Source organism: Henriciella litoralis (genome assembly GCF_002088935.1).
Taxonomy (GTDB): domain Bacteria; phylum Pseudomonadota; class Alphaproteobacteria; order Caulobacterales; family Hyphomonadaceae; genus Henriciella; species Henriciella litoralis.
The window spans coordinates 2,628,564-2,742,596 of sequence record NZ_NCSS01000006.1; the positions used below are offsets into that span (position 1 = coordinate 2,628,564).

Sequence of the window (114,033 nt, forward strand, 5' to 3'; positions counted from 1 at the left end):
ATGGTCAGCATGACCACGGCCATCAGGGCATAGGCGAAATGCCAGCTGGTCGAGCCGGCAATGACCATGCCGAAGCCGGAAAACATGATCGCGAAGCGGTAACCGAGATTATAGACGGCGGCCATGTTGGCCTGCTCGTCATTCGGGGCCGACTCAATCCGCCAGGCATCGACGGCAATGTCCAGCGTTGCGCCGGAAAAGGCGAGAACCAGGGCGCCGATGACCGTCGGCATGATGGCGACGGCCGGGTCAGATGAAGAAATCAGGAAGAGGCCGATCGATGTGCCCGCTATGGCGAGGATCATCCAGCTGCGCCGCTGGCCGAGAAGCTTGCCGAGCACCGGAATGCCGATCCGGTCAACGGCAGGCGCCCAGAGGAATTTCAGCGAATAGGCAAAAGAGACGGCATAGAGGCCGCCAATCGAGGCGCGGTCGATGCCGGATTCCCGCAGCCAGAAAGACAGCTTCGAGAACACCATCATCAAGGGGAGGCCAGAGGCAAAGCCCAGAAACAGCATGAAGACCATGGTTGGCTTCATGTATTTGCGGAACGCTGTGGCGAGCGTTTCTTTTCTGTCTTTACCGTCGGCGGCTGCGCTCATGCAGCGCCCTGCTCGCGTCCTGTCCAGTTGGTCGCCAGGCGGCGGAGGGCTTCGGCGTCCAGTGGTTTGGCGGCGACGCCATTGGCCCCGGCCGCGCGGGCGCGGCGCTCGATTTCAGGATTGATCTCAGCAGAGATGGCGATGATGGGCATGGTCTTTCCGGCCTTCCGAAGCGCTTTCATAGCGTCATAACCATCCATGATTGGCATTCGCAAGTCCATCAAAATCAGGACCGGGTCAATGCTGTTTGCAACGTCTATGGCCTCGCGGCCCGTTGATGTCACAGTGACCGAGAAGCCAGCCGATTCCAAGGCGCGGCGTGCAATCAATGTGTTCACCGGATTATCATCGGCGATGAGAACGCGCCCGCCTGCCGGTTCGCGATCCGCTTCCTCGCTGGCCTTGTCGCCCTTGATGGCAAGAGAGGCACGCTCAACAAGCGACGTGTCCCGCAACGGCCGGGTGAGCCAGCCGGACGCGCCCATATCGTGGAAGCGGTTCATCAGGCCGCGGTCTTCGGGCCGCATGACGACAAGCACAGGCGCAATTTTGGTCATCGCGCGCAAGGAGCGTTCTGGCATTTCGGCGGCGACGAGGATCACATTTGGATGATCCTCACGGGCCGACTGGGCGGTATCGACCAGCATGACTTCAGCGCCTTCGGCGGCAAGTGAGCCCCAGGCAGAGAGCGCGGTGGACGGCGGTAGACCGGCCAGGGCAACGCGTTTGCCATGCAGGCTGCCCTCTGACGGCGTCATGGCCGGTTGCGGGCAATCGACCGGCACAGACACCGCAAAGCAGGCGCCGAGGCCAGGGTCGCTGCAAAGCGAAGCAAACCCGCCCATAGCTTCAGACAGGCGTTTGACGATGGCGAGGCCGAGGCCGACGCCGCCATCTTTCAGCGCGTCGCCTGCAGAGGTCTGACGGAAGGCTTCAAAGAGGCGTTCCTGATCACCGGGCGCGATGCCGGGGCCAGTGTCGCGGACCTTGAAGACAAGATTGCCGCTGGCATAGGAAATATCGACGAGAACGCCGCCCGTTTCAGTGAATTTGAGGGCATTGCCGACGAGATTGAACAGGATCTGGCGCAGCTTGCCGGCGTCAGCCGTGATGCGCGGGGGCATGCCGGGACGGGTGAGGACGGCGAGGTCCAGTCCGTTGCTATGCGCCCGCGGCGAGAGCAACTCTGTCACTTCGCGGGCGAGGTCTGCGACGCGGAAGGTCTCCAGCTCGATCTCGCTCGTGCCGCTGTCGAGGCGGGCATAGTCGAGAATATTGTTCAGAAGATCGAGCAGGCGCGAGCCGGAGGAACGGATCGCTTCGGCATATTCTTTCTGCGACGGGTCCAGCGGCGTTTCCAGCAAAAGGGACACTGTGCCGAGGATGCCGTTAAGCGGTGTGCGGATTTCATGGCTGGTCGTGGCCAGGAAAGCCTGTTCGGGCGAGAGATTTCCGGTCGTATCGTTCATGGCCTAAGGCATAGGCGAAAAACTTGGAGATCGATTTAACCATACCGCCCCCAAGTCGCGGCTTTGCCTTAACTAATGAGCAAGATTTTGGCGCGCGCTTTGACCGACCGGCTGGTCATCCGGGGCGCGGCGGCGATAGCTCAACGCTTCGGCCACATGAACACGGCGGACACTGTCGACCCCATCAAGGTCTGCGATGGTGCGGGCGACTTTCAGCACGCGGTGATAGGCGCGCGCCGAGAGGGCGAGCTTCGCCGCTGCATCCGCCAGGAGCGCCGACGCCTTGTCATCGGGCGCGGCAATCTCGGCAATGTCGCGGGCGGGCGCATCAGCATTGATGCGGCGCCGGCCATTGAGCGCAGCTTCATCATAGCGCGCTGCCTGCATGGCGCGGGCCGCACTGACGCGTTCGGCTGCTTCAGCGGTGCCCTCGGCGGGGGCGGGCAGGGACAGATCCATGGCGGTGACGGGCGGGGTGTCGAAGAAGAGGTCAATCCGGTCAAAGAACGGGCCTGAGATGCGGGCCTGATAGGTTCGGGCGCAGTTTGGCCCACGCCGGCATGCGCTGTCGCCCGGACCGCCGCCGCAGCGACACGGGTTCATCGCAGCGACGAGCTGAAACCGCGCCGGATAGCGCACATGCCGATTGGCGCGGGAGATGACGACGGCGCCGTCTTCGAGCGGTTGGCGTAGGCTATCGAGCACCTGCGCCGGGAATTCGGGCAACTCATCCAAAAAAAGCACGCCGTGATGGGCGAGCGAGACTTCGCCCGGCCGGGCCTTGATGCCGCCGCCAACGAGCGCGGCCATGGAGGCGGAATGGTGGGGGGCGCGAAACGGGCGCTGGCGCGAAAGCTGACCGCGTTCGAGGAGCCCAGCCACAGACTGGATCTGTGAGGCTTCAAGGAGTTCAGTGGCCGATAAAGGCGGTAACAGGCCGGGGAGCCTTTGGGCCAGCATCGATTTGCCTGAGCCGGGCGGCCCGCAGAAAAGAAGGTTGTGACCACCAGCTGCTGCGATCTCCAGAACGCGTTTGGCGCCGTCCTGTCCTTTGACATCCCTCAAATCTGCCATGGCAGACGGCGCGGCAAGCTCTCCGGCGACAGGCGGGGTGAGACTGGCGCGGCCCGCAAAATGGTTGATCATGGCAATGAGGCTGGGCGCGGCCAGCGTGCCTTCGCCCGCCCAGGCCGCCTCCGGCCCGCAAATATCAGGGCAGATAAGGCGTAGATCGAGCGCCTGCGCAGCCATGGCGGCGGGCAGCACACCGAGCGTGCTGCCAAGTGAGCCATCGAGCGACAGCTCACCAATCGCGGCATGCCCATCCAGCGCATCGGGCGCGACCACGCCCATGGCGGCGAGAAGACCGAGCGCGATGGGAAGGTCGTAATGACTACCCTCCTTGGGAAGGTCAGCTGGCGCCAGATTGACGGTGATATGTTTGGGAGGAAGCGCAAGGCCAATCGCGGCGAAGGCTGCGCGAACCCGCTCGCGGCTTTCGCCAACGGCCTTGTCCGGCAGGCCGACAATGGTGAAGTATGGATTGCCCGAGGTGATCTGCACCTGCACATCGACAGGCTTGGCCTCGATGCCCTCGAACGCGAATGTCATGATACGGCAGACCATTTGCCCGACCCTTCTGCTGGCTAAGGCCTAGCATAAGCGTTGGAACAAATAAAGAACAAATTTCTACCGGTGATTCAGTCTGCGATGGCCTAGTCGAGACGGATGATATCGTCTTCGTCCGGGTCGCTATCGATCTCGACTGCAGCGTCGGCTGCCCCATCGACCATTGGCGTCTGGATTTCCGGAATATTCGACAGGGCGTTTTCGCGGACCGCGCCTTCAGGCAGGCGCAATGCCGGTCCGGTCGGGGCGACGTCCGGCGTGCGCAGATTGAAGCCGCTGCTGGCTTCGGTCGCCGGGGCTGCATCGCTGCCCGGGAAACGCAGATTGAATTGCGGCGCTTCGGTTTCAGCCGTTTCGACGACGGTCGTTTCGACAGCGGCCGCGTCATCCGTGGGGGCTTTTTCCGAACAGGCGGTGCCGATAATCGACACGGCGAGCATTGATGCGAATGTGACAGCTTTCATATTCATACCCCTAGTTTGTGGGCACGCTTAGCCCTTGGCAACCATGTCTTGCACACAGTCCCAGAAGATGGCCGCTGCATCGATGCCTGTAAAGCGTTTGAGCTCCTGAATACCGGTCGGGGAGGTGACGTTTACCTCTGTCAGCTTGTCGCCAATCACGTCGATACCGACGAAAATCTGGCCCCGGCGCTGCAGTTCTGGTCCGATCCGCTCACAGATTTTGATGTCTGTTTCGGTGAGTTCCACCGGTTCGGCTGTGCCGCCGACATGCATGTTGGAGCGGGTCTCACCCTTTTGCGGACGACGATTGATCGCGCCGACAGCCTCTCCATTGACGAGGATCACGCGTTTGTCGCCATTGCTGACGGCAGGCAGGAAGGCCTGCGCGATCATCGGCTCACGCGTGCGCTCAAGGAACATTTCCATCAGGGAAGAGAAGTTGCTGTCGCCTTCCTGCATGCGGAAGACGCCAGCCCCGCCATTGCCGTAGAGCGGCTTGATGATGATGTCGCGGTGTTTGGCCCGGAACGCCTGAATGGCTTTCAGATCACGCGAGATCAGCGTGTCGGGGATGATCTCGGGGAAAAGGAGTGGGAAGAGCTTTTCAGGGCCTGAGCGGACGAATTCCGGATCGTTCAGCACCAGAGTCTGGCCCTTGAGCAGCTCAAGCAGATGGCAGGCGGTGATATAGGACATGTCAAAAGGCGGGTCCTGACGCATCAGGACGACATCGATATCATTGGCGAGATCCAGCACCGTCTCTTCACCGAAGACGCCGGGGGTTTCCTTGACGCGCTGAACGGTTGCCGGGCGGGCGCGGGCGAGCAGGCGGCCAGTATCGAAGCTCAGATGCCTTGGCTCATACACCCATATCTTGTGGCCACGGGCCTGCGCTTCCTCAGCGAGGGCGAATGTGGTGTCGCCCTTGATGTCGACGCTTTCAAGGGGGTCCATCTGGATCGCGATGCGCAAGCTCATATCGGCTCCTTCTTCCTGCTGGTCAGCTATATGAGGGTGTTTCACCGCTTTGATAAGCGCCGCGCCGAAAATGAGGGCGGCTGACTGCAATGCGAGCAATTTGCGTCCTCGCTATACAAGAGTGTACGAGACGACCTACACTTCAAATCACCGTTACACCCAATGCTGCAGAAGGCCCGCCCAATGTTCAGACCCTTTCTGGCCTCACTTTGCGTTGCTGGCCTTGCCAGCTGTGTTCAGCCGCCCGAAGACATGACGTCTACGTCTTCGCCTGTTGCTGAGATGGAGATGCAGATGACGACTGTTTCCGGCTCATTGTCCTATCGCCAGCGGATCGCGCTTCCGCAGGACGCTGTTGCGACAATTTCAGTCTTCCCCGCAGGCCCCGCCGATGCGGCGCTCTCGCCAGTGGACGAGCAGAGCTTTGACCTGAATGGTCGTCAGGTGCCGATCCCGTTTGAGGTGACGCTTCGCGAAGATGCGAGCAAGGGGCCGTTCAGCCTGCGGGCGAAAGTCAGCACAAAAGGCGGCGAGTTGCTGTGGACGACCGATACGGTGATGACGTTTGAGGCCGATGGCGCCGCGCAGGATTTTGGGCTTGTGGAGCTGGTGCCGGCCGGACGTGCGCGTGTCGATATCGCTGATCTCACCGGCAAGGAATGGATGGTCGCGATGCTGGATGGCGCGCCAGTGCTCTCCACCTCACGCGTGACGGTGAGCTTTGATGCTGACGGGCGGATCAGCGGCCAGGCCTCGTGCAATGCCTATACGGGCAGCTACAAGGTCAACAAGAGCGCACTCTATGTCGGCCCGCTGGCGCTGACGCGGAAGGCCTGCGTTGGGCCGCTGATGGAGCAGGAGCGAACCTTCATGGCATTGCTCGAAAGCGTATCCGACATGTCGCTCGATGATAGCGGCACGCTGACCATTCGCGGCGAGGACGGCAAGACGCTGACGATGCGCTAGGCGCGGGGCCTAATAGGTTCCGCCGAGCAATTCGTCATTGCTGGCGCCATTGTCGGTCGCGCGGTTTGCACGTGCGCCGCGATTGCCTGCAACCGGTGGGCGGACCTGAACATACGACACCACTTGCCGCACGCCGCCGACAACGCTGGCGCGCTCTGCAGCTTCCTGCAATTCGGCATCCGACCGGGCGATGCCCATCAGGTAAACGACGCCGTCATAGGTCTCGATATTGTAATTGACGCTTTTGACGGACTTTGACGCGAGCAGGGATGAGCGCACGCGGGCGGTGATCAGCTCGTCAGAGGCATTGGCAAAAAAACCGCCCGTGCCTTCGATCTGAATCTCATTGGCAACGTCATTGATGCGCGTTGAGCTCCAGGCGATTTCCTCGGCCTTCACGCGCATTTCCGGCGTTGAAACGCGGCCTGAGAGAAGCGCAAGACCGCCGGCGACCTCGACATCGACTTCACCATATCCGCCTTCGCGAATGAGCTTCGCCTTGATTTCGTTGGAAGCGGTACTGTCATCGATCGCCTCACCAAAGCTCTTGTCCTGAACGGTGGCACAACCGGCCGTCATCGTGGTTACGGCAAGGGCGGCGGCGATTAGCAGTGATTTGCGCATGACCTGATCTCGTTGATTACTCGAATGGAGCGATGAGCCTTAGCGCCTGGTTGGGGCAAAATCAGGGCGCCACTGATCGCGAAGGTGAACAGGCAGGCGCCGCGGGCAGATGATGATGAGGTCAAAGCGCCAATCCTGGCTCGCGAGGGCCGGGCGCTTCGCCATCCAGCTCTCGGCCGCGCGGTTGATCCGCGACCAGCTCGCACGTGAGACGGCTGTCTCACCGGCGCGCCGCGTCTGGCGGGCTTTGACTTCAATGAAGGCAATGATTTTCCCGCGTCTGGCGACGAGATCGATCTCTCCAGACGGCAGGCGCACCCGGCGCGCGAGAATGCGGTAGCCTTTGGCTCGCAGCCAGAGCGCCGCGAGCTGTTCGGCGCGGCGGCCACGTGTCTCTGCCTTCTGGCGTGTGATCTTTCCGTCAGTCATCCCGCTTCAGGCTGAGCGCCCGCTGATAGAGGTCTCTTTTGGAGAGGTTGAACGCGTCGGCGACTTCATTGGCGGCGGCTTTCATGGGCAGGCGCGCCATCGCGTCAATAAGGGCCGCATCAATGTCCTCTGCATCTGCAGCCTGCTGAAGCGGCGGGCCGACCAGAATGACGATCTCGCCTTTGGGCGGGCCGTTCTCTTCATAGAAGGCCGCGAGCTCTGTGAGGCTTCCGGCGCGGGTTTCTTCAAAGAATTTCGTCAGCTCCCGTGCGATCACGCCGCGGCGTTCGGCGCCGAAGACGTCTGCCAGATCTTTCAGGCAGGCCGCGAGCCTTGAGCCGCCTTCATAGAAGGCGAGCGTTGCGGGCACCGACTTCAACGTCTCTGCCTCGCGCTTTCTCTGGCCGGACTTTACCGGCAGAAAGCCGCAGAACATGAACCGGTCACTTGGCAGGCCGGAGGCGACGAGGCCTGCGAGCAGCGCCGAGGCGCCGGGCACGGGCACGACGCGAATACCGGCTTCGATCGCTTCATGGACAAGTTTCCAGCCCGGATCGGACACGAGCGGGGTGCCAGCGTCCGATATCAGCGCAATCGTCGCGCCCTCCTGCAGACGTGCAAGGATATCCGGGCGGCGCTCTGCCCCATTATGGTCATGGTAGGGGCTCAGTTTTGCGCGGATACCGTGAGCATCCATGAGCTTGCGGGCAACGCGTGTGTCTTCGGCGAGAACCTCGTCGACAGAAGACAATGTGTCGAGCGCGCGAAGGGTAATATCGCGGAGATTGCCGATCGGCGTTGAGACAATGTGCAAACCTGGCGTCAGGCGTGGCTTGTCATGTTGCGCGCGGCCAGACCCGGCACTAGTCTCGCCTGTGAGGCGACTCTCCGCCGGTTTGGAAGGATTCTTTGATGACATTTCTGGCACAATCGCGCTTTGCGGGCCTCGCGCCAAGTCTTGTTTTCGCAGCATTCCTCGCCATGGCCGGCTGCGCAACAGGCGGAAATCAACCGCCGGCGCCGATTTCGACCGGAAACACGCGGGTTGATCCGCGCCCACAGCCCCCGACCCCGGACGAATCCGATGAATTGTCCAGCCTGCATGATGGCACGGACCTGACGGATTTCGGAAATCTGGAGCCTGAGAAGCCGGGTGTCTTTACCCCGGAATTCATGACGCCAGGCAAGGTTGTGCGTGCAGCCGTGCTGTTGCCATTCTCCCACCCTAATTCAGGTGTGCGCGCCGAAGCCGAAGGCATGCTGGCCGGGATTGAAATGGCGCTGTTTGACCATGGCGGCGACAACTTCCTCCTTTTGCCGAAGGATACGTCCGGGTCGCAAAGCACGACCTTGGAGGTTGCCGAAGAGGCACGCGAAGAAGGCGCAAATATTTTCCTTGGTCCATTGTTCGGGGCGAATATCAGCGCTTTGAACAAGGCCGGACTGGGCGCAGACACGCAGATTATCGGATTTTCAAACGACCGTGATGTGGCAGGCGGCAATACCTGGCTGGCCTCCATCACGCCTGAGGAGGAAGTGGCTGCACTGGTGAACTATGCAATGTCGAAAGGCTATCGACAGTTTGCGTTCTTCGGGCCGCAGAGCGCGCTTGGCACAAGGATCGAGACGGCGCTGCGCTATGAAGCCAACAAGGCCGGGGCGCGCGTCGCCGCGTCTGGCTTCTATCCGACCAGCACAACCTCTCCCAACTCCGAAGCGACCTATGTCGCAAAGGCGATCAATTCAGCCCAGCAGACCGGTGGTCCTGTGGCCGTGCTCATCCCGGAGCGTGGGACGCAGCTGCGCCGCGTCGCCCCGCTGCTTGCCTATTACGGCATGAGCCGCAGCGCGAAGATGATGGGCCTGTCGGACTGGGATGATGATAGCGTCTTCCGTGAACCCTCGCTGCGCGGCAGCTGGTTCGTGGCGCCGCCGAAATCAGACCTGAATTCCTTTGCGACGCGTTACAATCGCATCTATGGACGCGCCCCAAGCTCGCTCGCCGCTGAGGCCTACGACGCGGCGGCGCTGGCGATCCAGCTGGCGGCAGACGGCAAGATCGAGCGCGAGGAATTGATGGCGCCTGATGGGTTTTACGGGATGAACGGGCTTTTCCGCTTCACGCCGGACGGCACCACGCAGCGCCGACTGTCGATCTACGAAATCTCGCCATCAGGCGCGAGCGAGATCAAAGCGGCTGAAGATTCTTTTGACCCCGGCATCGGCTAAGCCGACGGCGTGACGTCCTCAGCTGGTGGTTCCGGCAAGCGCAGCAGCTTGCGGGCCGCGAGGCGATGGCGCTCACGCACCTCATTGCCGACGATGGAGAGGGCCGCCATCAGGACAGTTGCATCATCTGTAAAGCCAAAGCCGACGATAAAGTCTGGCAGGGCATCGGTTGGCACAACGAAATAGCCGAGCGCGGCAAAGAGGACCGCTTTGGTCTTCTTTGGGGTCGCAGGATCGATGGCCGCGTAGTAGGCGGCTGCCAGATCATCGGCGAAAGGGATACGCCCGGCCACGCGCAGCAGCTTTGGCAAAAAGCCGCGTTCGGTCCGCTTTCGATCCTCGTTCAGCGCGAGCGGGAGGCTCCGTGGCCCATCTTCACCATTTTCGATGATAATTTCCGTTGGGTTACGCATTGGCGGGTGTCTCCTTACCCTATAGATCGCATGTTTCTATTGAATGTTCCAAGGGAGGTCCTCAGCGACATGAAACTCAGTTCCGATATCAGTGCCGTCATTACCGGCGGCGCATCCGGCCTCGGCGCCGCGACCGCAAGACGACTTGCTGCTCAGGGCGTCAAGGTGGCCCTCTTCGATCTTAACGAAGAAAAAGGCGAAGCTTTGGCGAAAGAGCTGGGCGGCGTTTTCTGCAAGGTGAACGTGACGGACGAAGCATCGGTCGATGCCGGCTTTGAAAAGGCACGCGCCGCGATTGGCCAGGAACGTATCCTTGTGAACTGCGCCGGTACCGGCAATGCGATCAAGACCGCTTCACGTGACAAGAAGACCGGCGAGATCAGCCACTTCCCGATCGACAAGTTCAATCTGATCATCCAGATCAACCTCATCGGTACGTTCACCTGTATCGCGAAGTCTGCCGCCGGCATGATGACGCTGGAGCCGATTGACGGCGAGCGTGGCGCGATTGTGAACACCGCGTCTGTTGCCGCTGAAGATGGCCAGATGGGCCAGGCCGCCTATTCCGCCTCCAAGGGCGGTGTTGTCGGCATGACCTTGCCAATCGCGCGTGACCTTGCGCGTGAGCAGATCCGCGTCAACACGATCCTGCCAGGCATTTTCAACACGCCGCTGCTGCAGGGTGCACCTGATAATGTGAAGCAGGCACTGGCCGCTTCGGTGCCGAACCCGGCCCGTCTCGGTGAGCCGGCTGAGTATGCTTCGCTCGCCGAGCAGATGATCACCAATGGCTATTTCAACGGTGAAGACGTCCGCCTCGACGGCGCCATCCGGATGGCCCCGCGTTAAGCGAGACGCAAGTTCAAAGATTAAAGCCCGCCTCGGACGATCCGGGGCGGGCTTTTTCTTTTATTGGCGCCGATCAACCCGTCGGGCGGTGAGCCAGAAAGTTGCTGTTGCGCAGGAGCGCGGCTGAGACCAGCGAGACCAGTACACCGACCGGGAGCAGCTCCAGCATGGTGATCGGGAAGCGGTAGACGGGGTCATTATACATGTCGGCAAATCCGCGCTTATTCTCGATGAAGGCGGCAAGCTCATCCCCGCTCATGCCACTTTCGCGGGCCGACTGGATCGCAGCCTCTGTATAGGGACCGATAAAGTCCAGCCCGGTGGTCGCGAGCGTCAGCTCCCAGCCGAGCGCATAGATGATGGAAGCGACAAGGCTGATTGCGAGGCCCATGCCGAAGGCGGGAAGGAATTTGATCACTCCGCCCTGTGCGACGTCGCGTTGCCGCTTCACGGCAACGAAGATCAGGCTGAGCGCGAGCAGCATGGAGGCATAGCCATAGATAGCCGCATTACCATGATCGCCCTCGAAGACGTTATCGCCTGCGCCCGATATCGAGATGAAGAGAAAGCCGCCTGTTATGAGGCCCGCGGCGAGACCGGCGAGTAGAATTCGTTTCAGCATTGAGATGCCCCTTTTCCATGTTCGATGATGGAAACTGGGCAGATCACGTCCTGCCTGCCTATCGCCCGAAAGGGTGATTTTCGCGAAATCATCCTTTCTACGAGGCTCATAGGACAAGGCCGAGGGCGCGAGCCTTCGAGATGGCCTGGGTTCGCCGGTCGGCCTCGAGCTTCTCCAGAAGCCGCGCGACGTGGGTCTTCACCGTATTGGGGGAGACATTGAGCTTGCGGGCAATCTCCTTGTTGGAGAGGCCGGTCGCGAGAAGCTCCAGGACGTCCATCTCACGGGCGCTGATGCCAAGCGCGGCCTGAGCCTCAGGGTTGCCATCAGACCTGTCGGCGGCCGAAGGCCTGCGAAAGAGCAGTGCGCCGGCCCAGACGCCAACCGCGAGGAAAAGCGCGGCGAGCAGAGCTATTGAAAGCTCGCCCGGCCGGGAGCGGGCGAAGTTCTGGTATTCGATCCACTGGATGATCAGGATGCCGACGGCCAGCACGCCCGCATAGAAAAGGATGGTTCGCCAGGAGAGGCCGGGCCTTGGAGGTATGCCGCGTTTCCGGCTCATGCCTCATTTCCTGCCTGTTCTGCCTGCGGCATGAAAAAGCCTCCCCTGCTCAAGAGGGGAGGCTATCATAGAAATCCGAAAGCGGAATGGCTCGGCGCGGCGGCCTAGCTTGTTGGCAGGACAATCTGCCCTGCAAGGTTCATCAATACCTCATCCGCGTTGAAATAAGCCGGATCATTTGGTTTTGGGCCTTTGCCCATGATGATCTCTGCAGAGGCTTCGAAACGGTTGACTTCCCGGTACTGGCTTGGGCCGCCCCAGAACGGGTCGGAATAGCCAAACCGCTGCCAGTGGTACGGGTAGCCGATCGGACGACCGCGCGGGCCGTAAAAGCGGTAGCGCGGGCTGAAATAGCTGTAATAGGGATCGTACGTCCCGCCGACGGGCACAAAGTTGGTATCTTCGTCAGTTGTGCGGCGAACCACGCGGAAGTGATCATAGCCGTTTTGTACGGTCAGTTCGGCCGCACGGTAGAGCATGTAGGTTTCGACCGTCTGGCGATCTGTCAGGCTGTTGCCCGAAAAGTTCACGACAAACCGGTTCTGCTCGATCTGCTGGTTGGAATAGCCACGATTGGATGGCGTTGCCGCCTGATACGGCGTGGCAGTCGCACACGCCCCGACAAGCGCAAGCGCGGCGAGGGCGGGAACAAGCTTTTTGTTCGTCTTCATAAAGTTCACCCTTGGTTTAATCTGCTCATTATATCGGTATCAGATGAACGTCTGACAACGATGGCCTGCTCACGCTGCCATTAAACTGCTGCAATCATTGCAGGTTCATCGCGTTTGAAGTGCCTGTTTGAGCGTGACCTCAAGAAAAAAGAAGGGCGGTGAACCCGAAAGTCCACCGCCCTTCTGGAATTGGAATTTGTGTCGGTCGTTACGCGTTTGCGTCGCCGAAGACGGCTTTCACTTCGAGGAATTCCTCAAAGCCGAAGTCGCCCCACTCGCGGCCGATACCCGACTGCTTGTAGCCGCCAAATGGCGCTGTGAAGTCAGGGCCTGCGCCATTGACGTGCACATTGCCTGCGCGGATCTGGTTGGCGACCTCGCGGGCGTGACCGGCATCGCCGGACTGCACGTAGGAGGACAGGCCATAGACCGTGTCATTTGCGATGCGGATGGCATCTTCTTCGGTGTCGTATGGCAGGATGCAAAGCACAGGGCCGAAGATTTCCTCGCGGGCGATCGTCATGTCATTGGTGACATTGGCGAACACGGTTGGCTTGGTGAAGTAGCCCTTGTTGAAGCCTTCTGGACGGCCTGTGCCGCCAGCGACGAGGGTTGCGCCCTCATCGATACCCTTCTGGATAAGGTCCTGGACCTTGTTCCACTGATTGCCGTTGGAGATCGGGCCCATGGCGCCTTTCGGGGCGTCTGAACCGGCGCCGACCTTGACGGATTCGGCGGTCGCCTTGGCAATCGCAATCGCTTCTTCCTGCTGGTCGCGCTGGACGAGCATGCGGGAAGGCGCGTTACAGGACTGGCCGGTATTGGTCATCATCTGCATGACGCCGCCGCCGACTGCCTTTTTCAGGTCTGCATCCGGCAGGACGATGTTTGGGGACTTGCCGCCAAGCTCGAGCGCGACGCGCTTGACCGTCGGGGCTGCTGCCTGGCTGACGAGAACGCCTGCGCGGGTCGAGCCGGTGAAGCTCATCATGTCGATGCCTGGGTGGCCTGACATGTAGGCGCCGACACCCGGGCCGTCACCATTGACGAGGTTGAAGACGCCAGGTGGGACACCTGCATCATGCATGATCTCGGCGACGATCATCGCGTCGAGCGGTGCGATTTCGGATGGCTTGAGAACCATGGTGCAACCGGCGGCAATGGCTGGGGCCACTTTACAGGCGATCTGGTTTTGCGGCCAGTTCCATGGGGTGATGAAACCGCAGACGCCGATCGGCTCCTTACGGATGCGCGTGTCGCCGCGCTGCTCTTCAAACTTGTACTCGCGAAGGATTTTCGCGGCGGTCATGTAGTGACCCATGCCAGCCGGGACTTGTGCCGCATTGGCAAGCCACATTGGGGCGCCCATCTCGTCGGAAATGGCTTTGGCCATATCGCTTGCACGGGCCTGAATGCCAGCGGCGATCTTCTCAAGCAGCTCGGCGCGGTATTCGACCGATGTCTGCGAGAAAGAGGCAAACGCGTCCTGCGCGGCCTTTACGGCCTTGTCCACGTCGGCATGGGAGCCGAGCGAAATGCGTGCAAACGGCTCTTCTGTGGCCGGGTTCTCAACCTCGAGCGTGCGTGGCTCGACCGGGTCAACCCACTCGCCATTGATATAAAATTTGAGATAGTCCTGCATGTCGTCCTCCGTATGCACTGTCTTGTCTGCTGTTATCTAGGAGGCTGGGGCGGCAAATGAAAGCTCTAACCCCCCGTCAGCCCTGAATGAAATTGCGTCCACGTGTTAGCCAGGCTGGCCTGCGCCTGTCAGGCCGCGGCGGGTTTGCAAATAGGTGGCAAAGCTCGCCAGCCAGTGACTGCCGGAATAGTGCTCGTCGGAAACGGCTGCGATGCCGGCCTCGCGGTGGATCTCTGCGGCGGCAAGCAGGCCGGCGCGACGCGGGTCATCTACTGGCAGGCCAGCGGCGATGCCTTCGAGTGCCCAGGCGCGTGAGAGGTTTACGCCGTCGAGGTGGACGAGCTTGCCATCGCGTGCATCGAGCACAATGCCGGGAGCAAGCCAGTCGGCGCTGCCATCTTCGGGTAGCCCCGGCAGAAAGGCGCTGAGCCAGACTGAAAAGGCGTCTGGTTCAAGGATGCGGCGCATCAGGTCTGCTTCCATCAGGCAGGGCGACAGGAAGTCTTCGCCCGACGGCTCATAGCCGATGGGGCAATTGGTATCTTCAAGGTGAAAGGCGAGGGACTTCTCGGTCAGCGCCGCTTCGAGATCGGTATTTCCGACGGTGCGGGCGTAATCCAGCATCAGGCCAAAGGCGAAGGCCGACTGGTTGTGTGTGCCGAGCCGGATTGGGTAGGAGAGCCTGGGCAGCCAGTCCATCGTGTTCGAAACGATCTCGTCTTCCAGCGGACGAAGCGACTCGCGCCATGCGGAAAGCTGCGCGTCATCGCTTTCTTCGAGTTCGGCGACGAGTTGCAGATACCAGGCGATGCCATAGGGGCGCTCAAACGCGGCGCGGTCCTCGCCCTGATAATAGGCGAGTTCTCCAGCGAGATTTTCTTCGGTGAAGCTTTGCGCCAATGCGGCGCGGATTTCATCACGGAGGGTGCTGTCCGGCGCGGTGGTCAGGATGCGGGTCAGCAGCCAGTGGCCATGGACCGAGGAGTGCCAGTCGAAACAGCCATAGAAGGCGGGGGTCAGCTCACGTGGGGTGCGGGCATCTTCGTCTGACTGCAGGACGTGACTGATCTTGTTGGGATATTCGCGGTGGACGCAGTCAAGCGCGAGACGGGCGAAGCGGTCTGTCAGGGAGAGGGCGGCTGTCGGGGCGTCGGTCTCGCTCACCGGCTCGGCCTGCTGTTCAGCATGCGCACTGGCTGGCAGGACGCAGAAGACTGCGACGCAGGCAGCCAGGAATTGGGTCTTGAGCATGTCACGGGGCCTCGCCGATTGAACTGGTCCCGAGGCTAGAATGGTGCTGGAGCGAGGGCAAGGCGGCCTCGCCCTGGTTACGGCTCGAGGCCCAGCGCCGCTTCCACCGCGGCCCAGTCGATGACCTTGAAGTTCTGGTCGATCTCCGAGACCGGGTTGGCATCGTCCTGCACGATCATCACGCCGCGCGGAAAGCCCGGAAGGGCGGCAGAGGAGACATCCAGGCCGTCGGTATGGCTGACGGCGTCAACGCTGCCGTCTTCGCTTTCGGTGATGGTGATGACGCCGCGCGGCGCGTGCGGCGCGGCGCGGTCATAGATGACATAGCGGTCGGCGGCCTGGGCGGAGGCGACAAGGTAACCCGACGTGCCTTCGCCGACCCAGAGCGACAGGCCTTCGACATCGGCGACGAGCCCATTTCCGGCAGCAATCGTGTCGACGATTTCCGGCATGCTGTCAGGATCGCGCAGGTCGAGCCGCCAGATGCCGTGCTCTTCCTCGCCGACGAAGACGAGGCCAGCGGCATCATCGACGACGCAGCCTTCGAGTTGCTTCGGGCCGAACTGGCCGACCTGGACGGAGCGGCTAAGCTCAGCCGTCTCGCCGCGAAGCGTCCAGATCTGGATCAGGCCATCCTTGTAGGTCGGGATGACGATCGGATTGTCGTCGAGCGTTCCCATGCAGATGCCATAGGGCTCGTCCTTGCCGGTCGGCACATCGCGCAGGTGCGTGACGGTGCCGGTGTCCGGATCGATCGTGAAGAGGCTCGTTGCGTTGAATTCGTCATTCGAGGCAGCGGCGAGGTTGCCGCGCACATCGACATTGTTGAGGCGGCCGACATCGAGGAACTGGGTCTCCTTGCCGGAGAGATCGTAGACGTGCAGGCCCTCATCCTTGTTGGTGCCGAGGATCAGGCTTTTCGAAGCATCTTGCGGATTAATCCAGATCGCCGGATCGTCGGCGCGGTCACCCGTGCCGATCATGGGGTCGGTTTCGAAGCTGGCGGCGATGGGTGTGGCAACAATGCCGTCATCGACCCAGACGTCATTGGTTTCGCAAGCGGTGAGGGCGAGCACGGAAGCGGCGGCAAGCGCCAGAGCGGAAAATCTCATTGGGGAATATCCTGTCGAAGGGTCATGCGGGCCGGATACGCTGATCGTACCGGCCCGCGCAATGGATGTTTTAGGCCTGCCTAGTAGGTCAGGCGCGCGCCGAAGACGACGGTTGTGCCGAACTCGTCATATTGCGAAAGGCGGCGCTCATCGCCGAAATAGTAGTATTCCGGCTCATCGGTGAGGTTCTTGCCTTCCAGATAGATCTGCATGTTGTCGTTGATCTTGTATTTGGCAGACGCCTCGACAAGGGTCCGGTCATTCGTCATGCGGTCGAGGTTGGGGGCGACCAGCTCGTCGAGATAGTCGCCGCGATAATTGGCCGAGACGCGCAAATCCCACGGGCCCTTGTCGTATCCGATCGCGATATTCCAGATCGTGTCCGACTGTTTCAGGAAGGGGACATCGCGCCCGTCCGGAAGCGTTGCTTCGCTGTCGGTGATCGTCAGATTGCCCGAGAGAAGGAAGCCATCAAGGGCAGACGTCAGGTCACCGAGGCTCTGAACATAGTTGAACTCGATACCCATGATCTTGCTCGATCCGACATTGATGAAGGTCGAGATTTCCTCGATCTCGCCGCCATCGGTGTCATCGCCGTTCAGGAATTCTGCCGGGATGCCGGAGAGATCGACACTGCCCGGAACGTCCGCGATGTCGAAGGTCGCCGGGAAGATCGCGTTCGAGATGTCCTTGTAGAATACGCCTGCCGAAATCACCGAAAGCTTGGTTGGGTAGAACTCGATGCCGAGATCGAAATTGTTGGCTTCGAGCGGATCGAGACCCGGATTGCCGATCTCGGCTTCGTCGCGGTCATCATTGATGAAGATGAAGGGCGCCATCTCACCGAAGGCCGGGCGGACAACGGCGGCGTAATAGGCAGCGCGCCCGATCAGCTTGTCGGTGAATTCATATTTCGCGTTCACGCTTGGCAAGACGTTTGTGTAGTCATTGCTGAACTTCGTCGGCGTGGCGGTGAGCTCATCCTCGAGGACGACGCGGCCTTCAAGGTTGACATCGGTCTGTTCGAAGCGGACGCCAGCGACGAGCGTCAGACGGCCGATATCGAACGTGCCCATGCCGTAGCCGGCAAGGATTTTCTCGTCGATCTTGTAGTCTTCGCCATTGGAGTCGAAGAAGCTGCCTTCTTCGTCCAGGTCGCCAGGGCCGAAGGTGCCGCGCAGTTGACGGGTCAGGCCCGGATCTGGCCAGGTCGGTTGTGGGTTGCCGAGACGCCAGCCCGAAATGAAGCTGTCGCGGGCATAGTCAGCGAGATTGATCGAATCATCCTCGTAGATCAGCAGATTGACGTCGCGGGTCTTTTCGCGGTCGCGATATTTGAGGCCCGCCTTCCAGGTCACCGGTGTGTTGCCGACTAGGCTATCTTTCGAGACGTTGAATTTTCCGGTCCATTCAGTGTCTTCGTTGACCGTAAATTCCTGCTCGAAGGCATCGAGATCGTAGTTTGCCGGATCGTAGACCGCGTCGAGAAGGGCGCCGCCGGAGAAGACCGGCTTTTTCGGATTGGAATAGTCGAAGGTGACATCTTCCGGGAAGGCCTTCTGGATCTTCTTGAACCGGAAGGTCACGTCGTGATTGTCGCTGTCGTCTTCCTCGGCATAGGCATAGGAGACTTCATAGTCGGTCTGCCAGTCGCCCCATTGGGTTTCACCGCCAAGCGCAATCGTCTGGATTTTCCGGACCTCGCGGCGAGCCCGCACTTCGGCGTCAACTTCATTGAGGCCAAAGACGGCGTTCGTCTCATTGATCGTGCCGTCCTCGGCATCGTCCAGATCGCGAAACTCGAACTTGTTGCGAACCTCGTCGTCTTCATAATTGTTGAAGAGCGTGCGCAGATAGAGATCGGTATTCTCGCTTGCCCGCCAGTCAAAATTGGCGACGAGACCGATACGTTCGCGGTTGATACCGTACCAGCGCTGTTCGTAGTCATCATTCGGAAAGTAAAATGGCGAGACGTCTTCATCGAGACCCCATTCGCCCATTTCATTATTGTGCGACTCGATGCGCAGGTCCTGATAGTTGACCGAAAGCGCGACGCCGAACGTGTCGTTGAACGTGTTGGAATAGGTGAGTGTCGCCTTCGGGGAGACCTCTTCGGAGATTTCGTTCCAGGCGCCTTCAAGCTTGGCCCGGATGAAGCGGCCGTCGCGGTCGAAGGCGGAGATAGTTTTCAGATTGATCACGCCGCCGAGGGAATCCGCATCGACATCCGGGGTGAGCGACTTCTGGACTTCGATGCCATCAAGCAGGTCTGACGGGACGCCATCGAGAAGGACGCCGCGGCGATCTTCAGGAGATGGGGTGCGCACGCCATTGATCGAGGCGGCGATGAGGTCTGTGTTGATCCCGCGGATCGAGACATAGCGCCCTTCGCCCTGGTCGGTCTCAATCGAAAGGCCGGGGACGCGAGCAAGCGAGTCAGCCACGGTGGTGTCAGGGAAGTTGCCGAGACCATCGGAGTCGATGACATTGATGATGGCGTTCGAAGCGCGCTGCTGGTTGATCGCGCCAGCCTGGGCGGCTGCGGAGCCCACGACGAGTATATTGTCGAGATAACGAACATCGCTGCCGAGCGTGAAGTCGAGCACGGTGTCAGCGCCGTCGATTGTGACAGTCTGGGAGACCGGGTCGGCGCCGATATAGGAGACCGAAACACTGTAGGTGCCGGGTGGCAGGTCTGAGAGACGATAGTCGCCATAGCGGCCGGTCGTGGCGGACCGATTGATGCCATCGACCGAGACGATTGCGCCCTGAAGCGGCGCATCGCCTGAGGCGTCTGTCACTGTGCCCTGAATGACGTCAGCTGCGGCGACATGCGCGGCACTGACACTGATAAGGCCGAGCGCGATCAGCCGTCCGATATTTGTTTGCATTGAAAAAGCACCCCTCTTGGTTGGAGAGGCCGCTAGCAGCGTTTCGTGACCGTTGGGCGACGGTTCTTTGTCAGATTGGCAAAGGTTTTTCCGCAGTTTTGTGACGGGGATTCAGGGTCACACAACTGGCGGTATGGGTGGCTGATTAAGTGATTTCTGCTAGCGCTTTCGCATCGTCCCCAGAACACCGCGCAGAATGTAGTTTATGGCGGTTCGCAGGACCTGACGACCGGCGATGGTGCCGACTTCCTCTACCATCGTCTTCGAGCGACGAGACGATTTGCGCCTCTTCGTCTTGGCCTTGGCTTCATCGCGTTCCAGTTCTTCGGCCGCTTTCGCAGCTTCCTCGGCCTTTCTCTCAAGAATTTCGTAGGCTGACTCGCGATCATTTGCCGTGTCGTAGCGGGCGCCGACCAGACTGCTGCTCATGATCGCCTCACGTTCAGTTGGCGTGATGGGGCCAAGCTGGGATGAAGGCGGGCGGATGAGTGTGCGCTGAACAATGCCGGGTGTTGATTTTTCATCAAGCGTCGAAACCAGCGCTTCGCCGGTGCCGAGCTGTGTGATCACCTCTTCGGTGTCAAACTCCGGATTTGGCCGAAAGCTTTCTGCGGCCGCGCGAACGCCTTTGCGTTCGGTCGGCGTGTAGGCGCGCAGGGCGTGCTGGATCCGGTTACCAAGCTGGGCCAGCACGCTGTCCGGCAGGTCGCGCGGGTTCTGGGTGACGAAGAAGACGCCGACGCCTTTCGAGCGGATGAGCCGCACGACCTGTTCGATCTTGGCCAGCAAGGCTTTGGGGGCGTCCTTGAAGAGAAGGTGGGCTTCATCAAAGAAGAAGACCAGCTTTGGTTTATCCGGGTCGCCCACTTCCGGCAGGCGTTCGAATAGCTCTGACAGAAGCCAGAGCAGGAAGGTGGAATAAAGCTTTGGCGAATTGATGAGCCGGGTGGCGTCGAGCACGTTGACGATGCCGCGGCCATCGCGCGTGGTCCGCATCAGGTCCATCAGGTCGAGCGCGGGCTCGCCAAAGAATTGCTCTGCGCCTTCACGGTCAAGGCTGAGCAGGCTGCGCTGGATGGAGCTGAGGGACGCGTTGGCGACATTTCCATATCGAAGTGACACTTCGGTGCGCACGTCTTTCTGGCCAAGGTGGATCAGGAGTTTCTGGAGATCTTTCAGATCGAGCAGTAGCAGGCCTTCTTCGTCTGCATATTCAAAAGCGACATTGAGGACGCCTTCCTGCGTGTCCGTCAGGTCCATCAGGCGGGCGAGGAGGGTCGGCCCCATTTCTGAAATCGTGGCGCGGACGGGATGGCCCTTATCGCCGAAGACGTCCCAGAAGGCGGTCGGCACGTCATGATAGGTGTAGTCCTCAAAGCCGATCTTGCCCGCGCGCGACATGAAGGCGTCATGGAGCTTGAAGTCGGCCGTGCCGGACTTCGCAATGCCGGAGAGGTCGCCTTTTACGTCGGCGCAGAAGACCGGGACGCCTTCATTGGAAAAGCCTTCCGCCATGATCTGCAGCGTGACCGTCTTGCCAGTGCCTGTTGCGCCGGCAACGATGCCATGGCGATTGGCCCGGCTGAGAAGCAGCGATTGTGCCTCGTTCTGGCCTTCGCCACCGCCGCCAAGGTAAATCCGGTCACCCATACTGCACTCCATTCAGTCTTGTGCGTTAAGGCTTAGCCGCAATCGACACGTGGGGCCAAGACTTGAATCGAGCCCACCGGTGGCCAAACTGCGAGGAAACACCATAGACGGCTCTAAAGACTGACAGACGCAGGAAAGAATTTCATGGCCAAAAACCATAACTGGATGAACTTCAAAACGGAGCAGCATGGGAAGGTCTATCACGGGTATCAGCGCCTTTATGACGGCATTGATGCGTCAGCAGCCATTGCCTTTATCGTAGGCTCAGCGCTATTTTTCAGTGAAGCGACAATGGTCGCTGGGACGTGGCTGTTCCTGTTCGGGTCAGTCTTTTTCGGTGTGCGGCCAGTGGTGCATCTGGTGCGCGATTTTCATATGGCCCGGCTTCCGACGCCGGGGGCAGGCGGGGACGATTGACCAAAATGACAGTGCGCTCGGGAATTGTTGGCATATGGGTCATCGCAACGGGCGTTCTGATCGCCACGCTTTATCTTGGCCGTGCGATCTTCGCGCCCTTTGCAATGGCGGTGTTTCTTTTCCTGATCATGGAAGGGTTTGCGCGGGTCATCGATGAGCGGGTGAAGTTTCTGACGCGGGACCACAGCCGGATCATCTCCATTCTGGGCGTCCTCATCGGCTTCGGACTATTTATTGGCCTGCTGGCGCGCGGCATCGGGCAATTTGGCGAGCAGGCCAGCGATTATGAGGCAAAGATCAACGGTCTCATCGGCGATGTTTATGGCACGCTGAGCATGGGGAAGGCGCCGACCCTTACCGAGATCATGTTCAATGATACGGGCCAGCGCTTTTTTGCGACGATTGCCAATGCAGCTGGGGATCTGTCGGGCGATATCGTGATCATCCTCATCTATGTGGCGTTCTTATTCCTGGCGCAGAGCGCATGGGGGCCTAAGCTCGACCGGATTTTTACCGAAGAAGAGTCCCGCTCGCAGGTTCAGGACATCGGCGATGCGGCGCGGCGGGGGATCGAGACCTATCTGTGGACCCAGACCGTCATCTCAGCGATGATTACAGGGCTGACCTATATCACGCTGATCGCGCTGGGTGTTGAAAACGCGATTTTCCTGTCAGCACTTATTTTTGTACTGAACTATATTCCAACCATAGGTTCAATTGTTGCGGCCTTCGTGCCGACGCTGTTCGCGCTTGTACAGCCGGAACTGCCAGGCTGGATCCCGGGCGGTAGTGGCCATGACAGCTATTTCTACGCAATATTTGTCTTCGTCGGCGTGAGTTTCTGGCAATTTATGATTGGCAATTTCGTCCAGCCGCGAATTATGGGCGAGACGCTGAACCTCTCTGCGCTGGTCGTCCTGCTCTCGCTGGCGATCTGGGGCGCAATCTGGGGTATACCGGGGATGTTCCTCTCGGCGCCGCTAACGGTTTTGTTGATGATCCTGTTTGCGCAATCGCCATCGACGCGCTGGATTTCCGTGTTATTATCGGCTGATGGTAATCCCGGCGGTGCGCTAGAAGCGATGGATGCGCAGGTTGAAAATGAAACTGCAGTTCGACCTGCGGACTGAACTTGGCACGTGCCACCGGACACATCATATAGATTTCCATACGACGTGTATAAACACGCTCGAACACAATCAGGCCTCCGCGTGCGTCCCCCCACCCAGCCTGCGGAATGGCCTGTAGGGCCCGTCAGACATGTCCCCGTTTGACGGGCCCGTCCCCTCTCTCATTTTTCAAGCCGTCGCGTCGTGATCATCCGCCAGGATGTGATGTGCCTGACATGAAGCTGCGCACCGCGTCGGCCGCCAGCGTGAACTGCGCGAAATTGGCCTTCGCCGAGGATAGGGCGTTGAGCTGTTTGATGAGCGCGCGGCGCTCTGCCTCGCGCGCCGAAAGCCAGTCCGAGACATCGCCAGACTGAAGGGCTTCCGCTGATGCATGGGCCTGATGACGACGTAGATCCTCGACGAGACGCCGCGTTGCGAGGCGCTCCCAATAGCTTGCATTGTCTATATCGCGCGCCGCTTCATGGCGCAGCCTGTCGAGGCGCAGGGTCTCACCCATACGTAGATAGGCGTCGAGGGCTGCCTCCGTTTTGGCGTCTGCATCCGAGGCGAGCGAGCGTAGATCCACCCCCATAGGCAGAAGTGGCATCAGCGCGGCGCGGGCGGCCAGATCGTCATTGATGCCGGCATTGGAGAGCGTGTTGACGCGCTTGCGGTATTGGGTCGCCTCAAAGCCGGAGAGGGCTTCTGCCAGACTTTTGTCCAGGGTTTCGAAGAAGGGTCTGAAACTCTCAACGGCGTCTGTGACAGGCATATCAGGGGCCCGGCGAAGGAGCGCGGCCGACACGTCTGCCGCTGCTTCGGCGCCCAGCTGGTAGAGCTCTGTCTGGGTGCTGGCGCTGACCTTATTGTCCAGCGCCTCGATCTCGGCGCGATAGTCAGCATGGCTGAGCAGGACGCGGGCGGTTTCGAATACCCGGCAGAGGGCCGCATTGGACGCGCCGGTTCGCTCGCGCAGGCGTAGCAGCATGAGCGGGCCGCCTGCATCGATCAGGCGGTTGGCGAGCACGGTGGCAATGATTTCACGGCGCAGGCGATGGACCTGCATGGCGTCTTCGAATTTGTGCAGCGGCTCAGGGAAGTAGGACTCCAGCGTTTGCAGGAACCAGGGGTCATCCGGCACATCTGAGGCGACCAGGTCATCGAAGAGTGTGATCTTGGACCAGGCCATCAGGACGGCGAGTTCCGGGCGGCTGAGCCAGACCTTGTTCTCTCCACGCTCATGCATCTGGGAGGTGTTGGGCAGGCCTTCGACTTGCCGGTCCAGACCGCCGCGATCTTCCAGATAGCACATAAGCCGTTCATTGGCCTCATGGTCACGAGCGGCGGTCGATTCCGCCAGCGTCAGTGCGCCGGTCTGGCTGTAATTGTGCGCGAGGACATGCGCGGCGACGTCATCTGTCATCTCAGCCAGCAGATGGTTGCGGCGTCCGCTCGGCAAGGACTTGCGGCGGATGGCTTCGGAACAGAGGATCTTGATGTTGACCTCATGGTCAGAGCTATCAACGCCGGCGGAGTTATCGATGGCGTCGGTGTTGATCCGGCCGCCATTGAGCGCAAATTCGATGCGTCCGGCCTGGGTCAGGCCGAGGTTTGCGCCTTCGCCAATGACTTTCGCCTTGAGGGCGCGGCCATTGACGCGGATCGCGTCATTGGCGCGGTCGCCCGCATCGCCGGGCGTCTCGTGGCTGGCTTTGACATAAGTGCCGATGCCGCCGAACCAGAGCAGCTCGCACTCAGCTTTCAGGAGCGCGTGCAGGAATTCGTCAGGTGTGGCGCTGTCGCCGGAGAGGCCCGTCATCTTCTTCATCTGGTCAGACAGCGGGATCGACTTGGCGGAGCGTTCAAAGATGCCGCCGCCCTCGGAGATGAGGCTCTCATCATAGTCAGACCATGAGGAGCGCGGCAGGTCGAACAAGCGTTTGCGTTCTTCCCAGAGGCGCTCTGTGTCGACCGGGTCCGGATCGACGAAGATGTGCAGGTGGTTGAAGGCGGCCTTTAGCTGGATCTGCTTTGACAGCAGCATGCCATTGCCGAAGACATCGCCTGACATGTCGCCGCAACCGATGACAGTGAACGGTTCGGTCTGGATGTCCTTGCCCATCTCGCGGAAGTGGCGTTTGACCGCTTCCCAGGCGCCGCGGGCCGTGATGCCCATCTTCTTGTGGTCGTAGCCGGCCGAACCGCCTGAGGCGAACGCATCGCCGAGCCAGAAGCCATGTTCGAGGCTGATCTCATTGGCGATGTCGGAGAAGGTCGCTGTGCCCTTGTCGGCGGCGACAACGAGATATGGATCATCGCCGTCCCAGACCACAGTGTCCTTGGGCTGCTGGACATTGCCGTCGATCAGGTTGCCGGTGAGATCCAGCAAGGCATTGATGAAGGTCTTATAGGCCGAAATACCAGCCTGGTTGCGCTCTTCGCGCGTCGCATTGGCCGGGATCTGTTTCGGGAAGAAACCGCCCTTGGAGCCGACGGGGACAATCACCGCATTCTTCACCTGCTGGGCCTTCACAAGGCCGAGCACTTCGGTGCGGAAATCGTCGCGCCGGTCAGACCAGCGCAGGCCGCCGCGCGCCACCGCGCCGAAGCGGCAATGCACGCCTTCGACTTCCGGGCAAGACATGAAAATCTCGCGGAAAGGCTTTGGCGCCGGCAGGTCTGAAATTTCCTGGCTGGCAATCTTGAAGCTGATGAAGGGATGCGGGCTGCCATCCGGGCGGCGCTGCCAGAAATTGGTGCGCTGGATGGCCATGATGAGGTGCGCGATGCGGCGAATGACGCGGTCTTCATCGAGCGAGGAGACCTCATTGAGGCGGGTCTCGATCTGGGTGACCATCTCTTTTGCCGCTTTCAGCCGCTCATCAAGCGAGGTGCCGGAGGTCGGGTCGAAGCGGATCGTGAACAGGTCAAGCAAAGCGCGGGTCAGCTTCGGATGGCGTTTCAGCGCCTCGATCTGCGTCGCGCGGGCCGGGTCCAGCCCTGTCTGGTGGCGGTAGCCGCAGAGCGCGCGGCAGAGCGCGGCTTCGCGCCAGGATGCGCCAGCCGAAAACACCAGGCCGTTGAAGCGGTCATTTTCCGTCAGCCCCTGCCAGATCGCAACGAAAGCGTCTTCAAAGCCGGCGCCAATTTCCTCCAGGTCGAGCGAGGCCTGATTGGCGCTACGCATCCGCAAGGAGTGAACCCAGTAAACATCCGGTCCGTTCTCGGCAGGCTTCGGATTTGGCTCGACCGGATAGCCGGTCTCGAACTCAACGAAGAGGCCCATATTCTCAAAAACGGGCACGCAATTGGACAGCGGGATGGAGCCATTGCGGGAATAGATCTTGGCGCACACGACGTCGCTGTCGTCACCGTCAGGGCGGTAGGCGCGCATGCGGATCGGATGGGCTTCATCGAGGTCCCGCATCACAAACACATCTGCGATGGCTTCCTGCGGGCTGAAGGCTTCGCGATAGGCTGCGTTGAACGCGCCGCGGAAGGCGCTGGCGCGCTCAAAATCGGCCTCGCTCATATCCGCCTGGGTGAGCGCTTCACGGAAGGCGTCATCCCAGGTCCGGGCGATGGCGGCGACATCGGCTTCAAGCGCCTTCAGGTCTGGCTCGACCTTGTCGTCTGTCAGCTCGATCAGCAGGTGAACGCGGGCCAGTGGCGACGCATCGAAACGCGGCTGGAAAGAGATGAGGCGGCCTTGATAGGCCTCGGTCAAGCGCTCGGCGATACGCACGCGGACGGTCGAATCATAGGCTTCACGTGGCGCGAAGACGAGGACGGAGACAAAGCGGTTGAACTGGTCACGGCGCACGAAAACGCGGGTGCGGGGACGCCCGACCAGCTGCAAGGCGCCCTGCATTAGCGGGATCAGCGTGTCGGCGTCGGCCTGCAGCAACTCATCGCGCGGCCAGGTTTCGAGGATATTCGACAAAGCCTTGTAATTGTGGCTGCCCTCAACGGCGTTTGCCGCTTCCAGCACGCGGGCAACGCGTTGGCGCACCAGCGGAATGGCGCGGACGCTCTGATTATAGGCTTCGGCCGTGTAGAGACCGAGAAAGCGGGTCTCGCCGGTGACGTTGCCGTCGCTGTCGAAGTGCTTGACGCCGATATAGTCACACTGCGCACGGCGGTGAACGCGGCTGCGATGGGTCGACTTGGCGACGATGATCGGGTCTGGCTCTGACAGGAAGGTGCCGATTTCGGGCGAGAGGACCAGCGGCTCTGCGCCGCTATTGAGGACGTTTGTGTCCTCGTCGCGCAGGATGCCGAGGTTTGAGCCTTCTACCATGATCGGTTCGGCCGCGAGCACCTCGCCATCGGGGCCAGTCTCGAACTCATAGTCGCGCACGCCCAGAAAGACGAAATGCTCATCCTGCAGCCAGTCGAGGAAGGCCACGGCCTCTTCGCGGGCTTCGCGCGGGCAGTGTTTTTCGTCGTTCAGGCGGTTGATCTCACGCTGCATCCGCGCCTGCATCCCTGCAAAGTCCTGCACGGCGAGGGCGACATCTGCGAGCGTGGCGTCTGCGCCCTCCTTGAACGCGCGCCCTTCGGCAGCGCTGAGGGCGGGCACATGGATCTGGATCAGCGACAGTTCGCTGCCTTCATCGGTCTCAAGGATCGGGTGAAAAAGCGCGCGGACTTCCAGGCCCATATCGGCGCAAAGGCCGAGCAGGGAATCGACGAGGAAGGGTTTGTCGCGCGTAATGGTTTCGAGAACCGACGTGCCGGTCAGCCGGTCATCGGCGCCGCGTCCGTCGCGGACACGCACCAGCGGCGCCTCGCCGGAATAATCTTGCGCAAAGCTGGCGATCGAGCGGGCCAGGGCCTCTACATCACTGTCTGACAATGTCAGCAGGTGCTCATTATGGGCCGTGTGGCGGAAGCTCGACAGGACGTCATCGAGCTGCAAATTGCCAATCGGCGCTGCGTCGCTTTTGACAGGATCGGACATGCGGGTTTCCCGAGGTAACTCTATGAGCCGCTTCTAGACCGATGGAAGATGTGCCGCAATTGCCCTCCGCACGCTGCAGGTGCGAAGGGCAAGGCTGGTATTTCTATTCTTCAGAGAGGGCTTTCTTGAGCTCTTCTGCCTTCTCATCTCGGAAAGCAGAGCAAAGATTTGCTGACTCTTCGCCCTGTGCCAGAGACCGCTCATAGCCCGGCATCAGCTTGGCTTTGGAGGTGTAGAAGGCGCGCGCAGCCTTGGTCTCATCCGGGGTGCAGAAGTTGGCGACGCCGCCCGCTGTCTGTGCCTTACGGATCTCTGGTGTGCGGGGCAGCACGGCGTCGAAATTCGCCTTGTATAGCTCCCATGCCTTTTCGCGGTTCTGGTCATTTCCGAGCGAGCTCTGCAGCACGGACCAGGCTTCCTGACCTTGCCAGTCATCGCTCTGGACCTGTTCGTAGAGGTCGGTCAGCTCGGCTTCACCAACATTGGCGGCAAGAACGGAGAGAACGATGCGGCGCTCACGCTGGTCCTGCGTGGTGCGGGCATAGTCGAGCGCAGCCTTGTAGAAGGCTTCGCCGCCAAGCTGGGCGCCATATTTTATAGCGTCCGCGAATTCAGCCGGAGGGACGGCCGATGGGTCCGGGTCTCCATCGACGCCGACAAGCGCGTTTGCCTTCTTGGCGAGCGCGCGGCGTTCTGCGCCGGACTTGCCAATCTCCAGCAGCGTCGAGGACAGCTCCTGCAGGAGAAGCGTGTCATTCTCGTCGAGCGTGTCTTTACGCGCCATCAGGGCCTTCTGGACCGGGCGGTAAGTGGCTTCGGCCCAGTCGCGCATCGGCGCGCGGTCTTCAGCAGGCAGCGCATTGTAATAGCTGCGGGCCCGATCGAGCGAGACGATGGCGACGTCCCAGTCGCTTGTCGCAGCCGCTTCAAGGGCGTCGAACACGGATGCGGCGGGCGCATCGCCAGCCCGGAAGGCGGCCGTAATGCTGTCGATGAAGGCGAGCTGCTCGGTTGGCGACAGCGTGTCGAAGGTCGAGGTCAGCGCGGCCCAATTGTCGTCAGACAGGGCAAAGCGCCAATAGCCACCCGATGTGTTCGGCATCACCCAGTCGGCGCAACCGGCGTCCAGTGGGAACTCGGTTTCCGTTTCCGTCAGCATCTGGCGGATGACCTGATCACCTGCCGGGCCGGAGACGCGCATTTCCAGCGGGACCAGCCAGGTCTGACCGTTCATATCGATGTCCGAACCGAGCGGTGCATAGCGCTGCTGGGTGACCGTGATAACGCCGGCATCATCATCGCTGCAGCTGGTCTCAACGTTGAGATAGGGAATGCCCGGCTGGAAGATGAAGGAGCGGAAGCTTTCGACGACATCCTTGTCGCCGCTGCCGTCTGCGATCGACGTCATGAAGTCATCGACATCGGCGGAGTCGTCTTCGAACCGCTTCATGTGGAGGCGGATGCCTTCGCGGAATGCGTCCTCGCCGAGATAGGATTCGAACATTGAGAGGACGTGACCGCCCTTGCGATAGGTGATGCTGTCAAAGGCGTCGTTGATGTCCGCATTGCGCTCAATCGGATTACGGATCTGGCGAGCGTTTTTCAGGCTGTCAGCGCCCATCGCGCCGATGCCGTTGCGCTGGGAGGCGCGGTCATAGCCGGTGCCGGGATAGACGCTGTTCATCGTCTTGTTGGCCATCCAGGTGGCGAAGGCCTCGTTCAGCCAGATATCGTCCCACCAGGCGGGGGTGACGAGATTGCCGAACCATTGGTGGGCAAGCTCATGCGCATGGGTGGTGAGGATGCCGCGCTTGCGTTCTTCCGTCGTGCGGTCCGAGATGAGGAGCGCGCTCTCGCGGTAGATGATCGCGCCGGCATTTTCCATCGCGCCATAGGCAAAGTCCGGCACTGCGATGATGTCGAGTTTGGCGTACGGGTAGGGGAAGTTGAAGTAGGCTTCCTGCTGGCTCACCATCGCATCGGTGATGTCCATCGCCGTTTTCAGCTGGTCGCCTTTTCCGGCTGGGGCAAAGCCTCGGAACGGGACTGATTTCGCGCGCAGCGTATTGGCCGGGAGCGGCGTGCCTTCGCGCATGTCATAGGGGCCGACGGCGAGCGCGATGAGATAGGACTGGATCGGGCGGGTCGGGGCGAAGGTGTGCTTGACCATGCCATTGTCGAGCTGGCTGGTGCCGGTCGATGGCGCATTGGCGATGACCTGATTGCCGGCAGGCGCTGTGACAGTTAGCGTCCAGGGAGTCTTGAAGCGCGGCTCGTCAAAGCCAGGGAACATGCGGCGTGCATCAATCGGCTCTTGCTGGGTGGCAAGGTATGGGCGGCCGTTCTGCGTCGCCTTGTAGAGGCCCGCGAGGCCCATATTGTAAGGCGCGGTATATTCCATCACGAGAGTGGCATTGCCATCGGGCACCGGCTCAGCGAAGTCGATCTTGGAGACGCCGCCATCGGCGAGGCCGCCCTCGAAGGTGCCTTCGATTTCAGTGCCATCATCAAGGCGAACAAAGGCGCGCTCAATCGTCTGGTCGAGCGAGTGCAGCCAGATGCGGGCGTGCGGCTGATCAAGGCGGATATCGATCTCGACCTTGCCTTCAAAAGTCGACTGTGCCGGATCGGTGATCAGATCGATTGAGTAGGCGGTCGGGATGACATCATCCGGCAGCTGGCCGGCCGGCGGGGTTTCGAGCTTTACAGGTTCATTTTCAGGCGCGGTGGCCTCAGCCTCCGGGCCAGACTTGTCGCTGTCCTTCGGGCCGCAACCGGCGAGAAGCGCAAGGCAGGCGACGCTTGCAAAGATAGACGTTTTGAACCTGTTAAGTGTCATGCGGGAGTCTCCTGAAAACTGCTATCAGGCCGCATCAAGCATGGATCAGTGCATTGCGCAAAAACCTGCTGCATGAAAGGCCGCGACGAGAAAGATCGGGTCCTGTAAGGGAGATGATATGAGACGATTGTGGCATTGGCCAATAGACCCGCGTGCGCGAACCGTGCGCCTTGCGCTTGGCGAAAAGCGCTGTCCGTTCGAAACGATCGAGGCGCTCCCCTGGGCGCCGCCGCACGACTTTGCCGAGATCGCGCCCGGCGCTGAAGCGCCCGTGCTGGTCGATACGTCAGGTGAGGCGAAGGTCAATGCGGTCGGCACGCATGCGATTATTGAATACATTGAAGAGGCTCATCCAAGCCCGCGGCTCTTGCCATTCATCGCGAATGAGCGGGCCGAAGCGCGCCGTCTCTGGCGCTGGAGCGAGGAGTCCTTTTCCGAGGTGAATGCGACCTTGCTGACAGAACGTGTGAACCAGTGGGTGCGCCGGTCAAAGACGACCGATACGACGACGCTGCGCACCGGGGTGCACGCGCTGAAAAGCAAGCTGAGCTTTCTCAACGCCTTGGCCGAAACGCGCACCTATATGGCGGGCCGGTCGCTGACGATTGCGGACCTTTCGATTGCCGCGCATCTCTCAGCCTATGACTATTTCGGCGATATGCCGTGGGATGCCGCGCCGGAGCTGAAAGACTGGTATTCGCGTATCAAGTCCCGCCCGAGTTTCCGGCCGATCCTTGCGGACAAGGTTGAGGGGACACGCCCGGCCAAGCACTATGCCGATCTTGATTTCTAGATGGCCGACGCCGCGCTTTCCCTAGAAGCCCGGCTGAAAGCGGCCGCGCGTGACCTTGGCTTTGCAGATTGCCGGATATGCCGTGCCGATGAGCCATGGGAGGCTGGCGCGCGTCTTGAAGAATTTGTCGATCATGGCCGGCATGGCGACATGGCCTGGATGGAGACGACGCTGGAGCGGCGCAGGGCGCCGACCGCGATGTGGACCGATGCGAAGTCGGCCATCATGCTGGCGATGAATTATGGCCCGGACAGTGATCCGCTGGCGCAGCTGGAACTGAAGGCCCATGGCAATATTTCGGTCTATGCGCGCGGGGCCGATTATCACGATCTGATCAAGAAGAAGCTGAAACAGCTGGCCGGGCAATTTGCGCAGCTGACGGGCGCGGATGTGAAGGTGTTTGTCGATACCGCGCCTTTGATGGAAAAGCCGTTGGCGGCAAAGGCGGGGCTCGGCTGGCAGGGCAAGCATACGAATCTTGTCAGCCGCGAGCATGGTAGCTGGCTGTTTCTGGGCGCGATCCTCACTGCGGCTGAGCTGGAGCCAGACGCGGCGGAGACCGACCATTGCGGCTCTTGCCGGGCCTGTCTCGACATCTGCCCGACGAATGCGTTTCCGGCGGCCTATCAGCTCGATGCACGCCGCTGCATTTCCTATCTCACCATTGAGCATGCCGGGCCGATCCCGGCAGAGTTTCGAACGCCTATCGGCAACCGGATCTATGGCTGTGATGATTGCCTCGCCATCTGCCCTTGGAACAAGTTCGCGCAGACGGCTGGCGAGCAGAAGCTCTGGGCGCGGGCGGAGTTGAAGCTGCCGGAACTGGAAGACCTGGCGGCGCTGGATGATGCGGCGTTTCGGGAGGTTTTTGCCGGATCGCCGGTCAAGCGGTCTGGACGAACGCGGATTTTGCGCAATGTTCTGGTGGCGATCGGCAATAGCGGCGATACCGGTCTCGTCGCATCATCGGTGCTGCCGCATCTGGATGATGAGGCCGCCATGGTGCGGGGCGCAGCGGTCTGGGCCTTGTGGCGGCTCGACCCCAAGCGGTTCGAAGCTGAAAAAGCAAAACGCCTGCCCGATGAGCAGGATGAAGAGGTGGGGGCTGAATGGACACTGACGCCGAAGTGAAGGGTGAGCGCGGCGGGCCGAAACGCCGGGGCGTAGGGTCGATCATCCTTCTTGTGGTGAAGGTGTTGGCGGCCGTCTTCGTGCTGGCGAACGTCTATGCGCTGGCGCTGAAATGGGTGCCTGTGCCGGGCACGATCCTGATGGCGCAGCGTGCGATTGAGGGCGAACATGTACGCCGCGTGATTGTGCCGCTGGAAGAGATTTCGCCCCACCTCGTCACAGCCGTGATCGCCGCTGAAGACACCCGCTTCTGCGAGCATGATGGTATCGATTTTGAGGCGCTGAACAAAGCGATCAAGGAAAACCGGGAGGGCGGTCGCCAGCGCGGCGCTTCCACCATTACCCAGCAAATCGCCAAGAACACCTTCTTCTGGAATGGCGGCGGCTATGTCCGCAAGGCGGGCGAAGCGTGGTTCGCACTGTTCATTGATGGCATGTGGGGCAAGCGCCGGGTGATGGAGCAATACTTAAATACGGTTGAATGGGGCGACGGCATCTTTGGCGCTGAAGCGGCGGCACGCGTGCGGTTTGGCAAGAATGCGAGCGATCTCACCCCGCGCGAGGCGGCCTTGCTGGCGGCGGTGCTGCCAAACCCGAACAAATGGCGGCTTGACCCGCCGGGGGACTATGTCTCGCGCCGCGCCAGCATGCTGCAGGGGCGTATGCGCGTTGTGGCCAGTGACGGCCTCGATGACTGCGTGCTCTCGCCCGGCGGCTGATTAGGGGCAGGACTTGTTGGTGCTGTTTGCGCTCAGCGCGCCCACGGCCGCATGGACGCCCTGGCGCAGATAGGAATGCTCCTCGGTGAACACGTCATTGATCACGCCGCGTTTCGGCGGGCAGTCTTCCGCCATCAGTCGGCGGAGCTTTTCATCGACTTGCTTGATCTCGAAATCGGCCAGTGCCTTCGGTGACATGGTCGGCTCTTCTGCGAAGGCGGGCCGCACCGGCGCTTCAATGGCGTCCGGAGCATCGTCGTCGCACCAGGCCGGGCGGGTCTGGCCCATGCGGTTGCACTGGAAGGCGCGCAGCGCGGCTGTCGCCTGCGTCTCCGGATCACTGCCTGGACCGGGAAGCGTCAGTTCAGGATAGCGCTCCTCCTCAGCCGCCACGACACCTGCATCGGCGGTCTCTCCCGGTGCCGCGATGATGGGCGAGCGTAGAGGCGTATCGCTCGCCTCGGTCGGCGGAGCCGGTGGCTCAACTTCTGAGCGCGGTTGCTGCGGTTCAGGCGGGTCTGGATCAGGTTCGGGGGGTGAGGGCTCTGGTTCAGGGGGCTCTGGCTCGGGCTCTCGTTCCGGTGGTGCTTCAACCAGCGTCACCGGGATTACCTCTGCCGGTTCCGGCTCCCGAAAGGAGCTCGTCCCGAGGCTCCTCGTGGCGAGCCAGACCGCTGTGCCATTGATCAGAAAAGATGCCGCCAGGATGACCAGCCGGCGACGCGGACCACGTCCGACGAGGAGAGAGAGGCCCCTACTTGCCTGCAAGCCTTTTTGCCTCGCGTACATCCCCGCGCAGGACCAGCGTGTCGAGGTTTTTGCGGTCCAACAGAAGCGCCTTGTTAACGTCGAGCTCTGCCTTGTCGAGTTGATCGAGATTGAGATGGGCGCGGGCGCGCATCTGCAGGGCATCGATGGAATTAGGCGATTTCGTCAGGGCCATGTCGAGATCAGCGAGGGCCTCTTCCCACTGTTCGAGACCGAGATAAGCCGCCGCGCGGTCTGCGCGGATACCGGCATCTTCAGGCGCGAGCTTTAGCGCGTTGGTCAGCGTGACGACGGCGGCATCCAGATACCCTGCGGCGAGCCAGGCATTGCCGGACTGGGCAAGATAGATGGCGCGGTCCTGAAGGCTGCCAGAATTTTCAGCATTGGCGAGCTCTTCGAGGCCAGCTGCGGCCTCGCGGTAATTTCCAAGGCCGATAAGCGCCATGGCCTGACAATAACGGGCAGCCGGACGTGCGCCTTCACCAAGCCAGCGGAGGCTGTCCTCATAGGCGGTTTCCGCATCCGTCTCGGCGAGCGAGATGCAGGCATTGAGACGGGCCTGTTCGCCGCGGGCGATGTCTGCCACGCTGGTTTGACCAAGCGTGACGGCCGCGAAGGCCATTGCGATGAGGCTCATTGCTTGAAATATCCCTCGAAACTCTAGCTGGCAGCGTTACAGCTAGATGCTCAGGCAGACAAATGACAGATCAGTTACGCAAGCTCTTTCTCATCGGACCCGGCTATGCCGCGCAGCACCTTGCGGAGCTGTGCCGTGATGCGGGCGGCTGGGAGATTATCGGCACAGCCCGCAGCGAGGATAAGGCGACCGGGCTGAAAAAGGCTGGGATCACACCGGTGCTCACCAGTGATGATGACGGCATCAGGCAAGCCTGCGAAGGCGCGCATATTGTTATCTCGACGCCGCCGTCTGATGAGGGGTGTCCGGGGTTTGCGCTTGCCGGTGATTATGCGGGGGGCGCGGCCAGCGTCACCTATCTCTCGACAACAGGTGTCTATGGCGATCTTGATGGGGGCTGGGCGTTTGAGGCGCTAGGTGTCTCGCCTGGCTCAGACCGCGGCGAACGGCGCGTGCTGGCTGAACGTCAATGGCAATTTGCGCGGGCTGATGTGCGGCTGGTGCGCTTGCCGGGCATCTATGGGCCGGGGCGTTCGCAGCTGGAGCGCCTTAAGGATGGCAAGGATGAGCAGATCATCAAGCCGGGGCAGGTCTTTTCACGCATCCATGTTGATGACATCGCATCGGGCCTGCTGGCGCTGATCGAGACGGGGGCGCCGGGCGGGGCGTATAATCTCTGCGATGATGAGCCGGCCCCACCGCAGGACGTGATGGATTTTGCCGCCGACCTGCTCAGCCTGCCACATCCCGCACGCACCGATATCGACAGCGCGGATGTCAGCGAGATGGCGAAAAGCTTCTACGCTGAATGCAAGCGCGTGCCGAATGCGAAGATCAAGGCGGCGACGGGGTGGCGGCCTGCCTTCCCGACGTATCGCGAGGGATTGCGGGCGATTTTCGAGGCCGGCTGACCTTCGGTAAATAGGTGAGAGTAGACCGCGTCGATTGAACGAGCGGCGTGCCGTCCTATTTTTTGTGCAGATAAGAAAACCAAGCAGGAATGGAAACGATATGAGCGACCCGACCTATACACCGCCAAAAGTCTGGACCTGGGACAAGGAAAGCGGAGGCCGGTTCGCCAATATCAACAGACCCATCGCCGGGCCGACGCATGACAAGGAGCTGCCGATCGGCAAACATCCGATCCAGCTCTATTCGCTGGGTACGCCAAATGGCGTGAAAGTCACTATCATGCTGGAAGAGCTTCTGGCGGCGGGCCATTCGGGCGCTGAATATGATGCCTGGCTGATCAATATCGGTGAGGGCGACCAGTTCGGCTCTGGCTATGTTGATCTCAATCCCAACTCCAAGATCCCAGTTATGGCCGACCATTCGACCGACCCTGTCACGCGGGTCTTCGAGAGCGGGTCGATCCTGCTCTATCTGGCTGAAAAATTCGGCGCCTTCCTGCCGACAGACCATCACAAGCGCACAGAGGCGATCAGCTGGCTGATGTGGCAGATGGGCTCTGCGCCCTATCTCGGCGGCGGGTTTGGCCACTTCTATGCCTATGCGCCGGAGAAGTATGAGTACCCGATCAACCGGTTTGCGATGGAAGTGAAACGCCAGATGGACGTGCTCGACCGCAATCTGGCGGATCGCGAATACATGGCGGGCGACGAATACTCCGTGGCCGACATGGCGATCTGGCCGTGGTATGGCGCGATGGCCAAGGGCATCATCTATGACGCTGGCGAGTTCCTGCAGGTCCACGAATACAAGAACGTCATCCGCTGGACCGACCAGCTCGCCGAGCGCGAAGCGGTCAAACGCGGGCGCATGGTGAACCGGACGTTCGGTGACCCGTCATCGCAACTACGTGAGCGCCACGATGCAAGCGACTTTGACACGAAGACGCAGGATAAGGTTGAGGGCAAGTAGCTCGCAGTTTTAGGTCTGCCAGATCATCCAGGTAGAACCGAACACAATCGAAAAAACTAGCATCCCCAAGGCCGCGCTCGTCAGATGGCGACGCGCGGTTTTTGCGGCAGACTTCTTTTTGCGTCGGTGTAGCCCTTTGAATGCGGGTCTGGATACGCGAGTGAGGCGCTCGCGGATTTTGCGCGCTCGCCGTTCCCCACGTTCGTCATTTAGCCGCCGCATCGAGTGACCTCTGTCATCAGGACAGGAAAAGTGAAGCCAGATCTTGGGGTAAACGGATTTAAGGTTTCTTGAGCCGATATTAGAAATTCAAAACGCCGCTCAGCCGTCCCCGCAAACCTCATCCGACAGCGTATCGGCCCAGCCGGAGACGCCGGTTTCGTTGAAGAGGGGGCGTCTGTCTTCGTCGCCGACATTGACGATGGCGATCTGCGCGGTGAAGGGCGGCTCCATATCGCGGGGCAGGGCCGCTGAGGTCGTGGCGGTCATAATGTCGCCGGGTGCGGCGATCTCAGGCACTTCGCGCAAGGCCCGGTCATTATAGAAGGGCGTATCTGCGCCCTCGTTCAGCAATTCCAGATCGTAGGTGAACCCGGCGACCGGGAAGGTCAGATTGTTCGTCACGTCGAAGGTCACCGTTACATAGCGCAGCATGTCGTTTCGCTGCACGTCCGAGACGCTGATATTGCTGATCGGGAGGCGGGTCTGGATGCAATTGAGATGGGCGGCATCGGACGGGATGATGTCATCGGTTTGCGAGACGGCGTCGCCCGGTTCGCTGATGTCCTCGGCGTCGTTCGTTGCGGGGAGCGGCTGTACGTCTGCCGGCGCGCGATCGCTGCAGGCGCTGAGGATGGTTGCGAATAGCGCGGCGGTGATGAGGATTGGTGCGAGTTTCATTTGCTGTCCTTTCGGGCGCGTTGCCACGCTATGGAGCCGGTGACGGCGTCAAAAGAAAGAAGGCGGAGGTCTCGGGTTTGTTCCGATTGCTGGCTTTTGGCGGCTTCATCCTTCGACAGGCTCAGGATGAGGCTGCGCTGTGTTGAAAAGCCGCTCCTCGATCCCAACCACAACCTCATCCTGAGCTTGTCGAAGGATGAAGCGTGCAGCCGGGACGCCTGCATGGTTCGACGTCGCTCACCATGCGGGCTCTCGGTTTGCGTAGCTTATGCCGCTTCGTCGCTCGCAGTGGCGAAAGGGTCGTAATTGAGGATTGGGGCGAGCCAGCGTTCGGCCTTGCGTTGGTCCCAGCCTTTGCGGGCGGCATAGTCGGCGACCTGGTCGCGTTCGATCCGGCCAACGGCGAAATAGGCGCTTTCCGGGTGGGCAAAATAGAGCCCCGAGACAGACGGCGCCGGGCTCATCGCGAAGCTTGAGGTCAGTGACACGCCGATGCGCTCTTCGGCTTCGAGCAGCTTGAAGATCAGCTCTTTTTCGGTGTGGTCCGGCTGGGCCGGATAGCCGGGGGCCGGGCGGATGCCGCGATACTTTTCCTTGACGAGGTCCTCATTGTCGAAGGCCTCATCCGGGTCGTAGCCCCAGAGGGATTTGCGGACCTGCTCGTGCATGTATTCGGCCATGGCTTCGGCAAAGCGGTCAGCTAGCGCCTGGACCATGATGGCGGAATAATCGTCGCCCTTGTCCTTGAACGCTTTCGAGATGGCATCGGCCTCGGCGCCGGACGTCACGCAGAACGCGCCGATATGGTCGCCCTTGGCGGCGATATAGTCAGCCAGGGCGAGATTTGGCCGCTCATTGGTTTTCACCATTTGCTGGCGGAGCGTGTAGAGCGTGTCGCCGGTGTCCAGCTTGATGTCGTCGCCGTCGCGCTCAGCGCCCCAGAAGCCGATCACGGCTTTTGGCTTGAACCAGGCTTCGCCGACAAGGCGCTGCATCATGGTCTGGGTGTCGCGCCAGAGGTCTGATGCGGCTTCGCCGACGACCTTGTCCTCAAGGATTTGCGGGTAGCGGCCGGCAAGATCCCAGCTGGCGAAATAGGGCGTCCAGTCGATGTAGCGCGCGAGCGCCGAGAGGTCGAAATCCTCGAACGTCTTCACGCCTGTGAAGGTCGGGGCCGGGGCCGATGGTTCGGTGGCAGTGAAGCCTTTCTTGCGGGCCTCGCCAATCGGCAGGCGCGGGGTTGGTGGACCACCGGCGCGGCTTTCGCGGATACGCTCATAGCGGGCCTTGGTGGTGCCCCAGAGGGTTTCGCGCTCACCTTCATTCATCAGGGCGGAGACGACACCGACGGCGCGGCTGGCGTCCAGCACATGGATGACGGGGGCGTTGTTGCGGACCGGGTCAATCTTGACGGCGGTGTGGGCCGGCGATGTGGTTGCGCCGCCGATCAGCAGCGGCAGGTCAATGCCGAGGCGTTGCATCTCTGCGGCAACGAAGACCATTTCATCGAGGCTCGGCGTGATGAGGCCAGAGAGGCCGATCATGTCGGCTTGATGCTCAATTGCGGCTTCGAGGATTTTTTCCGCCGGGACCATGACGCCAAGGTCGATGATGTCATAGCCGTTACAGCCGAGCACCACGCCAACAATGTTCTTGCCGATATCGTGGACGTCGCCTTTGACGGTGGCGAGAATGACCTTGCCATTTGACTGGTCGACGAGGCCGAGCTCTTCCTTTTCCTTCTCCATGAAGGGCATCAAATGGGCGACGGCAGCTTTCATGACGCGGGCCGATTTCACGACCTGTGGCAGGAACATCTTACCGGAGCCGAACAGGTCCCCGACGATATTCATGCCGTCCATCAGCGGGCCTTCGATGACGTGGAGCGGACGGTCTTTCTTGAGGCGAACCTCTTCGGTGTCCTCAACGATGAATTCGGTGATGCCGCGCACCAGGGCATGTTCGAGGCGTTTTTCGACGGGCAGGTCCCGCCAGGCGGTGTCCTTCTCCTGAACCTTGCCCTTCTGGCCGCGATAGCGCTCTGCGATCTCGAGCAGGCGCTCGGTGCCGTCGGGGCGGCGGTTGAGGATGACGTCCTCGACCAGTTCGCGCAGCTCAGGCTCGATATCGTCATAGATGTCGAGCTGACCGGCATTGACGATGGCCATGTCGAGGCCGGCCGGGATGGCATGGTAGAGGAAGACCGAGTGCATGGCGCGGCGCACCGGCTCATTGCCGCGGAACGAGAATGAGACGTTCGAAAGACCGCCAGAGATATGACAATGGGGCAGGTTTGCGCGGATGCGCTTGCAGGCCTCGATGAAGTCGACGGCGTAATTGTCGTGTTCTTCAATGCCGGTCGCGATGGCAAAGATGTTCGGGTCGAAGATGATGTCTTCTGGTGGGAAGCCGATCTCTTCGGTCAGCAGTTTGTAGGCACGCGCGCAGATTTCGTATTTGCGCTCTGCGGTGTCGGCCTGTCCGACCTCATCAAACGCCATGACGACGGTGGCGGCGCCATAGGACATGACCTTGCGGGCCTGTTCGAGGAATTTCTCTTCGCCTTCTTTCAGCGAGATGGAGTTCACGACGGCTTTGCCCTGAACGCATTTCAGGCCGGCCTCGATCACTTCCCATTTGGAGCTGTCGATCATCACGGGCACGCGGGCGATATCCGGCTCAGCGGCAATCAGGTTGAGGAAGGTCGTCATGGCCTCGACGCCGTCCAGCATGCCCTCATCCATGTTCACATCGATGATCTGCGCGCCATTCTCGACCTGGTCGCGCGCCACAACGAGGGCGGCGTCATAGTCGCCCGCCTTGATGAGGTTACGGAATTTCGCCGATCCGGTGACGTTGGTCCGTTCACCGATATTGATGAATGTGGCGGTGGAGGCTTGTGACGTATCTGACATTTAGTCCGGGTCTCCGGGAGATTTGAAGCGGACATAGCCGAGTGGCAGTCCGACAAGAAAGAAGGTCATGGCTGCGCCGATGCCGGCGCAGATGCTGGCGGGAAGTGTGCCGAGGCCAAATGCGGAAGCGAGCAGGCGGACAAGGGCATAGGCGACCATTGCAGCGATGAAGCCAAGAGCGAATTTAAGGGTCGGGATCATGAGGATGTCTCCGAGGTGATGCCTGGAAGGCCGTCGATGCTGGTCGCATTGCCTTCGCGCCAGCGTTGTTCCCATGTCCGTCCATCGGTGCGTGGGTTGTCGGCATAACGCCTGAGCTGCTCTCGCTCGCCCTTGAACTCATAGAAGGGCACACCCCAGCCGCAGCTGTCTGAGATGCGGTCGAGTTTGACGGTTATAATGGCGCGGGCCTTGTCGAAGGCCGGGAAGAGTTTGAGCAGGCCTGGAAAGCGCGGATCGTCAAACTGGACTGCTTCGCCTTTGCCATAGAGGCGGACGATGTTTGCGGCGCCCTCATAGGCGCAAAACATGATGGTGATGCGACCATTCTCATTCAGGTGCGCCATGGTCTCGATGCCGGAGCCGCCTAGGTCGAGCCAGGCGACGGTTTCGTTGTCGATGACGACGAAGCTGTCATACCCTTTGGGGCTGACATTGACGTGGCCGTCATCGGATCGCGGCGCGGTGGCCACGAAGAACATCTTTTGCGCTTCGATGAAAGCGATCAGCTTGTCATCGAGCTTGTCATAGGTCTTTCCCATAGTGTCCTCGTTCAGCTTGCCAGCACGAACGGCTCCAGACCCGACAGGCGCATGGCCGTTTCCGGGGTAGGGATAGCACGTGGCGGTTTGCCTGTAACAGCTTTCGCAATCGCGCCGATATGCGGCGGCGTGGTGCCGCAGCAGCCGCCAAGTACATTGACGAGGCCAGACGTTGCCCATTCCTGGACCTGCGCCGCTGTTTGTTCAGGCAGCTCATCATATTCGCCGAACTCATTCGGCAGACCGGCATTCGGATAAGCGATGACGCGCGTATCGGCGACTTTGGAGATCGAGGCGATGTGCGGGCGCATCAGCTTGGCACCGAGCGCACAATTGAGACCGATGGCCCAAGGCTTGGCGTGGCGCACTGAATGCCAGAAGGCTTCTGCGGTCTGGCCTGAAAGCGTGCGGCCGGAGGCGTCGGTAATCGTGCCGGAGATGATGACGGGGATATTGTCACCGGTCTCGGCCCGGTAATCCAAAACGGCTTTGATCGCGGCCTTGGCGTTCAGCGTGTCGAACACCGTCTCGATCAGGAAGAAGTCGATGTGCGGCGCCATGGCGACGGCCTGCTGATGATAGGCTGTGCGCACGTCATCAAAGGTGACTTCCCGGAAGCCCGGATCGTTCACATTCGGCGAGAGGGATAGCGTCTTGTTGGTCGGGCCAAATGCGCCGAGCACGGCAACCGGGCGGCCGGCAGCGTCGGCGGCCTCGCGGGCAAGGCGCGCGCCAGCTTCGGCAAGCTCCGGCGCGATGTCCTGCATGTGATAGTCGGCCATCGCGATGGTTGTGGTGCTGAACGTGTTCGTCTCGATGAAATCAGCGCCAGCCTCGATGAAGGCTTTGTGGACGCTCCGCACAGCATCTGGCTGCGTGAGGTTCAGCAAGTCGTTGTTGCCGCGCACGGATGTGTCCCAGTCAGCAAAGCGCTCACCGCGGAAATCTTCCTCGGAGAAATTATGCTTCTGGAGCATGGTGCCCATGGCGCCGTCGAGGATCAGGATGCGCTTTTGCGCTTCGGCTTCGAGGGCGGCGAGGCGTTCGGTACGTGTCATATCAGGCGGCCTCAGCTTCGCGGGCGGGTTTCAGCCCGAGCAGGTGGCAAGTGGAGAGGGCGAGATTGGCCCGGTTCAGCGTGTAGAAGTGGAATTGCGAAACGCCGCCATCCGCCAGCTTGTGGCAAAGCTCTGCTGCAACATTGGCCGTGATGAGGTCTCGTGTGCTGGCATCATCTTCAAGCCCTTCATAGAGCTGGTGTAGCCAGTCCGGCAGGGTCGCCTGACAGAGATTGGAGATCTTCTTCAGGCCGTTGAAATTCGGCTGCAGCATGATGCCCGGCACGATCGGCATGGTGATGCCGGCATTACGGGCCCGGTCGAGGAATTCGAAATAGATTTGCGGCTCAAAGAAGAACTGCGTGATGGCCCGGTCTGCGCCAGCGTCCTGCTTGGCTTTGAGGTGCGCGAGATCAAAATCCCAGCCGCGGCTGTCGGGGTGAGGCTCCGGGTAGCAGGCGACGGACACTTCGAAGACCTTGCCAAGGTCTGGCCGGTGCGCACGGAGGGCTTCGACCAGCTCTATGACATTCTTGAAGCCGCCATCGGTCTGGCGCCATGGCTGACCCATTCCATCTGGCGAGTCGCCGCGAAGGGCCACGATATGCCGGACGCCTGCCTGCCAGTAATCTTCTGCGGTCTGCAGCACGTCGTCTTTCGTCGCGCTGACGCAGGTGAGGTGCGCCGCCGCTGTCAGAGAGGTTTCGTTTGCAAGACGCGATACGGTGTCATGCGTGCGTGTGCGGGTTGAGCCGCCAGCGCCATAGGTCACCGAGACAAAGTCCGGCTGCATCGGCTCAAGACGGCGGACGCACTCCCAGAGGCGTTCGTCCATGGTCTCGTTCTTCGGCGGGAAGAACTCAAATGATACATGTGGGCGCGTGCCCGTCTGGCGGGCGGCAATTGCGAGGTCGCTCATGCGGCAGCCTCCTTCTTCAAAGCAGGTTTGAGACCGCTCCAGATCAGAACGGCAATTCCTTTTTCCAGGTCCGATGGCGGATCGAAGCGCAGCGGTTCATTCAGCTGCAGTCCGGCCTGCGCGGCCCAGTTCGACATATTATCCTGGCGGATGCCAAGGCGGTGGTGTCCGAATTCCTCACGCATGAACTCGTGATCATGGCGGGCGAAATCGACGACGATGAGTTGGCCGCCGGGCGTCAGAATGCGGCTGGCTTCCTTCAGCACACGCTCAGGTTCTTCGAGGTAATGCAGCACCTGGTGTACGATAACGACGTCAGCGCTGGCGGAGGCAAACGGTGTTGAGGTTGCATCGCCCTGACGCACGCGGACCCCGGCGATGCCGGCTTCTGCGAGATTGGACCTGGCGAGGGTGAGCATCTGGTGGGACAGATCAAGGCCTTCAGCCTCGTGCGCGCGATCTCCGAACAGGGTCAGCATGCGCCCGGTCCCGGTGCCGAGATCGACGACACGGCGAAAGGGGCCTGGCCCGGCAAGTTTCAGGATGGCCGCTTCGATCAGCTGTTCCGGATAGTGCATGGCGCGGATGCGGTCCCAGTCGGTGGCGATCGAGCTGAAATAGGTCTCGGCTGAGGCCTGCCGTGTGCGCCGAACCGCGTCGAGCCGTTCAAGATCGTCTGGAAAGTCACCTGATGTCTCATCGATCTGATCGAAAAGACCGTTCAGCAGGGCGCGCGCCCAGCCCTCCGTCGTGAGTCTGTAGAACACCCACGCCCCTTCTGGCAGGCGCTCTGTCAGGCCCGCAGCGGTCAGCGCTTTCAGGTGATGAGAGAGACGCGGCTGGCTTTGCCCGAGGACAGTTACCAGTTCGCCAACGGCAAGGTCTCCGTGGCGCAGCAGCGACAGGATACGCAGACGGGTCGGCTCACCTGCCGCCCTCAAGGCTTCAACGATTATCTCTGCGCTTACACTCATATCATCATATAAACATGCATTTATATGCATGGCAAGCGACGGCTTCTGGCCGTTGCCAGCAATTCATGTTCACGTCTTTATGAACTGTTGTTGCTTCTTCGTCGTATTGAAAGCCTGGACCTGTTTGCTCATATGCTGGTCTGAAAAGCACGGAATTTAATAATGATCAGATTAGCACTGGCCGCCGCGGCCGCATTCTCGATGACGGCCTGTGCCACCTCTACGCAGGACTCCTCCAGCTCAGGCGTGTATGACCCGTTCGAAGGCTTCAACAGAAATGTCTATGCTTTCAACGAGGTGGTCGACAAGGCCGCTCTGGAGCCGACGGCTCGCGCCTATCGCGCCATAACACCAGGCTTCTTCCGTGATGGGGTCAACAACTTCCTTAGCAATCTGGGGCAGCCTGTTGTGTTCGTGAACTCCGTCCTGCAGGCCAATCCAGACGCGTCGGCCGACACGCTCGGACGTTTTCTGATCAATACGACTGTTGGAATTGGCGGTATTTTCGATGTGGCCTCTACGCTGGGCGTTGAGAAGCACAATGAAGACTTTGGTCAGACGCTTGGCGTGTGGGGGGTAGAAGAAGGCCCCTATCTGATGCTTCCGCTCCTCGGACCGAGCAATCTACGGGATACGGCGGGTATGGTGACGGACCGGGCTTTCGATCCGCTGACATGGACCGAATTCGACGATCCTGACCTTGATGAACAGATTGCGGTTGGCCGGACGGTTGTCGGGGCGATTGCCGCGCGGGAACGTTTCATCGAAGCGATCGAAACCCTTCGTTCGCAGCCCGAACCCTACGTCGCGCTGCGGCGTAATTATACAACCCAGCGCCAAGCCGCTGTGCGAAATGGCCAGATTGAGGCGGACCCCTACAAAGATTTGCCCGATTTTGATGCTTTCATGGATGAAGACGAAGATGCGTCAGCGTCCGATAATTAACAGGAATAAGATTATGAAATTCCGCAGTACAATACTTGCAGCAACGGCGATGCTGGCAGTTTCCTCCCCTGCCTTCGCAGACGCGAAAACAGAAGCATTCGTCACCCAGAACGCCAATGAAGTGCTGAAGGCGCTGAATGATCCATCGCTGGATGCTGATGGGCGCACCGCGCTTTTCAGCCAGTATATGGAGAAGTTCACAGATCTTGATGCTGTGGCGAGATTCGTGATCGGCAAGTATGCACGTCGCTTCACGCCTGAAGAGCTTAAACGCTATCAGGATGCTTTCCGCACCTATGGGCTGGCGATCTATGAAAACCAGCTTGATGACTATCGCGGAAATGATGTGGTGGTGACCGGCTCGGTCGATCGGACAGCGAATGACTCGGTGGTCGATACAAAGATTGAGCGTAGCGATGGACGCGAGATGGATGTTCGCTGGCGCGTGCTCAAGCGCAATGGCGAGTATCAGGTTGTTGATGTCGCGCTCGAGATGGACGGCAATCTGATCTGGCTGGCGATTGAGCAACAGGCGCAATTCCTGTCGCTTCTGGACCGGACCAATGGATCGGCTGACGCCCTCATTGCCAAGATTGAAGCCATGACAGCCAAGCAGGAAAGCGAACGCCGCAGCTAGGCGCTGTCTCTGACAAAGCAAATTTATGACCCCGGCCTCGAAAGCAGGCCGGGGTTTTTATTTGTGGCCTCTCAATTTCGGGTGGCTTCCATCGAGGTCCCTTCTTAGTGACGCCCTAACAAAAGCCGGCCCAACCTGATGGTTGAGCCGGCTATGGTCGAGATAATTATCTATCTCTTCTGGTTTTCAGACGACGCTTATTGTTTTTGTCGTCCATCTTCTTCTAGTCGTCGTCACGATCATATTTGAAGATTGGCATCATGTCGAAGTCCTCAGCCGAAGCATCGATCACGATTGAACCACCGTCACCCTGCTCGACCGAGATGCGGTCGAAAGCAAGCTGGCGTTCGTCGCCCGGCAGGGCAGATTCGCTGACAACGGCGTATTTCGCTTCGCCTTCAGGGGTGATGATAATGTCGTTGATGCGGACGGATTCGTCTGAATTCAGGAAGTCAGCCTGTGTGCCGATCATCTCCGAAGCCAGGCGGTAGTCGTTCAGGCCATCCTGATCAAACTCGGCGACTTGCTGGATCGCGTCTTCGGTCATGCCGACAGTAAAGCCAGGCTCATTGTCGTCAGTCATCGTCAGGTCGAGCTGATCATAGGCCAGCGCGCCTTTTGTGCCGATAAGGTCAACAAAGTCACCGCTGCGGAAGACGACCGTATCAATCGAACCGTCGGGATTGATGAGCAGGTCATCGAGTGTGGCGATCTTTTCGCCATCGACGCCCATCACTTCAGCACCGATAAGCTCGCCGGCGCTCAGTTCGCCTGAGGCGAGATAAACCGTTTCAACGTCCACGACATCAGCGTCGTCCATCATGATGTCCGTGTCGTTGGCATCAGTCATTTCGGCGGTTTCGGTCGTCTGGGAATCGTAGCTTGCATCGCTCGTCTTCACGTCGCCGTCCGAACATGCGGCGGCACCAAGCATAAGGGCGGATGCGGCGGCAGTTATCATGAGTTTCTTCATGTCAGGTCTCCTTCTGGATTAGTGGTAATGAAACGGCCACCACACCAAGCTGTTCCAATGACTCTCGATTGGCCTGTCTTACATTCGTTTAATGAGTGCAGTCTGGAGGGCCAATTTCGGCGAGAAAGGCTTGCCCGCTGCAGCTCAACGCTTCATGTTCCGGCCAGATACGAAACCTACAGGATTACGATATGAAAACGCGCGCCGCCGTCGCCTTTGAAGCCAAGAAACCACTGGAAATCGTGGAAGTGGACCTTGAGGGGCCAAAGGATGGTGAAGTGCTTGTCGAGATCATGGCGACAGGCATCTGCCACACAGACGCCTATACGCTCGATGGGCTTGATTCAGAAGGTATTTTCCCGAGCATCCTGGGCCATGAAGGCGCCGGAATTGTGCGCGAGGTCGGCAAGGGCGTGACCAGTGTGAAGCCTGGCGATCACGTGATTCCGCTCTACACGCCGGAATGCCGCCAGTGTAAAAGCTGCCTCTCCGGCAAGACCAATCTTTGTACCGCAATCCGCGCGACGCAGGGCAAAGGCGTGATGCCAGACGGGACCAGCCGCTTCTCTTACAAGGGCCAGCCGATCTACCATTATATGGGCTGCTCGACTTTCTCGAATTTTACAGTGCTGCCTGAGATTGCGGTCGCGAAAATCCGCGATGACGCGCCTTTCGACAAGGCTTGTTATGTCGGTTGCGGCGTGACGACCGGCGTTGGCGCGGTGGTCAACACCGCCAAGGTGCAGGTCGGCGATAATGTCGTCGTCTTCGGTCTCGGCGGGATCGGTCTCAATGTGCTGCAGGGCGCGAAGATGGCAGGCGCCGACAAGATCATCGGCGTCGACATCAACAATTCCAAGAAGGAATGGGGCGAGAAGTTCGGCATGACCCATTTCGTCAATCCGAAAGAGACCAAGGACGTTGTCGCGCATCTGGTCGAGCTGACCGATGGTGGCGCGGATTATTCGTTCGATTGTACCGGCAATACCGATGTGATGCGTCAGGCGCTGGAATGCTGCCATCGAGGCTGGGGCACGTCGGTCATTATCGGCGTGGCCGAAGCCGGCAAGGAAATCTCGACGCGGCCCTTCCAGCTCGTCACGGGGCGCAACTGGCGGGGCACGGCCTTTGGCGGCGCGAAGGGGCGCACCGATGTGCCGAAGATCGTCGAGTGGTACATGAACGGCAAGATCCAGATCGACCCGATGATCACCCACGTCATGAAGCTCGACCAGATCAATGATGCATTTGATCTGATGCATGCGGGCGAGAGCATTCGAAGCGTGGTGGTGTACTAAGGGCCACCATGGCGATTGGCGGGATCAGGTGGTTCGGTTTCCAGGGTGAATGAGATGGGCAGGATCTCGTTGGCATTGCTGTGCGTAGTCCTGACCTGCGGCGTGGCGCAGGCCGAACGCCGCGGGGAGGGCGACACATTTCAGAACCTGACTGCCATCGCGGCAGCCACGGATAAGCCCCTCGTCTATGTGCTGGAAAGCAGCGGCAGCAGACTTATCGAAGTCGATGCGATGACTGGCGACCGCCGGTTGATCGCGGACTTGTCCGGACAGGCGGGCGGTGTCACCGGCATCGCCTATGTGCCCGGGTCTGGCCACGTCCTGGTGCGGACCGGCCATGGTCGGCTTTTCGACGTTTCCGCCAAGACCGGGGCTAAGCGGGAGGTTGCCTACACATCCACGGACAAGGCACGCGAAACCGGCGAGGCCTTTATCATTAATACTGAAATGGTGGTCTCGCCTGACGGCCGCACAGCCTATTTCATTGACAAAGCACAGCGCCCAGTATTGGGCCGCGACGAAGATTATCTCACGCTTCTGGCTGTCGACATCGAGACGGGCGCCACGGCACAGGTGCGGCGCGAGCCCGATGATCCGACGCCGATGAACTGGATTGAGCCACACTTCTCGATATTTTCCGGCAACATTATGCTGTCGCCGCTTGCGCGGGTGCTCCTCGCCTCTGCGCCTGACGGCTCATTGTATGTTCTTCACGGTGATCGGGGTGACTGGTCCGACAATGTTGTCGATCCGGCGAGCGCACGGACACGGCAGGCTATCCATGGCGGCAATACTGACGACGTCCTGCAAGATTTGCGCGCCGTTGCTGTTGATGAGCAGTTCATCTTTTTTGCTGATGCAAGGCTGCGCTCGGTCCTGCGGGCGCCTCTTGGCTCTGCCAGCTGGGACGCACTTGAAATAGTCTCAGGTTGGGAAAACCGGCCGGATGGGGAGCAGGTTGCCGCCGGTCCGGCGATTGTGTTTCCGGTAGACATGGACAGCTTGCCGGACGGCGAGCTCGTCGTCGGCGACGGACATCACAATGCGATTATCGGCGTCGACCCAATGACGGGCGAGCGGCGCCTCATCTCAGGTGAGACCCGCCCATATGTGCCTGAACGCGAACCGATATCGATGGGGCTTCAATTCATCCTTTGCGAAGATGCCCACAATGGTTCTCTTGAAGACCTGCGCAAGACCTTGACGGGCTATAATTGGGAGATCGACGACGCTTATCCGATGATCCGGTGCAGCGATACCTACGGGTCTTCATCCTCCGTGGACTTGATCAAATACGCCGCCAGCGTGCCGTCGGGCACATCGCTCGCTGTATCGCTGGCCCGCTATTATATCCGCGAGCTGGAACAGCCCGAGCGAATTGCGGATATCTACAATACGATCGATGAAGTGCCCGGCTGGCACAGCGGCACTTTCATCGACTTCCTAAGGTTCCATCGTGACAATCCGGCCTGGAGCGATACTGACAGGGATACTTATGACCGGGTGGAAGCGTTAGCCCGCAGATTTGGCGCCAAGACGCAGGCCGAACTCGATAATCAGCAATAAGAAACAAGAACGGAGTTAACACCAATGTACAGCCACATGATGGTCGGATCGAATGATCTCGACAAAGCCAAGAAATTTTACGACGCAACCTTCGAGGCGATCGGCGGTAAGCCGGGGATCACCGATCCGAAGGGCCGTCTGGTCTATCTGCACAATGGCGCGGTGTTCCTCGTCACCAAGCCGATTGACGGCGAAGCGGCGACCCCCGGCAATGGCATGACGATCGGTTTTGCGATGACGTCGACCGATCAGGCCGATGCGTGGCACAAGGCCGGCGCTGCGGCAGGCGGCAAGCCGATTGAAGACCCGCCAGGCTGGCGCGAAGGCGGTGGCCAGAAGCTCTATCTCGCCTATCTGCGTGACCCGGACGGCAACAAGCTCTGCGCGCTCTGCCGCGGTTAGTCGGGCTCACACAGACTAAATGAGCGCCGCTCCACCTTACCGGCGGGGCGGCGTTTTTTATGGATGGCCAGCGTTCGATTCCAATCCGTTTGCCCTGGGCTTGCGTAAGATGAGTCTGAAACAGGAGTTCAATCCATGCGACGTATGCTGCTTGCCGCCGCTATTTTTGGAGCTGTTGCCATGACTGCCAGTGCCACCGAAGAACCGTCCTTCGAGACCGTCACCGAAGACGGCAAGATAGAAGTGCGCCAGTATGAGCCCATCATCGTGGCTGAGACGGACGTCTCGGGCGACATGAAGGAGGCCAGCAACTCAGGCTTCCGGGTGCTCGCCGACTATATCTTCGGCAACAACACAGCGCGCAGCGAGATCGCCATGACCGCGCCGGTGACGCGTACGCCATCCACCAAGATCGATATGACTGCGCCCGTCACACGAACCGCCAATAATGACGATAGCTGGACGGTATCTTTCACCATGCCATCGAAATGGACGATGGAGACGCTGCCTGTGCCGAACAATCCGGCCGTTTCAATCCGCGAGGTGCCCGGCGAAATGCTGGCGACGATCAGGTTTTCAGGCTCTGGTCGGATGAAGACGCACAAGGCCAAGCAGGCAGAGCTTGAAGCGTGGATCGGCTCGCATGGCTATGAGGCCACAGGGCCGGCGAGATATGCCGGGTATGATGCGCCCTGGAAGCCGGCCCCCTTCCGCCGCAATGAGGTGCTCATTCCGGTGAAGCCGGTCTCAAGCGGCGCTGGCTGAACTGTCAGGCCAGCACGACCTGGCAGTTCTCGCGCTTGAGGCGCGGATAACCGAGTGATTTGAGATCTGCGGCGCCAATGCGCTCGAGGAGAGCGTCCGCGCGGGCGCGCGCGTCGTCATCCATGGCATGATAGACATCCAAAGCGCCTTGCAGCCGCCAGAGCGGGAAGCTGCGGGCCTTGGCCGGGCCGCGGGCGCCTTCAATCTCGATCATGATATCACCGAGGGCGCGGGGGACGCGCTGACCCGGCTCGGCTTCAGCAGCCCACTCTTTCAGGAGGTCACTGGTTTGAAGCAGGGCCGGAAGCTGTTCCCGCATCTGTCGTTTGAGGATCGGCAATAGTGTTTCTGGAATTGTATCATCTTCTGCGAGCGGGCCTAGGGCGCCGCCGGCTTGCATCCGCTCCGTCCAGTCGGCGACCTTGGGGGCGAGCTTTTTCATCAGCTTTCCGGATTCCGGGTCGCGGTAGAGGTGGGCGTAGAGCGGCCCGTAAACGGCAAAGTCGGCAAGCGTCGGGCGCGCGCCGAGCAAATAGGGGTGATGGGTGAGATGGTCTGAGAACTCGGCGAGAAAGGCTTCATAGCTTGTCTCGATGCCAGGGACGGTCGCATCGCTGACGCCGAGAACCGGCAGAGCGCCCTTGAAGCGCGCGCCATTCTTCTTGCCGAGGGCATATTGTTCGTCTTCGGACAAATGCGGGGCCGACAGCGCGCCGAACTCGGCATAGGCCCAATCCTCATTGTAATTCCAACGGTAGTGCATCGCCGGGATGACCAGCCACTCATCGCCGAAGAGGTGAAGTAATTCACTGACGAAATGCTGGAGAGGGGTCGCTGGCCAGACGGATGGCGCGGGGGTTTCTGCAGCTTCGATGTGGGCGATGATGTCTGCGGTGTCCTGCACGATTTCGCCCGATGGGGTGCGCATCACGGGGATGACCGGCCAGCCGACATTTGGCAGAATGATGTTGCGATAGACATCCTGCGTGGCGACATGCTCTTCGTACTTGAGGCCGCGCCAGTCGAGGTATGCCCGTGCTTTCCCGGTAAAGTAGCTGACTTCAGCGCCAAAAATTTCGTATGCAGTCATCGTCTATCCTTACCCACCTGTCTCATTCTACTGTGATATTTCCTATGCGGAGGGGAATTCATGGCCGGTTTCAAGCACTTTTCACTTATCGCCGGGGGTGACACGATGGAAGACCATTCTGTGCCGAATGGCGAGGTAGGCCCATCAGTCATGTCGATGAAGGTATGGGCAGCATCGGTTGAACAGGCTGTGGATGTGATCTGCGAGATCGGCAATGAGATCGGTTTCAAGATCGAACAGAATGTCGAAGTGGTCCGCTCCAAGGCGACACAAGCGCCCCGCGACGAACCGTTTGCCTACGAAGTGCGTGTGACGCCATGCACCGAAGATGACCGTGCAGAAGCGGTGGCCCGTCAGGCAGAGTTGCTAAGCAACGAATAGCGTCTTTCGACGCGGCGTTTCGCGATTGCGACGGTGTCTCCGGCCATGAAAGTGGAAAACCTGCCGCTGTGTGCTAGTGTCTATGGGACTTGAAGCAGACAGATAGAAGTGAGGTTTTTGGTTTGGAAACGGTATCGGAATGGACAAGCTTTGGCGGCGATCTCAGCGTCTATGATCATGAGAGCGAGACGCTGGGCTGCAAGATGCGATTTGCCGTCTATGAACCCCCGCAAGCCTCGGATGAGCCCATCCCTGTGCTCTGGTATCTCTCCGGACTGACCTGCAGCTGGGCCAACGTCATGGAAAAGGGTGGCCTGCAACGCAAGGCCGCCGAACTTGGCGTGATGATCGTTGCGCCGGACACCAGCCCGCGCGGCGAGGATGTGGCCGATGATGATGCTTATGATTTGGGACAAGGTGCCGGGTTTTACCTGACGGCGACCGAAGATCCCTGGGCCAAGCATTACAAGATGGACCAGTATGTGATGGAGGAATTGCCTTCGATCATACGCTCTAACTTTGCCGCGGACATGCGGCGCCAGTCGATCTTTGGGCATTCCATGGGCGGGCATGGCGCGCTGGTTCTGGCGCTCAGAAATCCCGGCCACTTCAAAAGCGTGTCAGCATTTTCACCCATCGTCGCGCCAAGCCAGGTGCCTTGGGGTGAGAAGGCGTTCTCAGCTTATCTCGGCGACGACCGCGAAGCCTGGAAAGCATATGATGCATGCGAGCTTGTGAAGAAGCAGCAGCTTGAAACCACGATCCTGATCGATCAGGGCGAGGATGACCAGTTTCTCGAAGAGCAGTTAAAGCCGGGCCTGTTTGAAGAGGCATGCCGTGAGGTGGGCCAGCCGCTCGCGATCCGTCTGCGGCCGGGATATGATCATTCCTATTATTTCATCTCGACCTTCATGGATGACCACATCATGCACCACGCCAAGGCGCTTTACGCCCGCTAGCGCTGGCGTGATTGGCGACAGAAAAAAGCCCGGCAGGCCTGATGGCTTGCCGGGCTTTTCTTGTTGTGTGGGCCGCTTTACTCGGCTGGAGCCTCAACCGGTGACTGTTCAAGCTCTGCCTTGGTGGCCGGACGTGACAGGAACCAGCCGATCACGAGCGGGATGACGATACCTGGCAGACCTTCATAGATGCCGCCTTGCCAATGCAGGCCGTAGCGCCAGACAAGCGCAATCGCGATGCCGCCAACCATCAGGCCGATGGCGACAGGTTCGCTGACCCGGCGGTTGAGGCAGTAGAGCGTCAGGAGCGGGGCGAACGCCACGGCCAGTGTTGACCAGGCAAGGATCACCAGGGTGAAGACAGACTGGCTGCCCGAGAGGGCGATCCCCAATGCGCCGAGGGTCACGGCGGCGGTTGCGGCTTTGAGAAGGAGCGGGTGTTCCATGCGCTGCGGCGTCAGATCATGCGTGATCGCGGCAGAGCAGGAGAGAACGACGGAGTCAGCGGTCGACATGGTGGCCGCGAAGATACCGGCAAGGATCAGGCCGACGAACACGTCAGGCAGAAGCTGAAGCGCCATTTGCGGCAGGGCAAGCTCTGCGTCTTCCAGTTGCGGCAGGTAGAGACGCGAGAGGAGGCCAAGGCCAGCGGCCAGAATGTAGAAAACGACGAAGAAGCTATAATACCAGACGCGGGTGCGCTGCATGTTCTTTTCGTCGTCCAGCGCCATGAAGCGCACCATGATGTGCGGCTGTCCAACGACGGAGAACCCCGCAAACAACCACCCCAGCACGAAGAAGCCAAAGGCGAGCGCGCCGGTGCCCACCAGTTCATTCGGCTCCGGCAGAAGGTTCATATAGCGCCCTTCATCAAGGGGCATCATTGAGGCAAAAGCACCGCCGAGACCGCCCTGCGCGTAAAAGGCGACGAAGCAGAGAATGATCAGCGCAATCAGCATTGAGATGGACTGGATCGCGTCCGTCCAGATCGAGGCGCGAATGCCGCCTGCAATCGAATAGGCCAGGATCATGGCAGCAACGGCCGTTGCGCCAATTTTCGGGTCAATCTCCAGAACGCCCTCAAGCGCCTTGCCGCCCGCTGAGATCTGGGCAGCCGCATAGGCGCCGAGGAACACGACCATGACGATGGCCGCGATGCGCCGCCAATAGGCGAAATCGTCCCCATGCCAGCGCGATAACACGGACGCGAAGGAGGCTTCATTTGTGGAAGTGGTAGCGTTGCGAAGCTTGCGGTGAATGAAGGTTGAGCCGAGAAAGTCACCGACGATCCAGCCAAACATCAGCCAGAGCGCAGACAATCCGGCCGAGTAGGCATAGCCGATCACACCGATGAAGAGATAACCTGAATTGTTGGTGGCAACCGCCGAGAGGCCTGTGAGCCAAGGTGAAACGCTTTGGCCGGCAAGGTAATAATCTGTGCGCTCCCCTGTTGCTTTCCGGGCTGAGGCTAGTCCCACCACCAGAAATATCGTCAGAATTACAAGGAAGCTGGCAATGATCATGGTTCGGTCTCTGTTGATGCCATCCAGGACACAAACAGGTCAAACTGCTCATTGTGGTCCTCGCCGCGCGGATCGAGCTCCGATAGCGCAAGGCTGGTCGCCTGGGTGGCGTTGAAAGGGTCCTTCTCATCATCGGTCACCTCAGCGTTTTTTACAACGCGTGTGAACATGATGATGGTGAGAAGGGCGAGCATGACACTCGCAAAGGCAAAAAGTCCGGTCGCGCCAAGCGGTGTCATGATGAAGCCGGCAACAAGCGGGCCGACGATGGATCCGATACCCCAGATGACCATGATCCCGGCCATCATGGACGTTGCCTGATCCGGCCGGGCGCGGTCGGCTGCATGGGCGACGGCAACGGCGTAATAGGAGAGGGCCCCCATGCCGAACAGGAAGGCCAGGCCCAGAATGATTGGCTCTGAGGCCGTGTGACTGAGCAGGGCAAGGCCAAGCGCTGCCACGCCGGCCAGGATGCCGGTCGCTGCAATAACGAGCCGGCGGTCAACACGGTCCGAAATCACGCCGGCCGGCCAGAGGCCGACCATGGCACCGCCGAGAATGGCAGCGTTGAAATTGGCGGAGAAGGTCGCCGCGCTCTCCGGCGCGATGGCCTGGGCATAGATCGGATATAGCTGAGCGACGGCGTTGTTCACGGCGCCGGCGCTGAAAGCGGCAACCGCAGCGGCCGGCGCATAGCGGATGATTTTGCGCGGGCCAAACGGCGTGCCGGTCGAAATTTCCGGCTGGGACTGGCGCGTCGCAGAGATGGGCAGGATCATGGCGGCAAAAATTGCCGCAACCATGATGAAGCCCGCCACGCCGCCAGCGGCAGACATGATCGCAAATGGGCCAGCGATTGCGCCGGCCTTTGCGATAACGTGGTAGAAGCCGAGAATCGTGCCGCGCTTGTCGCTGGGCGTTGCGTCTGCAATCCAGCTTTCACCGGCGGTGTAGAGCGCGGCGGCGCAGACGCCGATAACGGCCTGTACGACCGCCCAGCCCATAAGGCTGACGCCGAGGGTGAAACTCAGCGAGGCGAGAATGGCCAACGCCGCAAAAAATACAAAAGAGCGAATGTGCCCTATCCGCATGATCTGTACCGGCGACAGCATGGCTCCCGCGAGGAAGCCGCCAGCAAAGAATGCCGCAACCAGACCAAGGCCAGCATTCGATGCACCTGCCGTCTGCAGGCTTAGCGCGATCGTTACGGATAGGGCAGCCGCTGCACCCTGCAAGAGGGTGAGTGCGCTCACGATGGCGATTACGTTTCGGTAGGGACCGAGCGCATGTCGCCATCCTGAAGCTTCTACGTCAGCTGACGCCGGGCCGCTCATCAGGCGGCGGCACGGATTTCCGAAGAATCGCCGCCCTTGCGGGCAGATTCGACTTCGACCAGTTCTTTGTGAAGAAGGCGGACAGCCTCGTCATAATCTTCTTCGGCGACGATGGTCTGAAGATCGGTATTGCCTGTCATCTGATGCAGGCCGAGAAGGCGGACGCCGCCTTCATGCAGCGCCATGCTGGCGCGGGCGGTGAGGCCCGGAAGGTCAAGATTGGCGCCGATTACAGACACGATTGCTACCTTTCGAATGGAGACTTCGGAGTTCTCATATACTGCTTCGAGGTCGGCCGCAGCCCGTTTGAGGGCTTTGCGTGTGCAATTTACATAGTGGGTGATCGTATTGGCGTTCGAGCACTTTGAAACGATCCAGATATTGTGGCGTGTCAGGGCTTTCAGGATCTCGGCATCATAGCCTTTGACGCCGACCATATCCTGCTCAAAGAGCGAGAAGGCGTAGAGGCTTTCGATGCCCGTGACGATCTCTGCGCGCGCTTCGTCAGGATGGAAGTCGTCCGTAATGATCGTGCCGGCATCGTGGGGGTCAAACGTGTTCTTGACGCGCAGCGGAACGCCCGCCTGACGAAGGCCTTTAGCGGCTTTCGGGTGGACCGCTTCCATGCCCATATTCGAGAGCTGGTCGGCCACATCATAATTGGTCTTGCCGATCTTGAAGACCTTGTCGTCTCCAATCAGCTTGGGATCCGCACTGGAGAGGTGGAATTCCTTATGGATGATCGCTTCGGCAGCGCCTGTAAGCGCGCCAACACGCGAGAATGTGACCTCGGTGTAGCCACGATCATAAAGCTTCACCATGCCTTCGAGGCAACTTGCATAGCCGGTCAGGATGGGGAGTTCGCGCGAGCAGTCGATGCCTGCCATTGAGGTCTGGATCCGCTCGTCGAGGGTCATTTTCTCCTCGTCGCGCCACCCGGTCAGGTCAACAAAAACGGCGTTCACATCATGCTGGCGTAGCAGCAGGGCAGTGTTGTGCGCTGAGTGGGCTTCGCCGAGCGCTGCGAGCATTTCGCGAACGGTCAGCAGGTGCTCGTCGAGGCGGAACTGGCCGTAGGAGCAGAGGCGGTGAAGGTCGATCAGACAGTTGCGAACGCCTTCGACGCGCTCAAGCACGAAATTGTCAGCGACCTTGCAGTCAGTGTGATCGCCGAAGACTTCGGCGTTCTTTTTACGCATGGCCTTGGAGAGGTCTGTGAGGGCCTCGCTCCATTGCCACTTGTTTTCAGCGCTGGCGAACAGGCTGTAGACGCCGGGCTTGCCCGACTTTTTGTGCTCAAGCAGCAGATTGGTCATGCCGGCATAGGCCGAGACGACAAAAATTCGATTGTAGAGGTCGTTGCCCTCGCGTCCGTTGATCAGGACGTTTTCAAGGATGACAGGTGTGTTTGCGATGGACGTGCCACCGATTTTTTCGACGGTATGAGTCATGGTCCGGTTTCCCGAGAATTTGGTCTGGTTGGGGAGCGGCAGCCCTTCAGGCCTGTTGGCCGAAAGGCTGCTTCCCTGGAATATTAGAGCCGATTGGCAGATCTATTAGAGATCTTCCGGCGCAGCATATGAGCCGTCAGCCTGATGTACTTCCTTGCCCGTAACAGGCGGATTGAAGCAGCAGGCCATGTGAAGCTCTTCTTCTGCGCGCAGCGTGTGCTTGTCGTGCAGATTGAGGCCGTACATGACGCCGGGCTTGATCTGGTGCGTCTCGCCGGTGGCGTGATCGGTGATCGATCCCTTGCCGGCCATGCAGTAGACGCTCTCAAAGTGGTTCTTGTAGTGAAAGGTGTGCTCCGATCCGGCTTCCAGCACGGTGATGTGGAAGCTGAAGCCCATATTGTCGTCTGCCAGCAACAACCGGTAGGAGGTCCACTGCGCATCAGAGACGGCGCGGTCGGTGCCTTTAAGCTCATTCAGGTCGCGTACAATCATGTGTCTTACTCCGCTGCGATTTTGAAGCTGGAAAGCGCGTCGCTGGTGGCCGACTTCAGAATGTCGAGGCCCTTTTCGAACATGTCGACAGGCGTTGTGAGCGGTGCAAGCACCTTCACGACTTCGCCGTCGGCGCCGGAGGTCTCGATGATGAGGCCTTTTTCGAAGGCGCGGCTACAGATGTCGGAGGCGAGCTCTCCTGACCCCACATCGACGCCTTGCATCATGCCGCGGCCTTTAAGCTTGGCACCATCGATCATGTCGGCGATGTCCTTCAGGCCAGCGTGAAGGATGTCGGCTTTCTTGGCGACGTCCTTTTCGAACGCGTCGTCTTTCCAGAACTTCTCGAGCGCCACGCGGGCGGTCACGAAGGCGTGGTTGTTGCCGCGGAACGTGCCGTTGTGTTCGGCTGGTTTCCAGATGTCGTGTTCTTTCTTGAGAAGGACACACGCAAATGGGAGGCCCATGCCGGACAGCGATTTGGCCTGGGTCACGATATCAGGCTTGATGCCAGCTTCCTCGAAGCCGAAATACTTGCCCGAACGGCCGCAACCGGACTGGATGTCATCGACGATCAGCAGGGCGCCATGCTTCTTCGCGAGGCGGGCAATGCCTTGCATCCATTCGATGGACGCGGCGTTGAGGCCACCTTCGCCCTGAATAGGCTCAAAGATGAAGGCTGCAGGTGCATCGACGCCGGATGACGAGTTCTCGAGAAGCATCTCGATCTGCTCGATCGTATCGATGTCTTCGCCGAATGCGTTGGCGTAAGGCATGTGGGTCGTGCCATTGAGGCCGCTACCGCCCATGCCAGCACCTGCGCGCTTGCCAGCATTACCGGTCAGCGCAAGGGCGCCCATCGTCATGCCGTGGAAGCCATTGGTAAAGGCGATGACATTGTTGCGCTTGGTCACCTTGCGGGCGAGCTTCACGGCGGCTTCGACGGCGTTCGTGCCGGTTGGGCCTGTCATCATGATCTTGTAATCGTCCATGCCGCGCGGCTTGAGGATATAGTCCTCAAAAGCGCTCAGCCAGTCGGCCTTGGCATCGGTGTACATGTCGAGACCGTGTGCAACGCCATCACGCGTGATGTGCGCAATCAGCGCGTCCTTCATGTCGGGATCGTTGTGGCCGTAGTTCAGCGTCGAACAACCGGCAAGAAAATCGATATAGGTCTTGCCGTCGGCGTCGGTCATGGTTGAGCCGGTGGCTTTCACGAATAGCGTATCGAAGTTGCGGCAATAGCTGCGCACCTGCGACTCGCGTCGTTCGAAAATATTGTCTTGTTTAAGGTCAGTGAACGGCATGCGTTCTGCTCCTGTTTTTTGGTCTGGTTTGGTCTGGTTCGGATAGTCTTTTGTCGACTGCTCAGCCGGATGGCGGCAGATCGAACGGGCCGATGGTGACAAGAACTTCGCTGTCATGGCGGCCTTTGAAATGGCGCTCCTTGTCGAAAAACAACTCGTCTTTCAGGGGAGCACCCAACCAGCGTGCGACACTTCTGAAGAGGCCCCAGGAGGCGTCATTGTCTGGCGTAATCGTGGTTTTGAGGTAGCGGACATTCTTACACGCGGGGCGTGAGAAAATGTCGGCGATGAGTTTCTTGGGAAGGCGCTTGCCGCGAGCTTTCTCGCCGACGGCAACCTGCCACAGAAAAAAGGTATCAGGCTCTTCAGGCGGAATATGACCGCTGACCCAGGCGATAACTTCGCCGTCCTCACGCGCGAGCGCGCAGGTCTGGGCAAAATGCGTTGTCTGGATCAGATTCATATAAAGTGAATTGGTGTCGAGCGGCGGGCAGGCAGCGACAAGATCGTGCACGGCAGCGCCGTCCTCGCTCTTCGGGGATGTAATTTCCATACTTGCCAATTCCATAGCTAACACCTTGACCGGCCTTGAAAGTGCGCAAAGTCGCTGCGCTGAGCCGAAATCTACGTTTTTCGTTCGTTCGATAGTTTGTTTGACGATCTATATATATAGCGAGCTGAAGACTTCAACCCCACTCCGCATAGCTGCGCAAACCGCCGTGATCTCCTTTAAAAACGCAGTGTCAGCCTATATGTTCCAGAGAATACTTAGATGATAAAATAATTCTCTTATTAAAGGATGTCCTGTAAATATGGCACAACTCTCTGAAGGTTATGAGGCAGTCCGGCTGTCGGCCGCACATGCCGAAATGTGGAGCGATGATGACATGCAGGACCAAGGTGAAGTTGCGCTGGTCGCTTTGCGCCGCGTACTCAAGGCGACTGCCAATAATGTGAAGGCCGTGGCGCACAAGACCGGGCTGACCGCGTCGCAGCTTCTCGTGCTTCAGGTGCTGAAGACACAAGGGGACACGCTGACCGGCAATCTCGCGCGCGCGGTAGATCTAAAGCAGGCGACGATTTCGATCCTGCTGGACAGGCTGCAGGAAAATGGCCTGGTTGAGCGTCGCCGCGGGGAGACGGACCGTCGCCGTGTCTGGGTTCATATCACCGATAAGGGTCTGAAAGCGTTGGAGGGCGCACCGGACTTGCTGCAGGAAACCTTCCGCTCCCGTTTTCAGGCCTTGCCTGAATGGGAGCAGGCCAGTGTTGTTGCCGCACTTCTGCGCGTGGTTTCTCTTATGGATGCCGAAAAACTGGATGCTGCACCGCTGCTCGATGTGGGCGGCGTGAATGATCCGCCGCATAACGGGCAGGAGTAGCTGATCAAAGCGCTCGCAGCGCGCCGGATTCGCGTGCCTGGCCCGCGTTTTCCATTTGAAACAGGCATGAACTGAATTACGCTCTTTGCGTGTAGCTGATGGAAAATGGAGTTCCAGCATGAAGAAAACTGTAGTGGCCCTGGCATTTGTGCTGGCTGGTGGACTTGTCGCGGCATGCGGCGGGGGCGAGAGCGAAACCCCCGAAGCGCCGGAGGAGACCTCCCCAAGCGTGCCAGAGAAACCGGAGCCGGGCGATGTTGAACAACAGCCGCAGGCTGCAGAGGTGGAAGAAGAGCCGCAGGCTGCTGAGGTAGACGTCGAAGAAAACATCGAGCTTGCCGGTTTGCCCGCGCCTTACAATACCGCTGACTATGAGCGCGGCCGCCGTGTCTTTCTCCAGTGCTCTTCCTGCCATTCGATCGCGGAAGGCGGCCCGACCCTGATCGGCCCAAACCTGCATGGCCTGTTCTCGCGCAAGGTTGGAAGCCTCGAAGGCTATGAGTATTCAAAAGCCCTTCAGGAAGCTGATTTTGAGTGGACGCCTGAGCAATTGGAGAAGTGGCTCACACGGCCGCGTGACTTCCTGCCTGGCAACAAGATGAGCTTTGCCGGCGTCCAGCGTCCTGATGATCGCGCAAGTGTCATCGCTTATGTGATGGTCGAGTCCGGCTACGAATAGCGGTTCGAAACCACATCTAGAAAGCTGTCAGAGCTGGCCGATCAATAATATGTCGGCCAGCTCTCCTTTTTTGAGGGCTGGGGCATTCGGCAAGCGGCGCAGAAGCGCAGCGCTGGTTCGGAATGGCGTAATCAGCGAGCTATCCTGATTGGGCACGGGGTGAGCTTGCAACTGGCCTTGGCCGTCAACCTCGATCCGGGCCCGCATAAAGTGTTCGCGCGGGCCGTTCGCGCCGATGTCAGTTGCGACAGCCGCCTTGATGCGGCGATGCGGGGTGCCACTGACCAGAGGCTTCAAGAACAACCAGGCGCAGACCAGCGCCGAGGCCGGATTGCCGGGAAGGCCAAGCACGACATCCGGGCCACGCGTCGAAAACCAGGTTGGTTTGCCGGGACGCACGGCGATCTTTTCAAAGACGGGCGTGAAGCCAGCGGCCGCGAAGGCAGGGCGCATCAAATCGTGATCGCCGACCGAGGCGCCGCCGACGGGCAAGAAGATGTCGATATCTGTCGCGGCCTCGATATGTGAGGCGATAGATTCCATCGTGTCGGACGCTGTGCCGAGATCGACAGGCTCGCCGCCCCAATCGCGGATGAGCGCGGCGAGGGCGACAGGGTTCGAGTTCGCGATCTCGCCGCGTGACAGCGTAGAACCGGGGGCTTTCAACTCATTTCCATTGGCGAGGATGCCGACACGGGGGCGGCGTGTGACACTCACCGTGCCGATATTGCCCGCGGCGATGAGGGCGAGTTCAGCCGCGCCAAGCCGCGACCCGGCCTCGACGAGGCGGTCGCCTTGTTTGAAGTCGAGGCCCGCGCGGCGGATGAACTGAGGCGCCTCATAGGCTTCGCGGCAGATCAGCGTGTCGCCGGTCCGGTCGGCGTCTTCCTGGATGACAATGTGATCGGCGCCTGCCGGAATTTCCCCGCCGGTGAAGATTCGGACGGCCTCGCCCTGATCTAGCTTTCCCGTAAAAGGATTGCCGGCCGGGCTTTCGCCGATGACGTTGAGTTCAGCGCCCGGGGATTTCACATCGGAGAGGCGCACGGCGTAGCCATCCATGGCGGACATGTCCGTTGGCGGACGGCTTGCGGCTGCGCTCACATCTTCGGCGAGGATACGCCCGTGTGCCGCTTCGAGGGCGACGGTGTCGACCTTGAGGCCTGGCGCGTGCGCCTTCAGCTGCGCGAACGCTTCTTCGACGCTAATCATGCCGGTCATTGGTCAGCCTTGCGGTAGTCACCGGACTTTCCGCCGGTCTTTTCTGTGAGCTCAATCGCCTCGATGACCATGGCCTTATCGACGGCTTTCAGCATGTCGTAGATCGTAAGGCAGGCGGCCGAGACGGCTGTCAGCGCCTCCATCTCGACGCCGGTCTGGCCGGACGTTTTGACCCGTGCTGTCACGATGAGCGCGGGCTCGTTTTCTGCCGGTTCGATGGCGACCTTTACGCTCGACAGGGCGAGCGGGTGGCAGAGCGGGATGAGATCAGAGGTTCGTTTGGCCGCCATGATCCCGGCAAGCTCGGCAATGGCGATGGGGTCGCCCTTTCTGGTGTCGCGGCTTTTGGCGAGGGCGAGCGTCGCCGGGGCCATGCGGACGCGGCCTGTCGCGATGGCGATGCGCTCGGTCACGGCCTTGTCGCCGACATCGACCATGCGGGCGCGGCCGTCAGGCCCGATATGGGTCAGCCCGCTCAATGTCCATGCTCCACATGTTCCATGAGGCGCGGCATCAGTTCAACGAGGTTGCAGGGCTTGTGGCGGCTGTCGAGTTGCAGCGAGATGACCTTGTCCCAGCCATCCTTCACCGCGCCGTTTGAGCCGGGCAGGCAGAATATGAAGGTCCCATTCGCAAGCCCGGCGACGGCGCGAGATTGTAAGGTCGAAAGGCCGACACTCTCAAAGCTGACCTGGTGAAAGATCACCGAGAAGCCTTCGATGACCTTGTCGAAGAGCGGCATGACCGCTTCTGGCGTCACATCGCGGCCCGTAAGGCCCGTGCCACCGGAACTGATGATCACGTCGACATCCGGATCAGCGATGAGGGCGGAGACTTTGGCGCGGATCGCGGCCTTGTCGTCCGGGACGATGGCGCGTTCGGCCACTTCATGGCCCGCCGCTTCAATGCGTTTGACGAGCGTCATGCCTGAGGTGTCAGTTTCCAGCGTGCGTGTGTCGCTCATGATCAGCACGGCAATCCGTACAGGGATGAATTTCAGCTTCTCATTTATGCCGTGCATTTCAGGCGGTCTCCGTCTTGTCGTTTTTCCAGCGCGCATTGTCGCGATAGTCCTGGGTGCGCGGTTCAATCCAGCGCTCGCCATCTGAGGTGACTTCCTTTTTCCAGAAGACGGCCTCGGTTTTCAGATAATCCATCAGAAAGTCGGCCGCTTCGAACGCGGCGCGCCGATGAGCGGAGGCCGTCGCAACGAACACGATCGGTTCGGCCGGGGCCATGTCGCCGGTACGATGGATGATCTGCGCGGCTGTCAGCGGCCAGCGGGTGAGGGCCGCGTCGAGCGCGTTTTGCATGCCGCGCTCGGTCATTGGTGAATAGGCCTGAAGGTGAAGCGTGCTGACGGTTTTGTCTGACGCCCTGTCGCGCACAAGCCCGATAAAGCTGACAATGGCGCCCGCGCCCTCGGCCCGCGCCTGAAAGCTGGCAAGCGCGTCTGATGGGCTGAACGGTAGGTCGGTGAGCGTAATCAAGATCTGGCCTATCCGCCGCCGACGGGCGGCATAAAGGCCACTTCGTCGCCGTCTGAAACAGGCTGAGGGCCGTCTACAATCTCACTGTTGAGCGCGAGCCGGACGGTCTGTTCCAGCAGGGCGCCGTTCGTGGCTTTTGTCTCGTCGAGCCAGTGGCGAAGCGCGAGCGTGTCGCGGACTTCTGGCGGCAGGGTGATGGCTTCGCCGGCAGTGCCGGTGACGTCGCTGAGGCGTCCGAAGTAGAGGATCTGCACCATTGGTCAGCCTCCCGTTGTCGACATATGCCGGGGAAGCGCAGGGCGCTCGTCCGGGGCGGTGATTTCAAAATCATGCCGTTCCGGTTTGGCGAAGAGGGCGCGGTCTAGCGCGGCATCGAGGGCAGCCTGCGGATCGGCGCTGTCGCGCAAGGCGGCGCGCAGATCGATATGATCATCCTGGCCGAGGCACATATAAATGCGACCGGTACAGGTGACGCGGACGCGGTTACAACCGGCGCAGAAATTATTGGTGAGCGGCGTGATGAAGCCAAGGCGGCCGCCAGTCTCTTCTATGCGCACATAGCGGGACGGGCCAGCATTTGCGGGGGCGCTGGCCTCATCGCTCAGCGTCCAGCGCTGTTCCAGCGCGTCGCGAACCTCAAACAGGGGCAGGTATTGATCGTAACGGTCTTCGCCCGTCAGGCCGAGCGGCATGACCTCAATGAGCGTCATGTCGAAGCCGCGCCTATGCGCCCATTTGATCATTTCCGGTAGCTCGTCAGCGTTCTGGTGCTTCAGGGCGACCGTGTTGATCTTGATCGTCAGTCCTGCGCGGTCGGCTGCGTCGATGCCGGCCATGACCTTATCGAACTCGCCTCGGCGCGTGATCTGGCGGAACGTGTCCGGATTGAGTGTATCGAGCGAGATGTTCACGCGCCGCACGCCTGCGGCGACAAGTTGATTGGCGTGTTGCGTCATGAGGGTCGCATTCGTCGTGAGGGTCAGTTCTTCAAGCCCGGCGCCCATATGGCGGCCAAGCCCTTGGAAGAGCGCGCCGATATCCTTTCGCACGAGGGGTTCGCCGCCGGTGATGCGGATCTTGGTAACGCCGCGCCGGATGAACGCCTCTGCAACGGTCTGTAGCTCTTCGAGGCTGAGCAGGTCCTTCTTTGGCAGGAAGGTCATGTTTTCGGCCATGCAATAGGCGCAGCGAAGGTCGCAACGGTCGGTCACAGACAGGCGCAGATAGCTGACGGTGCGCCCGAAGCGGTCGACCAGCGGGGCAGGTTTGATCGGCATATGTCCGTCAGGCATGCGTGAGACCTTCCGCGTGCTCAAGGTCTGAGACGCTGTCGATATCGATGGCGCTCTGGGGTGGCAGATCGACCGTGGCGGTCTCGGCGAGCTTGTTGAATACTGATTTTGCGCCAGCGTCACCGGTCAGCTTTTTCAGGGCGTCGAAGGTGGTGTGATGGAAGATAGCTGGCGGGCAGAGCACGTCGCCGGTCTGGCTCATCACGGAGGACTTGCCTGACGTGAAAGTGGCCTGAAGGGCCTCAAGATGGGTGTCGGTGATCTGAGGCATGTCACCGAGGATCACCATGGCGGCTTTGGCGCCTGCGGTCTCTGCGGCGAGAATGCCGTGGGCGAGGGACGTCGATTGACCGTCCTCGGCATCGAAATTGGTGATGACGTCCCAGCCTGCGTCGATGAGCAGTTCAGCGCGGGCGCGGTCTCCGGGGCCGATGACGGCGATGCGCGCGGCAAGTGGCGTATCGGTGAGCGCAGAGGCGGCGTGGGAGAGGACGGCTTGGCCGCGGAGCTCTGCCAGAAGCTTGTCGCCGCTCTCGAACCGCTGTGACTGGCCCGCCGCGAGCAAAATGAGTGCTGTTTGGGCGAAAGGTTTGCGGCGCAAGTCGTGATAGGCGCTGACGATTTCGGCAAGCACGGAGATGGCGAGCATGGAAGCGTCGCGCATGGAGGCCACAAGGCCGATGGGCCCGCGGACACGTTCAAGCTGCGGGGCTGAGACGCCCTCAGTTTTCAGGGCGTCGAGCCGGTTGGCATGTGTGCGGCGACTGCCGACCGCGCCGATATAGAAGGCGGGGCCGCTGAGGGCTTGCTTCAGGAGTGACGTCTCCCAATCACGGTCGTGGAACATCAGGATGAAGGCCGTCCACGGATCATCATCCGTGGGCGGAAGGTCTGACGGCGTGACGAGACGCGTTACGGCTGGCAGGTTTTCCGCGCGGGCGAGGGCGACGTCATCCTCATCGGGGAGCTGCAGTTCGGCGGCGATACCAGCGGAGGCCGCGATGCGGGCAAGGGCAAGGCAATCGGCGCCGCGCCCCGCGATGCGTAGGCGGGGTTTCGGCGTGTAATGCGGGTGAAAACCGTCCAGCTCTGGAAGGGTGAGCGTGGTTGCCTGCCGGGACGCGAGCGCGCGTGCGGCGCGGCGGATTTCTAAGATGTCAGGCTGGGGGAGGATCGCGACCTCTATGGCGCCGCCGCAGGGCAGGGGGAGGTCCGGGAAGGGCGAGCCAGCGCCGTATAGAAGGGTCAGCGCCTTGCCGGTTTTGATCGCGTTGCGGGCCTGTAGCGCAACATCTGCGTCGACGCAGCCGCCGGAAATATAGCCCGCAACATCGCCTGTCTCGTTCACGGCCATCAGGGCGCCGGGGGCGCGCACGCCGCCGCCTTCGGTTGCGGTGACGACGATCAGGGCGGCACGAGCATCTTCCGACCAGACCAGAAACTGGCCCAGCACATCTTCTGGATGTTCTGGATAGGTGCACGTCATCTGTCTCACAGGTCCGTTGTAAACGACCAATTAGAACGACGCCAGCTCAATTCGAGGCGGTGATCGCAGCCAAAGCCTCAAGTGCGGGGCCAGTTGAGGAGGCAGCCGCCTCGACGGCCTGATTGTAGAGCGTCAGGACGTCTGCCCCGGTACTCGTGAGATGGGAGCCGCCGCGCTCTGCGCCGCCATGGGTGGATGCAATGACGGGCGCGGCGAAATCGCGGTTCAGCTCTTCAATGAGTTTGAGCGCCCGCGGATAGGACATTGAAAGGCTGGCAGCGGCTTTGCGGATGGAGCCCTCGCTGTCGATGGTCTTCAACAGGGCGATTTTGCCCGGCCCGAGCTTGCCGCCATTGGCGAGATTTATCCGGATGCTCAGCGCAGTCATCGCCGGACCCCGGGCGATTCCAGTGGCAAGCCTTCGGCGCGCTTGGCGAGGTATAGTTCAACGGCGAGATAGTCGTCCGAGCCATAATCCAGCGGTTCGGCGCGCACACCGGCGTCGCAATCGCGCAGGCGCCGTTGCAGGGAGCCGAACGTCTGCCATTCAAGCCGGTAGCCCGGAAAGCCCGTGCCATGGCCCTGGCTGATCGTGTCGCCGCGCAGCTGTTTGCCCCAATTATCGTCGTGGCATTGGGTGCAGGCGAGGTTGAGCTGGCCGCGACGGGTAAAGAAATAGTCGCGGCCCTTTTCGAACCAGGGCGAGGCTGCACCGCTGATATCGACCTCTATCGGTTCGCCGCGCGACAGCTCCGCGACATAGGCGGTTAGCGCCAGAAGGTCTTCGCTCTCATAGGCGAGTGGTTCGAGTGATTGATGACGGGTGCGGCAGGCATTGATGCGCGCTTCGATGTTCATCAACTCGCCGGTCTCATCATCGATAGCCGGATAGTGAGCGGCGACGCCCGCAAGATTTGTGTCCTCGCCCTCATGGCAGGATGCGCAGGCGGGGTGACCGTCGCGGGCTTCGTGAAAGAGGGCCTCGCCGCGTTCAACCCAAAGCATGCCGGGATTGGCGAAATCATCCTCCTGCAGGGCGCGCGTATCGGGTTGAAGGAAGGTTGAGCCTGACTGGAGTGGTTCGGGGCGCGAGAGCTCGGCACCTGTATCGGCCGGGGCCGAGGGTTCGGTGCAGCCCGCCAAAAGCAGCAAAAGGCCAAGGCCTGCCCGCTTCACTTTACCGTCAGCTCATGGGTCTGTGCCCAGCTCTCACCGAACTCGTCGGTCCAGCGGAATTCGATCGGGCCGGACTTTGTCGCCTTGGTATAGAAGGTGAGGATGGGATTGGCGGCGATGCCGGGATAGAATTCGGCCTCGAAGACCGTCTCGCCATCATAGGTGCAGACAAATTGCTTGATGATGTTGCGCTTGACCTCCTCGCCTTTGGAGTCGCGGCGATAGCCTGTCTCCATCGGGTGCTGGATCAGGGCTTTCAGTTCGATCACTTCGCCTTTGCTGGCGGTGTCGGGGGCGGCGATGCGGATGGTGGCCATGTCTGCTGTCCTATCCGATGATGCAGGCGGCGAGCGTGACGACCGTGCTGGCCGTGCCGCGCCAGAGGCTGCCATCATTCATCTCGGCAATGGCGCGAATGGTCTGCGTGCCAGCCATGCGGATACGGGTTGAGACTTCGGCCTTGCCGGCGCGGGGGCCGAGTTTGAATTCAGCGATCTCGGCGATCGGATTGCGCGGAGAGACGATGACGATGCGTTTGACGTGATTGCGTTTCGTCATCGGGCTGTCGACGCTGACCTTGAGGGCGACGGAGTTACCGTTCTCAGCAATTGGCGGCAGGGTGAGGGTGACCTTGCCATCCTTGATCGGACGGTCTCCGAATGTCTTCAGGATATAGGCGTCGGCATCGGCAACTTCAGCGCTCGCCGTGGCGGGGAGCATGACCGCAGCAAGACCTGCGGCGCCCGTTAGCAGCAGCGTGCGTCGATCAATGTGCGGCGCGGTCTTGTTCATATCATCCATACGTCTTCAGCCTTCCTGGCCCGACAGATAGGCGACCAGATCCTCGATCTGGCTGGCCGTCAGGGCAGGTTTGCCCTGATATTCGGGAGCGACCTGATTGAGGTCTCCTGTGCGATAATATGATGGCATCACCGTCTCAGGCCAGATTTTTTGTGCGTCGGCGACGCGAAGGCGTATCTGCGCGGGGGTAAGCCGGGTGCCGACAGCGGTCAGAGTTGGGCCGACATCGCCCTGAAAATCTGCATCTAATCCATCAATCGCGTGGCAGAGGACGCAGTGGCCCTGTTCGCGCTCGGCGAACACCTTTTCGCCCCGGACCGCATCGCCGGTCAGGCCCATGAGCGATTTTGGGATAGTATCGGCTTCAATCGTGACGGGCGTCGCGAGACGCGTGTCGGAAGGCTGGTTGCAGGCAGGTAGGGCAATCAGCAGCAGGGCTGCGAACGCTCTCATCATCCGAACGTGTCGCTTGTGATCGTGGCGAACCAGGCTTCGGCCTGCTCAGCCTCGGCATTCCGGACATTGAAGTCTGCGCCATAGGGGCTGACACCGCCGGCGCCTTCGACGCTGCTGATCGAGCTGCCGCCATTATTGTAGACGCCGGTGATGGACACAGCCTCGTCCGGCGTTGTGTAGGAGTAGCAGGTATTTGCGAGCACGGTTGGCGCGAGCGTCTTGCCCGACAGCGCCCTTGCGATCTGCAGGGCGCAGAGCTTGCCCTGGAGGTTTGCGGAAAAGGCTGACTTCGGCATGGGCGCAGCGATGGTCGCGTCGCCAATGACGTGAATATTGGGCTGCAGCGGCGAGGAGAAGTCGAGCGGATTGATCGGGCACCAGCCGGTTTCATCTGCAACGCCGGCGCGCTCTGCGATCAGGCCCGCCTTCTGCGGAGGGATGACGTTTGCGACATCGGCTTTGATAACATCAAAGTCAGTCGAGAGGGTCATGGTCGCCGTGTTGACCGAAACAGTGCGGCCGAAATCTGATGCGCTGCGCCATTCCAGGTGGTCCGGGTAATGCTCTGCCCAGGCTTCCAGAAATAAGGGCTTCTTGGAGAACTCATCCTTGGCGTCGAGCACGAGCAGTTTCGAGTTCGGCTTGGTGGTTTTGAGATAGTGAGCGATCAGGCTGGCGCGTTCATAGGGCCCCGGTGGGCAGCGGAAGGGCGCAAGCGGGACGGACATGACGACGAGGCCGCCATCTTCCATGTCTTCGAGTTGCTGGCGAAGGAGGCTCGTCTGTGGCCCGGCTTTCCAGGCATGCGGCATGATCTCGGCGGCGGCCTCATCATAGCCTTCCAGCGCGACCCAGCGAATATCGATGCCGGGTGACAGGACGAGCCGATCAAAGGCGAGCGTGTCGCCATTGTCGAGCGTGACAGAGCCGGCCTCTGCGTTCACATCACTGGCACGGGCATGAATGACGTCGATGCCGAGCGATTTCAGGCTGTCATAAGTAAAGCGCTGCTGGCTGATGTCCCGCACGCCGCCGATGACGAGGTTGCTGAACGGGCAGGCGACGTATTCAGTTGCTGGCTCAACAAGTGTGACGCTCGCGTCTGGCAGATAGGTCTTGAGATACCGCGCGGCTGTCGCGCCGCCAAAGCCGCCGCCCACAACGACAAGCTTCGCCTTTGTTTGCGCAAGCGCATGCGGCGAGAGCAGGGCGAAGGCGGCGCTGCCTGTGAGGCCTGCGAGGACGTGCCGACGGTGAGGGAAAGGCCCTGTCATTCGGTGTCTCCCGCGATGTAGGCGCTGACGGATTGAATCTCCGCATCCGAATAGCCGCGCATCAGGCGGTGCATGACCGTGGTGCCTTCGGCGTCAGTCTTATAAGCCATAAGGCGCTCGCTTAGATCGGCGGCGGTGTACCCGTCCAGATTTGCGATCGCGCCGCCCTTTGCGCCATGACAGCCGGAGCAGGACAGGGCGAGGCTCGCCGGTTCGCTGAGCCCCGACATGTCGGGGGCGTCTGACGTGCTGCTCGCCTCCGTTGAGGTTTCGGCGCTAGCGGCAGGGGTGTCAGCGGATGGATTGCAGGCGCTCATCAGACCGCCTGCAACCATCAATGCGAAAGGTAAGATCAGCGCCCTTTGCGTCACGCGTCCCTCAGGTTTTGATCCTTGATCGGCAGCTGGCGCACCCGCTTGCCGGTGGCCGCATAGATGGCGTTGAGAACCGCTGGTGTCGCAACAGCGATTGTAGGTTCGCCCACGCCGCCCCAGAAGCCGCCTGATGGCATCACAATGGTTTCGACTTCCGGCATGTCGGCGATGCGCATGGAGTTGTAGGTGTCGAAATTCTTCTGCTGGGTTTCACCGTTTTCGAAGGTGATTTCCTGATAGAGCGCGGCCGACAGTCCGTACACGAATGAACCAGCAACCTGCGCGTCGATCTGTTGTGGATTGACCGCGATGCCTGGGTCGGTGGCCGCAACAATCCGGTCGACCTTGAGTTTGCCATCATCATCGACTGTGACCTCGGCGCACGCGGCTGTGTAGGCGCCGAATGAATAGAACGCGCAGAGGCCGCGCGCCTTGCCATCGTCAGAGCCCCAGCCGGATTTCTCGGCGACGGCTCTCAGGACGGCGGCCAGTTCAGGCGTGTCCTGCATGTATTCCAGACGAAATTCCAGCGGGTCGCGGCCAGCCGCATGGGCGAGCTCGTCCATGAAACATTCCAGATAGATGGCATTCTGGTTGGCGTTCACGCCGCGCCAGAAGCCGGGACGGACCGGTGGGTTCCGCATGGCGTGATCAAACTGGATGGCCGGGAAGGTGTATTTCAGCGTCTGGTCTTCTGCGCCGGGCGATTTGCCCATCGGAAGAAGGCCCTGGAACGCGTAAGGGTCCATGCCATTGCGCAGGGCTTGCGGCATCAAACCGGAGAGGATCGACTGACCGGCCAGCCGGATCTTGATCCCGACAAGCTTGCCATCCGCGTCGAGCGCGCCCTGACAGCGTGCCTTGGTGATCGGATGGTAGAAGCCATGTTGCATGTCTTCTTCGCGCGACCAGATCAGCTTGATCGGTGTGCCTGGCATCTGCTTGGCGATCGAGACAACCTGACTGACATAGTCACTCATGCCGCGTCGGCCGAAACCGCCGCCGAGCAGCTGTTTGTAGACGTCGCACTGGGCGATTGGCAGGCCGGAGGCTTCGGCGGCCGCGGCAAGCGCAGCCTCACCATTCTGCGTCGGGCACCAGACGTCGCACTTGTCTTCTGTCCAGACGGCTGTCGCGGTCATCGGCTCCATGCAGGCATGGTTCTGCAAGGGCGCGTTGTAGCGGGCTTCGACGATCTGTGCGGCGCCATCAAATGCGGCGTCCACATCGCCTTTCTGGTTGCCCATGAAGGCTTCGTCGGCTTCCAGGGCGCTGTCGAGCTCGGCTTCGAAAGCTGAACTGGAGAAGTCCGATCCTTCGCCCGGCGTCCATTCAACCGGAAGCGCGTCAATCGCCTTCTTGGCTTGCCACCAATAGTCGGCAACGACGGCGACGCCCGGAAATTGGCCATCGACTTCGAGGACTTTGCGCACACCCGGCATCGAGGACACTGCATCGGCATCGAAGGAGGCAAGCGTGCCGCCGCGCATCGGGGCCTGTTTGATAGCGGCGTTGAGCATGCCGTCGAGCTTGATGTCGGAGCTGTATTGCTGGGCGCCAGTTGTCTTGTCGATAGTGTCGAGGCGCTGTTTAGGCTGACCGGCAATTGTCCACTCGGACGGGTCTTTCAGCTTGATGTCGGTCGGCGGGGTGAGCTTGCTGGCGGCGTCGGCGACGGCGCCATAGGTCAGCGTGTTGCCGGATGGCCCGTGCGTGATGACACCTTTGGAGACCGAACATTCGCCAACGGGAACCTCCCACTCGTTTGAGGCCGCTTCGATCAGCATCAGGCGGGCAGCGGCGCCGCCTTCACGGACATATTGATGGCTGCCGCGAATGCCGCGGGAGCCGCCGGTGGAGAAGTCTTTCCAGACCCGGTCGCGGGCAAGGTTTTCGCCTGGTGTCGGGTATTCGGTGACGACCTTGTCCCAGTCGCATTCAAGCTCTTCTGCGACGAGCTGGGCGAGACCGGTGAGCGTGCCCTGTCCCATCTCGGAGCGCGCGATGCGGATGGTGACCACATCGTCATTGCCGATATGGACCCAGGCGTTCACTTCAGGATTGGGTTCGGCGTTCGCGGCGGCATCCGTGTCGGAAGCGTCGTCGCCGCCCGGTGCGCAGGAGGCCAGAATGCCGATCGTCAGACCGGCAGCGCCAGTGCCGATGATGAAATTGCGGCGTGAGAGGCGGAATGTGTCAGCCATGTCGTGTCTCCCCCTCAGGCTTTCTTGGTCTTGGCGAGATGGATGCCGGGACGAACCCGGGCAAATGTCCCGCAGCGGCAGATATTTGTGATCTGCTGGTCGATGTCTTCGTCCGTGGCGTCCGGCTTCTCATTGAGCAGGGCAGCGGCGGCCATGATCATGCCGGGCTGGCAGTAGCCGCACTGGGGGATATCCATCTCGACCCAGGCTTGCTGGACGGGGTGGCTCCCATCCTCGGACAGGCCTTCGATCGTTGTGATGTTCTCTTCGCCAGTCAGCGCGCCGACCGGATAGGTGCAGGAGCGAACGGCGCGACCGTCGATATGGATCGTGCAGGAGCCGCACTGAGCGATGCCGCACCCATATTTTGTGCCGGTCAGTCCCAGATGCTCTCGGATAACCCAGAGTAGCGGTGTCGATTCATCCGCGTCTACAGTTACCGTCTCACCATTTACCTTGATATCAGCCATGACCCTGTCCTCCTCCGGCGTTGCGGTGTCGTGCGATTGGACCGGCGATGCTGCTATGCAGTCCGCCAGGTTGGGGGAAATGCCCGCAAATCGACCTTAACCTCTATCAACACTAGAGCGATGCCTTACGCCACGCCAGTGCACGGGCCAAAAAAACTATGGGTCGATTGTGCGAACAGGACCGTAGCCACCGGCGCCGGGGGTGAGGATGGTGATCGCGTCGCCAACGTTGAGGTTGGCTGTGGCGACGCCGGTGATGCTTTCGCGGGTGCCATCCTGTCTCTCGACCCATTGCTGCCCGGTTGCGCCGGGGGCTGCCCCTTTGAGGCCGAAGGGCGGGACTTCTCTTGAGGAAGAGACGAGGGTGGCAACGGTTTGGCTGAGCGCACGTACACGGCGGATCACCCCGTCGCCGCCCGTGAATTCTCCCTTGCCGCCGGAGCCTTGCCGCAGCGCGAAGGCCTCAATGCGGAGCGGGTAACCCATCTCCATGATTTCAGGATCAGTGATGCGGGTATTCGTCATGTGGGTGTGGACCCCGCCCGCGCCATCAAAACCGGGGCCAGCACCGCTGCCGCCGCAAATGGTTTCGTAATATTGGTAGGTGTCGTTTCCGAAGAGCAGATTGTTCATTGTGCCTTGCGACGCGGCAGAGGCGCCGAGGGCGCCGAGAAGCACATTGCAGACGGCCTGGCTGACTTCGGTATTGCCTGCAACCACGGCGGCGCCATGTGAGGGCGACAGGAAAGATCCATCCGGGATCACCAGCTCCAGCGGACGCATACAGCCTTCATTAAGTGGGAGTTCGTCGCGCACAAGGCATCTGAAGACGTAGAGCACCGCTGAGCGGCAGACGACGGGCGGGGCATTGAAATTGCCGGGTCGCTGAGGGCCTGTGCCCGTAAAGTCGATTACAGCGCTTCGGGTTTCGCGATTGACCCGGACGCTGACGCAGAGGGGCAGGCCGTCATCCATCTCGATCTGCATTTCGCCGTCGTTCAGCCGGTCGATGACGCGTCTTACGCTTTCCTCGGCATTGTCGAGCACGTGGCCGGCATAGTTGGCGACGCCCTCCCAGCCATATCTGTCGACCATGGCGAGCATGTCGTTCGCGCCAGCCCGGTTGGCGGCGATCTGGGCGCGGATGTCGGAGATGTTGGCGTCTGGGTTGCGGGCAGGATAGGGCGCGCCGAGCAACAGATCGCGCAAAGCCGCTTCCTGAAACTCGCCTTCGCTGAGGACTAGCAGGTCGTCGATGATGACGCCTTCCTCTTCGAGGCTTTTGGCATCGGGCGGAGTGGAGCCGGGGGTTAGTCCGCCAATATCGGCGTGATGACCACGATTGGCGACGAAGAAGCGGATTGATGCGCCGGTGCGGTCAAAAACCGGGGCGATCAGGGTGACGTCTGGCAGGTGCGTGCCGCCATTGAAGGGGTTGTTGAGGGCGATCATGTCGCCCGGTTGCAGCGTTGCCCCGCGGCTGGCGAGGACCGTGCGCACACTCTCGCCCATGGCGCCGAGGTGGACCGGCATATGCGGGGCATTGGCGAGGAGGCGGCCCTTGTCGTCGAAGACCGCGCAGGAGAAGTCGAGCCGTTCCTTGATGTTCACGCTGGTGGCTGTGTCGCGCAGCACAGCACCCATCCGCTCGGCGACGGACATGAACATGTTGTTGAAGAGCTCAAGCAGGACCGGGTCTGGCGTTTCGGTGGCGGCGATCAGCTCACGCGGGGCCGCTTCATCGCGGGTGAGAACGAGCTCGCCGCCCTGCTCGACGCGGGCGGTCCAGCCTTTGTCGATGACGCTGGTGCCGGTCGCCTCGCTGATCAGGGCAGGACCTTTCAGCTCTGTGCCGGGCGTCAGCGTGGCGCGCGGATAGATGTGCGTGTCACATGGCTCGCCTGCCGACCAGAAGCGGGCGGGGCGCGGCGATGTTGGCTCGGTAGAGGCACTTGTCTGAAGCGCGCTTGCCGGTGGGCCGGGGCGGCGGGCTTCACAGGAGACTGTTTCAAGGATCAGCGCGCGGCCTGGGCTCGCAAAGCCGAATTGCTGCTGGTGCTTTGCTTCGAAGGCAGCGCGCATGGAGGCGATGTCACCGAACGGCACGTCGATGGCGGTGTCCGTGCCCTGATAGCGAAGGCCAGCGCTGCTTTTCCATTCGAGGCCATTGGGGCCGAGGCGCGCCTCGACGGTCTGGCGAAGGGCTTCGATCCGCTCACGGGCTGTTTTCAGGCTGTCTTCATCGAGCGGGCGTTCAATCGAGGCGCGGGCGATATCGATTTCGTCCGAGAGGCCGATGCCGACAGCTGACAGAACACCCGCGAGTGGGTGAATGATGATGGTCCGGATGGAGAGCTCATCTGCGACGAGGCAGGCATGTTGCCCGCCAGCCCCGCCAAAGCATTGCAGCGCGAAATCTGCCGGGTCACGCCCGCGTTCCAGCGTTACCTTGGCGATGGCGCGGGCCATATTCGCGACCGCGATGCGAAGGAAACCATCAGCGACGCCTTCGGGCGTCTGCGGGATGTCGGTTTCAGCCTCGATCTGCTTGGCGAGCGTTTCGAATTTCTGTCTCACCGTTTCAGCGTCCAGTGGCTGGTCTTGATCGGGGCCGAAGACTGCAGGGAAGGCGTCTGGCTGAATACGGCCGAGGCAGATATTGGCGTCGGTGACGGTAAGGGGGCCGCCGCGCCGGTAGGCGGCTGGGCCCGGATTGGCGCCTGCACTGTCCGGCCCGGCCTGCAATCGGCCCTGATCGAACTTCAGGATGGAGCCGCCACCAGCGGCGACCGTGTTGATATCCATCATCGGGACACGGAGCGGCGTTCCAGCGACCTCGGTTTCGGTGACGCGCTCGAAATCGCCTTCATAGACGCAGATGTCGGTGGAGGTGCCGCCCATATCGAAGCCGATGATGCGGCTGTGGCCGATGGCTTCGGCTGTGCGGGCCGCGCCGACGACACCGCCAGCCGGGCCGGAGAGGATCGCATCCTTGCCCTGAAAATTGCGCGCATCCATCAGCCCGCCATTGGACTGCATGAAGTGAAGCTCCGTTCCGCCCAGCTCGCCTGCGACCTGATCGACATAGCGGCGCAGGACCGGCGTCAGATAGGCGTCAGTTGTGCCGGTTGCGGCGCGCGCGACATAGCCCGCCAGTGGATCGGCTTGATGGCTGAGCGAGACGGTCTTGAACCCTGCTTCGCGGGCAAGCTCTCCGAGGCGCAGCTCATGGCCTGGATGTTTCCAGGCGTGGAGGAGGGCGATGGCGCACGCTTCGATCCCGTCCCTGCGGGCGGCTTTGAGCGCGTCGAGTGCAGCGGCTTCATCAAGGGCGGTGAGGTCATTGCCGTCAAGATCGACCCGGCCATCGACTTCGACGACCCGCTCATACAGCGTCGCCGGTCGGTCAATCTCAAGGTCGAACAGGCGAGGGCGGGCCTGGCGTCCGATGATGAGGAGATCGGCAAAGCCGCGATTGACGAGGAGCAGGGTCCGCGCGCCCTTTCGTTCGAGCAAGGCATTGGTCGCGACAGTCGTGCCCATTCGCACTTGCGCGATGTCATCGACGGGCAGAGGCGAGCCAGCGGGGCTGCCGGTCAGACGGCGGATGCCTTCGATGGCGGCATCGGGGTAAGCTTCAGGGTTTTCGCTGAGTAGCTTGGCAACGCGGGTCTCGCCGCCCGGCGCACGGGCGACGATGTCGGTGAACGTGCCGCCTCGGTCGATCCAGAATTGCCACTTGTCAGTCATTTCGGCGCTCATCCGCCAAGCACCGTGCTGACCGCCCGCCAGATGCCGCGCAGCCCGATCATCAGGGTGACGAGGATGACAAGACCGCCAGCAACGTTTGCGACAACACCGTTCGTTGCGTCGCCGAGCACGGATTTGCGGTTCATGACGTAGAGCAGGAAGACAGCAATGATCGGTAGCAGCAGACCGTTGGCCGCCTGCGCGGTCACGATGAGCGACACCGCGTCGATGCCAAGCAGGGAAATGCCCGCGCCGATGGCGACGATGGCAAGGGCGACAGCGCGGAAGCGATTGGTCTGGCCCGCCTCGGTTTTGGCCGGAAAGATTTCAGTGAGCGCATAGGCGGTGGCCATGGGCGCGGTGATGGCAGAGGTCAGCCCCGCTGCAAAGAGGCCGATGCCAACAAGATAGCGGGCGGCAGGGCCGAAGGCGGGCTCTAGCGATATCGCCATGTCACGTGCGTTTGAGACATCGAGACCTAAGACAAAGAGGCTGCCGGCAGCGGTGGAGAGGATCAGCAGCGAGACGATGCCGCCAAGCCCGATCGAGATGGCCGAGTCGCGGCGCGCTGCGGTCAGCTTGTCCGGCGTTTGCCAGTGATTGCGGGCGGAGGCGGCGTGCAGGAACAGATTGTAGGGCACGATTGTCGTGCCAATTAAGGCGATGACTGTGAGCTGAGCACCGTCGGGTATGGACGGGACAAGACCACTGGCAAGCGCGCCGAAGTCTGGCCGCACGAGGATCGCTGCGACGACGAAAGCGAGGCTCATCACGAGGACAAGGCTGACGAGAATGCGCTCAATCGGTTTGTACTTGCCAATCAGGAGGACAGCGGCCGCCACGAGCGCGAGGCAGCCGACCAGAAGTTTGCGCGCGCCATCGCCAATGATGGCTTCAAGGCCGAGGACGCCGCCAGCAAGATTGCCGCCTTCATAGGCTGCATTACCGACTGCCAAAGCGAGGATGATCAGGCCTGCTGCAACGAATTTGGCGAGCGGGCCGGAGAGGCTCATCATCAGGGCTTCGCCTAGCCCGCGCCGTGCCCCAGCGCCAAGACGCGCGGCCATGTCCTGCAGGATTATCGTCGCGATGGTCGCGAAGACGAGGGTCCAGACGAGGGCGTAGCCGAAATTGGCACCGGCCAGCGTGCAGGCGGTGACGGTGCCCGGCCCGATAAAGGCGGCGGCAACGAGGACACCTGGCCCCATTGAGAGTTTCATATATCTGCCGCCCACGCTGCGATCACTCATGGGTGGTTTTGCACTGTGGCAGATGGAATGTCGACAGGCGGCGGGGTGGCTGTGGCCCGACTATGATCCGCCGTCGACGCGCAGGATTGTGCCGGTGGTAAAGCTCGACGCATCGCTGGCCAGGCAGAGCGCTGCGGTCACGATCTCTTCAGGCTTGCCCGGACGCCCGAGGGCGTTGTCGGATGACTGCCGCATCTCTTCTGGCCAGGCTTTGGAAATGTCGGTCAGGAACGGGCCTGCCGAGATCGTGTTCACGCGGACCTTTGGGCCATATTCGCGCGCGAACGAGACGGTCATTGCGTTCAGCGCGGCCTTGGCGCCGCTATAGGGCACAACTTCCGGCAGGGGCATGAGCGCGCCGGTCGACGAGATGTTGATGATCACGCCGCCGTCGCCATCAGCCATCCGCTTGCCGACGCTCGCGCCAAGCCGGAACGGGCCTTTGAAATTGAGGTTCAGCACACTGTCAAAGAGGCTTTCGGGCACCTCATGGCTTGGGACGCGTGGGCTCATCCCGGCATTGTTGACGAGGATGTCGATCTTGCCGAACGCGTCATAGGCCTGCTCGACCATCGCATCGATCTCATCCCATTTGCCGCAATGGGCGCTGATGGCGAGGGCTTTGCGGCCCATTGCCCGGACCTCTTCGGCGACCTCTTCGCACGCTTCGAGTTTGCGGCTCACGATGATCGTGTCTGCGCCCTGCTCAGCGAAGGCTTTCACCATCTGGTAGCCGAGGCCCCGGCTGCCGCCGGTGACCAGAACGGTCTTGCCAGAGAAATCAAAAAGGCGGCTTGCAAGGTCAGTCATCAGTGTCGCTCCGTGTGGTGTCGGGGCGTAGATATGCAGGAAGTCGGGGCAAGACAATCGCTGTCGAAGGTTTCCCACGCGTCCACTCGAGGTCAGATTTCAAGCGCATGCCTCGCCTGATGCGCCAGGCTGTGCCATCCATCACGCTAGAGGCGCAGGATGAAAAGAGAGGCTCATGGAGCAGCTAAAAGGCGGTATTGATGCAGGTGGAACGACCTTTAAATGCGGGGTCGCTGATGCGTCGGGGACAATCATCGCGCGACGCCGGATACCTGTCACGTCACCTGACGTTACGATCGCGGCGTGTTCTGACTTCTTCGGGCCGTATGCGCTTGAATCTCTCGGCATTGCGAGCTTCGGACCGATTGATGTTGATCGGCAGTCGCCAGATTATGGAATGATCCAGTCAACGCCGAAAGCAGGCTGGTCCGGCGTCAATTTGCGAGAGGCGTTTCACGCATCGCTGGGCCTGATGCCGGTGATTGAAACGGACGTGAATGGCGCGCTCCTTGCCGAGATGCATAGGGGCGCTGCCAAGGGTCTCACGTCGGCGGCCTATGTCACCGTCGGGACAGGAATTGGTGCGGGCTTCTGGGGCAATGGCGGCTTCCTGGGGCAGCCTCATCATCCGGAATTTGGACATATTGGCGTCCCTCGCCATCCTGCCGATGCTGACTTTAAAAGTGTCTGTCTCTTCCATGCCGATTGTCTCGAAGGTCTCGCCTCAGCGACGGCGATGCGGATGCGGGCCGGGGCGCCTGAGACGCTGGCCGAAAGCGACCCCGCCTGGGATATCGAGGCGTATTATCTGGCTGCGGCATGCCGGGCCATTTTCCTGAATTTGCGCCCTCAACGCATTATTCTGGGCGGCGGACTGATGCTCGCTGCTCATCTGCCAGACAAAATTCATAGTGCTTTTGACGTGCAGATGGGCGGCTATCTTGGCCAGACACGGGCAACGGCGCGTCAATTGATCGTCACGCCCGGGCTTGGCGATGATGCAGGTCTCGTCGGCGCAATTCTGCTGGGGGGCGGGCAGGGACCCGCTTAAGAAAAATCCCCGACGGCGATGGGCCGACGGGGATAGATCAATGCTTATTGAGCTGGATTTCAGTACTCTCCGAATTTGATCCGTGCCCGCACGCCGATGGTCCGCGGCGGCCCAAGCGTGGCGTAGTGAGACCGCACGGTGACCGGGTCACCATTTATGTCGCTGACAATCTGGTTCGACAGCGGCGTACTGACGAAGCCCGTTTCAACATACTCGTCGAACAGGTTGTTCACGTAGAGCGAAACCGACCAATTCTCGGCTTCGTAGGTCGCCTTCGCATTGGCCAGGCCATAGGATGGAATGGTGACCGATGACCCGCGTCCGCCCGTGCGTGTCAGGATATCACCCTGCCAGGCATAGGATGCGTTGAAGATAAGCTCATTTCCGTTTTGCAGCGGCTGCACATACTGCCCGAAGATAGAGAACTGGCTTTCCGGTGAACCCGGCAAACGGTCGCCGGCCTTGCCGTCTTCAAACGCCGTTCCGAAACCGGGCGGTGTGATCGTGCGGATCAGGAATGGAACATCCTCGGTGAGTTCTGTCTTGGCGTAGGAATAGGAGCCGCGCAGGCTGAACTGGTCGGTCACTCGCCAGCTTCCCTGAAGTTCAACGCCTTTGGATTCTGCGCCGGAGGCATTCACCGTGATTGGAATGTTTGCGTTGACGGTTGCCGACGCGACCTGCGGATCTGTCCACTCGACGTAGAAAATAGCGCCGTTCAGGATAAGATCACCGCCGAGCCAGGCCGTCTTGGCGCCGATCTCATAATTGGTTGTCTTATCTGGAAAGTAATCGCGTTCGTCGAATTGTGCGACATCTCCGGGATTGGGCCCATACTGCTGACCAGGCGCGAGTGCACAAGCACCCTGCTGCGCGCCAGGGGTGTATGGTTTACAGTCTCCGAGGCCATTCGTATTCCCGATGCGATAGCCCTCGCTGACCGTGAAATACGCCATCAGGTCTGAGGTGAAATCATATGATGTATTGAACTTGAACAGCGTGCCGTCCTCAGCCTGTGTCACAGTCGTTGGCGCGTTCTTGATATCATCCAATGATACTGGGACGGTGAAGGTCGAATCCACCAGCGGAAAATCGACGGTGCTGAAGTCTTTCAATTCGTAATCGTAGTAACGCGCCCCGACGGTCACCGACCATTTGTCAGTTATGTCGTAACCGAGTTCACCGAAGATCGCTGTTTCAACCAGCTCCGTACGACCCGTTGAGAAGTATTCGAGGTCATCTGCCCGTTCCACCAGGAAACAGCTATCAGTGGCCAACTCCTGCGGCGAGCAGAAAACAGGGCGGATGTAGGTATCGTAGTTCGGGGTGATTTCCTTTGAGAAGCCTGCCGTATCTGATTCCGAATAGAAGCCACCTATAATCCAGTTCAAACGACTGTCAGTGGTTGAAACAAGACGCAGTTCCTGAGTGAATGTCTCCGTCTCGTCGACTTCTTTTGTATATGACCCGAACGCCGGGAAGAGCTCATAGGAATATTCCAGAGAGACCAGCAGATCGTTCTGATCGCGTTGGCCGTCATCCTGGAATTTACTGAGACCCGTCGCGGAGGTGAGCTCGGCAAAGCCGAGATCAGCGATCACTTCCAGGGCCAGAAGTTCGTTTTTGACCGTGTTTGGCTCCGGTACGCGCTTGGCATTGTCAAAATCACCGGCGCGGAAGATTTCAGGGCCTGCGCCGGGATAGACTGAGCGCTTGCTCGATATGCGGCGGCCGCCGACGTCGACGTTCTGGAAGTAATAGGTCAGCGTGCCGTCGAGCCAGTTTGTTGGCTCCCACCGCGCTGCAACCCGGCCTGAAACCGCTTCTTCGGTATCGATGTCCTTGGCGCCGCGCAGATTGAGCGCAACAGCGGTGGGATCGGTAAAGTCTGGATCAGGATTTGAGACGCCGACTTCCCTCAAAAGGAATGGCTGATCCACGAAACCGGTATCGTCCAGGATATCCAGCGAGGCGCGGATCGCAAATTTATCACCGATCGGCGCGTTGACCGTAAGACCTGTATCGTAGGATAGGCTGCCAGCCTCGCTATACTGGTAGATATCGCTGCGGAATTCGATCGTGCCTTCTTCAAATTTTGGCTTGACCGGAATGTAGCGAATGGCGCCTGCCAAAGTGCCCGCGCCGTAGAGCGTGCCCTGTGGGCCGAGGAGAACTTCGACGCGCTCCATATCGTTGAGCTTGAGGTCGATGAACAGCGGCACTTCGCCGAGATAGGTTGCAACGGTGCCGCCGCCGGAATTGTCACCATCGCCTGAGCCAATCGGGTCAGCATTGATCCCGCGAACAATGATCGGGTTGCCCTGGCGCGCGCCGCGGTCAACGACGTTGATGCCGGGGACGAAGGACAAAAGATCTGAAAGCTCGCTGATACCCTGCTCTTCAATCTGGGCAGCGCCGACGGCGGCGATGTTGATGGGCACATCCTGGACCGTGCCGGCACGCCGGGTCGCTGTGACGGTGACGACATCCTGACGGGCGACCGCGTCTTCAGATGGCGCGTCCTGTGTCTGCTCGTCCGTTGCGTCCTGGGCCTGCGCAGCCGGTGCAATAAAGGCGCCCAATGTCAGCGCGGCTATGCTTGTGCCTAAGAGCCAATTTGTCTTTTTCATTATACCCTCTCCAGAATGTAGGTTCTGATTAGGGGCGAGGGTGTGAGAATTGATCCAGACCTGGTTAGACCATAGAGAAGCTTTTGACCGCGATTGTCCATTTCGTGACTAATGCGTCATCCATCTGCCTAGATTCCGGACACAAACATGACTGATCCAGATATCAAAAACGCAAGGATGATGCTCGATAAGGGCGATTACCGGGCAGCACATTCGATATGTATGGATATTCTTAGGCGATCACCGCTTGCGGGTGAGCCTTATCTGTTGCTGGGGCGACTGGCTGCCGATCATGGCAACCATACCAAGGCGCTGGACCTGTTTGACCGGTCCGCCGAGCTGGGGTTCGACCCTGCAGAAGCATTTGCCCTCAAGGCCAGAAGCCTTGTTGCGCTGAGCCGCCGCGAAGATGCGATCAAGGCGGCGCAAACCGCTGCTCAATATGCGCCGACAGATGCCGCTCTACTCGACACGATCGGCGTCGTTTTCAGCCGCACCGGGCGACACGAAGAGGCGCTACCGTTTTATGAGAAGGCAGCAGAGCGCGCCGGGCGCTCAGCTCATATCCATTACAATCGCGCTGTTGCCTTGCAGTTCGTCGGGCGAATGGACGAGGCGCGCGAAGCCTATGAGCGATGTCTCGCTCTGGATGGCAGCGAGGTGAGGGCGCTGACTGGACTGGTGCAGGTGTCGCGGCAGACGCCAGAGGAGAACCGGCTTGCGCAGCTTGAAACGGCCTATGAAAACCTGAGCACCCAGCCAGCGGACAAGGTCGCAGATCAGCGGCTTCATCTCTGCCATGCCATCGCGAAAACGCTTGAGGATTTGGGCGACCCGGAAGCCGCGATGGTCTGGTATGGGCGCGGTAAAGAGGACAAGCTAAAGACGCTCGACTATACGTTCGAGCAGGATGCGAAGCTCTTTGATGCCGCGATCAAGACCCTCAAATTCCAGTTTCCGGCCTCCGAAAACAGGGATGCTCCGGTTTTTATCGTCGGGCTGCCTCGCACGGGCACGACTTTGGTTGACCGTATTTTGTCCAGTCATCCGGCGCTGACGTCGGCAGGTGAGCTCAGCGACTTTGCGCTTTGTCTGAAGCGCGAGGTTTCAACGCCATCGCGCTATGTGCTGGATGAGGAGACCCTGCTAGGGGCATCCCAGGCATCTCTCGCTGAGGTGGGGCAGAATTATATCCAGCAGGTGCGAGACACGCTGGGCGTCAGGGGCCGGTTTATCGACAAGATGCCGCTCAACGCGTTCTACGTGCCGCTGATCCTGAAGGCCTTGCCGCACGCACGGGTGATTTGCCTGAGGCGCACCCCGCTCGATGTCGTCCTGTCGAACTATCGCCAGCTCTTCGCGACGAGCTTTGCTTATTACAATTACGCGTTCAGTCTGGAGAACACGGCACGCTACTATGCGGCGTTTGACCGGATGATCGGCGCGTTCAGGGCAGACCTGCCATCAGACCGTTTCACCGAGATCCATTATGAGCGGGTGGTGGCGGACCTTGAGGGCGAGACACGCCGCTTGCTCGATTTCTGCGGACTTGAGTTCGACCCGGCCTGTCTCTCATTCCATGAAAATGCGGCGCCGGTTGCAACGGCGAGCTCTGTGCAGGTCCGTAAACCGCTCTACTCCAGTTCCATCGGCCGCTGGCGCAAGGTTGAGGCGGCCATGCAGCCGGTCCTCCAGATACTGGAGCGCCACGGCATTGATCCGTATGGAGATTAGAAGCGGCGCAGCGGGACTGGCCGGGTTGCTTGCGCGCTACAGTCTCAGGAGCAGCTTCGCCATCACATTGCGTTGAACCTCATTCGAGCCGCCATAGATCGTGGCCGCTCTATTATTGAGGTATCGGGGCATGGCGGTGAGGCTGTGGGCTGGGCCGATTGGTTCAATATTTGCGCCCGGCTGGCGCGCCGCCATCTGTTCGACGCCCGCATAGATGCCGGCTGCTTCAATCCCGAGCGTATCGACCTGTTGCAGGATCTCAGTTCGCGCGGTTTTCAGCATGGACGAGGCCGGGCCGGGATTTTCGCCGCCCGCCAGGGCCGCAGTGACCCTTTGTTCGGTAATCTTGATCGCTTCAAGGTCGATATAGGTCTGTGAGAGCTTTCGCGAAAACGCGGAGTCATCAGCCAGGCGTTTGCCGCCGCCAGCCGGTTCGGCATGGGCCATGATGCGGACACGCTCCAGCGCAGCTTCAACGCCAGCAGACGAGCCGCCGCCACGTTCGAATTCAAGAAGGTATTTTGCGACGGTCCAGCCGTCGTTTTCTTCGCCGAGGCGGCCGGATTTCGGGACGCGGACATCGTCAAAGAAGACCTGATTGACCTCATGCTCGCCAGCAATGGTGATGATCGGTTCGACGCGTATGCCAGGCGTCTTCATATCGAGCAGGAGGAAGGTGATACCCTGCTGCGGCTTGCCGTCAGAAGATGTGCGAACCAGACAGAACATCTTGTTGGCGTGATGAGCCTGCGTGGTCCAGATTTTCGAGCCGTTCAAAACATAGTCGTCGCCATCGGACACGGCTTTCATCTGCAGGCTGGCGAGATCCGATCCAGACCCAGGCTCTGAATAGCCCTGACACCAATAGTCTTCGCCGGCGAGAATGCGAGGTAGATAATAGGCTTTCTGCTCGTCTGTGCCGTAACCCATGATGCATGGCCCCACCATCTGAAGGCCCATGGGGGAGAGGGGCGGCGTGCCGGCCTTCGCGCACTCGGTCGCGAAGATGTAGCGCTGCATTTCGTCCCAGCCCGGGCCGCCATATTCCTGCGGCCAGTGGGGCGCGGCCCAGCCTTTCTTGTTGAGAATTTTCAGCCAGGGCAAATTGTGCTGGGGCTCGCTAAACGAACTGGTGGTCAGGCGACCGGCTTCAGCGAGTTCGCTTGGCAGGTTTTCAGCCAGGAATTGACGGACTTCTGCACGAAAATCCTCGTGCTTCTTATCAAGTGAGAGTTTCATGCCATTTTGGTCTCCCAAAATCATCGGTCATGCAACGCTCACTTAGCGTCAGGGGGCTTGCAAAACAGAATGCGACAGCGCTCGGCGCGGCGTATCAAAGCCTGACCGGCGCGGGGTGGCCTGCTACAGAACGCTGTCTGTCAGTCTTCTCCGAGACCGGCCGTGAAGGCGATTCTCAAAGCAGAAGACAGGCTGTCTACGGCCAGCTTCTCCATCATGTTTGCGCGGTGGATCTCGACCGTGCGGGGAGAGATGTTGAGCGAGTTTGCAATCGCCTTATTGGTCAGCCCTTCGACAAGACCTTCCAGCACATCCGTTTCCCGGGGCGTCAGGTGAGCGAGACGCTTTTCTGCGTCGGCTTTATGCATTGCGCCGCGGGACTGGCTTTCGAGCTGGGCGAAGGCTTCTTCAAGGGCTTTCAGGAGCACCTGCTTTTCATAAGGCTTCTCGACGAAATTGACCGCGCCAGCTTTCATAGCCTGCACAGCGACAGAAACGTCTCCATGGCCCGTCAGGACTACAACAGGCATGCCAATTCCGCGCGCATTCAGCTCTTTCTGGACGGCGAGCCCGCTCATCTTTGGCATCTGCACGTCGAGAAGGATGCAGCCTTCTTCCAGCTTTTCGACATCGTCGAGAAAACTGACGCCATCCTTGTGCGTCTGAACGCGGTAGCCTGCGAGACGAAGCATGAAGCTTGCCGAATGGCGAACCGCTTCATCATCATCGACAAGGTGTATCAGGGGCTTTCCGGTTTCAGTCATCTTGGCGCTCCAGAGCTTCAACGGTAAAGACAAAACGCGTCCCGCCATTGTCGCCAGGCATCGCTTCGATCGTGCCGCCATGGGCTTCTACAATCGTCTTGCAGATCGACAGGCCAAGCCCCATCCCTGTCGATTTTGAACTGGCGAGCGGCCGGAACAATTGATCGGCGACGTCGCGGTCTATGCCCGGCCCGTTATCTTCAATGGATATCATGACCAGTCCACCGCTTACACTTTGAGCGCGGATATCAACCCGGGCGCCGTGGGCTCCATCCATGGCCTCCAGCGCGTTTCGGACAATGTTGATGACGACCTGCTGGATCTGGATCGGTTCTGCGAGAATTTCGGCGACATCTTCAGAGACGCTGACCGTGATCTGTCCGCGTGTCTCGCTCATTTCGGCCTGTACAAGCGCGACTGCGTCACCCAGCAGGGGCACCAGGGGGGTCGGGCGCTTCTCGATCTCGCCGCGAGAGACATAGTCGCGGAGCTTGCGAACGATCTGGCCAGCGCGCACAGATTGTTTGGCCGCTTCGTCCAGCGCCTGCTGGATCATCTTCATCGTATCTGCATCAGGCGTGTCGAGCAGATCCCTTGCAGCTTCAAGGTAGTTTGTAACGACCGTCAGCGGTTGGTTGAGCTCATGGGCGAGCGCGGACGCCATGGTGCCGACCGAGCTCAGACGCGAAAAATGCACGATTTCCGCCTGCAAGGCTTTCATGCGCGTCTCATTGCGCCGCTGTTCGGTGAGATCTCTCATAAACGCCGTGAACAGGTAATGGCCGCCAATATTGGCTTCGCCAATCTTGAGGTCGATCGGGAACAGGGTGCCGTCGGAACGACGCGCCGTGACGGTACGTCCAATACCGATGATGCGCCGCTCTCCGGTGTGTAGATAGCGCGCGATGTAATCGTCGTGTTGGACTTTGTCGTCGGCGGCCATGAGCAATTTGACATTCTGCCCAAGCGCCTCTTCAGAGCTGTAGCCGAAGAGCTCTTCCGCCGCGCGGCTGAAAGCCGTGATGATACCGGTTTCGTTGATGACGACCATCGCATCCGGCACAGACTGCAGGATAGAGCGATAGTGCTGATGGAGCGCGTCAACGTCCATCTCCGCCATATCGAATATTAGATTCCGGGATTTCAGCGCAAAGGCCTCCGCATGGCTGCTCACTGGAATGAGGCATGCAGGGGGCAAAGGTCAATATGCTTTGCTCTGGAAAGGTGCAGGTCATGGTCAGTCGTTTGGCACGAATTTCCGGGCAAAAGCCCGAAGCGGGACGAACCAGGCGGCCAACATGGTGCCGAGTCCCAGAATGAGGGCCGGGCAGGCCGCGCAATGGGCCCCGAATAGACCTGTTTGCGGCGCTCCACTGCCAGATGACGAACACCATGCAAGCGCCATAAGCTCTGCCCGCTCATGATGTGTCAGCACAATTGGAAGGGCCAGCGCCGTGACGGCTAAGCCGACAAGAAAGATAATTACTCGATACATCGCATCGCACTCCTCTTGAGAGGCCTATAAGCCATAGTGCGACAGGCTGGCCCATACGTAGGAGCCCGTATAACCGCGCCTCGCCGCCTGAATTATCCCTTCGCCATGGAGCGGGGCTGCGTCGTCAATTGACGGCGGCCCGCAGGATGCAGTGGAGGCAAAATTGAGCGCATCGTATCTCAAACGAGAGAGCATGGACACGAGCACGGTGGTGGTATCCGGCCTGCTCATGGTCTTTGCCATCCTCGCCGTGTTCATCGCCGGCAACGCCATGGACCGATTGATGGGCATCCATGCGAGCCTGTTTTTCGGCGCGGTGGTTTTGTGGCTCGTCGGTATCGTTCTCTGGGCTGGTAAGCTTGGTGAGCGCAATCCGTTCGATGAGACGAAATATGAAGACACACTTGTTAAATGGGGTGTCTTCGCTTCGATGTTCTGGGGCATTGCGGGGCTGCTTGTCGGTGTCGTGATCGCGTGCCAGCTGACCTGGCCCAATCTCTTCTATTTTGAACAATGGGGCTTCACGAACTTTGGCCGGCTGCGTCCACTGCACACATCTGCGGTGATCTTCGCATTTGGCGGGAACGTGCTGCTGGCCACCAGCTTTCACGTTGTTCAGAGGACGACACGTGCCCGTCTGTTCGGCGGCATGCTCCCCTGGTTCGTGTTCTGGGGCTACCAGCTCTTCATCGTCATTGCCGCAACCGGCTATCTGATGGGGATTACCCAATCGAAAGAGTATGCCGAGCCTGAATGGTATGCTGACCTGTGGCTGACCGTCGTCTGGGTTTCCTACCTGCTGGTCTTCCTCGGGACGCTCTGGAAGCGCAAAGAGCCTCATATATATGTGGCGAACTGGTTCTATCTGTCCTTCATCGTGACCATCGCGATGCTGCACATCGTGAACAATCTTTCCGTGCCGGTCTCGATCGGTTCGGCGAAGAGCTACCAGCTGTTTGCAGGCGTGCAGGATGCGCTGACACAGTGGTGGTATGGCCACAATGCGGTCGGCTTCTTCCTGACCACCGGCTTCCTCGCCATCATGTACTACTTCATCCCGAAGCGCGTGGATCGGCCCGTCTATTCCTACCGGCTGTCCATCGTTCACTTCTGGTCACTGATCTTCATCTACATCTGGGCAGGCCCTCACCACCTGCACTACACCGCTCTGCCGCAATGGGCGCAGACACTTGGTATGACCTTCTCCATCATGCTGTGGATGCCTAGCTGGGGTGGTATGATCAATGGTGTGATGACCTTGTCGGGCGCCTGGGACAAGCTGCGTACCGACCCCGTGGTCCGTATGATGGTCGTCTCGCTTGCCTTCTATGGCATGTCGACCTTCGAAGGCCCGCTGATGTCGGTGCGGGCGGTGAATGCGCTGAGCCACTACACTGAGTGGGGCATTGGTCACGTGCATTCCGGTGCGCTTGGCTGGGTTGGCTTCATCTCCTTCGGCGCGCTCTACTGCCTCACCCAATGGCTGTGGAAACGTAAGAGCCTCTACTCCCTGTCGCTTGTGGAGTGGCACTTCTGGCTCGCGACCATCGGTATCGTCTTCTACATCGTTTCGATGTGGTTCGCCGGGATCATGGAAGGCCTGATGTGGCGTGCCTATAACGACTTTGGCTTCCTCGAATACAGCTTCGTGGAAACCGTCGAGGCCAAGCATATCAGCTATATCATTCGTGCTGTCGGTGGTGGTCTCTACCTCAGTGGCGCGCTGATCATGGTCTACAATCTCATCCGCACAGCGATTGGCGATGAACGGATCAACCAACCAGCTGATGCTCAGCCGGTCAGCAATCCGCCTGCCGCCGCCACCCTGCAACCTGCCGAATAGGAGCCTTGAAACATGGGACTTCTCAAAAATCACGGCGTGCTTGAACGCCATTCGCTGATCCTCACCATTGGTATTCTTATCGTGGTGTCGATCGGGGGGATCATTCAGATGGCGCCGCTCTTCTACATGGAGAACACCATCGAGAAGGTGGAAGGCATGCGCCCTTACACGCCGCTGGAAGTGGCAGGTCGCAACATCTATCTGCGCGAGGGCTGCTATGTCTGCCATTCGCAGATGGTCCGTCCGCTTCGCGACGAAGTGGAACGTTACGGCCACTACTCGCTCGCTGCCGAGAGCATGTATGATCACCCTTTCCAGTGGGGCTCCAAGCGGACCGGGCCTGACCTGGCACGCGTCGGAAACAAGTATTCCGATGAGTGGCATGTCGACCATCTGATCGACCCGCGCGCCCTGGTGCCGGAATCGGTCATGCCGCCCTACGCCTTCCTGGCTGAGAAGACGCTCGACTACCGCCATATCGCGGACGATCTGAAGACGCTGCGTCTGGTGGGTGTGCCGTACACTGATGAAATGATCGAAAATGCCGCCATGGATCTTCGCGCTCAGGCCGATCCAGACGTCTACTTCGATGAACAGGATGCGCTTGTCGCTCGCTACACCGAGGCATCTGGCCGCGAAGGCACTGTTCAGGTGCGCGACTTCGACCGTGATCCAGACCGGATCACCGAGATGGATGCGCTTGTTGCCTACCTTCAGATGACTGGCACGCTGGTGGATTTCTCCACCTACGAAGCCGAAGACCTGATGAACCGGCGCTAGGAGAGGAAAGACATGTACGAGACCCTTTCACACTTCGCGCAGACTGGCGGCATGCTCTACTTCGTCGCCATCTTTGTCGCCGTTCTTGCCTATGCGCTGTGGCCGCGGAACCAGAAACGGTTCGATGAGGCTGCCCAACTTCCACTGAATGACCGGGAGCCCGGAGATGAGTGATCACATCAAAGATATCGACGAGACAACCGGCGTCGAAACGACTGGCCACGAATGGGACGGTATCAAGGAGCTCAACAATCCACTCCCGCGCTGGTGGCTCTATATCTGGTACGCCTCAATCGCCTTTTCGATTGTTTACATGGTTATCATGCCTTCCATTCCGGCGTTGCCAGGACTGGGCACCAATACCCGCGGTATTGGTAATCATTCAGACCGGATAAAGGTCGCTGAGGAGATCGATGCCCTCCGGTTGGAGCGGGCCGGCGCCGGCAGCACGCTTGTAAACGCCACGCTCGCCGAAATCGAGACAGACCGCTCCCTACAGCAGTTTGCAATGGCTGCGGGCGAGAGCGCCTTTGGGGATAATTGCGCAACCTGTCATGGTGCAGGTGGACGCGGTGCCAAGGGGTATCCGACGCTGGCGGACGATGTCTGGCTCTGGTCGGGTACGCTCGACGGGATCGAGTACACGCTTCGCCACGGCATCCGTCACGAACAGGACCCTGAGACACGTTACTCAGCAATGCCTGCCTTTGGACGGGACCGGTTGCTGACCCGCGCTGAGATCGATGACGTGGTCAACCATGTCATGACGCTGTCGGGTCGCGGCGGAGATGATGCTGAGGCCGCTGGCCGCGGCGCTGATATCTTCGCGGCGCAGTGTGCGACCTGTCATGGCGACAATGGAACGGGCGACCATACGATCGGTGCTCCGAACCTGACCGATCAGGACTGGCTCTTCGGCGGCGACTATGACGACATCTACAACACGGTCTACAATGCCCGGAATGCCCACATGCCGGCATGGGGAGACCGTCTGGACGATCCGACCATAAAAGCGCTGTCTGTCTACGTGCATTCGCTTGGCGGCGGGGAATAGGTGCGAGGTCATGACACAGATCAACCTGATTCCATCGCGGTCGCCTCCGCCTGTCCCTCCACCGCAGGACCTCTATGCCAAGCGCAAGCAGGTCTATCCAAAACTGGCCCATGGCAAGTTCAGGACGGTGAAATGGGTGGCCATGGGTGTTCTGCTGGGCATCTACTACCTCATTCCCTGGCTTCGCTGGGAACGGGGCGCAGGGGTGCCGGATCAGGCTGTCCTGGCTGACTTTGCCGGCGAGCGGTTCTTCTTCTTCGGGATCGAGATCTGGCCTCAGGAAGCGTATTACCTCGCCGGGCTGATGATCCTTTCAGCGATCGGCCTGTTCCTGGTGACGTCATTGTTTGGCCGCGTCTGGTGCGGCTATGCGTGTCCACAGACCGTCTGGACAGACCTCTATATCTGGGTCGAGCGCGCTTTCGAGGGCGACCGGGCCAAGCGTATCCGGCTCGACAAGGCGCCGTGGGGGCTGAACAAGGCCGCGCGCAAGATCGGCAAGCATCTTGTCTGGCTCATCATCGCCTTTCTGACGGGCGGCGCTTTCATCCTTTACTTCCATGATGCGCGCATGATTGCGCAGACCTTCTTTATCGGCGAAGCACCGCTTTCGGCCTACTGGTTCGCAGGGCTGCTGACCTTCACCACGTACGCCTTGGCCGGCACCATGCGTGAGCAGGTTTGTACCTATCTCTGCCCATGGCCGCGCATTCAGGCGGCGCTGACCGACGAACACGCCCTCAACGTCACCTATCGGTATGATCGCGGTGAACCGCGAGGCCCGCACCGCAAGGGTGAGAGCTGGGAGGGCAGGGGCGACTGCATCGACTGCAAGCAGTGCGTCCAGGTCTGCCCTGTCGGGATCGATATTCGCGACGGATCGCAGCTGGAATGTATCCACTGCGCCCTGTGTATCGATGCCTGCGATTCGATCATGAAGACGGTGGGGCGGCCAACCGGCCTTATCGCTTACGATACTGATACCGCCGTGGCGGCACGGGCCGCTGGCATGAAGCCGAAATACCGGCTCGTGCGGGCGCGGACGGTCCTGTACTTCTTCCTGATGGCGGCAATTGCGAGCTTGATGGCTTTTGGTCTGCTCAATCGCGGTACGTTTGAGGTCAATGTGCTGAAAGACCGCTCGCCGCCATATGTCAGGCTGTCGAGTGGACTTGTCCAGAATGGATACACGTTGAAGCTGGTCAACAAGGCAGGTGAAACGCGTGAAATGGAAATCAGCATTGCAGGCGATGAGGGTTTCGAGTTGAATGTTGTCGGTATCAAGACAGACGCTGGTGAACCGATCTTGCTGCCTGTAGATTCCAACGGTGTTGACCGATACAGGCTGCTGGTAACGAAGCCGGAAGATGCCATTGATGGCCGCAAGCAATTCCAGCTCGTGCTCACCGATGTCGAGACCGGCGAAATCCACACCAACCGCACTAGCTTCATGGCCCCGGGAGATTGAGATGACCCCTGCAGCAACGCCGTACCGCCAAGGCCCCGACGCAAAGCTCAAGGGCTGGCATGTCCTTCTGATCTTCCTTGCATTCTTTGGTGTGATGTTCGCCGTGAACGGCGTCTTCCTCTACAATGCCATCACCAGTTTTCCAGGTGAGGATGTAAAGAAGAGCTATGTTCAGGGCCTCGACTATAATGACACGATCGAAGCCCGAAGAGAGCAGGTTGCGGCGGGGTGGAAGATCCGCGCTGGTGTGGACGGTGACAGGCTGAGAGTCGAAATGGATGCGCCGGAGACGGTTGCGACGAGGGGTCTGATTGTCACCGCGACCATGCGGCGTACCGTCACCCAAAATGGCGACATTGAACTGATCCTGGCCACTGACAAGCCAGGGGCGGTTTTTTCGGCCGCGCTGCCTGACCTCGCGCCCGGACGCTGGGAAGTTTTGTTGAAGGCCAGCACGGGTGATGAGGATGTGGTGGCGCAAGCTCGCAAGACTGTCGTGATCCCATGACTTTGACCGCCGACATGACCAAGGGCTGCCCGAGCGGACTTGCGCCGGCGGGCGACCAGATCGACGGCGATGTGAGTGCCTTTGTCCGGAAGGTGGGCGGCGAAAAGACACTGCACCTGTCGGTGCGCGGCGCCAAATGTGCCGGGTGTCTCGGCAAGATCGAAGCGGCTGTCGGCGCGCTTGACGGGGTACAGTCTGCCCGCCTCAACCTGTCTACAGGGCGGCTTGCCGTTCGCTGGGAAGGCGGGCTCGATCCGAATGCGATTTCAGGCTGCGTCAGCGATCTGGGCTATGGTGCGGCCCCTTTCGACCCTGACGCCAGCGAAGGCGCTGCCAAGTCTGAGGAGCGAAGCCTGCTCATCGCTATGGGGGTCGCAGCCTTCGCCGCAGCAAATGTCATGCTTCTGTCTGTCTCGGTCTGGTCAGGCCATGGGGAGATGGGGGAAGCCACGCGGCGAACCATGCATGCCATCTCCGGGGCCATTGCCTTGCCAGCCGCGCTTTTTGCAGGGCGGCCATTTTTCCGGTCTGCCTGGAGTGTCCTGCGTCGCGGTCATGCGAACATGGATGTTCCGATTTCGCTGGCTGTGCTTCTCGCGCTCGGGGTCAGTATTTCCGAGACGATCAGAGGCGGCGAGCATGCCTATTTCGATGCTTGCGTCATGCTGCTCTTTTTCCTGCTTATCGGGCGCTTTCTGGATGCCCGCCTGAGACGGCGCACACATGTTGCCGCTCAGGAGCTTGCTTTGCTGCAGTCTCGCTCCGCGACGCGGCTCGACCGGGATGGCTCGGCGCGCTCTGTGAAGGCATCTGAAATTCTTACCGGTGACACGATATTGGTCGCAGCCGGAGAACGCGTTCTCGTCGATCTGGAAGTTATCGAAGGGCGCAGTGACGCCGACGAAAGCATGGTTTCTGGCGAGACTGTACCGCGCGCAATTACGCCCGGCATGCGCCTCTATGCCGGTACAGTAAACTTGTCGCAGGCCATCAGAGGTAAGGCCCTTGCAGATGCAGACGGCTCTCTCATGTCCGAGATCGGCCGGATGCTTGAGGCCGGGGAGCAAAGACGGTCCACCTATCGGCGCATCGCCGACAAGGCCGTCTCGCTCTATGTGCCGCTGGTTCATACGACGGCAGCGCTGACATTTGCAGGCTGGCTGATCGCTGGGGCGGGCGTCGGCCAAGCCCTGATGGTCGCGGTCTCCACGCTGATCATTACTTGCCCTTGCGCGCTGGCGCTTGCGGCGCCAGCCGTTCAGGTGGTTGCCGCTGAAAGGCTGTTCCGAAAGGGCGTCTTTCTGCGGTCCGGGGATGCGCTGGAGAGAATTGCCGAGTGCGATCACGTCGTGTTCGACAAGACAGGTACCTTGACGCTGGGCGTTCCCGAGCTGGTTGAAGTCGACGGCATGAAGGATGTGGTTGCCCGAGCAGCACGGCTAGCGCGCGTTTCGCGCCACCCTCTGTCGAGAGCCATTGTTGCAGCCGCTGGCCCCGGAGAGGTTGCCCCGCGGGTTGAAGAGCGAGCAGGCCTCGGCCTTGAAGCTGAAATCGACGGTGTCCGCTGCCGGTTGGGAGCTGCTGAATGGGTCGGAGCTAACGATGCGCCTGCAAGTGCGCGGCTCCAGCTCTGGTATGGCGAAGGCGATAAGCCGCCCGTCTGCTTCACATTTGAAGATGCGCTCCGGCCGGGCGCGGCCGGCATCGCAGACGCGCTGAAGCGGCGTGGGGCCACTCTGGAAATTCTGTCCGGTGACCGGGCTGAAGCGGTGGCCGAGATTGCTGCCAAGCTCGGCGTGGATAGCTGGCGCGCCAAGGCCAGCCCGGCCGACAAGGTTGAACGGTTGGAGGCGCTGAGAGCGGAGGGACGCAAAGTCCTCATGATCGGCGACGGGCTGAATGATGCAGGCTCGCTTTCGCTTGCCCATGCCTCACTTGCGCCTGGCGGTGCGATGGATGTCAGCCAGTCGGCTTCCGACGGGGTCTATACAGGCGCTGGTCTTGACGCCATTCCAACTGTCATCGACGGTGCCCGCGTGGCAAGCTCTCGCATGAGGCAGAACTTTACGCTTGCCGCGGCGTACAATCTGGTTGCGGTGCCAATTGCGGTTGCTGGTTTTGCGACCCCGCTGGTGGCGGCGATTGCGATGTCGACATCGTCGATTGTTGTGACGCTCAATGCGCTGCGCCCGCACGTGAAATGGAGGGCCACTTAATGGAAATGCTTGCATTCCTCATCCCGGTTGCCTTGCTATTAGGCCTGACCGGGCTTGGTGCTTTTATCTGGTCAGTCCGCTCTGGTCAGTTTGATGATCCTCAGGGAGATGCGGCGCGTATCCTGCTGGACGATGATGAGCCGCTCACCGAGCGTAACTAGGTAGGCCTACTTAGAGACCCGTTCGCGATCCGCGCATAAGCTCTGCACCAGATATTGAGTGTGCGGAGACAGACAATTGCGCGACGACTGGATCGAATTCGCCGGAGCACAGGTTCCAAGATATACCAGCTATCCAACAGCTGTTGATTTTGGCGCGTCGATTGGTGCCGAGAATGTGGATGGCTGGCTTGCCGACATGCCCGACGGCGCACCACTTTCTGTCTATGTGCACATTCCGTTTTGTCGCAAGCTCTGCTGGTATTGCGGCTGCGCCACGTCGGTCCCCAACGGATATGACCGGATTGCAGCCTATTTCGACGTCCTCTTGCACGAGATTGATCTCTGGGCGGAACGCGCCGGGCGGGGGCGGCTGACGCACCTGCATTTCGGGGGTGGGACGCCGAATGCCTTGTCGCCCAGCGATTTCACACGGCTTTCCCGTCACCTGAAGCAGGCCTTCAACGTCGACCCCGCGCATGAGTTCTCCGTTGAGCTTGATCCACGTATCATGTCCGATGCGATGATTGAGGCGATGGCCGCTTCCGGTGTCACGCGGGCCAGTCTCGGCATTCAGACGCTTAGCCCGGTGGTGCAGGCCGCAATTAACCGCATCCAGCCAAAGTCTGGCATTACTCGCAGTGTGGCCCATTTGCGGCGCGCTGGCATCAAGGCGCTGAATGCGGACCTGATGTATGGTCTGCCCTTGCAGACGGTCAGCGATGTGGAAGACGCCGCCCAATATTGCGCCGACATTGGGATCGATCGCATTTCGGTCTTCGGATATGCGCATGTGCCGTGGTTCGCCAAGCACCAGAAAGCCATCAATGAGAGCGACCTGCCTGGTTTGGCTGAACGGATGCGGCAGGCAGAGGCGGCAGAGCGCGTCCTGCTGGCCGAAGGCTATGAAGCGATCGGGTTCGACCACTATGCGCGGCCCGGCGACGGACTTGCTATAGCGGCAGAAGCCGGGGAACTGCGCCGCAATTTCCAAGGCTATACGGATGATACCAGCCCCTACCTCATCGGTATCGGACAGACGTCGATCTCCCGGTTCCCAGAGGGCTACGCGCAGTCCCATAAGGGCCTGCTGGACTGGCGAGCATCGGTGCTTGCCGACGAGTTGCCGATCACGCGCGGTATTGCGCTGACAGCTGATGACCGGATGCGCGCCTACGCGATTGAGCGCCTGATGTGTGACCTGTCAGTCGATCTTGGCGAGGTTGCGCATCAGTTTGGCGCCCGGCCGGGCGTGTTCGATGATGCCCTGGTTCCGCTGAAGACGCTCGAAGCGCGTGGCCTTTGCAGGCTTGAAGGGCGGCGGGTGACGGTCCCTGCAGACGCGAAGCTGCTCATTCGCAATGTTGCGGCTACACTCGATGCCCGGCTGGTCCAGACTCGTGAGCGCCACGCGATCGCGGGGTAAGGAATTTCCGGCGCAAAGGCCTTTCAGGGGCAGCCGATCATTCGCGCGAGGGCATTGCGATGTATTTCGCTTGTGCCGGAATAGATTGTTGCGCCGCGGGTTGAGAGGTACTTATCCATCGCCAGAGACGAATTGGGCGCTGCCGTCAGTCCGACTTCAGTGATCGCCTGATGCAACTCAGTGGCGCGTAGTTTCATCATTGAGGACGCCTGACGCCCGGATGCCTTGGAGAGCCGTTCTTCGAGAGCTTCGAAATCGTCAATCTGGCGCGCGAGATCAACCAGTGTATTGATCAGAGATAGCTCATTCTGGCCGGGGCCGGACACCTGACGCTCGACCGCCCGATAAGCCCGCCGAAGCGTGCCAGTCGTGGTGTTGTTGGAACGGGCGATCTGCATCAACTGGCCAGCAACGGCCCATCCCTCATCGATCTCGCCAATCCTGTCTGCAACAGGCGTTCGGACATTATCGAAGAACACTTCCGACACTTCATGGCTGCCATCGAGGCATTTGATAGGGCTGACCTTGATGCCGGGGCGGCGCATCTCGACGAGCAGGAAAACGAGGCCATCCCGGCCACGGCTGTCCGGATTGCTACGCGCGAGCAGAAACATGTGGGTGGCCGCCTGCGCAAAGCTCGTCCAGAGCTTGGTGCCGTTCAGGATGAACTCATCGCCGTCGCGCGTTGCCCGCAAGGCCAGAGCAGGCAGGTCCGAACCGGCCTGCGGTTCTGAGAAGCCCTGGCACCATTCATGCTGGCCATTCAGGATCGCCGGCAAATAGTGGTTTTTCTGCTCGTCATTGCCGTGGGCGATGATGAGTGGGCCGATCGTGCGCACGCCGGACGACATCAGTATTGGCGCATCATTGGCTGCGCAGGCCGTCTCAAAATAAAGTCGCTGCTCTGGCGACCATCCCGCTCCGCCATGGGCGGTTGGCCAGTCTGGGGCAACCCACCCCTTTTGCGCCAGAGCCTCTCGCCACAGCTTGCAAGCGGCCGGGTCTGATTTGAGCCCGGTCGTCTTCCGTCCAGCTTCACGCAGCGGTTCGGTGAGCGACTCGGATAGAAAAGCCTGCACCTCTTCCTTGAAGGCATGCGTCAGGCCCGCGCTTTGATGAGAAGAGCTTTCGGGGTCGCTAGAGCGGACATCAGAGTACATCGAGCGATTACAGGCCGGGGCAGGATGCATCGCAATGCGTACTATTACGGACCACGCTTTTAGATTGATTGTGCGACAAGCAGCCGTCTATCGTGGCGTGTCGCAAACCTTCAACAAGGGCTCTCAATCAGAGGCGTCTTACCAATCAGGCGCGGTATCTTTATGAGTGGATGCAATAGGCCGGTTTTGGCTCGTCGGGGATGAAATGAGTACAGTCGCCAGCCCGCTTTCGCGGACGGATCGCTCTGAATTGAAAGTGCTGATTGTCGGCGGCGGTACCGCGGGCTGGATGACGGCGGCTGCCCTTGCCAAAAAGCTGTCTCCACTTGGTGTTTCGATGACTCTGGTTGAGTCTCGGCAAATCGGCACTGTTGGCGTCGGTGAGGCGACCTTGCCCCAGATCCGGGACTTTAATCGCATGCTGGAGATCGATGAGGCGCACCTCATCAGCCGGACCAAGGCGACCATAAAGCTGGGCATTGAATTTTGCGATTGGGGGCGTCCGGGGGACAGTTATTTCCATCCGTTCGGAGCTTATGGAAGCGCGATCGGGCCTGCTGATTTTCATCAGTACTGGATCCGTCAGCAATTGGCGGGAAAGGCAGCGGATTTTGGCAGCTATTGCTACGCCATCATGTGTGCCCGCCAGGACCGGTTTGAAGTTCCCAATCCCAAGCCTGAGAGCCAAATCGAGGCCTATTCATACGCCTACCAGTTCGATGCGACTCTCTATGGTGAGTTTCTGGCCGAGTATGCGACAGATCGGGGCGTCAAACGGGTTGAAGGCAAGATCGTGGACGTCGAGATCGACGATGAGACGGGCTTTGTCACCGGCGTAAAACTGGAGGACGGGCAGCTTATAGAGGCCGATATCTTTATCGATTGCTCTGGCTTTCGCGGGCTGATCATCGAGCAGGCATTGGAAACCGGTTATGATGACTGGAGCAATTACCTGCCCTGCAATCGGGCGTTGGCCGTTCCGTCTGAAATAAGGGGTGAGGTTGGCCCTTATACGCGGGCGAGCGCAAAGACGGCTGGCTGGCAGTGGCGCATCCCGCTTCAGCACCGGATGGGCAACGGGCTGGTCTATTGCGACGCTTTCATCAGCGACCAGGAGGCCAGCGACGAGTTATTGTCCGGTCTTGATGGCAAAGCGCTGGCCAACCCCAAACAGCTTTATTTCAAGACCGGAAAGCGACGCAAACTCTGGACCCGCAACTGCATCGCTATCGGCTTGTCGGGCGGTTTTCTGGAGCCGCTGGAGTCGACCAGTATCGATCTCATTCAAAGCGGGATCATGAACCTTCTGGCGCTGTTTCCGGGCAAGGCCTGCGACCCGCTGGACGCAGACGAATACAACCGCCTAATGGACCTTGAGTTCGAACGTGTCCGCGACTTTCTGATGTTGCATTATGTCGCCAACCAGCGCGGCGATGTGCCCTTCTGGAGAGAGATGCGGACCATGGAGCTTCCTGCCTCCCTGTCAGACAAGATCGAGGCATTCCGGAGCCGGGGGCTTGTGCCACAGTATACCGATGGGCTGTTTCTGCCGCCAAGCTGGCTGTCTGTGTTTATTGGTCAGAATGTTCACGCAGAGGCTTACGATCCGCGGGTCGATGTCTTGACGGAGGCTGAGCTCGATAGCGCGCTGGACGATTTGCGTAATTCGATTGCCGCGCGCGTTTCCAATGTCGCGAGCCATGCTAACTTTCTGAAAGCGAACGCTGAAAAAGTGGGGCAGGTCACATGACATCGGATGCTTCACCTTTGACGTCCATCTCCGTCTTCGGGGAGGCGGCGGCAGTGTGGCCTGTCGCGGCGATGCTGCACGCCAGTCTGCCAGACAATTTCAGGATCACGGTTGTGGAAGACGCTGAAAGCAATGTCTCATCTCAAGCCGCAGCTTTGCCCTACGAGCATCCTTTTCTGGCGGCCATTGGCGTGTTGCCACAGGATTTGATCGATCATTGCGGCGGGGTCTATGCGCTTGGGACTGAATTCCAGAACTGGCAAACGGATGGCAGCCAGTTCTTCATGGCTCAATCTGGTGACCTACCGCTCATCAACGGCGTCCCGATCTATCAATGGATGTTGTCGGCAGCCCGAATGAGGGGTCAGGCCGCAAGATTGGCGGAGTTCTACGCCCCTTTCAGGTTTTGTGCGCAGGCCGGCCTGGCTGGTAAGATAGGCTTTCCCGACGAAGGGGATCAGACGCCGAGAGCAATGCTGGCGCCAGTCATCCATTTTGATCGTCACAAACTTTCCGATTTTCTGAAAGCGCGTTTGAAGGATCAGTTGAAAGCAGTGATTGTCGGACGGCCGGTGTCGATAAGCCGTGGTCCAGACGCTGAAGCGGTGGCCTCTGTTCGGCTCGAAGATGGGCAAAGCGTAGATACTGATTTCTTCATCGTTGTGTCGGGCAAGCTCTCGGAGGTGCTGGATAATAAAGCCGCAGCTGCCACGCTCCCGCTGGGCGCCGCCGACGCATTTGATCTTGTTGTGAATATGAAGTCGGCGGCCAAGTCGCGAGAGGCTAGGGCTGACTCCATATCGCTGGCAAAGGCGGCGCCGGAGTCCGTCATTATGCAGACGTCTTTGAAAGATGTCGTATTGACCGAGAAGCTGGTTTTGCCCGGTGGCGACGCTGATATGTCTGCCGATGAAGCTGAATCGAGCCGAGCCTTCAACACAGGGGCCCTGGCTGAGCCATGGACCGGAAATTGCCTTCGGCTCGGTCTCGCCTCGGCCTGTCTCGGGCCCTTCATGGCGGCTGATTTTCGACTGTTTAGCGAGCAGTGCCTGGCGCTTGGCAATCTTCTGCCAGCCCGGACAGACATGCACGTCGAGGCGGCGGCGTTTAATCTCAAGCATTGCGAGGTCGTCGAAGAGCTTCGGGATTTCACCAGTTTGCCATTTCACTTGAGCACGAGACCGGAAGAAGTCTGGGCGGATGCGCGGTCCGCAGAGGTGACCGATAGTCTGAAATTACGCCTTGAGCAGTTCAGAAGCCGGGGTCGCTTCGTGCCCTATGAGGCCGAAATCTTCGACAGGCAGAACTGGATCGATACGATGATCGGCTGTGGTGTGGTGCCAGAACGCGCCGATCCGTTCGCGCGGCCCGAGGATCTGCCCTATGTCGGCCCGGCGCTTCAGAGCATTATTTCCGAATTTGGCCGAACGATCTCACAATTGCCTGCGCGCGGCTAAACTCAAACACTGTGGCTGCTCTCGTGTGATGTCGCTCTCGAAGACGTCCACCAGAGGCCGAAAGCTCAACACCTTCCTCAATTCACGCCGCGCATCCGGCGTCGTTTAGCTGCGGGCCATACGATGTAAGTGGCCTTCCAGATTCGACGCTCTTCGCCCCTGCACGATCACAGCCAAAAGATTTTTCAAGAAGTTTGACCCGCTTCGCTGGAGGGCTGCGCCTTTGCCTATAGACGGCAATTTTTGAGGGTCGAAATGGAAAACAATATCGCACCGGTGGTTAATGAGTATGTCAGCCAAATCCCGCCTGAGGCCTGGCCCCTTATTGAGACGGTGCTGCGTGTAACAGCCGTGGTGACCGTGATCTGGTTGGCGATCACCCTTTTCATTCTTCTGCGTCGTAACGCGTCTAATCTCACGCCAGTTCATGCGGCCCGCAAGGATCAGGCTGACCAGCCGGACTTTCTGACGGTCGACCAAGGCGCGCGCCGCGAAGCTCTCGCGCGCGGTGACCAGTTTGGCGAAACGCTAAAGGCCCGGGAAGACGCCGAGGCGAAGGCCGCCAAGGGCGCGGTTGCCGGTAAACCGATCTCGCTCGCCGGCCAGATATTCCGCGGGCTCAGCTTTCTCATGTCCTTGTTCTCCCTGCTGACGATGATCATCGGATCCATCTGGCAGATCGGGCGCATGGGAAATCTGATGAAAGAGTACAACACGGTCGAGCGGATCACCACCGTCATTGAGCACAACCCTGTTTCCTTCACCATGGTGCTGCTCGTCTCGATCTACGCCGTGTGGTGCTTCATCCGGAAGCAATCCTCTCAAAAAGCGCTGGCCTAGGTCCGGCAATCCTCAACCATTCGTGGAGCTACCAATGGCATCTCATTCGCTCAGCCTTTCCGATCCGGCCCTGCTTGCTGAATATATCCGGCAGTCCGACCTCAAGACCTTCTTTGAGCAACGGCTTGCGGCGCCGCCTGATCACATGGCTCTGCTGATCCGTAACGGAGAGGTTATCAAGGCCTATAAGGGCGCGCATTTCTCGGTCGGCGGCCTGGTGACCAGTCTAAAATCGATCGTCGGTGGGGCTTCGAATATCTCGATCCTGCTTGCCGATCTCAAACCCTTCTCAGTCCAGCTCCCGGTCAAGGCTTTGACGAAGGACCATGTCGAGGTTGCAGGCGTTTGCACGCTTGAACTGCAGGTCAATCCCGACAAGCCGTCCAATATCATGGGTCTGATCAACACAGGCGGGTATCTCACCCGGTCCGAGGTTCTGGAACGATTCCGCCCACATCTCACAGACCGGGTGTTTGAGGCGGTGATCGGACGCGTAAATGCGGACGATATTCGCGGGGACAAGGGCCTTCAGGACTTCATCCAGGGCGACACCATGCGCGAGATTGAGCGCGTGGCTGGCAATATCGGGCTATTGGTCAATTCAGTCTCGATGGAATGGGCGCTGAATGAAGCCGAGATGGAGGCGATGAAGAAGGCGCGCCTGGAGCGTGAGCAATCCCAGCTCGACCATCAGCTCTCCATCTACCAGCGAAATGTCCAGCGCACCGCCGATTCAAAAGAGTTCCAGCTTCGCTCTGACCTCGACATGGCGACGCTCGCCAATGAGACCGAAGACGCGCTGGCGAAGATGGCGCTGAATTCGGAAATCGAGATTCTCGATGCCCGTGAGGGGGCCGCGCGCCGCCAGGAGCTTGAGGCGCTGGAGCATGAGATTGACGTCTTCCGCAAGGAACGCGTGGCGAAGTTCCAGGTCGAACTTGATGAAGCCTCGCAGGTAATGGACCTGACCACGGCCAAGGGGCAGCTGCGGGTCATCGAGCGCCAGATCGAAGAACTGGACCATCTCCAGAGCATCGAATTTCGCAAGAGAGAAGCAGAGATCAGCAAGTTCGAAGCGTTCTCCAAGCAGGATGTGACGCAACGGGTGCAGCAAGATACGGCCGCGAACATCAAGGCCCTGCAGGACATTGAGCATTCCGGGCTCGATCAGGACTCGATACGGCGCCGGCAGGAAGAAGATGCCCGTACCGCCCGGCTCATTTCTGAGCGGCAAGCCGATACGGACGCACGCATCGCTCAATTGCAAGCCGGCGCGAACATGACGCCCGAGCAGATCATGGCGATCAATGCAGGTCTCTCTTCTGAAGTTGCCAATGTGCTCGCCGAACGGGCCAAGGCCGACTCCTCCAGCAATCAGGAAACGATGGCTGTGATGCGCGAGATGGTGAAGGCCGCGACAGACGGACAGGTGCGCAGCGAAGAACAGGCGCGGGCCATGTTCGGCATGGGTATGGACGGTGCGGTGGGGGTCGCACGCGGCGCTGGAGGGGGCGATCCTGCTCCCTCCGGTGCATCGGCATCCGCGGCGCCTAAACCTGAAACGGTCGAATGCGCAAAATGCGGTCGACCGAACTCAGCGAAAGCAAGGTTCTGCATTGGCTGCGGCCATGCGCTGCGAACCTGATCCACCGAGCCGTGCATCGAAAACGCTGAAGGGCGACCCATAAATGTCAACATGTACCAATTGCGATACCACCCTGCCTGACGACGCGGAATTCTGTCCGGAGTGCGGACGGAAAGTGGGTGCGGTTTACAGTCCGGCACAGACCATTGGTGGGCTGGAGACTGTGATGCCGGATAATGGCAAGCCGACCCCGTCAGATACGCCGATGTCGGTTCTCAGCCCTGGGACAATCTTTGCGGAACGCTACACGATTGAAGGAATTCTCGGGCAGGGCGGCATGGGCGTCGTCTATCGGGCGAAGGACAGTGCATCCGGCGAAACCATTGCGCTGAAGCTCATTCACCCGAACAAGATTGCTGGCGAGAAGGCGCTGCAACGCCTGATCGAGGAAGGCGTGATCACCCGGAAGCTGCGCCATCCGAATATCGTTGCGGTATATGATGTCGGCGCGGTCAACGGGCAGCCCTATGTGACGATGGAATATGTCGAAGGGACGTCCCTTCGACAGTGGCAGCGCGCGATGATGCAGAAGCAGCGGGACATTTCCTACAATGTCGCTGCCCGCATCGTTTATGAAATCCTGGAGGGCCTCGAAGCGGCGCACAAGGCCGGCGTGGTGCACCGCGACCTTAAACCGGAAAACATCATCCTGCTCGATGAGCCGAGCGCGGAGGGCGTCAGCCTGCGTATTCTCGACTTCGGGATCGCGCGGGCAACCAAAGCCACGACCCAGGCCGATACGGGCACTGGGCTCGGCACGCCGGGCTATATGGCGCCGGAACAGCGTACCAATCCCGACATGGTGACCCCGGCAGCTGACCTGTTTTCCGTCTCTGTGATTTTCTACGAGCTGCTTGTTGAAGTCCTGCCGCAAGGTCATTGGCAGGCTCCATCCGGTGGCCGATCAGATGTTCCGCCAGCCATAGATGCATTGATTGAATCGGGTCTGTCGCTTCGCCCGTCCAACCGTCCGCAAAGTGTTGCGGAGTACCGGAAGGCCGCGGCCCAGACAGGCAAAAAGACGCTCACGCCAGAGCCAAAGACCGAAAAAACCAAACTGCCGAAATGGGCGATATGGAGCGGCGCGGCGGTCGCTGGCCTCGTTGTTGTGGCCATGCTCAGCTTGCTCCCCGTCGACGAAGATGAGGACAGTTTAAACCCTTGCGACGGTTTGAGTGGAAGCGACTATCGAGACTGCATCGGGGTTGACGATGTTGAAGAAGAAGTTGTTCGCAGAAATACGACACCCCAGAACCCGTATGCCCGTCTTTCCGGGCCCTGGAAGGATGACTGGGGGTCGCGTTTCAATATTCAAGTGGCGCCTTCAGGGGTTCTGTCGGGGTCTGGTTATGGACCTGATGGATCAAGGCTACAGCTGAGCGGTCAACTCTCGACGACGCCCGTTACAGGACAGATCAGTGCCCCCGCCATGGGGATGACGTTCGTGACGCAACTTCGCTGGGATGGCGGCTGTCACATCGACTATGTCACCTACAATCGAGACGGATCGATCAATCTGACGGGCAGGTTCCACGCCAACCATGAGCCGGGCGCGCCTTGCCCATGAGCGAACGATTTCAGAAGACCCGCTATTGCTACATCTGTGGAGCGCCGCTCGATCCGCTGACCTCAAACTGCAGCATTTGCGGGTATTCCCAGACGCCAAACCCCATTCAAAACGAAGGATCCAAGATCATGTCAGACCACTGGAATGAGCAGCCGCTCAATGGATGCCTGTTCGAAACCATGCCGGTTGAAGTGCCGACACTCATGACGTCACATGGAAGCCTGCCGGAACGCATCGATCTCAGGGAATTCTGTTCGCCGGTCGAAAATCAGCTGACGACGAATTCCTGTACTGCGAATGCGATCGTTGGCGCGCTGGAATACCATCAGCGCCGGGCGAAACAGCCTCAGATCGATCTTTCACGCCTGTTTGTCTATTATAATGCACGCCGTCTGTCGGAGACGGAAAATCAGGATGTCGGCAGTTTCATCCATCATGTGATGGCGGCTGTGCTTGCCTATGGCGCCTGCGAAGAGCGCATCTGGCCATTTGAGATGGCAATGCTCAAAACCAGGCCGACCGAAGCGGCCTACCAGAATGCGATGATGCACGAGGCCGTCCAGTACGCCCGCACGCCGCTTGGCCCTATAGCCATGCAAGCGCTTGCGGCCGGATTGCCGGTTGTCTTCGGCGCCTACTTTCCGAGTGCCTATTTCGATGAGGCGCACAGGACAGGAACGATGCCGCAGGATGCACAGCGCAGAGAGCGTCCTGCTAGCGGTCATGCGATGCTGATTGTCGGTTATGACCTGCCAACCAAGACATGGCTTGTGCGCAATAGCTGGGGAGAGGGGTATGCCGACAAAGGGTATTTCCGCGTGCCGTTTGACACGATGGTCTCTTATTCTGACCCTACCCATTTCTGGACCATTGGCGCGATTGAGCAGACCCAGGGTCTGAGCCTCTCAGGGCCAAGTGTGATGGGCGCGCAGCAGAAAATTCAGGCGCAAGCGAAAGCAGACATGGCAAGCGTTCTTGCAGGAAAACGCGAGGATGTTCGAAGCGAGCTCAAATCGCGCCTTGATGAGGCCAAGGCGGACTTTCGCTCCCGGCTGCGAAGCAAATAGAGCATTCTTCCCTTTGGTCTCCGCGGCCTGAGCGCAGGCAGCAGAGACCGGGCGAGGACTTGAGGTGTGACATGGATCAGGGCGGTACAGTCACCTATGTCATCGGCGATGTGCACGGTGAAGCGGTGCGCCTGGCGCGTCTGCACCAGCTGATCTTTTCCCATCACAGTCAGGGCTTTGAAGGCCGGCCAATCGAGATTGTCCATCTGGGGGACTATGTGGATCGGGGCCCTGATAGTGCAGGCGTCATCGAGCAGGTCATGGAGCTGGAACAACGAAGGGATGTTTCCGTCATTTCACTCGCGGGAAACCATGAGGAGATGCTGCTCAAGGCGGTGTGCTCTGGTTCGGCGGCAATTTACCAACACTGGCTGGAAAATGGCGGCCAGGAAACACTTTCGAGCTATCAGCGGCACGGGGAACCCTCCGTGCCTGATCGCCATTTGACCTGGCTGAAGGCCCTGCCTCGTATCCACGTGGACGAGGCCACCAGGCATGTCTTTGTTCATGCTGGCATACACCCTGCCGAATTTCCTGATGAAAACGACAGCACCTATCTCTGGACGCGCTCAAGCCGGTTCTTCGACGTTGAGGAATGGAGGGGGACGGCGGTTGAGGGCTGGACGGTCATCCATGGGCATACCCCGACAAGAGACGGGTTTCCGGAGGATGAGGCGGCTGAAGGCCTGGGGCGCCGGATAAACATTGACACAGGGGCGGTCTATGGGGGGCGTTTGACCTGCGCCGTGCTGGCGCCCGGTCGCAAGGTCAGATTCCTGTTTTCGTAATTCAGCGGCCAGACGGACACCGCGCACTAATCGGCCAGAATGTCTACCGTCCGGCCCTCCTCGCAAGCGGTCTTCTGAGCCATGAGGGAGGTGAGAACGTGCTGGCGGTCGCTCTCGCTGATGCCGATCTCCTGATCGAACAGGGCGGCACTATCGGCTGCTTGTCGTAAGTAATCACACGCCGTCTCGAAGCGCTCGGCTTGCGCATAGGCTTCGCCGAGCATCTGCATTTTTTGAAAGTATTGGCGCCAGTATCCTGCGTCGGATGGCTCGCGGCGATAATCGGCCGTGACGGTGTCGAGCATGGCTTCGCCAATGGCGATTGCCTCATCGTGCTGTTCAGCAGAGCTGAGATCGGCCATCAGCTCCGACTGGACCGCATTGAAGACCTCCCGGTTTCCGGCGTTCTTCTCATCCTGTTCGAGCATAAGCGCGCTGATCGACAAAGCCTGGCGCTGGTCAGCGATGGCTTGATCGAGTTGCTCAAGGTCTGAATACACCATTCCTTTCCTGTAATAGGCAAGGGCACGGGAGCGGCGATAGCCCAGGTTCTCCGGATACCTGGCACTCAACGCATCCATCCGGCGAACCGCCTCGTCGGCGACCCGGATCATGTCAGCCGGGTCTGACCCGGTGAAATACACGTGCCAGTTCTCAACCTCTGTAAAGCTGGTGTAAAAGGCGGCAACGCTGTGTTCGACGTCTTCGGAGCCGGGATTGCGCCGTTCAAGCTCAAGAAACGCGGTCTCCAGTCCTTTGTAGCCTTCCACCGCTTGTTCGGTCTGATCGATCCATATGAGTGGCTTGAACTTGTACATCGAGATTTCGAGGTGCTGGATTTCGTCATTCAGCGTTGCGTCGGGGCTCTCCAGGAGTTTTGCGGAATAGTCCGCACCGGCTGTCGCATAGGCGATGCTCTGCGCATTATCGTCGTCGGCGATATAGGCAAAAACGCTTTGCGAGAATTTCAGATTTGCAAGTTCACGCAGGACCTGAGCATCGCCAGGATATTGCGCGTACAGACCAGCCAGTCGCTCTTCAGTCTGCTTGAGCAAGGATCGAGAGATCTCCCGCCGACCGAGGTTCGGGCTGATTGGATTGCCCTCGATATTCGCGAGCCGGTGATATGCCTTGATCGTCTCGAGCTCCAGCGACCGGTCGGTTCTCGAGCTCTTCGAAAGCGCGTCCAGATATGTCCGCGCACGGGTCGTGAGCTTCTCGAGCGGTTCAGTGTTGCCGGCGATGGGTTGCAGCTGATCGAACAGGTCGAACAGCATGAAATTGGCCATCTGCCGGGCTTCGGAAAATCTCTGGTCTGCCTCCTGCCGTTCAGCCTCTGCGCGCTGATACTGTAGCAGTGTGAGCGAAAAAGCGCCGACCAGTCCAAGCACGAAAATAGTTGCGAAAGTCGCGAAGACGCGGTGGCGACGCAGATACTTGCCGGCGCGGTAGACCCTTCCTCCGGAATGGGCCTCGACGGCATAGTGATCGAGATAGTTCTGCACGTCGCTCGAAAGGTCGGACACAGTCGCATATCGCAAGGCTGGATCGGGCTGCGTGGCCTTGTCGATGATGGAGCCAAGGTCGACCGGGATCTCCCTTCCATCGAGCATCGCGTCCAGCAGTTTGCCGAGGGAATATACGTCGGACAGTGTATTGGCGGCGGCGCCGCGGCTTCGTTCGGGGGCTGCAAAGCCGGGTGTGAAACTCAGCGACGCCAGCGATTTCGACGAGTGAGATGTCTCATCGCCCGGTTCATCCTGCGAGTGCGGCTTGGCAATGCCGAAGTCGATCACCTTCACGATCCCATCCGTGTTTACCAGCACGTTTGATGGGGTGATGTCACGGTGGACGATGAGGTTCTGATGCGCGTGGCCGATGGCGGCACAGACGCGCATGAAGAGGCGCAGTCGCTGGTCTATGCCAAGGTCTTTCTGCTCAACCCATTCGTTGATGGGAATGCCATCGACATATTCCATGATGATGTAGGGCGAGCCGTCTTCGAGCTGTCCGCCGTCGAACAGTCGCGCGATGCCCTCATGGTTCAGCTTTGCAAGAATGCGCCGCTCATTTTCAAACCGGCTGACGAGCTGCGGCCCCAATACGCCGGGCCTGATGACCTTTACAGCGACACGGTGGTCAAAGTCGCCAGCGTCGCGATTGGCGAGATAGACCGCGCCCATGCCGCCTCGGCCGATCAGCCCGTCAATCCGGTAGCCGCCGGCCCGCTCGGGGATTGCTTCGTATTCAAGAATATCGCGCGCGCCGCCGGTTCGCAGGTCACGCTGGCTGGAGGTGTCGCTCGCCAAGAGTGAACGCAATCTCGAAAGCAGGGCCGGATCGCTTGCATATTGCGCCTCAACCCAGGCCAGTCGATCGGGACTCGGTTGCTCGAAAGCAAGATCGAGGGCTTTCAGGGCGCGTTGTTCAAGCTCGTGCTGTTCGTCAGACATTGATGTCCTGCAATGCATTCATGAGCCAGGCGCGGGCACTGCGCCATTGCCGTTTCACGGTCGATTCCGATACGCCCAAAAGGTCTCCAACCTCTGCCAGATTGAGGCCGCCAAAATAGCGCAGCTCAACGATATTGGCTTTCTCTTCGTCGAGGGCCGCAAGCCGGATGAGCGCTTTTTCCAGATTGTCGAGATCGATGCGCTGGGCATTCCCCTCAAAGCGCGTCACAAGCGTGACCTTCTGGTGCTCCCGCTTATCCGCTTTTTTCTTCCGCGCGTGATCAATCAGGACGCGCCGCATCGCCTTTGCTGAAAGGGCCAGGAAATGCGCCCGGTCCTGCCAGTCAATCCTATCGAGCTGGATCAGACGCAAGGCCGCTTCGTTGACGAGGTCGCCGGTCGACAATGAATTATTGCTCTCGACGCGGAGCAGGGCAGCCGAGATTTGCAATAGCTCGGTGTACAGCCGATCGAACAGCTCATTGCGCGCCGCGGTGTCGCCACCACGCCAGTCTTGCAGCAGAACTTGCGTTTCTATTCGATCGCTCACTTTGATCCCCAAACGGCCTGCCCACGAAAACCATCTTACGGGAGAAAGGCAAGCTTTCGTTTGGACCAAAAAGATTTGACCCGTTTGCCCGCCGCCTCACGCCTAGAATGATACAGGCAAAGATAATTCGGACGGTAGACGCTCAATGAATATGCTCAGAACAGACGCATCAAGTGCAAATCCCGCGCGGCAGTCCTGTTGCGCGAGATCTGCGCTCGATCTGGACGCGTCTTTCTGTGAGGAGTGCGGCAAACCGCTTTATCGCTGTATGGCGCATGCCGAGTGCGGCGGTCTTCTCGATGAGGGCGACATGTGCCCGGTTTGCGTCAATCTGGAGCTGTCGCTCAATGCCGGCGCAGCGAGCTCCGTTCGCGAAGGCGGCAAGCTTGCTCTGCCTCTGACCATACGAAATGCGTCCAATGTCGGTCGGCCGCTGTTCATAACCGGCTTGTGGATCACCGAAAATGATGGCCCGCCACGCGAACTGAAACTGCCTTTCGCGCGAATTGAACCGCAGCAGACGGCGAATGTCGCCGTCAGGACCGAAATCCTGAAATATGCCGGCGTCCACCAGGTGGACCTGCTGATCGCGGTCTCGACCCGCTATCAATGGCGACAGGAAGAATATGTCTTCTCGAGCAATATCATCTTCCCGGTCGAGCCGAAGGACCCTGGCGGACCAGCGACGACGATCAATGTCAACGCACAGGAAGTCGGCGCAGGCTTTACGGTATATAATCCGACGCGCATCGAAGCTGACCGCTCTGCCGGAGCGCCTCCCCAGATCGAACCTCTTCGTCTGAGCCATAAAAGAGCCGACGCCGCTGAGCGCGATTATCACAAGCGGGGCCTCGACAATGGGATCAGGGTTCCGCGCGATGTGGAGCTGGTCTGGCGCGGCTTCAGCCCGGATGAGGCGCCATTTGATGGGCCGATCGTTAAGGCGTCAGGGATGCTGATTGCGGGCCGAAACTCAAGACGAGCGGGCAATGATATCTGTCTCAGAGTGGGGGAGGGGCTGGACGAGCTCAGCTTGTCGATCTCACGGCTTCTTTTTTCCCTCTACATCGAATCCGGCGCGTTCAAACTGCGCGCCGAAGGCCAATACGGGCTCAAGGTGAATGACCGGCAGTTAAAGCGGACAGAGACGATGACGCTGAAATCAGGGGATGTGATCCGGCCTGTCGTGAAGGCGCCGTCGGCCCTCTCTATCAGTGTCGCCTTTGAAATCGAACATGACGATGTCCGCCGCATCATCCTTACCCGGGAGTCGGCGAAGTAGACGCCGATGCGGGTGCGAATTGCCCTGAATCCGGGTGCACAAATGCAAACTATGGAGAGACCGATATGACCACGACAGCTAAGACGACGGCCGCCAGTGGCGGTCTGTTCAGGCGCGGATCATTTGTCCGCAACGGTTTGTCGGCATTTCCCCTGCTGGCTTTGCCCACGGTTTTCTATCTTTTTATGGCTTTGTTCTCCGGGACACGCGGCGCAGCCGACTTGCCAGCCATTACCGGCGCACTTGAGGCAACCGTCTTCAGTGTCCGAATGATTTCAGGCGTCGTCTGGCGCCTCGACGCTGGTGACCTGCTGCTGCTTTTCGGTCTGCTGTCGCTGGCGATTGAGATCGCCAAGGCGACGAGTTCAAAGTCCGTCTCGATTGCCAATCATGCCGCGTCGATGGGTTTGTTGCTCATCTGCGTGATTCTTTTCCTGAGCATGGGGGCCTTTGCGACATCGACCTTTTTTCTGCTCACCATGATGACCATTTTTGACGTGCTTGTCGGCGCCATGGTCACCATCATCGCAGCTCGCCGGGACTTCGGGGTCGGAGATGGGTTGGCAGGCTGAGGGCTGATCGTTCGGGCCAGATATTACAGCGATGGCGTTTGAATTACGCGTCGGTCTTGCGGCCGAGACCCTAGAGGTCGCACGTCTCCGGATCGACGTCTCGCAGCTCCCATTGCAGCCCGGGGGAAGCAGGCGTCCAGGGAACATACTCAGCCGTGAGGGAGGTGTTTTCACGCTGGATGTCCAGGCTGACCGGCGTCCCCGGTGTGCTGGTTTCGACTGCTTCCAGATCACCTGGATTCAGAATGATATCATAGCGTTGGAGGCCCGCCAGCTCAGCTGGTGAGCCCGGAACGACCGGGCCTATGCGGGTCTGGCCGTTGTCATCCACATAGGGGCGGAACCCCCTTGCGAAGGTTTGAAGGTCTGTCACCTCACCGGTAATACATGGACCGAAGAGGTCTGGCGTGAGGTCTAGCGGGGCACCCTTCATCATGGCGTCAAATTCTGCGCCACCTGTCTCGCCGAGTTCATCGACAAGAATGGAGCGCCAGAAGTTGACGGGGTTTTCCGCGGCGTCCTGCTCCTCAATAAAACGGAAGATGAGATCGTCGACGCGCTTTGTCCCGCTGGATGCCTGACGCATGCGCTGATCAAGCAGCGCGAAATAGAGGGGGCCCCGATTATAGGGGACGAGTTGGGCATCACTGTCGGAGAAGAACAGCTCGGTTACCTCTTCATTCGACAGGCCGCTCTGCGGGTTTGTGTAGTAATTGAGGGCAAGGGCGTTGAACTCATCGACGAACGCTTCGGCGCTGATCAGTCCGGCGCGATAGGGCAGGACGATGGTGTAATAGGAGGTGGCGCCTTCAGAGTACCATTGCTGACCGCCAGCACCGCCGCCCTCGCCATAGCCGCCGACAAAGTGATGGATGGATTCATGCGCGAGCAGGTATCTCACCTCCATCGGGTCACGATCTTCGCCGTCCACCGTCCCGAAAATGAATGAGTTGTGGCCTCCGCCGCCGCCGCCCTGAAAGCGCTCTGTCGTTCGCATGAAGATGCGGAACGCTTCGACATCCTGTCCGAAGAAGTCGACGAAATAGTCATAGGCGGCTTCTGTCCACTCAGCCGCTCCCTGGAGATCAAAGGCGGCGGGAGTCATCCAATAAATGACGAATTCGCCTTCACCGCTATCTGGCTGGCTCTTCAAAGGCCCTGCCATGAAGAACGTATTGTTCAGAGCCTGCTGGGTCATGGTTGCTTCGGTGGCATCGCCAAGGCCGATGCTTGAAGCGGCCTGGGCCCCGTCCGGCATTGCAGAAAGGTCCCATGACAGGTCGACGTCGCGCGGCCAGCCACTATCAGGCAGCGCGAGCATGGTGTTACCGGAGCCGTAAAAGCCCCAGAGTTCGGTGCGCGTATCAATGAGTGGGCCGGGCCGGGTGCTGGCCGTGATAAGACGTGGTTCGAGCGTGTAGTGGATGGCAATATCGCCAGACGTGCCCCGCTCAA

Annotated in this window: 104 protein-coding genes (2 of these 104 running past the window's edge); 40 read left to right on the forward strand and 64 right to left on the reverse strand. The window is 60.0% G+C overall.

What is annotated here, in order from left to right; translation table 11 throughout:
- The 5 genes from B8783_RS16505 to gshB all read right to left on the reverse strand — a co-directional run.
- A protein-coding gene (locus B8783_RS16505) for an AmpG family muropeptide MFS transporter (RefSeq protein WP_084421215.1) crosses the window boundary here: on the reverse strand, positions 1-602 show its 5' end (the start). 859 nt of this gene lie to the left of the window's left edge; only the first 602 of its 1,461 coding nucleotides appear in the window; the start codon lies at positions 600-602; its stop codon lies beyond the left edge, outside the window.
- A complete protein-coding gene (locus B8783_RS16510) occupies positions 599-2,071 on the reverse strand; it encodes an ATP-binding protein (protein WP_084421217.1) in 1,473 nt (490 codons plus the stop codon). Before B8783_RS16510 ends, B8783_RS16505 begins: the two co-directional genes overlap by 4 nt.
- A gap of 72 nt (positions 2,072-2,143) precedes the next feature.
- The gene (locus B8783_RS16515) at positions 2,144-3,697 is read right to left on the reverse strand and encodes a YifB family Mg chelatase-like AAA ATPase (protein WP_084421218.1); all 1,554 of its coding nucleotides are present in this window, start codon (positions 3,695-3,697) and stop codon (positions 2,144-2,146) included.
- Between the two features lie 89 nt (positions 3,698-3,786).
- On the reverse strand, positions 3,787-4,164 hold the full coding sequence (locus B8783_RS16520; protein ID WP_139792403.1) for a hypothetical protein: 378 nt from the start codon (positions 4,162-4,164) through the stop codon (positions 3,787-3,789).
- A gap of 27 nt (positions 4,165-4,191) precedes the next feature.
- Positions 4,192-5,142, reverse strand: coding sequence for a glutathione synthase (gene gshB, locus B8783_RS16525; RefSeq protein ID WP_199288163.1), 951 nt, complete (start codon positions 5,140-5,142; stop codon positions 4,192-4,194).
- Positions 5,143-5,325: 183 nt separating this feature from the next.
- On the opposite strand from gshB, the gene B8783_RS16530 reads away from it, so the two are divergent.
- On the forward strand, positions 5,326-6,108 hold the full coding sequence (locus B8783_RS16530) for an META domain-containing protein (RefSeq protein WP_169711830.1): 783 nt from the start codon (positions 5,326-5,328) through the stop codon (positions 6,106-6,108).
- Positions 6,109-6,117: 9 nt separating this feature from the next.
- Here B8783_RS16530 and B8783_RS16535 read toward each other — a convergent pair whose 3' ends face one another.
- From B8783_RS16535 to rsmI, 3 genes are read right to left on the reverse strand one after another with little or no spacing between them, the layout of a single operon-like run.
- A complete protein-coding gene (locus B8783_RS16535) occupies positions 6,118-6,732 on the reverse strand; it encodes a BON domain-containing protein (protein WP_084421225.1) in 615 nt (204 codons plus the stop codon).
- 39 nt (positions 6,733-6,771) lie between these two features.
- A complete protein-coding gene (locus B8783_RS16540) occupies positions 6,772-7,161 on the reverse strand; it encodes a YraN family protein (RefSeq protein WP_084421226.1) in 390 nt (129 codons plus the stop codon).
- Positions 7,154-8,080 carry a 16S rRNA (cytidine(1402)-2'-O)-methyltransferase gene (gene rsmI, locus B8783_RS16545; RefSeq protein ID WP_084421227.1) on the reverse strand — a complete coding sequence of 309 codons (927 nt, stop codon included), beginning with the start codon at positions 8,078-8,080 and terminating at the stop codon, positions 7,154-7,156. The genes B8783_RS16540 and rsmI overlap by 8 nt, the downstream gene beginning before the upstream one ends.
- On the opposite strand from rsmI, the gene B8783_RS16550 reads away from it, so the two are divergent.
- Entirely contained in the window at positions 8,074-9,390 is a 1,317-nt protein-coding gene (locus B8783_RS16550; RefSeq protein WP_084421228.1) for a penicillin-binding protein activator, read from the forward strand. The genes rsmI and B8783_RS16550 overlap by 7 nt on opposite strands.
- On the opposite strand, the gene B8783_RS16555 is transcribed toward B8783_RS16550, so the two are convergent.
- Positions 9,387-9,803: a YkvA family protein gene (locus B8783_RS16555; RefSeq protein ID WP_084421229.1), complete on the reverse strand. Its 417-nt coding sequence runs from the start codon at positions 9,801-9,803 to the stop codon at positions 9,387-9,389. The two genes, B8783_RS16550 and B8783_RS16555, sit on opposite strands and share 4 nt — an antisense overlap.
- Positions 9,804-9,872: 69 nt before the next feature.
- On the opposite strand from B8783_RS16555, the gene B8783_RS16560 reads away from it, so the two are divergent.
- Entirely contained in the window at positions 9,873-10,652 is a 780-nt protein-coding gene (locus B8783_RS16560; protein WP_084421231.1) for an SDR family NAD(P)-dependent oxidoreductase, read from the forward strand.
- A 73-nt stretch (positions 10,653-10,725) separates the two neighbouring features.
- Here B8783_RS16560 and B8783_RS16565 read toward each other — a convergent pair whose 3' ends face one another.
- The 8 genes from B8783_RS16565 to B8783_RS16600 all read right to left on the reverse strand — a co-directional run bounded on the left by B8783_RS16565 (position 10,726) and on the right by B8783_RS16600 (position 21,053).
- Entirely contained in the window at positions 10,726-11,274 is a 549-nt protein-coding gene (locus tag B8783_RS16565) for a DUF4199 domain-containing protein (protein WP_084421233.1), read from the reverse strand.
- 106 nt (positions 11,275-11,380) lie between these two features.
- Positions 11,381-11,836: a helix-turn-helix transcriptional regulator gene (locus tag B8783_RS16570; RefSeq protein ID WP_084421235.1), complete on the reverse strand. Its 456-nt coding sequence runs from the start codon at positions 11,834-11,836 to the stop codon at positions 11,381-11,383.
- A gap of 104 nt (positions 11,837-11,940) precedes the next feature.
- Positions 11,941-12,507, reverse strand: a complete 567-nt coding sequence (locus B8783_RS16575) for a CC0125/CC1285 family lipoprotein (protein WP_084421236.1) — start codon at positions 12,505-12,507, stop codon at positions 11,941-11,943.
- 208 nt (positions 12,508-12,715) lie between these two features.
- Complete coding sequence (locus B8783_RS16580; protein ID WP_084421238.1) at positions 12,716-14,149, reverse strand: aldehyde dehydrogenase family protein; 1,434 nt, start codon at positions 14,147-14,149, stop codon at positions 12,716-12,718.
- A 105-nt stretch (positions 14,150-14,254) separates the two neighbouring features.
- Entirely contained in the window at positions 14,255-15,400 is a 1,146-nt protein-coding gene (locus B8783_RS16585; RefSeq protein ID WP_084421240.1) for a DUF2891 domain-containing protein, read from the reverse strand.
- Positions 15,401-15,477: 77 nt separating this feature from the next.
- Entirely contained in the window at positions 15,478-16,512 is a 1,035-nt protein-coding gene (locus B8783_RS16590) for a phytase (protein WP_084421242.1), read from the reverse strand.
- Between the two features lie 80 nt (positions 16,513-16,592).
- Entirely contained in the window at positions 16,593-19,403 is a 2,811-nt protein-coding gene (locus tag B8783_RS16595; protein ID WP_084421244.1) for a TonB-dependent receptor, read from the reverse strand.
- 159 nt (positions 19,404-19,562) lie between these two features.
- The gene (locus B8783_RS16600) at positions 19,563-21,053 is read right to left on the reverse strand and encodes a helicase HerA-like domain-containing protein (RefSeq protein ID WP_084421246.1); all 1,491 of its coding nucleotides are present in this window, start codon (positions 21,051-21,053) and stop codon (positions 19,563-19,565) included.
- Positions 21,054-21,197: 144 nt separating this feature from the next.
- On the opposite strand from B8783_RS16600, the gene B8783_RS16605 reads away from it, so the two are divergent.
- Complete coding sequence (locus B8783_RS16605; protein WP_084421247.1) at positions 21,198-21,470, forward strand: YrhK family protein; 273 nt, start codon at positions 21,198-21,200, stop codon at positions 21,468-21,470.
- 5 nt (positions 21,471-21,475) lie between these two features.
- Complete coding sequence (locus tag B8783_RS16610; protein ID WP_084422159.1) at positions 21,476-22,600, forward strand: AI-2E family transporter; 1,125 nt, start codon at positions 21,476-21,478, stop codon at positions 22,598-22,600.
- A 187-nt stretch (positions 22,601-22,787) separates the two neighbouring features.
- Here B8783_RS16610 and B8783_RS16615 read toward each other — a convergent pair whose 3' ends face one another.
- Positions 22,788-27,545 (reverse strand): NAD-glutamate dehydrogenase, encoded by a 4,758-nt coding sequence (locus tag B8783_RS16615; RefSeq protein ID WP_084421249.1) that lies wholly within the window; start codon positions 27,543-27,545, stop codon positions 22,788-22,790.
- A 103-nt stretch (positions 27,546-27,648) separates the two neighbouring features.
- Positions 27,649-30,384, reverse strand: coding sequence for a M1 family metallopeptidase (locus tag B8783_RS16620; RefSeq protein WP_084421250.1), 2,736 nt, complete (start codon positions 30,382-30,384; stop codon positions 27,649-27,651).
- Positions 30,385-30,502: 118 nt separating this feature from the next.
- Between B8783_RS16620 and B8783_RS16625 the strand changes: the two genes are divergently transcribed.
- From B8783_RS16625 to mtgA, 3 genes are read left to right on the forward strand one after another with little or no spacing between them, the layout of a single operon-like run.
- Entirely contained in the window at positions 30,503-31,177 is a 675-nt protein-coding gene (locus B8783_RS16625; protein WP_084421251.1) for a glutathione S-transferase family protein, read from the forward strand.
- The gene (gene queG / locus B8783_RS16630; protein ID WP_084421252.1) at positions 31,178-32,308 is read left to right on the forward strand and encodes a tRNA epoxyqueuosine(34) reductase QueG; all 1,131 of its coding nucleotides are present in this window, start codon (positions 31,178-31,180) and stop codon (positions 32,306-32,308) included.
- Positions 32,287-33,027 carry a monofunctional biosynthetic peptidoglycan transglycosylase gene (gene mtgA / locus B8783_RS16635; RefSeq protein ID WP_139792404.1) on the forward strand — a complete coding sequence of 247 codons (741 nt, stop codon included), beginning with the start codon at positions 32,287-32,289 and terminating at the stop codon, positions 33,025-33,027. The genes queG and mtgA overlap by 22 nt, the downstream gene beginning before the upstream one ends.
- Here mtgA and B8783_RS16640 read toward each other — a convergent pair whose 3' ends face one another.
- A complete protein-coding gene (locus B8783_RS16640; RefSeq protein WP_084421254.1) occupies positions 33,028-33,795 on the reverse strand; it encodes a hypothetical protein in 768 nt (255 codons plus the stop codon). It lies immediately after the preceding gene.
- Positions 33,782-34,432, reverse strand: coding sequence for a tetratricopeptide repeat protein (locus tag B8783_RS16645; RefSeq protein WP_084421256.1), 651 nt, complete (start codon positions 34,430-34,432; stop codon positions 33,782-33,784). The genes B8783_RS16640 and B8783_RS16645 overlap by 14 nt, the downstream gene beginning before the upstream one ends.
- Positions 34,433-34,494: 62 nt before the next feature.
- On the opposite strand from B8783_RS16645, the gene B8783_RS16650 reads away from it, so the two are divergent.
- Both B8783_RS16650 and yghU read left to right on the forward strand, forming a co-directional pair.
- Positions 34,495-35,343: a Rossmann-fold NAD(P)-binding domain-containing protein gene (locus B8783_RS16650; protein WP_084421258.1), complete on the forward strand. Its 849-nt coding sequence runs from the start codon at positions 34,495-34,497 to the stop codon at positions 35,341-35,343.
- A 100-nt stretch (positions 35,344-35,443) separates the two neighbouring features.
- Entirely contained in the window at positions 35,444-36,313 is an 870-nt protein-coding gene (yghU, locus tag B8783_RS16655) for a glutathione-dependent disulfide-bond oxidoreductase (RefSeq protein WP_084421260.1), read from the forward strand.
- Between the two features lie 321 nt (positions 36,314-36,634).
- On the opposite strand, the gene B8783_RS16660 is transcribed toward yghU, so the two are convergent.
- The 7 genes from B8783_RS16660 to B8783_RS16695 all read right to left on the reverse strand — a co-directional run bounded on the left by B8783_RS16660 (position 36,635) and on the right by B8783_RS16695 (position 43,840).
- The gene (locus tag B8783_RS16660; protein ID WP_084421261.1) at positions 36,635-37,213 is read right to left on the reverse strand and encodes a hypothetical protein; all 579 of its coding nucleotides are present in this window, start codon (positions 37,211-37,213) and stop codon (positions 36,635-36,637) included.
- A 266-nt stretch (positions 37,214-37,479) separates the two neighbouring features.
- The gene (gene metH / locus B8783_RS16670) at positions 37,480-40,128 is read right to left on the reverse strand and encodes a methionine synthase (protein ID WP_084421264.1); all 2,649 of its coding nucleotides are present in this window, start codon (positions 40,126-40,128) and stop codon (positions 37,480-37,482) included.
- Positions 40,129-40,329, reverse strand: a complete 201-nt coding sequence (locus B8783_RS16675; protein ID WP_084421265.1) for a hypothetical protein — start codon at positions 40,327-40,329, stop codon at positions 40,129-40,131.
- Entirely contained in the window at positions 40,326-40,889 is a 564-nt protein-coding gene (locus tag B8783_RS16680; RefSeq protein WP_084421266.1) for a pyridoxamine 5'-phosphate oxidase family protein, read from the reverse strand. Before B8783_RS16680 ends, B8783_RS16675 begins: the two co-directional genes overlap by 4 nt.
- Before the next feature lie 11 nt (positions 40,890-40,900).
- Positions 40,901-41,947, reverse strand: coding sequence for a homocysteine S-methyltransferase family protein (locus B8783_RS16685; protein WP_084421267.1), 1,047 nt, complete (start codon positions 41,945-41,947; stop codon positions 40,901-40,903).
- A 1-nt stretch (position 41,948) separates the two neighbouring features.
- Positions 41,949-42,866, reverse strand: a complete 918-nt coding sequence (metF, locus tag B8783_RS16690) for a methylenetetrahydrofolate reductase [NAD(P)H] (RefSeq protein ID WP_084421269.1) — start codon at positions 42,864-42,866, stop codon at positions 41,949-41,951.
- A complete protein-coding gene (locus B8783_RS16695) occupies positions 42,863-43,840 on the reverse strand; it encodes an ArsR/SmtB family transcription factor (RefSeq protein WP_084422160.1) in 978 nt (325 codons plus the stop codon). The genes metF and B8783_RS16695 overlap by 4 nt, the downstream gene beginning before the upstream one ends.
- A 162-nt stretch (positions 43,841-44,002) precedes the next feature.
- Between B8783_RS16695 and B8783_RS16700 the strand changes: the two genes are divergently transcribed.
- Positions 44,003-44,785: an MlaA family lipoprotein gene (locus tag B8783_RS16700; protein WP_084421271.1), complete on the forward strand. Its 783-nt coding sequence runs from the start codon at positions 44,003-44,005 to the stop codon at positions 44,783-44,785.
- Positions 44,786-44,798: 13 nt separating this feature from the next.
- Positions 44,799-45,422 (forward strand): MlaC/ttg2D family ABC transporter substrate-binding protein, encoded by a 624-nt coding sequence (locus B8783_RS16705; RefSeq protein ID WP_084421273.1) that lies wholly within the window; start codon positions 44,799-44,801, stop codon positions 45,420-45,422.
- A 223-nt stretch (positions 45,423-45,645) separates the two neighbouring features.
- On the opposite strand, the gene B8783_RS16710 is transcribed toward B8783_RS16705, so the two are convergent.
- Positions 45,646-46,395: a PRC-barrel domain-containing protein gene (locus B8783_RS16710; protein ID WP_084421274.1), complete on the reverse strand. Its 750-nt coding sequence runs from the start codon at positions 46,393-46,395 to the stop codon at positions 45,646-45,648.
- A gap of 191 nt (positions 46,396-46,586) precedes the next feature.
- Here B8783_RS16710 and B8783_RS16715 point away from each other — a divergent pair, with 191 nt between their 5' ends.
- The 4 genes from B8783_RS16715 to B8783_RS16730 all read left to right on the forward strand — a co-directional run bounded on the left by B8783_RS16715 (position 46,587) and on the right by B8783_RS16730 (position 50,426).
- Positions 46,587-47,693, forward strand: a complete 1,107-nt coding sequence (locus tag B8783_RS16715; protein WP_084421275.1) for an S-(hydroxymethyl)glutathione dehydrogenase/class III alcohol dehydrogenase — start codon at positions 46,587-46,589, stop codon at positions 47,691-47,693.
- A gap of 54 nt (positions 47,694-47,747) precedes the next feature.
- Positions 47,748-49,259: a lactonase family protein gene (locus B8783_RS16720; protein WP_139792405.1), complete on the forward strand. Its 1,512-nt coding sequence runs from the start codon at positions 47,748-47,750 to the stop codon at positions 49,257-49,259.
- Between the two features lie 24 nt (positions 49,260-49,283).
- Complete coding sequence (locus tag B8783_RS16725; RefSeq protein WP_084421277.1) at positions 49,284-49,661, forward strand: VOC family protein; 378 nt, start codon at positions 49,284-49,286, stop codon at positions 49,659-49,661.
- Positions 49,662-49,841: 180 nt separating this feature from the next.
- The gene (locus B8783_RS16730; RefSeq protein WP_084422161.1) at positions 49,842-50,426 is read left to right on the forward strand and encodes an SOUL family heme-binding protein; all 585 of its coding nucleotides are present in this window, start codon (positions 49,842-49,844) and stop codon (positions 50,424-50,426) included.
- A gap of 4 nt (positions 50,427-50,430) precedes the next feature.
- Here B8783_RS16730 and B8783_RS16735 read toward each other — a convergent pair whose 3' ends face one another.
- Entirely contained in the window at positions 50,431-51,516 is a 1,086-nt protein-coding gene (locus tag B8783_RS16735) for a glutathione S-transferase N-terminal domain-containing protein (RefSeq protein ID WP_084421278.1), read from the reverse strand.
- A gap of 60 nt (positions 51,517-51,576) precedes the next feature.
- Here B8783_RS16735 and B8783_RS16740 point away from each other — a divergent pair, with 60 nt between their 5' ends.
- Both B8783_RS16740 and fghA read left to right on the forward strand, forming a co-directional pair.
- On the forward strand, positions 51,577-51,897 hold the full coding sequence (locus tag B8783_RS16740; protein ID WP_084421279.1) for a hypothetical protein: 321 nt from the start codon (positions 51,577-51,579) through the stop codon (positions 51,895-51,897).
- Between the two features lie 122 nt (positions 51,898-52,019).
- A complete protein-coding gene (gene fghA / locus B8783_RS16745; RefSeq protein ID WP_084421280.1) occupies positions 52,020-52,856 on the forward strand; it encodes an S-formylglutathione hydrolase in 837 nt (278 codons plus the stop codon).
- A gap of 77 nt (positions 52,857-52,933) precedes the next feature.
- Here fghA and B8783_RS16750 read toward each other — a convergent pair whose 3' ends face one another.
- The 6 genes from B8783_RS16750 to ectA form a co-directional block, all read right to left on the reverse strand.
- Positions 52,934-54,379, reverse strand: coding sequence for a sodium/proline symporter (locus tag B8783_RS16750; protein WP_084421281.1), 1,446 nt, complete (start codon positions 54,377-54,379; stop codon positions 52,934-52,936).
- On the reverse strand, positions 54,376-55,632 hold the full coding sequence (locus B8783_RS16755; RefSeq protein ID WP_233355837.1) for an MFS transporter: 1,257 nt from the start codon (positions 55,630-55,632) through the stop codon (positions 54,376-54,378). Before B8783_RS16755 ends, B8783_RS16750 begins: the two co-directional genes overlap by 4 nt.
- A gap of 80 nt (positions 55,633-55,712) precedes the next feature.
- Entirely contained in the window at positions 55,713-57,164 is a 1,452-nt protein-coding gene (locus B8783_RS16760; protein ID WP_084421283.1) for an aspartate kinase, read from the reverse strand.
- Between the two features lie 105 nt (positions 57,165-57,269).
- On the reverse strand, positions 57,270-57,659 hold the full coding sequence (locus B8783_RS16765; protein ID WP_084421284.1) for an ectoine synthase: 390 nt from the start codon (positions 57,657-57,659) through the stop codon (positions 57,270-57,272).
- A gap of 5 nt (positions 57,660-57,664) precedes the next feature.
- The gene (ectB, locus tag B8783_RS16770) at positions 57,665-58,966 is read right to left on the reverse strand and encodes a diaminobutyrate--2-oxoglutarate transaminase (protein WP_084422162.1); all 1,302 of its coding nucleotides are present in this window, start codon (positions 58,964-58,966) and stop codon (positions 57,665-57,667) included.
- Between the two features lie 61 nt (positions 58,967-59,027).
- On the reverse strand, positions 59,028-59,519 hold the full coding sequence (gene ectA, locus B8783_RS16775; protein ID WP_233355838.1) for a diaminobutyrate acetyltransferase: 492 nt from the start codon (positions 59,517-59,519) through the stop codon (positions 59,028-59,030).
- Positions 59,520-59,778: 259 nt separating this feature from the next.
- Between ectA and B8783_RS16780 the strand changes: the two genes are divergently transcribed.
- Both B8783_RS16780 and B8783_RS16785 read left to right on the forward strand, forming a co-directional pair.
- Complete coding sequence (locus B8783_RS16780) at positions 59,779-60,348, forward strand: MarR family winged helix-turn-helix transcriptional regulator (RefSeq protein WP_084421286.1); 570 nt, start codon at positions 59,779-59,781, stop codon at positions 60,346-60,348.
- A 118-nt stretch (positions 60,349-60,466) separates the two neighbouring features.
- Positions 60,467-61,027, forward strand: coding sequence for a c-type cytochrome (locus B8783_RS16785; protein ID WP_084421287.1), 561 nt, complete (start codon positions 60,467-60,469; stop codon positions 61,025-61,027).
- Positions 61,028-61,054: 27 nt separating this feature from the next.
- On the opposite strand, the gene B8783_RS16790 is transcribed toward B8783_RS16785, so the two are convergent.
- The 19 genes from B8783_RS16790 to B8783_RS16880 all read right to left on the reverse strand — a co-directional run bounded on the left by B8783_RS16790 (position 61,055) and on the right by B8783_RS16880 (position 79,081).
- Positions 61,055-62,248 (reverse strand): molybdopterin molybdotransferase MoeA, encoded by a 1,194-nt coding sequence (locus tag B8783_RS16790; RefSeq protein ID WP_084421288.1) that lies wholly within the window; start codon positions 62,246-62,248, stop codon positions 61,055-61,057.
- Positions 62,245-62,727: a cyclic pyranopterin monophosphate synthase MoaC gene (gene moaC, locus B8783_RS16795; protein ID WP_084421289.1), complete on the reverse strand. Its 483-nt coding sequence runs from the start codon at positions 62,725-62,727 to the stop codon at positions 62,245-62,247. The genes B8783_RS16790 and moaC overlap by 4 nt, the downstream gene beginning before the upstream one ends.
- Positions 62,724-63,269: a molybdenum cofactor biosynthesis protein B gene (moaB, locus tag B8783_RS16800; protein ID WP_199288164.1), complete on the reverse strand. Its 546-nt coding sequence runs from the start codon at positions 63,267-63,269 to the stop codon at positions 62,724-62,726. The genes moaC and moaB overlap by 4 nt, the downstream gene beginning before the upstream one ends.
- A gap of 1 nt (position 63,270) precedes the next feature.
- Positions 63,271-63,738, reverse strand: a complete 468-nt coding sequence (locus B8783_RS16805; protein WP_084421290.1) for a molybdenum cofactor biosynthesis protein MoaE — start codon at positions 63,736-63,738, stop codon at positions 63,271-63,273.
- Between the two features lie 8 nt (positions 63,739-63,746).
- Complete coding sequence (gene moaD, locus B8783_RS16810; protein WP_084421291.1) at positions 63,747-63,995, reverse strand: molybdopterin converting factor subunit 1; 249 nt, start codon at positions 63,993-63,995, stop codon at positions 63,747-63,749.
- Positions 63,996-63,998: 3 nt separating this feature from the next.
- Entirely contained in the window at positions 63,999-65,030 is a 1,032-nt protein-coding gene (gene moaA, locus B8783_RS16815; RefSeq protein WP_084421295.1) for a GTP 3',8-cyclase MoaA, read from the reverse strand.
- Positions 65,023-66,516: an NTP transferase domain-containing protein gene (locus B8783_RS16820; RefSeq protein WP_084421298.1), complete on the reverse strand. Its 1,494-nt coding sequence runs from the start codon at positions 66,514-66,516 to the stop codon at positions 65,023-65,025. The genes moaA and B8783_RS16820 overlap by 8 nt, the downstream gene beginning before the upstream one ends.
- A gap of 46 nt (positions 66,517-66,562) precedes the next feature.
- Positions 66,563-66,904 carry a winged helix-turn-helix domain-containing protein gene (locus tag B8783_RS16825; protein WP_084421302.1) on the reverse strand — a complete coding sequence of 114 codons (342 nt, stop codon included), beginning with the start codon at positions 66,902-66,904 and terminating at the stop codon, positions 66,563-66,565.
- Positions 66,901-67,692 carry a sulfur oxidation c-type cytochrome SoxA gene (soxA, locus tag B8783_RS16830; protein WP_084421305.1) on the reverse strand — a complete coding sequence of 264 codons (792 nt, stop codon included), beginning with the start codon at positions 67,690-67,692 and terminating at the stop codon, positions 66,901-66,903. The genes B8783_RS16825 and soxA overlap by 4 nt, the downstream gene beginning before the upstream one ends.
- The gene (gene soxZ, locus B8783_RS16835; protein ID WP_084421308.1) at positions 67,689-68,009 is read right to left on the reverse strand and encodes a thiosulfate oxidation carrier complex protein SoxZ; all 321 of its coding nucleotides are present in this window, start codon (positions 68,007-68,009) and stop codon (positions 67,689-67,691) included. Before soxZ ends, soxA begins: the two co-directional genes overlap by 4 nt.
- Positions 68,010-68,019: 10 nt before the next feature.
- Positions 68,020-68,493, reverse strand: coding sequence for a SoxY-related AACIE arm protein (locus tag B8783_RS16840; RefSeq protein WP_084421311.1), 474 nt, complete (start codon positions 68,491-68,493; stop codon positions 68,020-68,022).
- Positions 68,494-68,499: 6 nt separating this feature from the next.
- On the reverse strand, positions 68,500-68,949 hold the full coding sequence (gene soxX / locus B8783_RS16845) for a sulfur oxidation c-type cytochrome SoxX (protein WP_233355839.1): 450 nt from the start codon (positions 68,947-68,949) through the stop codon (positions 68,500-68,502).
- On the reverse strand, positions 68,946-70,223 hold the full coding sequence (locus B8783_RS16850; RefSeq protein ID WP_084421314.1) for an NAD(P)/FAD-dependent oxidoreductase: 1,278 nt from the start codon (positions 70,221-70,223) through the stop codon (positions 68,946-68,948). Before B8783_RS16850 ends, soxX begins: the two co-directional genes overlap by 4 nt.
- A complete protein-coding gene (locus B8783_RS16855) occupies positions 70,220-70,540 on the reverse strand; it encodes a c-type cytochrome (RefSeq protein WP_139792407.1) in 321 nt (106 codons plus the stop codon). The genes B8783_RS16850 and B8783_RS16855 overlap by 4 nt, the downstream gene beginning before the upstream one ends.
- A 50-nt stretch (positions 70,541-70,590) precedes the next feature.
- The gene (locus B8783_RS16860) at positions 70,591-72,801 is read right to left on the reverse strand and encodes a xanthine dehydrogenase family protein molybdopterin-binding subunit (RefSeq protein ID WP_084421319.1); all 2,211 of its coding nucleotides are present in this window, start codon (positions 72,799-72,801) and stop codon (positions 70,591-70,593) included.
- Between the two features lie 14 nt (positions 72,802-72,815).
- Positions 72,816-73,271, reverse strand: a complete 456-nt coding sequence (locus tag B8783_RS16865) for a (2Fe-2S)-binding protein (protein ID WP_084421322.1) — start codon at positions 73,269-73,271, stop codon at positions 72,816-72,818.
- 156 nt (positions 73,272-73,427) lie between these two features.
- Positions 73,428-77,021 carry a hydantoinase B/oxoprolinase family protein gene (locus tag B8783_RS16870; protein ID WP_084422165.1) on the reverse strand — a complete coding sequence of 1,198 codons (3,594 nt, stop codon included), beginning with the start codon at positions 77,019-77,021 and terminating at the stop codon, positions 73,428-73,430.
- Positions 77,022-77,029: 8 nt separating this feature from the next.
- Positions 77,030-78,241 (reverse strand): Nramp family divalent metal transporter, encoded by a 1,212-nt coding sequence (locus B8783_RS16875; RefSeq protein WP_084422166.1) that lies wholly within the window; start codon positions 78,239-78,241, stop codon positions 77,030-77,032.
- Between the two features lie 90 nt (positions 78,242-78,331).
- Positions 78,332-79,081 carry an SDR family NAD(P)-dependent oxidoreductase gene (locus tag B8783_RS16880; protein ID WP_084421325.1) on the reverse strand — a complete coding sequence of 250 codons (750 nt, stop codon included), beginning with the start codon at positions 79,079-79,081 and terminating at the stop codon, positions 78,332-78,334.
- A 175-nt stretch (positions 79,082-79,256) separates the two neighbouring features.
- On the opposite strand from B8783_RS16880, the gene B8783_RS16885 reads away from it, so the two are divergent.
- Positions 79,257-80,132 (forward strand): ROK family protein, encoded by an 876-nt coding sequence (locus B8783_RS16885; RefSeq protein WP_084421328.1) that lies wholly within the window; start codon positions 79,257-79,259, stop codon positions 80,130-80,132.
- A 59-nt stretch (positions 80,133-80,191) separates the two neighbouring features.
- Here the strand turns inward: B8783_RS16885 and B8783_RS16890 are convergent, their stop codons facing one another.
- Positions 80,192-82,762, reverse strand: a complete 2,571-nt coding sequence (locus tag B8783_RS16890) for a TonB-dependent receptor (RefSeq protein WP_084421331.1) — start codon at positions 82,760-82,762, stop codon at positions 80,192-80,194.
- A 147-nt stretch (positions 82,763-82,909) separates the two neighbouring features.
- Between B8783_RS16890 and B8783_RS16895 the strand changes: the two genes are divergently transcribed.
- Entirely contained in the window at positions 82,910-84,496 is a 1,587-nt protein-coding gene (locus tag B8783_RS16895; RefSeq protein WP_084421334.1) for a tetratricopeptide repeat-containing sulfotransferase family protein, read from the forward strand.
- Positions 84,497-84,532: 36 nt separating this feature from the next.
- On the opposite strand, the gene B8783_RS16900 is transcribed toward B8783_RS16895, so the two are convergent.
- The 4 genes from B8783_RS16900 to B8783_RS16915 form a co-directional block, all read right to left on the reverse strand.
- Positions 84,533-85,735, reverse strand: a complete 1,203-nt coding sequence (locus B8783_RS16900) for an acyl-CoA dehydrogenase family protein (RefSeq protein WP_084421337.1) — start codon at positions 85,733-85,735, stop codon at positions 84,533-84,535.
- 140 nt (positions 85,736-85,875) lie between these two features.
- Positions 85,876-86,499, reverse strand: coding sequence for a response regulator transcription factor (locus B8783_RS16905; RefSeq protein ID WP_084421340.1), 624 nt, complete (start codon positions 86,497-86,499; stop codon positions 85,876-85,878).
- A complete protein-coding gene (locus B8783_RS16910) occupies positions 86,492-87,619 on the reverse strand; it encodes a two-component system sensor histidine kinase NtrB (RefSeq protein ID WP_233355840.1) in 1,128 nt (375 codons plus the stop codon). The genes B8783_RS16905 and B8783_RS16910 overlap by 8 nt, the downstream gene beginning before the upstream one ends.
- 117 nt (positions 87,620-87,736) lie before the next feature.
- Positions 87,737-87,994 carry a hypothetical protein gene (locus tag B8783_RS16915; protein WP_084421345.1) on the reverse strand — a complete coding sequence of 86 codons (258 nt, stop codon included), beginning with the start codon at positions 87,992-87,994 and terminating at the stop codon, positions 87,737-87,739.
- A 193-nt stretch (positions 87,995-88,187) separates the two neighbouring features.
- Between B8783_RS16915 and ccoN the strand changes: the two genes are divergently transcribed.
- The 9 genes from ccoN to hemN all read left to right on the forward strand — a co-directional run bounded on the left by ccoN (position 88,188) and on the right by hemN (position 97,447).
- On the forward strand, positions 88,188-89,837 hold the full coding sequence (gene ccoN / locus B8783_RS16920) for a cytochrome-c oxidase, cbb3-type subunit I (protein WP_084421348.1): 1,650 nt from the start codon (positions 88,188-88,190) through the stop codon (positions 89,835-89,837).
- Between the two features lie 12 nt (positions 89,838-89,849).
- A complete protein-coding gene (gene ccoO / locus B8783_RS16925; RefSeq protein WP_084421351.1) occupies positions 89,850-90,617 on the forward strand; it encodes a cytochrome-c oxidase, cbb3-type subunit II in 768 nt (255 codons plus the stop codon).
- 12 nt (positions 90,618-90,629) lie between these two features.
- Positions 90,630-90,791, forward strand: a complete 162-nt coding sequence (locus B8783_RS16930; RefSeq protein ID WP_084421354.1) for a cbb3-type cytochrome c oxidase subunit 3 — start codon at positions 90,630-90,632, stop codon at positions 90,789-90,791.
- Positions 90,784-91,671, forward strand: coding sequence for a cytochrome-c oxidase, cbb3-type subunit III (gene ccoP, locus B8783_RS16935; protein ID WP_084421357.1), 888 nt, complete (start codon positions 90,784-90,786; stop codon positions 91,669-91,671). The genes B8783_RS16930 and ccoP overlap by 8 nt, the downstream gene beginning before the upstream one ends.
- Before the next feature lie 10 nt (positions 91,672-91,681).
- Positions 91,682-93,139 (forward strand): cytochrome c oxidase accessory protein CcoG, encoded by a 1,458-nt coding sequence (ccoG, locus tag B8783_RS16940; RefSeq protein WP_084421359.1) that lies wholly within the window; start codon positions 91,682-91,684, stop codon positions 93,137-93,139.
- 1 nt (position 93,140) lies between these two features.
- On the forward strand, positions 93,141-93,647 hold the full coding sequence (locus tag B8783_RS16945) for a FixH family protein (RefSeq protein WP_169711831.1): 507 nt from the start codon (positions 93,141-93,143) through the stop codon (positions 93,645-93,647).
- Positions 93,644-95,863 carry a heavy metal translocating P-type ATPase gene (locus B8783_RS16950; protein WP_084421364.1) on the forward strand — a complete coding sequence of 740 codons (2,220 nt, stop codon included), beginning with the start codon at positions 93,644-93,646 and terminating at the stop codon, positions 95,861-95,863. The genes B8783_RS16945 and B8783_RS16950 overlap by 4 nt, the downstream gene beginning before the upstream one ends.
- Positions 95,863-96,024 carry a cbb3-type cytochrome oxidase assembly protein CcoS gene (gene ccoS / locus B8783_RS16955; RefSeq protein ID WP_084421367.1) on the forward strand — a complete coding sequence of 54 codons (162 nt, stop codon included), beginning with the start codon at positions 95,863-95,865 and terminating at the stop codon, positions 96,022-96,024. Before B8783_RS16950 ends, ccoS begins: the two co-directional genes overlap by 1 nt.
- Positions 96,025-96,100: 76 nt before the next feature.
- On the forward strand, positions 96,101-97,447 hold the full coding sequence (gene hemN, locus B8783_RS16960) for an oxygen-independent coproporphyrinogen III oxidase (RefSeq protein WP_084421370.1): 1,347 nt from the start codon (positions 96,101-96,103) through the stop codon (positions 97,445-97,447).
- Between the two features lie 23 nt (positions 97,448-97,470).
- Here the strand turns inward: hemN and B8783_RS16965 are convergent, their stop codons facing one another.
- Positions 97,471-98,607 carry an acyl-CoA dehydrogenase family protein gene (locus B8783_RS16965; protein WP_084421373.1) on the reverse strand — a complete coding sequence of 379 codons (1,137 nt, stop codon included), beginning with the start codon at positions 98,605-98,607 and terminating at the stop codon, positions 97,471-97,473.
- A gap of 205 nt (positions 98,608-98,812) precedes the next feature.
- Here B8783_RS16965 and B8783_RS16970 point away from each other — a divergent pair, with 205 nt between their 5' ends.
- The 7 genes from B8783_RS16970 (at position 98,813) to B8783_RS17000 (ending at position 107,721) form a co-directional block, all read left to right on the forward strand.
- Positions 98,813-100,357 carry a tryptophan halogenase family protein gene (locus B8783_RS16970; RefSeq protein WP_084422167.1) on the forward strand — a complete coding sequence of 515 codons (1,545 nt, stop codon included), beginning with the start codon at positions 98,813-98,815 and terminating at the stop codon, positions 100,355-100,357.
- Complete coding sequence (locus tag B8783_RS16975) at positions 100,354-101,814, forward strand: tryptophan 7-halogenase (protein ID WP_084421376.1); 1,461 nt, start codon at positions 100,354-100,356, stop codon at positions 101,812-101,814. Before B8783_RS16970 ends, B8783_RS16975 begins: the two co-directional genes overlap by 4 nt.
- A gap of 255 nt (positions 101,815-102,069) precedes the next feature.
- Positions 102,070-102,654 carry a hypothetical protein gene (locus tag B8783_RS16980; protein WP_084421379.1) on the forward strand — a complete coding sequence of 195 codons (585 nt, stop codon included), beginning with the start codon at positions 102,070-102,072 and terminating at the stop codon, positions 102,652-102,654.
- 34 nt (positions 102,655-102,688) lie between these two features.
- Positions 102,689-104,299, forward strand: coding sequence for a hypothetical protein (locus tag B8783_RS16985; RefSeq protein ID WP_084421382.1), 1,611 nt, complete (start codon positions 102,689-102,691; stop codon positions 104,297-104,299).
- A 43-nt stretch (positions 104,300-104,342) separates the two neighbouring features.
- Positions 104,343-105,866 carry a serine/threonine-protein kinase gene (locus B8783_RS16990; RefSeq protein WP_084421385.1) on the forward strand — a complete coding sequence of 508 codons (1,524 nt, stop codon included), beginning with the start codon at positions 104,343-104,345 and terminating at the stop codon, positions 105,864-105,866.
- A 128-nt stretch (positions 105,867-105,994) separates the two neighbouring features.
- A complete protein-coding gene (locus B8783_RS16995) occupies positions 105,995-106,933 on the forward strand; it encodes a C1 family peptidase (RefSeq protein ID WP_169711832.1) in 939 nt (312 codons plus the stop codon).
- 71 nt (positions 106,934-107,004) lie between these two features.
- The gene (locus B8783_RS17000; RefSeq protein ID WP_084421391.1) at positions 107,005-107,721 is read left to right on the forward strand and encodes a metallophosphoesterase family protein; all 717 of its coding nucleotides are present in this window, start codon (positions 107,005-107,007) and stop codon (positions 107,719-107,721) included.
- A 26-nt stretch (positions 107,722-107,747) separates the two neighbouring features.
- On the opposite strand, the gene B8783_RS17005 is transcribed toward B8783_RS17000, so the two are convergent.
- Both B8783_RS17005 and B8783_RS17010 read right to left on the reverse strand, forming a co-directional pair.
- Positions 107,748-110,174, reverse strand: coding sequence for a protein kinase domain-containing protein (locus tag B8783_RS17005; protein ID WP_169711833.1), 2,427 nt, complete (start codon positions 110,172-110,174; stop codon positions 107,748-107,750).
- Positions 110,167-110,724: an ECF-type sigma factor gene (locus B8783_RS17010; protein ID WP_169711834.1), complete on the reverse strand. Its 558-nt coding sequence runs from the start codon at positions 110,722-110,724 to the stop codon at positions 110,167-110,169. Before B8783_RS17010 ends, B8783_RS17005 begins: the two co-directional genes overlap by 8 nt.
- 145 nt (positions 110,725-110,869) lie before the next feature.
- Between B8783_RS17010 and B8783_RS17015 the strand changes: the two genes are divergently transcribed.
- Together B8783_RS17015 and B8783_RS17020 are read left to right on the forward strand one after the other, a co-directional pair.
- On the forward strand, positions 110,870-112,006 hold the full coding sequence (locus B8783_RS17015; protein WP_139792408.1) for a zinc ribbon domain-containing protein: 1,137 nt from the start codon (positions 110,870-110,872) through the stop codon (positions 112,004-112,006).
- Positions 112,007-112,071: 65 nt separating this feature from the next.
- The gene (locus B8783_RS17020) at positions 112,072-112,578 is read left to right on the forward strand and encodes a hypothetical protein (RefSeq protein ID WP_233355842.1); all 507 of its coding nucleotides are present in this window, start codon (positions 112,072-112,074) and stop codon (positions 112,576-112,578) included.
- A gap of 70 nt (positions 112,579-112,648) precedes the next feature.
- On the opposite strand, the gene B8783_RS17025 is transcribed toward B8783_RS17020, so the two are convergent.
- A protein-coding gene (locus B8783_RS17025; RefSeq protein WP_169711835.1) for a M61 family metallopeptidase crosses the window boundary here: on the reverse strand, positions 112,649-114,033 show its 3' portion. The gene runs 364 nt beyond the window's last position; the window shows 1,385 of its 1,749 coding nt (coding positions 365-1,749); the start codon falls outside the window, past its right edge; its stop codon occupies positions 112,649-112,651.

Excerpts from the sequence above, each read along its gene's own strand:
- B8783_RS16785 (WP_084421287.1), top strand. The coding sequence starts at position 60,467 with ATGAAGAAAACTGTAGTGGCCCTGGCATTTGTGCTGGCTGGTGGACTT.
- B8783_RS16860 (WP_084421319.1), bottom strand. The coding sequence starts at position 72,801 with ATGGCTGACACATTCCGCCTCTCACGCCGCAATTTCATCATCGGCACT.
- B8783_RS16995 (WP_169711832.1), top strand. The coding sequence starts at position 105,995 with ATGTCAGACCACTGGAATGAGCAGCCGCTCAATGGATGCCTGTTCGAA.
- B8783_RS16515 (WP_084421218.1), bottom strand. The coding sequence starts at position 3,697 with ATGGTCTGCCGTATCATGACATTCGCGTTCGAGGGCATCGAGGCCAAG.
- B8783_RS16965 (WP_084421373.1), bottom strand. The coding sequence starts at position 98,607 with ATGTACTCTGATGTCCGCTCTAGCGACCCCGAAAGCTCTTCTCATCAA.
- B8783_RS16885 (WP_084421328.1), top strand. The coding sequence starts at position 79,257 with ATGGAGCAGCTAAAAGGCGGTATTGATGCAGGTGGAACGACCTTTAAA.
- B8783_RS16625 (WP_084421251.1), top strand. The coding sequence starts at position 30,503 with ATGAGACGATTGTGGCATTGGCCAATAGACCCGCGTGCGCGAACCGTG.
- B8783_RS16560 (WP_084421231.1), top strand. The coding sequence starts at position 9,873 with ATGAAACTCAGTTCCGATATCAGTGCCGTCATTACCGGCGGCGCATCC.
- soxX (WP_233355839.1), bottom strand. The coding sequence starts at position 68,949 with ATGATGAGAGCGTTCGCAGCCCTGCTGCTGATTGCCCTACCTGCCTGC.
- soxZ (WP_084421308.1), bottom strand. The coding sequence starts at position 68,009 with ATGGCCACCATCCGCATCGCCGCCCCCGACACCGCCAGCAAAGGCGAA.
- B8783_RS17005 (WP_169711833.1), bottom strand. The coding sequence starts at position 110,174 with ATGTCTGACGAACAGCACGAGCTTGAACAACGCGCCCTGAAAGCCCTC.
- ectA (WP_233355838.1), bottom strand. The coding sequence starts at position 59,519 with ATGGAAATTACATCCCCGAAGAGCGAGGACGGCGCTGCCGTGCACGAT.
- B8783_RS16710 (WP_084421274.1), bottom strand. The coding sequence starts at position 46,395 with ATGAAGAAACTCATGATAACTGCCGCCGCATCCGCCCTTATGCTTGGT.
- B8783_RS16970 (WP_084422167.1), top strand. The coding sequence starts at position 98,813 with ATGAGTACAGTCGCCAGCCCGCTTTCGCGGACGGATCGCTCTGAATTG.
- B8783_RS16950 (WP_084421364.1), top strand. The coding sequence starts at position 93,644 with ATGACTTTGACCGCCGACATGACCAAGGGCTGCCCGAGCGGACTTGCG.
- metH (WP_084421264.1), bottom strand. The coding sequence starts at position 40,128 with ATGTCAGATACGTCACAAGCCTCCACCGCCACATTCATCAATATCGGT.
- gshB (WP_199288163.1), bottom strand. The coding sequence starts at position 5,142 with ATGAGCTTGCGCATCGCGATCCAGATGGACCCCCTTGAAAGCGTCGAC.
- B8783_RS16870 (WP_084422165.1), bottom strand. The coding sequence starts at position 77,021 with ATGACTGACAAGTGGCAATTCTGGATCGACCGAGGCGGCACGTTCACC.
- B8783_RS16675 (WP_084421265.1), bottom strand. The coding sequence starts at position 40,329 with ATGATCCCGACCCTTAAATTCGCTCTTGGCTTCATCGCTGCAATGGTC.
- ccoG (WP_084421359.1), top strand. The coding sequence starts at position 91,682 with ATGACACAGATCAACCTGATTCCATCGCGGTCGCCTCCGCCTGTCCCT.
- B8783_RS16790 (WP_084421288.1), bottom strand. The coding sequence starts at position 62,248 with ATGACCGGCATGATTAGCGTCGAAGAAGCGTTCGCGCAGCTGAAGGCG.
- B8783_RS16765 (WP_084421284.1), bottom strand. The coding sequence starts at position 57,659 with ATGATTGTACGCGACCTGAATGAGCTTAAAGGCACCGACCGCGCCGTC.
- B8783_RS16705 (WP_084421273.1), top strand. The coding sequence starts at position 44,799 with ATGAAATTCCGCAGTACAATACTTGCAGCAACGGCGATGCTGGCAGTT.
- moaB (WP_199288164.1), bottom strand. The coding sequence starts at position 63,269 with ATGCACGGCATAAATGAGAAGCTGAAATTCATCCCTGTACGGATTGCC.
- mtgA (WP_139792404.1), top strand. The coding sequence starts at position 32,287 with ATGGACACTGACGCCGAAGTGAAGGGTGAGCGCGGCGGGCCGAAACGC.
- B8783_RS16685 (WP_084421267.1), bottom strand. The coding sequence starts at position 41,947 with ATGACACGTACCGAACGCCTCGCCGCCCTCGAAGCCGAAGCGCAAAAG.
- B8783_RS16890 (WP_084421331.1), bottom strand. The coding sequence starts at position 82,762 with ATGAAAAAGACAAATTGGCTCTTAGGCACAAGCATAGCCGCGCTGACA.
- B8783_RS16930 (WP_084421354.1), top strand. The coding sequence starts at position 90,630 with ATGTACGAGACCCTTTCACACTTCGCGCAGACTGGCGGCATGCTCTAC.
- B8783_RS17020 (WP_233355842.1), top strand. The coding sequence starts at position 112,072 with ATGACCACGACAGCTAAGACGACGGCCGCCAGTGGCGGTCTGTTCAGG.
- B8783_RS16730 (WP_084422161.1), top strand. The coding sequence starts at position 49,842 with ATGACTGCCAGTGCCACCGAAGAACCGTCCTTCGAGACCGTCACCGAA.
- B8783_RS16575 (WP_084421236.1), bottom strand. The coding sequence starts at position 12,507 with ATGAAGACGAACAAAAAGCTTGTTCCCGCCCTCGCCGCGCTTGCGCTT.
- B8783_RS16975 (WP_084421376.1), top strand. The coding sequence starts at position 100,354 with ATGACATCGGATGCTTCACCTTTGACGTCCATCTCCGTCTTCGGGGAG.
- B8783_RS16915 (WP_084421345.1), bottom strand. The coding sequence starts at position 87,994 with ATGTATCGAGTAATTATCTTTCTTGTCGGCTTAGCCGTCACGGCGCTG.
- moaD (WP_084421291.1), bottom strand. The coding sequence starts at position 63,995 with ATGGTGCAGATCCTCTACTTCGGACGCCTCAGCGACGTCACCGGCACT.
- ccoO (WP_084421351.1), top strand. The coding sequence starts at position 89,850 with ATGGGACTTCTCAAAAATCACGGCGTGCTTGAACGCCATTCGCTGATC.
- B8783_RS16580 (WP_084421238.1), bottom strand. The coding sequence starts at position 14,149 with ATGCAGGACTATCTCAAATTTTATATCAATGGCGAGTGGGTTGACCCG.
- B8783_RS16880 (WP_084421325.1), bottom strand. The coding sequence starts at position 79,081 with ATGACTGACCTTGCAAGCCGCCTTTTTGATTTCTCTGGCAAGACCGTT.
- B8783_RS16850 (WP_084421314.1), bottom strand. The coding sequence starts at position 70,223 with ATGACAGGGCCTTTCCCTCACCGTCGGCACGTCCTCGCAGGCCTCACA.
- B8783_RS16875 (WP_084422166.1), bottom strand. The coding sequence starts at position 78,241 with ATGAAACTCTCAATGGGGCCAGGTGTCCTCGTTGCCGCCGCCTTTATC.
- B8783_RS16650 (WP_084421258.1), top strand. The coding sequence starts at position 34,495 with ATGACAGATCAGTTACGCAAGCTCTTTCTCATCGGACCCGGCTATGCC.
- ccoS (WP_084421367.1), top strand. The coding sequence starts at position 95,863 with ATGGAAATGCTTGCATTCCTCATCCCGGTTGCCTTGCTATTAGGCCTG.
- B8783_RS16555 (WP_084421229.1), bottom strand. The coding sequence starts at position 9,803 with ATGCGTAACCCAACGGAAATTATCATCGAAAATGGTGAAGATGGGCCA.
- B8783_RS16605 (WP_084421247.1), top strand. The coding sequence starts at position 21,198 with ATGGCCAAAAACCATAACTGGATGAACTTCAAAACGGAGCAGCATGGG.
- ccoP (WP_084421357.1), top strand. The coding sequence starts at position 90,784 with ATGAGTGATCACATCAAAGATATCGACGAGACAACCGGCGTCGAAACG.
- ectB (WP_084422162.1), bottom strand. The coding sequence starts at position 58,966 with ATGCCGTTCACTGACCTTAAACAAGACAATATTTTCGAACGACGCGAG.
- B8783_RS16980 (WP_084421379.1), top strand. The coding sequence starts at position 102,070 with ATGGAAAACAATATCGCACCGGTGGTTAATGAGTATGTCAGCCAAATC.
- B8783_RS16905 (WP_084421340.1), bottom strand. The coding sequence starts at position 86,499 with ATGACTGAAACCGGAAAGCCCCTGATACACCTTGTCGATGATGATGAA.
- B8783_RS16740 (WP_084421279.1), top strand. The coding sequence starts at position 51,577 with ATGGCCGGTTTCAAGCACTTTTCACTTATCGCCGGGGGTGACACGATG.
- B8783_RS16725 (WP_084421277.1), top strand. The coding sequence starts at position 49,284 with ATGTACAGCCACATGATGGTCGGATCGAATGATCTCGACAAAGCCAAG.
- B8783_RS17015 (WP_139792408.1), top strand. The coding sequence starts at position 110,870 with ATGAATATGCTCAGAACAGACGCATCAAGTGCAAATCCCGCGCGGCAG.
- B8783_RS16855 (WP_139792407.1), bottom strand. The coding sequence starts at position 70,540 with ATGAGCGCCTGCAATCCATCCGCTGACACCCCTGCCGCTAGCGCCGAA.
- B8783_RS16840 (WP_084421311.1), bottom strand. The coding sequence starts at position 68,493 with ATGGATGATATGAACAAGACCGCGCCGCACATTGATCGACGCACGCTG.
- B8783_RS16700 (WP_084421271.1), top strand. The coding sequence starts at position 44,003 with ATGATCAGATTAGCACTGGCCGCCGCGGCCGCATTCTCGATGACGGCC.
- B8783_RS16825 (WP_084421302.1), bottom strand. The coding sequence starts at position 66,904 with ATGACTGCGCTGAGCATCCGGATAAATCTCGCCAATGGCGGCAAGCTC.
- B8783_RS16610 (WP_084422159.1), top strand. The coding sequence starts at position 21,476 with ATGACAGTGCGCTCGGGAATTGTTGGCATATGGGTCATCGCAACGGGC.
- ccoN (WP_084421348.1), top strand. The coding sequence starts at position 88,188 with ATGGACACGAGCACGGTGGTGGTATCCGGCCTGCTCATGGTCTTTGCC.
- B8783_RS17000 (WP_084421391.1), top strand. The coding sequence starts at position 107,005 with ATGGATCAGGGCGGTACAGTCACCTATGTCATCGGCGATGTGCACGGT.
- B8783_RS16865 (WP_084421322.1), bottom strand. The coding sequence starts at position 73,271 with ATGGCTGATATCAAGGTAAATGGTGAGACGGTAACTGTAGACGCGGAT.
- moaA (WP_084421295.1), bottom strand. The coding sequence starts at position 65,030 with ATGCCTGACGGACATATGCCGATCAAACCTGCCCCGCTGGTCGACCGC.
- B8783_RS16695 (WP_084422160.1), bottom strand. The coding sequence starts at position 43,840 with ATGAGTGTAAGCGCAGAGATAATCGTTGAAGCCTTGAGGGCGGCAGGT.
- B8783_RS16680 (WP_084421266.1), bottom strand. The coding sequence starts at position 40,889 with ATGGGAAAGACCTATGACAAGCTCGATGACAAGCTGATCGCTTTCATC.
- B8783_RS16535 (WP_084421225.1), bottom strand. The coding sequence starts at position 6,732 with ATGCGCAAATCACTGCTAATCGCCGCCGCCCTTGCCGTAACCACGATG.
- B8783_RS16990 (WP_084421385.1), top strand. The coding sequence starts at position 104,343 with ATGTCAACATGTACCAATTGCGATACCACCCTGCCTGACGACGCGGAA.
- B8783_RS16510 (WP_084421217.1), bottom strand. The coding sequence starts at position 2,071 with ATGAACGATACGACCGGAAATCTCTCGCCCGAACAGGCTTTCCTGGCC.
- B8783_RS16820 (WP_084421298.1), bottom strand. The coding sequence starts at position 66,516 with ATGACGTGCACCTATCCAGAACATCCAGAAGATGTGCTGGGCCAGTTT.
- B8783_RS16600 (WP_084421246.1), bottom strand. The coding sequence starts at position 21,053 with ATGGGTGACCGGATTTACCTTGGCGGCGGTGGCGAAGGCCAGAACGAG.
- B8783_RS16720 (WP_139792405.1), top strand. The coding sequence starts at position 47,748 with ATGGGCAGGATCTCGTTGGCATTGCTGTGCGTAGTCCTGACCTGCGGC.
- queG (WP_084421252.1), top strand. The coding sequence starts at position 31,178 with ATGGCCGACGCCGCGCTTTCCCTAGAAGCCCGGCTGAAAGCGGCCGCG.
- B8783_RS16715 (WP_084421275.1), top strand. The coding sequence starts at position 46,587 with ATGAAAACGCGCGCCGCCGTCGCCTTTGAAGCCAAGAAACCACTGGAA.
- yghU (WP_084421260.1), top strand. The coding sequence starts at position 35,444 with ATGAGCGACCCGACCTATACACCGCCAAAAGTCTGGACCTGGGACAAG.
- rsmI (WP_084421227.1), bottom strand. The coding sequence starts at position 8,080 with ATGTCATCAAAGAATCCTTCCAAACCGGCGGAGAGTCGCCTCACAGGC.
- B8783_RS16570 (WP_084421235.1), bottom strand. The coding sequence starts at position 11,836 with ATGAGCCGGAAACGCGGCATACCTCCAAGGCCCGGCCTCTCCTGGCGA.
- B8783_RS16565 (WP_084421233.1), bottom strand. The coding sequence starts at position 11,274 with ATGCTGAAACGAATTCTACTCGCCGGTCTCGCCGCGGGCCTCATAACA.
- B8783_RS16985 (WP_084421382.1), top strand. The coding sequence starts at position 102,689 with ATGGCATCTCATTCGCTCAGCCTTTCCGATCCGGCCCTGCTTGCTGAA.
- B8783_RS16590 (WP_084421242.1), bottom strand. The coding sequence starts at position 16,512 with ATGAGATTTTCCGCTCTGGCGCTTGCCGCCGCTTCCGTGCTCGCCCTC.
- B8783_RS16945 (WP_169711831.1), top strand. The coding sequence starts at position 93,141 with ATGACCCCTGCAGCAACGCCGTACCGCCAAGGCCCCGACGCAAAGCTC.
- B8783_RS16585 (WP_084421240.1), bottom strand. The coding sequence starts at position 15,400 with ATGCTCAAGACCCAATTCCTGGCTGCCTGCGTCGCAGTCTTCTGCGTC.
- B8783_RS16660 (WP_084421261.1), bottom strand. The coding sequence starts at position 37,213 with ATGAAACTCGCACCAATCCTCATCACCGCCGCGCTATTCGCAACCATC.
- B8783_RS16760 (WP_084421283.1), bottom strand. The coding sequence starts at position 57,164 with ATGACTCATACCGTCGAAAAAATCGGTGGCACGTCCATCGCAAACACA.
- B8783_RS16735 (WP_084421278.1), bottom strand. The coding sequence starts at position 51,516 with ATGACTGCATACGAAATTTTTGGCGCTGAAGTCAGCTACTTTACCGGG.
- metF (WP_084421269.1), bottom strand. The coding sequence starts at position 42,866 with ATGAGCGACCTCGCAATTGCCGCCCGCCAGACGGGCACGCGCCCACAT.
- B8783_RS16750 (WP_084421281.1), bottom strand. The coding sequence starts at position 54,379 with ATGATCATTGCCAGCTTCCTTGTAATTCTGACGATATTTCTGGTGGTG.
- B8783_RS16595 (WP_084421244.1), bottom strand. The coding sequence starts at position 19,403 with ATGCAAACAAATATCGGACGGCTGATCGCGCTCGGCCTTATCAGTGTC.
- B8783_RS16910 (WP_233355840.1), bottom strand. The coding sequence starts at position 87,619 with ATGGCGGAGATGGACGTTGACGCGCTCCATCAGCACTATCGCTCTATC.
- B8783_RS16550 (WP_084421228.1), top strand. The coding sequence starts at position 8,074 with ATGACATTTCTGGCACAATCGCGCTTTGCGGGCCTCGCGCCAAGTCTT.
- B8783_RS16520 (WP_139792403.1), bottom strand. The coding sequence starts at position 4,164 with ATGAAAGCTGTCACATTCGCATCAATGCTCGCCGTGTCGATTATCGGC.
- B8783_RS16615 (WP_084421249.1), bottom strand. The coding sequence starts at position 27,545 with ATGTCCGATCCTGTCAAAAGCGACGCAGCGCCGATTGGCAATTTGCAG.
- B8783_RS16530 (WP_169711830.1), top strand. The coding sequence starts at position 5,326 with ATGTTCAGACCCTTTCTGGCCTCACTTTGCGTTGCTGGCCTTGCCAGC.
- B8783_RS16540 (WP_084421226.1), bottom strand. The coding sequence starts at position 7,161 with ATGACTGACGGAAAGATCACACGCCAGAAGGCAGAGACACGTGGCCGC.
- B8783_RS16900 (WP_084421337.1), bottom strand. The coding sequence starts at position 85,735 with ATGAAACTCTCACTTGATAAGAAGCACGAGGATTTTCGTGCAGAAGTC.
- B8783_RS16620 (WP_084421250.1), bottom strand. The coding sequence starts at position 30,384 with ATGACACTTAACAGGTTCAAAACGTCTATCTTTGCAAGCGTCGCCTGC.
- B8783_RS16895 (WP_084421334.1), top strand. The coding sequence starts at position 82,910 with ATGACTGATCCAGATATCAAAAACGCAAGGATGATGCTCGATAAGGGC.
- B8783_RS16645 (WP_084421256.1), bottom strand. The coding sequence starts at position 34,432 with ATGAGCCTCATCGCAATGGCCTTCGCGGCCGTCACGCTTGGTCAAACC.
- B8783_RS16780 (WP_084421286.1), top strand. The coding sequence starts at position 59,779 with ATGGCACAACTCTCTGAAGGTTATGAGGCAGTCCGGCTGTCGGCCGCA.